The sequence below is a fragment of the Streptomyces sp. NPDC040622 genome (assembly GCF_055593965.1).
Genome location: NZ_JBVIXD010000001.1, coordinates 702,280 through 813,846, shown reverse-complemented (window position 1 = coordinate 813,846; position 111,567 = coordinate 702,280). Strand labels below are relative to the sequence as shown.

101 protein-coding genes, 1 pseudogene and 1 riboswitch are annotated in these 111,567 nt (G+C 72.1%); of the genes and pseudogenes, 53 read left to right on the top strand and 49 right to left on the bottom strand.

Annotated elements, in window-relative coordinates; translation table 11 throughout:
- Positions 1-366 precede the first annotated feature (366 nt).
- The 3 genes from ACZ592_RS03560 to ACZ592_RS03550 all read left to right on the top strand — a co-directional run bounded on the left by ACZ592_RS03560 (position 367) and on the right by ACZ592_RS03550 (position 2,361).
- Positions 367-1,002: an ATP-dependent Clp protease proteolytic subunit gene (locus tag ACZ592_RS03560; protein WP_471579827.1), complete on the top strand. Its 636-nt coding sequence runs from the start codon at positions 367-369 to the stop codon at positions 1,000-1,002.
- A 7-nt stretch (positions 1,003-1,009) separates the two neighbouring features.
- A complete protein-coding gene (locus ACZ592_RS03555) occupies positions 1,010-1,318 on the top strand; it encodes a hypothetical protein (RefSeq protein WP_471579826.1) in 309 nt (102 codons plus the stop codon).
- A gap of 389 nt (positions 1,319-1,707) precedes the next feature.
- Positions 1,708-1,884, top strand: a riboswitch (cyclic di-AMP (ydaO/yuaA leader).
- A gap of 3 nt (positions 1,885-1,887) precedes the next feature.
- Positions 1,888-2,361, top strand: a complete 474-nt coding sequence (locus ACZ592_RS03550; RefSeq protein WP_471579825.1) for a C40 family peptidase — start codon at positions 1,888-1,890, stop codon at positions 2,359-2,361.
- A gap of 84 nt (positions 2,362-2,445) precedes the next feature.
- Here ACZ592_RS03550 and ACZ592_RS03545 read toward each other — a convergent pair whose 3' ends face one another.
- Positions 2,446-3,063, bottom strand: a complete 618-nt coding sequence (locus ACZ592_RS03545) for a LysE family translocator (protein ID WP_471579824.1) — start codon at positions 3,061-3,063, stop codon at positions 2,446-2,448.
- 83 nt (positions 3,064-3,146) lie between these two features.
- Here ACZ592_RS03545 and ACZ592_RS03540 point away from each other — a divergent pair, with 83 nt between their 5' ends.
- Complete coding sequence (locus ACZ592_RS03540) at positions 3,147-4,064, top strand: LysR family transcriptional regulator (protein ID WP_471579823.1); 918 nt, start codon at positions 3,147-3,149, stop codon at positions 4,062-4,064.
- Between the two features lie 37 nt (positions 4,065-4,101).
- Here ACZ592_RS03540 and ACZ592_RS03535 read toward each other — a convergent pair whose 3' ends face one another.
- On the bottom strand, positions 4,102-4,554 hold the full coding sequence (locus ACZ592_RS03535) for an ATP-binding protein (RefSeq protein WP_471579822.1): 453 nt from the start codon (positions 4,552-4,554) through the stop codon (positions 4,102-4,104).
- A 273-nt stretch (positions 4,555-4,827) separates the two neighbouring features.
- Between ACZ592_RS03535 and ACZ592_RS03530 the strand changes: the two genes are divergently transcribed.
- Together ACZ592_RS03530 and ACZ592_RS03525 are read left to right on the top strand one after the other, a co-directional pair.
- Entirely contained in the window at positions 4,828-5,691 is an 864-nt protein-coding gene (locus ACZ592_RS03530) for a helix-turn-helix domain-containing protein (protein ID WP_471579821.1), read from the top strand.
- Between the two features lie 9 nt (positions 5,692-5,700).
- On the top strand, positions 5,701-5,925 hold the full coding sequence (locus tag ACZ592_RS03525; RefSeq protein WP_471579820.1) for a DUF397 domain-containing protein: 225 nt from the start codon (positions 5,701-5,703) through the stop codon (positions 5,923-5,925).
- Positions 5,926-5,955: 30 nt separating this feature from the next.
- Here the strand turns inward: ACZ592_RS03525 and ACZ592_RS03520 are convergent, their stop codons facing one another.
- The gene (locus ACZ592_RS03520; protein ID WP_471579819.1) at positions 5,956-7,128 is read right to left on the bottom strand and encodes an 8-amino-7-oxononanoate synthase; all 1,173 of its coding nucleotides are present in this window, start codon (positions 7,126-7,128) and stop codon (positions 5,956-5,958) included.
- Between the two features lie 120 nt (positions 7,129-7,248).
- Between ACZ592_RS03520 and bioB the strand changes: the two genes are divergently transcribed.
- The 4 genes from bioB (at position 7,249) to ACZ592_RS03500 (ending at position 11,318) form a co-directional block, all read left to right on the top strand.
- Positions 7,249-8,463, top strand: coding sequence for a biotin synthase BioB (gene bioB, locus ACZ592_RS03515; RefSeq protein ID WP_471579818.1), 1,215 nt, complete (start codon positions 7,249-7,251; stop codon positions 8,461-8,463).
- On the top strand, positions 8,456-9,736 hold the full coding sequence (locus ACZ592_RS03510; protein ID WP_471579817.1) for an adenosylmethionine--8-amino-7-oxononanoate transaminase: 1,281 nt from the start codon (positions 8,456-8,458) through the stop codon (positions 9,734-9,736). Before bioB ends, ACZ592_RS03510 begins: the two co-directional genes overlap by 8 nt.
- Before the next feature lies 1 nt (position 9,737).
- Positions 9,738-10,490, top strand: a complete 753-nt coding sequence (gene bioD / locus ACZ592_RS03505) for a dethiobiotin synthase (protein ID WP_471579816.1) — start codon at positions 9,738-9,740, stop codon at positions 10,488-10,490.
- A gap of 156 nt (positions 10,491-10,646) precedes the next feature.
- Complete coding sequence (locus ACZ592_RS03500; protein WP_471579815.1) at positions 10,647-11,318, top strand: class I SAM-dependent methyltransferase; 672 nt, start codon at positions 10,647-10,649, stop codon at positions 11,316-11,318.
- A gap of 52 nt (positions 11,319-11,370) precedes the next feature.
- On the opposite strand, the gene ACZ592_RS03495 is transcribed toward ACZ592_RS03500, so the two are convergent.
- Positions 11,371-11,742, bottom strand: a complete 372-nt coding sequence (locus ACZ592_RS03495; RefSeq protein ID WP_471579814.1) for a fic family toxin-antitoxin system, toxin component — start codon at positions 11,740-11,742, stop codon at positions 11,371-11,373.
- 4 nt (positions 11,743-11,746) lie between these two features.
- Positions 11,747-11,995 (bottom strand): antitoxin, encoded by a 249-nt coding sequence (locus ACZ592_RS03490; RefSeq protein ID WP_471579813.1) that lies wholly within the window; start codon positions 11,993-11,995, stop codon positions 11,747-11,749.
- Positions 11,996-12,159: 164 nt separating this feature from the next.
- Here ACZ592_RS03490 and ACZ592_RS03485 point away from each other — a divergent pair, with 164 nt between their 5' ends.
- The 6 genes from ACZ592_RS03485 to ACZ592_RS03460 all read left to right on the top strand — a co-directional run bounded on the left by ACZ592_RS03485 (position 12,160) and on the right by ACZ592_RS03460 (position 19,630).
- Entirely contained in the window at positions 12,160-12,987 is an 828-nt protein-coding gene (locus tag ACZ592_RS03485; RefSeq protein WP_471579812.1) for an ABC transporter ATP-binding protein, read from the top strand.
- A gap of 13 nt (positions 12,988-13,000) precedes the next feature.
- On the top strand, positions 13,001-15,565 hold the full coding sequence (locus ACZ592_RS03480) for an ABC transporter permease (RefSeq protein WP_471579811.1): 2,565 nt from the start codon (positions 13,001-13,003) through the stop codon (positions 15,563-15,565).
- A 49-nt stretch (positions 15,566-15,614) separates the two neighbouring features.
- Positions 15,615-16,505, top strand: a complete 891-nt coding sequence (locus ACZ592_RS03475; protein ID WP_471579810.1) for an LLM class F420-dependent oxidoreductase — start codon at positions 15,615-15,617, stop codon at positions 16,503-16,505.
- Positions 16,506-16,580: 75 nt separating this feature from the next.
- Entirely contained in the window at positions 16,581-17,024 is a 444-nt protein-coding gene (locus ACZ592_RS03470; RefSeq protein WP_471579809.1) for a GNAT family N-acetyltransferase, read from the top strand.
- A 243-nt stretch (positions 17,025-17,267) separates the two neighbouring features.
- Positions 17,268-18,620, top strand: coding sequence for a hemolysin family protein (locus tag ACZ592_RS03465; RefSeq protein WP_471579808.1), 1,353 nt, complete (start codon positions 17,268-17,270; stop codon positions 18,618-18,620).
- Positions 18,617-19,630 carry a hemolysin family protein gene (locus tag ACZ592_RS03460; RefSeq protein WP_471579807.1) on the top strand — a complete coding sequence of 338 codons (1,014 nt, stop codon included), beginning with the start codon at positions 18,617-18,619 and terminating at the stop codon, positions 19,628-19,630. Before ACZ592_RS03465 ends, ACZ592_RS03460 begins: the two co-directional genes overlap by 4 nt.
- Positions 19,631-19,707: 77 nt before the next feature.
- On the opposite strand, the gene ACZ592_RS03455 is transcribed toward ACZ592_RS03460, so the two are convergent.
- The 3 genes from ACZ592_RS03455 to yczE form a co-directional block, all read right to left on the bottom strand.
- Positions 19,708-19,962, bottom strand: a complete 255-nt coding sequence (locus ACZ592_RS03455) for a holin (RefSeq protein WP_471579806.1) — start codon at positions 19,960-19,962, stop codon at positions 19,708-19,710.
- A gap of 115 nt (positions 19,963-20,077) precedes the next feature.
- A complete protein-coding gene (locus ACZ592_RS03450; RefSeq protein WP_471579805.1) occupies positions 20,078-20,641 on the bottom strand; it encodes an NADPH-dependent FMN reductase in 564 nt (187 codons plus the stop codon).
- Positions 20,642-20,701: 60 nt separating this feature from the next.
- Positions 20,702-21,391, bottom strand: coding sequence for a membrane protein YczE (yczE, locus tag ACZ592_RS03445; RefSeq protein ID WP_471580003.1), 690 nt, complete (start codon positions 21,389-21,391; stop codon positions 20,702-20,704).
- 88 nt (positions 21,392-21,479) lie between these two features.
- Between yczE and ACZ592_RS03440 the strand changes: the two genes are divergently transcribed.
- The 3 genes from ACZ592_RS03440 (at position 21,480) to purB (ending at position 24,313) form a co-directional block, all read left to right on the top strand.
- Positions 21,480-21,950 (top strand): MarR family winged helix-turn-helix transcriptional regulator, encoded by a 471-nt coding sequence (locus ACZ592_RS03440; RefSeq protein ID WP_471579804.1) that lies wholly within the window; start codon positions 21,480-21,482, stop codon positions 21,948-21,950.
- Between the two features lie 54 nt (positions 21,951-22,004).
- Complete coding sequence (locus ACZ592_RS03435) at positions 22,005-22,784, top strand: SGNH/GDSL hydrolase family protein (protein ID WP_471579803.1); 780 nt, start codon at positions 22,005-22,007, stop codon at positions 22,782-22,784.
- An 86-nt stretch (positions 22,785-22,870) separates the two neighbouring features.
- A complete protein-coding gene (gene purB, locus ACZ592_RS03430) occupies positions 22,871-24,313 on the top strand; it encodes an adenylosuccinate lyase (protein WP_471579802.1) in 1,443 nt (480 codons plus the stop codon).
- 79 nt (positions 24,314-24,392) lie between these two features.
- Here purB and lysA read toward each other — a convergent pair whose 3' ends face one another.
- Positions 24,393-25,865 carry a diaminopimelate decarboxylase gene (lysA, locus tag ACZ592_RS03425; RefSeq protein ID WP_471579801.1) on the bottom strand — a complete coding sequence of 491 codons (1,473 nt, stop codon included), beginning with the start codon at positions 25,863-25,865 and terminating at the stop codon, positions 24,393-24,395.
- Between the two features lie 27 nt (positions 25,866-25,892).
- Complete coding sequence (locus ACZ592_RS03420) at positions 25,893-26,312, bottom strand: SAV_915 family protein (RefSeq protein WP_471579800.1); 420 nt, start codon at positions 26,310-26,312, stop codon at positions 25,893-25,895.
- 398 nt (positions 26,313-26,710) lie between these two features.
- On the opposite strand from ACZ592_RS03420, the gene ACZ592_RS03415 reads away from it, so the two are divergent.
- From ACZ592_RS03415 to ACZ592_RS03395, 5 genes are all read left to right on the top strand, one after another.
- On the top strand, positions 26,711-27,499 hold the full coding sequence (locus ACZ592_RS03415) for a GNAT family N-acetyltransferase (RefSeq protein ID WP_471579799.1): 789 nt from the start codon (positions 26,711-26,713) through the stop codon (positions 27,497-27,499).
- Between the two features lie 146 nt (positions 27,500-27,645).
- Entirely contained in the window at positions 27,646-29,493 is a 1,848-nt protein-coding gene (gene mutA, locus ACZ592_RS03410; RefSeq protein ID WP_471579798.1) for a methylmalonyl-CoA mutase small subunit, read from the top strand.
- Positions 29,493-31,694: a methylmalonyl-CoA mutase gene (scpA, locus tag ACZ592_RS03405; protein WP_471579797.1), complete on the top strand. Its 2,202-nt coding sequence runs from the start codon at positions 29,493-29,495 to the stop codon at positions 31,692-31,694. Before mutA ends, scpA begins: the two co-directional genes overlap by 1 nt.
- Before the next feature lie 19 nt (positions 31,695-31,713).
- On the top strand, positions 31,714-32,721 hold the full coding sequence (meaB, locus tag ACZ592_RS03400) for a methylmalonyl Co-A mutase-associated GTPase MeaB (RefSeq protein ID WP_471579796.1): 1,008 nt from the start codon (positions 31,714-31,716) through the stop codon (positions 32,719-32,721).
- Between the two features lie 19 nt (positions 32,722-32,740).
- The gene (locus ACZ592_RS03395) at positions 32,741-33,811 is read left to right on the top strand and encodes an enoyl-CoA hydratase/isomerase family protein (protein WP_471579795.1); all 1,071 of its coding nucleotides are present in this window, start codon (positions 32,741-32,743) and stop codon (positions 33,809-33,811) included.
- Positions 33,812-33,833: 22 nt separating this feature from the next.
- Here ACZ592_RS03395 and ACZ592_RS03390 read toward each other — a convergent pair whose 3' ends face one another.
- Genes ACZ592_RS03390 through ACZ592_RS03380 form a run of 3 tightly spaced genes read right to left on the bottom strand, consistent with a single transcriptional unit; the run spans position 33,834 to position 36,047 of the window.
- Complete coding sequence (locus ACZ592_RS03390) at positions 33,834-34,304, bottom strand: hypothetical protein (protein ID WP_471579794.1); 471 nt, start codon at positions 34,302-34,304, stop codon at positions 33,834-33,836.
- A gap of 34 nt (positions 34,305-34,338) precedes the next feature.
- A complete protein-coding gene (locus tag ACZ592_RS03385; RefSeq protein WP_471579793.1) occupies positions 34,339-35,085 on the bottom strand; it encodes an ABC transporter permease in 747 nt (248 codons plus the stop codon).
- 2 nt (positions 35,086-35,087) lie between these two features.
- Positions 35,088-36,047, bottom strand: coding sequence for an ATP-binding cassette domain-containing protein (locus ACZ592_RS03380; RefSeq protein ID WP_471579792.1), 960 nt, complete (start codon positions 36,045-36,047; stop codon positions 35,088-35,090).
- Between the two features lie 110 nt (positions 36,048-36,157).
- Between ACZ592_RS03380 and ACZ592_RS03375 the strand changes: the two genes are divergently transcribed.
- From ACZ592_RS03375 to ACZ592_RS03365, 3 genes are all read left to right on the top strand, one after another.
- Positions 36,158-37,375: a sensor histidine kinase gene (locus tag ACZ592_RS03375; RefSeq protein WP_471579791.1), complete on the top strand. Its 1,218-nt coding sequence runs from the start codon at positions 36,158-36,160 to the stop codon at positions 37,373-37,375.
- 14 nt (positions 37,376-37,389) lie between these two features.
- Complete coding sequence (locus ACZ592_RS03370) at positions 37,390-38,052, top strand: response regulator transcription factor (protein ID WP_471579790.1); 663 nt, start codon at positions 37,390-37,392, stop codon at positions 38,050-38,052.
- 97 nt (positions 38,053-38,149) lie between these two features.
- On the top strand, positions 38,150-39,307 hold the full coding sequence (locus tag ACZ592_RS03365; protein WP_471579789.1) for an ROK family transcriptional regulator: 1,158 nt from the start codon (positions 38,150-38,152) through the stop codon (positions 39,305-39,307).
- A 117-nt stretch (positions 39,308-39,424) separates the two neighbouring features.
- Here ACZ592_RS03365 and ACZ592_RS03360 read toward each other — a convergent pair whose 3' ends face one another.
- Both ACZ592_RS03360 and ACZ592_RS03355 read right to left on the bottom strand, forming a co-directional pair.
- Positions 39,425-40,189: a GntR family transcriptional regulator gene (locus ACZ592_RS03360; RefSeq protein WP_471579788.1), complete on the bottom strand. Its 765-nt coding sequence runs from the start codon at positions 40,187-40,189 to the stop codon at positions 39,425-39,427.
- Between the two features lie 307 nt (positions 40,190-40,496).
- Positions 40,497-41,387, bottom strand: a complete 891-nt coding sequence (locus ACZ592_RS03355) for an RNA polymerase sigma-70 factor (protein ID WP_471579787.1) — start codon at positions 41,385-41,387, stop codon at positions 40,497-40,499.
- A gap of 213 nt (positions 41,388-41,600) precedes the next feature.
- Here ACZ592_RS03355 and ACZ592_RS03350 point away from each other — a divergent pair, with 213 nt between their 5' ends.
- Positions 41,601-42,431 carry an alpha/beta fold hydrolase gene (locus ACZ592_RS03350; RefSeq protein WP_471579786.1) on the top strand — a complete coding sequence of 277 codons (831 nt, stop codon included), beginning with the start codon at positions 41,601-41,603 and terminating at the stop codon, positions 42,429-42,431.
- Between the two features lie 192 nt (positions 42,432-42,623).
- Here the strand turns inward: ACZ592_RS03350 and ACZ592_RS03345 are convergent, their stop codons facing one another.
- On the bottom strand, positions 42,624-43,034 hold the full coding sequence (locus tag ACZ592_RS03345; RefSeq protein ID WP_471579785.1) for a VOC family protein: 411 nt from the start codon (positions 43,032-43,034) through the stop codon (positions 42,624-42,626).
- A 279-nt stretch (positions 43,035-43,313) separates the two neighbouring features.
- Here ACZ592_RS03345 and ACZ592_RS03340 point away from each other — a divergent pair, with 279 nt between their 5' ends.
- Both ACZ592_RS03340 and ACZ592_RS03335 read left to right on the top strand, forming a co-directional pair.
- A complete protein-coding gene (locus tag ACZ592_RS03340) occupies positions 43,314-44,894 on the top strand; it encodes an alkaline phosphatase D family protein (protein ID WP_471579784.1) in 1,581 nt (526 codons plus the stop codon).
- Positions 44,895-45,002: 108 nt separating this feature from the next.
- Complete coding sequence (locus ACZ592_RS03335; protein ID WP_471579783.1) at positions 45,003-46,487, top strand: GNAT family N-acetyltransferase; 1,485 nt, start codon at positions 45,003-45,005, stop codon at positions 46,485-46,487.
- On the opposite strand, the gene ACZ592_RS03330 is transcribed toward ACZ592_RS03335, so the two are convergent.
- Positions 46,411-47,682 (bottom strand): trans-sulfuration enzyme family protein, encoded by a 1,272-nt coding sequence (locus ACZ592_RS03330; protein ID WP_471579782.1) that lies wholly within the window; start codon positions 47,680-47,682, stop codon positions 46,411-46,413. The two genes, ACZ592_RS03335 and ACZ592_RS03330, sit on opposite strands and share 77 nt — an antisense overlap.
- Before the next feature lie 60 nt (positions 47,683-47,742).
- Here ACZ592_RS03330 and ACZ592_RS03325 point away from each other — a divergent pair, with 60 nt between their 5' ends.
- The 3 genes from ACZ592_RS03325 to ACZ592_RS03315 are packed head-to-tail and all read left to right on the top strand — an operon-like array spanning position 47,743 to position 50,929.
- Positions 47,743-48,258, top strand: a complete 516-nt coding sequence (locus tag ACZ592_RS03325) for an Lrp/AsnC family transcriptional regulator (RefSeq protein ID WP_471579781.1) — start codon at positions 47,743-47,745, stop codon at positions 48,256-48,258.
- A 32-nt stretch (positions 48,259-48,290) separates the two neighbouring features.
- Positions 48,291-50,009: a DUF885 domain-containing protein gene (locus tag ACZ592_RS03320; RefSeq protein ID WP_471579780.1), complete on the top strand. Its 1,719-nt coding sequence runs from the start codon at positions 48,291-48,293 to the stop codon at positions 50,007-50,009.
- On the top strand, positions 50,006-50,929 hold the full coding sequence (locus ACZ592_RS03315) for an ATP-grasp domain-containing protein (RefSeq protein ID WP_471579779.1): 924 nt from the start codon (positions 50,006-50,008) through the stop codon (positions 50,927-50,929). Before ACZ592_RS03320 ends, ACZ592_RS03315 begins: the two co-directional genes overlap by 4 nt.
- 28 nt (positions 50,930-50,957) lie before the next feature.
- Here the strand turns inward: ACZ592_RS03315 and ACZ592_RS03310 are convergent, their stop codons facing one another.
- Positions 50,958-51,467, bottom strand: a complete 510-nt coding sequence (locus ACZ592_RS03310) for a rhodanese-like domain-containing protein (protein WP_471579778.1) — start codon at positions 51,465-51,467, stop codon at positions 50,958-50,960.
- Positions 51,468-52,125: 658 nt separating this feature from the next.
- Here ACZ592_RS03310 and ACZ592_RS03305 point away from each other — a divergent pair.
- Positions 52,126-52,860, top strand: coding sequence for a S1 family peptidase (locus tag ACZ592_RS03305; protein WP_471579777.1), 735 nt, complete (start codon positions 52,126-52,128; stop codon positions 52,858-52,860).
- A 171-nt stretch (positions 52,861-53,031) separates the two neighbouring features.
- Positions 53,032-53,478 carry an Lrp/AsnC family transcriptional regulator gene (locus ACZ592_RS03300; protein ID WP_471579776.1) on the top strand — a complete coding sequence of 149 codons (447 nt, stop codon included), beginning with the start codon at positions 53,032-53,034 and terminating at the stop codon, positions 53,476-53,478.
- A gap of 172 nt (positions 53,479-53,650) precedes the next feature.
- On the opposite strand, the pseudogene ACZ592_RS03295 reads toward ACZ592_RS03300, so the two are convergent.
- The 4 genes and pseudogenes from ACZ592_RS03295 to ACZ592_RS03280 form a co-directional block, all read right to left on the bottom strand.
- Positions 53,651-53,903: pseudogene (locus ACZ592_RS03295) on the bottom strand (SAM-dependent methyltransferase); the annotation flags it as partial.
- A 58-nt stretch (positions 53,904-53,961) separates the two neighbouring features.
- The gene (locus ACZ592_RS03290) at positions 53,962-57,114 is read right to left on the bottom strand and encodes an AAA family ATPase (protein ID WP_471579775.1); all 3,153 of its coding nucleotides are present in this window, start codon (positions 57,112-57,114) and stop codon (positions 53,962-53,964) included.
- Positions 57,111-58,274 (bottom strand): exonuclease SbcCD subunit D, encoded by a 1,164-nt coding sequence (locus tag ACZ592_RS03285; protein WP_471579774.1) that lies wholly within the window; start codon positions 58,272-58,274, stop codon positions 57,111-57,113. Before ACZ592_RS03285 ends, ACZ592_RS03290 begins: the two co-directional genes overlap by 4 nt.
- 98 nt (positions 58,275-58,372) lie before the next feature.
- Complete coding sequence (locus tag ACZ592_RS03280) at positions 58,373-58,999, bottom strand: YigZ family protein (protein ID WP_471579773.1); 627 nt, start codon at positions 58,997-58,999, stop codon at positions 58,373-58,375.
- 130 nt (positions 59,000-59,129) lie between these two features.
- Between ACZ592_RS03280 and ACZ592_RS03275 the strand changes: the two genes are divergently transcribed.
- Positions 59,130-59,813 carry a 4'-phosphopantetheinyl transferase family protein gene (locus tag ACZ592_RS03275; RefSeq protein ID WP_471579772.1) on the top strand — a complete coding sequence of 228 codons (684 nt, stop codon included), beginning with the start codon at positions 59,130-59,132 and terminating at the stop codon, positions 59,811-59,813.
- Between the two features lie 25 nt (positions 59,814-59,838).
- Here the strand turns inward: ACZ592_RS03275 and ACZ592_RS03270 are convergent, their stop codons facing one another.
- The 3 genes from ACZ592_RS03270 to ACZ592_RS03260 all read right to left on the bottom strand — a co-directional run bounded on the left by ACZ592_RS03270 (position 59,839) and on the right by ACZ592_RS03260 (position 64,225).
- A complete protein-coding gene (locus ACZ592_RS03270) occupies positions 59,839-61,485 on the bottom strand; it encodes an amidohydrolase (RefSeq protein WP_471579771.1) in 1,647 nt (548 codons plus the stop codon).
- A gap of 67 nt (positions 61,486-61,552) precedes the next feature.
- Positions 61,553-63,049 (bottom strand): APC family permease, encoded by a 1,497-nt coding sequence (locus ACZ592_RS03265; RefSeq protein WP_471579770.1) that lies wholly within the window; start codon positions 63,047-63,049, stop codon positions 61,553-61,555.
- Between the two features lie 483 nt (positions 63,050-63,532).
- Positions 63,533-64,225: a thiaminase II/PqqC family protein gene (locus tag ACZ592_RS03260; RefSeq protein ID WP_471579769.1), complete on the bottom strand. Its 693-nt coding sequence runs from the start codon at positions 64,223-64,225 to the stop codon at positions 63,533-63,535.
- 150 nt (positions 64,226-64,375) lie between these two features.
- On the opposite strand from ACZ592_RS03260, the gene ACZ592_RS03255 reads away from it, so the two are divergent.
- A complete protein-coding gene (locus tag ACZ592_RS03255) occupies positions 64,376-64,831 on the top strand; it encodes a tellurite resistance TerB family protein (RefSeq protein WP_471579768.1) in 456 nt (151 codons plus the stop codon).
- A gap of 103 nt (positions 64,832-64,934) precedes the next feature.
- On the opposite strand, the gene ACZ592_RS03250 is transcribed toward ACZ592_RS03255, so the two are convergent.
- A complete protein-coding gene (locus ACZ592_RS03250) occupies positions 64,935-65,867 on the bottom strand; it encodes a M56 family metallopeptidase (protein WP_471579767.1) in 933 nt (310 codons plus the stop codon).
- 23 nt (positions 65,868-65,890) lie between these two features.
- Positions 65,891-66,298 (bottom strand): BlaI/MecI/CopY family transcriptional regulator, encoded by a 408-nt coding sequence (locus tag ACZ592_RS03245; protein ID WP_471579766.1) that lies wholly within the window; start codon positions 66,296-66,298, stop codon positions 65,891-65,893.
- Between the two features lie 151 nt (positions 66,299-66,449).
- Between ACZ592_RS03245 and ACZ592_RS03240 the strand changes: the two genes are divergently transcribed.
- Together ACZ592_RS03240 and ACZ592_RS03235 are read left to right on the top strand one after the other, a co-directional pair.
- On the top strand, positions 66,450-67,025 hold the full coding sequence (locus tag ACZ592_RS03240; protein ID WP_471579765.1) for a TerD family protein: 576 nt from the start codon (positions 66,450-66,452) through the stop codon (positions 67,023-67,025).
- 48 nt (positions 67,026-67,073) lie between these two features.
- Positions 67,074-67,481 carry a CoA-binding protein gene (locus ACZ592_RS03235; protein ID WP_471579764.1) on the top strand — a complete coding sequence of 136 codons (408 nt, stop codon included), beginning with the start codon at positions 67,074-67,076 and terminating at the stop codon, positions 67,479-67,481.
- A gap of 24 nt (positions 67,482-67,505) precedes the next feature.
- Here ACZ592_RS03235 and ACZ592_RS03230 read toward each other — a convergent pair whose 3' ends face one another.
- The gene (locus ACZ592_RS03230) at positions 67,506-68,393 is read right to left on the bottom strand and encodes an alpha/beta fold hydrolase (RefSeq protein ID WP_471579763.1); all 888 of its coding nucleotides are present in this window, start codon (positions 68,391-68,393) and stop codon (positions 67,506-67,508) included.
- Positions 68,394-68,453: 60 nt separating this feature from the next.
- Entirely contained in the window at positions 68,454-69,515 is a 1,062-nt protein-coding gene (locus ACZ592_RS03225; RefSeq protein WP_471579762.1) for a PucR family transcriptional regulator, read from the bottom strand.
- A gap of 167 nt (positions 69,516-69,682) precedes the next feature.
- Between ACZ592_RS03225 and ACZ592_RS03220 the strand changes: the two genes are divergently transcribed.
- The gene (locus ACZ592_RS03220; RefSeq protein ID WP_471579761.1) at positions 69,683-70,123 is read left to right on the top strand and encodes a nitroreductase family deazaflavin-dependent oxidoreductase; all 441 of its coding nucleotides are present in this window, start codon (positions 69,683-69,685) and stop codon (positions 70,121-70,123) included.
- Between the two features lie 71 nt (positions 70,124-70,194).
- On the opposite strand, the gene ACZ592_RS03215 is transcribed toward ACZ592_RS03220, so the two are convergent.
- The 5 genes from ACZ592_RS03215 to ACZ592_RS03195 form a co-directional block, all read right to left on the bottom strand.
- Positions 70,195-70,785, bottom strand: a complete 591-nt coding sequence (locus tag ACZ592_RS03215; protein WP_471579760.1) for a CGNR zinc finger domain-containing protein — start codon at positions 70,783-70,785, stop codon at positions 70,195-70,197.
- 79 nt (positions 70,786-70,864) lie between these two features.
- Complete coding sequence (locus ACZ592_RS03210; protein ID WP_471579759.1) at positions 70,865-72,022, bottom strand: oxidoreductase; 1,158 nt, start codon at positions 72,020-72,022, stop codon at positions 70,865-70,867.
- 88 nt (positions 72,023-72,110) lie between these two features.
- A complete protein-coding gene (locus tag ACZ592_RS03205; protein ID WP_471579758.1) occupies positions 72,111-73,163 on the bottom strand; it encodes an LLM class flavin-dependent oxidoreductase in 1,053 nt (350 codons plus the stop codon).
- Positions 73,163-73,699, bottom strand: coding sequence for an SRPBCC family protein (locus tag ACZ592_RS03200; RefSeq protein ID WP_471579757.1), 537 nt, complete (start codon positions 73,697-73,699; stop codon positions 73,163-73,165). Before ACZ592_RS03200 ends, ACZ592_RS03205 begins: the two co-directional genes overlap by 1 nt.
- 115 nt (positions 73,700-73,814) lie before the next feature.
- Complete coding sequence (locus ACZ592_RS03195; RefSeq protein WP_471579756.1) at positions 73,815-74,312, bottom strand: winged helix-turn-helix transcriptional regulator; 498 nt, start codon at positions 74,310-74,312, stop codon at positions 73,815-73,817.
- Between the two features lie 189 nt (positions 74,313-74,501).
- On the opposite strand from ACZ592_RS03195, the gene ACZ592_RS03190 reads away from it, so the two are divergent.
- Both ACZ592_RS03190 and ACZ592_RS03185 read left to right on the top strand, forming a co-directional pair.
- Positions 74,502-75,371, top strand: coding sequence for an AAA family ATPase (locus ACZ592_RS03190; RefSeq protein WP_471579755.1), 870 nt, complete (start codon positions 74,502-74,504; stop codon positions 75,369-75,371).
- A complete protein-coding gene (locus ACZ592_RS03185; protein WP_471579754.1) occupies positions 75,368-76,795 on the top strand; it encodes a VWA domain-containing protein in 1,428 nt (475 codons plus the stop codon). Before ACZ592_RS03190 ends, ACZ592_RS03185 begins: the two co-directional genes overlap by 4 nt.
- Positions 76,796-76,816: 21 nt before the next feature.
- Here ACZ592_RS03185 and ACZ592_RS03180 read toward each other — a convergent pair whose 3' ends face one another.
- The 7 genes from ACZ592_RS03180 to ACZ592_RS03150 all read right to left on the bottom strand — a co-directional run bounded on the left by ACZ592_RS03180 (position 76,817) and on the right by ACZ592_RS03150 (position 85,063).
- Entirely contained in the window at positions 76,817-78,055 is a 1,239-nt protein-coding gene (locus ACZ592_RS03180) for a carboxylesterase family protein (protein WP_471579753.1), read from the bottom strand.
- Between the two features lie 151 nt (positions 78,056-78,206).
- Positions 78,207-79,175 carry an anti-sigma factor RsbA family regulatory protein gene (locus ACZ592_RS03175; RefSeq protein ID WP_471579752.1) on the bottom strand — a complete coding sequence of 323 codons (969 nt, stop codon included), beginning with the start codon at positions 79,173-79,175 and terminating at the stop codon, positions 78,207-78,209.
- Positions 79,172-80,062 carry an MEDS domain-containing protein gene (locus tag ACZ592_RS03170; protein ID WP_471579751.1) on the bottom strand — a complete coding sequence of 297 codons (891 nt, stop codon included), beginning with the start codon at positions 80,060-80,062 and terminating at the stop codon, positions 79,172-79,174. The genes ACZ592_RS03175 and ACZ592_RS03170 overlap by 4 nt, the downstream gene beginning before the upstream one ends.
- A 145-nt stretch (positions 80,063-80,207) precedes the next feature.
- Entirely contained in the window at positions 80,208-81,383 is a 1,176-nt protein-coding gene (locus ACZ592_RS03165; protein WP_471579750.1) for an XdhC family protein, read from the bottom strand.
- Positions 81,376-83,535, bottom strand: a complete 2,160-nt coding sequence (locus tag ACZ592_RS03160; RefSeq protein ID WP_471579749.1) for a xanthine dehydrogenase family protein molybdopterin-binding subunit — start codon at positions 83,533-83,535, stop codon at positions 81,376-81,378. Before ACZ592_RS03160 ends, ACZ592_RS03165 begins: the two co-directional genes overlap by 8 nt.
- Positions 83,532-84,524, bottom strand: coding sequence for an FAD binding domain-containing protein (locus ACZ592_RS03155; RefSeq protein ID WP_471579748.1), 993 nt, complete (start codon positions 84,522-84,524; stop codon positions 83,532-83,534). The genes ACZ592_RS03160 and ACZ592_RS03155 overlap by 4 nt, the downstream gene beginning before the upstream one ends.
- The gene (locus ACZ592_RS03150; protein WP_471579747.1) at positions 84,521-85,063 is read right to left on the bottom strand and encodes a 2Fe-2S iron-sulfur cluster-binding protein; all 543 of its coding nucleotides are present in this window, start codon (positions 85,061-85,063) and stop codon (positions 84,521-84,523) included. The genes ACZ592_RS03155 and ACZ592_RS03150 overlap by 4 nt, the downstream gene beginning before the upstream one ends.
- 246 nt (positions 85,064-85,309) lie before the next feature.
- Here ACZ592_RS03150 and ACZ592_RS03145 point away from each other — a divergent pair, with 246 nt between their 5' ends.
- Positions 85,310-85,888, top strand: a complete 579-nt coding sequence (locus ACZ592_RS03145) for a TetR/AcrR family transcriptional regulator (protein WP_471579746.1) — start codon at positions 85,310-85,312, stop codon at positions 85,886-85,888.
- Here the strand turns inward: ACZ592_RS03145 and ACZ592_RS03140 are convergent.
- Positions 85,851-86,798, bottom strand: a complete 948-nt coding sequence (locus tag ACZ592_RS03140; protein WP_471579745.1) for a DNA-binding protein — start codon at positions 86,796-86,798, stop codon at positions 85,851-85,853. The genes ACZ592_RS03145 and ACZ592_RS03140 overlap by 38 nt on opposite strands.
- A gap of 333 nt (positions 86,799-87,131) precedes the next feature.
- Between ACZ592_RS03140 and ACZ592_RS03135 the strand changes: the two genes are divergently transcribed.
- The 3 genes from ACZ592_RS03135 to ACZ592_RS03125 are packed head-to-tail and all read left to right on the top strand — an operon-like array spanning position 87,132 to position 89,808.
- Positions 87,132-87,827, top strand: coding sequence for a type 1 glutamine amidotransferase domain-containing protein (locus tag ACZ592_RS03135; RefSeq protein ID WP_471579744.1), 696 nt, complete (start codon positions 87,132-87,134; stop codon positions 87,825-87,827).
- 3 nt (positions 87,828-87,830) lie between these two features.
- Positions 87,831-88,442, top strand: coding sequence for a TetR/AcrR family transcriptional regulator (locus ACZ592_RS03130; RefSeq protein WP_471579743.1), 612 nt, complete (start codon positions 87,831-87,833; stop codon positions 88,440-88,442).
- 10 nt (positions 88,443-88,452) lie between these two features.
- Positions 88,453-89,808, top strand: coding sequence for an aldehyde dehydrogenase family protein (locus tag ACZ592_RS03125; protein ID WP_471579742.1), 1,356 nt, complete (start codon positions 88,453-88,455; stop codon positions 89,806-89,808).
- Here ACZ592_RS03125 and ACZ592_RS03120 read toward each other — a convergent pair.
- The 5 genes from ACZ592_RS03120 to katG form a co-directional block, all read right to left on the bottom strand.
- Positions 89,805-91,070 carry a serine hydrolase domain-containing protein gene (locus ACZ592_RS03120; protein ID WP_471579741.1) on the bottom strand — a complete coding sequence of 422 codons (1,266 nt, stop codon included), beginning with the start codon at positions 91,068-91,070 and terminating at the stop codon, positions 89,805-89,807. The two genes, ACZ592_RS03125 and ACZ592_RS03120, sit on opposite strands and share 4 nt — an antisense overlap.
- A gap of 59 nt (positions 91,071-91,129) precedes the next feature.
- Positions 91,130-91,807 (bottom strand): M15 family metallopeptidase, encoded by a 678-nt coding sequence (locus ACZ592_RS03115; protein ID WP_471579740.1) that lies wholly within the window; start codon positions 91,805-91,807, stop codon positions 91,130-91,132.
- A 299-nt stretch (positions 91,808-92,106) separates the two neighbouring features.
- Positions 92,107-95,235: an AfsR/SARP family transcriptional regulator gene (locus ACZ592_RS03110; RefSeq protein WP_471579739.1), complete on the bottom strand. Its 3,129-nt coding sequence runs from the start codon at positions 95,233-95,235 to the stop codon at positions 92,107-92,109.
- A 499-nt stretch (positions 95,236-95,734) separates the two neighbouring features.
- The gene (locus tag ACZ592_RS03105; RefSeq protein ID WP_471579738.1) at positions 95,735-97,099 is read right to left on the bottom strand and encodes an FAD-dependent oxidoreductase; all 1,365 of its coding nucleotides are present in this window, start codon (positions 97,097-97,099) and stop codon (positions 95,735-95,737) included.
- Between the two features lie 557 nt (positions 97,100-97,656).
- Positions 97,657-99,873, bottom strand: coding sequence for a catalase/peroxidase HPI (katG, locus tag ACZ592_RS03100; RefSeq protein WP_471579737.1), 2,217 nt, complete (start codon positions 99,871-99,873; stop codon positions 97,657-97,659).
- A gap of 285 nt (positions 99,874-100,158) precedes the next feature.
- Here katG and ACZ592_RS03095 point away from each other — a divergent pair, with 285 nt between their 5' ends.
- The 3 genes from ACZ592_RS03095 (at position 100,159) to ACZ592_RS03085 (ending at position 101,477) form a co-directional block, all read left to right on the top strand.
- The gene (locus ACZ592_RS03095) at positions 100,159-100,575 is read left to right on the top strand and encodes a Fur family transcriptional regulator (RefSeq protein ID WP_471579736.1); all 417 of its coding nucleotides are present in this window, start codon (positions 100,159-100,161) and stop codon (positions 100,573-100,575) included.
- A gap of 347 nt (positions 100,576-100,922) precedes the next feature.
- Positions 100,923-101,216, top strand: coding sequence for a hypothetical protein (locus ACZ592_RS03090; RefSeq protein WP_471579735.1), 294 nt, complete (start codon positions 100,923-100,925; stop codon positions 101,214-101,216).
- 21 nt (positions 101,217-101,237) lie between these two features.
- Positions 101,238-101,477, top strand: a complete 240-nt coding sequence (locus tag ACZ592_RS03085) for a cytochrome P450 (RefSeq protein ID WP_471580002.1) — start codon at positions 101,238-101,240, stop codon at positions 101,475-101,477.
- 312 nt (positions 101,478-101,789) lie between these two features.
- Here the strand turns inward: ACZ592_RS03085 and ACZ592_RS03080 are convergent, their stop codons facing one another.
- Positions 101,790-102,914: a hypothetical protein gene (locus tag ACZ592_RS03080; protein WP_471579734.1), complete on the bottom strand. Its 1,125-nt coding sequence runs from the start codon at positions 102,912-102,914 to the stop codon at positions 101,790-101,792.
- Between the two features lie 83 nt (positions 102,915-102,997).
- Positions 102,998-103,981, bottom strand: coding sequence for a UDP-N-acetylglucosamine 4,6-dehydratase (inverting) (pseB, locus tag ACZ592_RS03075; protein ID WP_471579733.1), 984 nt, complete (start codon positions 103,979-103,981; stop codon positions 102,998-103,000).
- Positions 103,982-104,615: 634 nt separating this feature from the next.
- On the opposite strand from pseB, the gene ACZ592_RS03070 reads away from it, so the two are divergent.
- The 4 genes from ACZ592_RS03070 (at position 104,616) to ACZ592_RS03055 (ending at position 111,453) form a co-directional block, all read left to right on the top strand.
- A complete protein-coding gene (locus tag ACZ592_RS03070; RefSeq protein WP_471579732.1) occupies positions 104,616-105,827 on the top strand; it encodes a glycosyltransferase family 2 protein in 1,212 nt (403 codons plus the stop codon).
- Positions 105,828-106,720: 893 nt separating this feature from the next.
- Entirely contained in the window at positions 106,721-107,323 is a 603-nt protein-coding gene (locus ACZ592_RS03065) for a sigma-70 family RNA polymerase sigma factor (RefSeq protein ID WP_471579731.1), read from the top strand.
- Positions 107,324-108,422: 1,099 nt separating this feature from the next.
- On the top strand, positions 108,423-109,238 hold the full coding sequence (locus ACZ592_RS03060) for a streptomycin biosynthesis protein (protein ID WP_471579730.1): 816 nt from the start codon (positions 108,423-108,425) through the stop codon (positions 109,236-109,238).
- A gap of 340 nt (positions 109,239-109,578) precedes the next feature.
- Positions 109,579-111,453: a carbamoyltransferase C-terminal domain-containing protein gene (locus ACZ592_RS03055; RefSeq protein WP_471579729.1), complete on the top strand. Its 1,875-nt coding sequence runs from the start codon at positions 109,579-109,581 to the stop codon at positions 111,451-111,453.
- Positions 111,454-111,567 lie beyond the last annotated feature (114 nt).

Sequence of the window (111,567 nt, the reverse complement as noted above, 5' to 3'; positions counted from 1 at the left end):
CCAGGTGCCCGGCAGTCCGGGCGGGCCCAAGTGCCCGACTCCGCCGCGCGGGCGTTCGCGGCCCTAGAACGGCAGATCGAGACCGGCGCGTGGTCGTGCACGGCCATCACCCGCTCCCCCGCCGCGCCGGAGATCAGCTCCACCCACTCGACGGGCCGCCAGGTGTCGGGGTGGACCAACGCCCGCGCCGCACAGCGCCCTTCCGCGTCCGAGAGGAGGAGGGCCGGCCTGCGGGAAGAGCGGCGGCACCCCGGCGAGTCACCTTCCCACTCTCCCCCACCCGCCCTTTCTCCGTACAGGACGTACGTACTGTACATTTTTTACAGAGCCCCGACCGCACCGCGACCGGGAGAAGAGAGGCGTGCCATGAACCGTCCGTCCGCCCGCTACGTCCTGCCCCAGTTCACCGAACGCACCAGTTCGGGGGCGCGGACGATGGATCCGTACTCCAAGCTCCTGGAAGAGCGGATCGTCTTCCTCGGCACCCCCGTCGACGACACCTCGGCGAACGACGTGATGGCGCAGTTCATGCACCTCGAGTACCAGGCGCCGGACCGCGACATCTCGCTGTACATCAACTCCCCCGGCGGCTCGTTCAGCGCGATGACCGCGATCTACGACACCATGCGGTTCGTCAGCTGCGACGTGGAGACGATCTGTCTCGGCCAGGCCGCGTCGGCCGCCGCCGTGCTGCTCGCCGCGGGCACCCCCGGCAAGCGGTTCGCGCTGCCCGGCGCGCGCGTGCTGATCCACCAGCCCGCGGTCGCCGAGCCGATCCAGGGCCAGGCCTCCGACCTGGCGATCCAGGCCGACGAGATCCTGCGCACCCGGCAGCTCCTGGAGGAACTGCTCGCACGGCACACCGGGCGGAGCACGGAGCGGATCACCGCGGACATCGAGCGGGACAAGATCCTCGACGCTCCCGCGGCGCTGGAGTACGGGCTCGTCGACCGGATCATCCCGAGCCGCAAGTCCTCGCTCGCCGCGCGCGATCCGAGGTGACCCGCCGATGCCGCCGCCCGAACTGCCGCCCCTGCCGGCCCTCACACGGGCCGAGGCCGAGCTGATCGACCGCTATCTCGACGTCGTCGACCTGCTCGGCCGCATCAATCCGGCCCGCGCGGAGCACACCTACGGCGGGCTCCGCGCCGCTCAGGCCCTGGTCGGCCGGGCGACCGCGCTGCGGGACGCCCTCGCCCTGATGCACCGGCGGGGCGAGAGCGAGGTGCACGCGCCCACGCTCGCCCGGGCGTTGCGTGTCCTCGACGGCGAACGCCGGACCGGGCGCGTCGCCGTGCCGCCCCCACCGGGCACCTGAATACTCCCGCGCCGCCCCTTCACCACTCTCCCCGCCCCCCCGGCCGCCCGGTTCCCGCCACCGAAACGTCCGGGCCCCCTTCGAAACGGACCAGTCGGGCTACCTCGGACGGCGTAGCCAGGAGTCCGTAACCGCACGGTCGCAACTTGCGCGGAGCGCGCACGACTCGGGCGGAATCAGGCATTCCGCTGCTGGTCGAGCCGTCGTCAGACCCGGGGGCCGCGACCCCAATTCGGCACTGTCCACCTGAACAGGTCAGTCGTGAGGAGCCTCACAAAACGCCGTTTCGGCTCGGTTTTCGAGCCCATCTCGGGTCAAGATCCCTTCCGACGACAAGCCCCCGCCACAGCGGCGGGGCGGTCCGGGCGGACGCCGAGTCCTGCCGCCACCCGGATGACCGGTCGACATCTGTGCAACGGCAGGAGTGGAGGACCCAGGTACGACGGGCCCGTCCGGACAGTCCGGGCGACGCCCTTGGGGTGAAGCCGCAGAGCACCACGCGGCCGGGCATCTTCGCCTGCCCGAACCCGACAGGTCATCTTTCACAGGCGGCTGACGAAGGGTTGCGCATGACCGCGCTGAATCACGTTCCGTCGCTGCTCACCAGGACCGGCGCCGCATCGGTCCTCACGCTCGCCGTCGTTGGCGGCACCGTCGTGGCCCCCGGGCTCACGTCACAGGCCGAGGCGGCCACCCACGGGACGAAGGCGCTGGGCGTCGCGGCGTCCAAGAAGGGCTCCGCGTACCGCTACGGCGCCGCGGGCCCCAACCGGTTCGACTGCTCGGGGCTGACGCTCTACTCGTTCAAGAAGACGGGCAAGAAGCTGCCCCGCACCGCCGGCGCCCAGTACAACAAGACCAAGCACATCTCCAGGTCCCAGCGGACCCGCGGCGACCTGGTGTTCTTCCACTCCGGCCGGAACGTGTACCACGTCGGGATCTACGCGGGTAACAACCGCATCTGGCACGCCCCCAAGACCGGGGCCGTGGTCCGCCTGGAGAAGATCTGGTCCAAGAGCGTCTGGTACGGCCGGGTCCGCTGACCCTGCCGCCGCCGGGCGGTCGGCGCGCGCCGGGCACCGACAAGGTGCCGGGGCCCGCGCGCGCCGACCGTGCGCACGGCGGACTCAGACCAGGAGCGGCTCGAGGAGGAGCACCAGGCCCAGCGCGGCGAGCGCGGTGCCGGTGACGGCCTCGACGGCGCGGGCGGTACGCGGCCTGCGCAGCCACGTGCCGAGCCGGTCCACCAGGAGCGCCACCACCGGGAACCACAGCAGGGCGAACGCCACCACGATCGCCGCGAGCAACAGCGTCCTGGGCATCGCGGGGCTCCCGTCGGGCACGAACTGCGGCAGCACGCTCAGGAACGTGATCGACGCCTTGGGGTTCAGGGCGTTGGTCAGGAAGCCCTCGCGCAGGCCGCCGCCGCGCACGGCCGGCCCTTCCCCCTCCGGGGCACGGGGCCGGGCCGCCGAACGCAGCGCGCGGAACGCGAGGTAGAGCACGTACCCGGCCCCGACGATCTGCAGCGCCCGGAAGAGCGCGGGCACGGCCGCGAGCACCGCGGCGACGCCCGCGACCGCCAGCGCGGTGTGCACCAGAAGCCCGCCCGCGACGCCGACGGCGCAGGCGATGCCGGCCCGCCGCGAGACCAGGGCGTTGCGTACGACGACGGTGAAGTCGGCGCCCGGCACGGCGACCATGCCCGCGGCGACACCGGTGAAGGCGACCAGTTGTGCGTCCATGCGCCAAGACTGCCCGCAGCGGGCCTTCAGCAGGTATGTGGAATATCCTGGGTCTGCCTTAAGCAGGCGTTTAGGGAGTGGCCATGTACGACCCCACGCGGCTCGCCGCACTCGTCGCGGTCTCCGAGGCGGGTTCGATCACCCGGGCAGCCGAACGGCTCGGCTACACCGTCCCCGCGCTCTCGCAGCAGCTGGCCAAGCTGGAGCGGGAGGCGGGCACCTCCCTGCTCGTCCGCCACCACCGCGGGGCCCGGCTGACCGGCGCGGGCGAACTCCTCCTGGGCCACGCCCGCCGGGTGCTCGACGAGATGGAACGGGCCCGGCACGAACTGGCCCGCCTCACCGGGCTCTCCGGCGGGCGGCTGCGCGTGAGCACCTTCCAGACGGCCGGCATCCATCTGCTGCCCCCTGTGCTGTCGTCGTTCCGCAGGACCCACCCCGACGTCGAGTTGACGGTGACGACGCACGAACCGCCGCTCGGCGTCGCGGCCGTGGCGGCCGGCGACGTCGACCTGGCCCTCACCCACACGTATGAGCCCGCCGACCCGGTGCCGCTGCCCGCCACCGTGTCGGCCGAGCCCGTCCTGGTCGAGGAACTGGTCCTGGTGACCCAGCCGGGGCACGCCCTCACCAGCGGCACGTCACGGCTGCCGCTCGCCTCTCTCGCCGGGCAGCCGCTGATCAGCATGGCCCCGGAACACCCGCCCCGGCACGCCGTGGAGCGAGCCCTCGCACGGGCCGGGGCGACACCCGCGGTGCTGGTCGAGACGCCGGGCTACGCCCTGGTCTGCGCGCTGGTCAGCGCGGGTCTCGGCGTCGCCGTCGTGCCGGAGATGGTGGCCCGTACCGCCGCGACGCCGGTCGGAATGCGTCTCCTGGAACCCGGCGACCTGCGGCGCACCATCTCCGTCGTGCACCGCACCGGAGAGTCGGGCGCCGCCGCGGACTCCTTCAGGGCGCTGCTGCGCGGGGCCTTCGGGCGCTCGGCGAACGCGGTCTGACCGGCGGCCGCCACGCCGTCGAGCGGCCGCGGGCCGGTCAGTGGGCGGCGTCGCGGTGCCTGCGCCGGACGGGCGCCTTCCACGGCAGCGCGATCCACACGGTCTTGCCGCCCTCGTCGGTGGGGCTGACCGAGAGCCGGCCGCCGCACTCCGCCGTCAGCCAGCGGATGATCACCATCCCTCGGCCGTTGTCCTGCTGGACGGCGGCGGGCAGCCGCTTGGGGTAGCGCGGATGGCTGTCGGTGACCCCGATCCGCAGCTGTTCGTCCCGGTCGAGCTCGACGTCCACGGTGAAGGTGGGCGACTGGCCCAGGGTGTGCTGCACGGCGTTGGTGGCGAGTTCGGAGACGATCAGCCTGATCGTGTCGGTCACCTCGGCGTCCCCGGGCAGGCCCCACTCCGAGAGCACGCGCAAGACGTATTTCCGGGCCGCGGGGACCGAGGCAGGATCGCTCGGCAGGGTGACGGAGGCTTCCTGAAGGTCTGCCATGGCGACGCTGTCCCTTTCCCACCGGGACCGGTCTCCGACTCTCGGCGGATGACTCGAGGACAGTCCCGGACTGGTGCTTCGCGCCAGCCTGCCACTCCTTGGCCGGTCACGCGTGGCGATCCACCGAGATGTGCATATATCTGTCGCTCGAAGCGGTGAACTCTGCTACGGCAGACCGTATTTGGGCGAGACACTGGTCCTTCCTCTACTGTCGCCTACTGCCCCCGCCCTGCCGCCGGGAAATCCGGCGGCTCCGTCCGGAAGGAGTCGGGCATGCAGTACGGCCCCGCGGTGCGCCGCCGCCAGCTCGGCGCCGAACTGCGCGCGCTGCGCGACCGGGCCGGGCTGACCAGCAGTGAGGCCGCGGCGAAGGTGGGCTGGCACCAGTCCAAGGTGAGCCGGATCGAGACGGGCCGCAGCGGCGTGAAGGCCACCGACGTGCGGCTGCTGCTCGCGGCGTACGAGGTGAAGGACCCCCAGCTCGGCGAGCTGCTGATCGCGTTCGCCGGCGCCGACGATCCCGGCACCGGGCGCCACCACTGGTGGAAGGCCTACAACGATCTGCTGCCGCCCGCCTACCGGGACTTCATCAGTCTGGAGTCGCAGGCGAGCTGGGTGCGCACGCTGGAGAGCTCCGTGGTCCCCGGGCTGCTGCAGACTCCCGATTACGCGCGTGCGGTGACCCGGGCCGCGCTCGGCGGGCTGCCCGAGAAGCAGGTCGACGCGCTGGTGGAGGTGCGCCTGGCCCGGCAGGACGTACTGCGCGCGGATCCGCCGCTGCGCCTCAGCGTGGTCATGGACGAGGCGGTGCTGCGGCGCCCGGTGGGCGGGGCGCGGGTCTTCGCGGGGCAGTTGGCCAGGTTGCGGGAGGTGTCCCAGTTGCCTCATGTCCGGCTTCAGGTGCTTCCCTTCGCCGCGGGTGAGCATGTGGGACTGATCGGTCCTTTCGTTATTTTTTCATTTCCGAACATTGCTGATCTGGATCTGGTTGTTCTCGACCATTTGACGAGTAGCCTCTACCTCGAACGGAAAGAAGACCTCCAGGCGTACACGGAGGCCTTCAACTCCCTTCAGGTACAGGCGCTTTCACCCGAGGATTCAACGAATTTCATCGCCGGGCCAAGCGACGGCGCGTAAGGAGGCACCATGACCGCAATGCCTCGGTACGTACCTTCCAGCACGACACTTCACGGTGCGCGGTGGCAGCGCAGCAACTACAGCAACGGAATGAACAACTGTGTCGAGACCGCCACACTCGACTCGGGTCCGCTGACCGGCCTGCGTGCCGTGCGTGACTCGAAGAACACCGCAGGGCCCGCCCTGCTGTTCTCCCCCGGCCCCTGGGAGTCGTTCGTCAACAGCATCCGGTGAGCGGCTGCCGGCCCCGCACGGGCCGGTCGTTCACCGAGGTGCACTGCGGCTGATCACCCGTACGGCACCGGCGATCTGTTCGTCGGTGAGATCCGCACGGGCGGTCAGCCGCAGCCGCGACACCCCGTCCGGCACCGAGGGCGGTCGGAAACAGCCCACGGCAAGACCCTCGGCCCGGCAGTCGGCTGCCCACCGCACGGCCCGCTCCGGCGACGGCGCGCGCACGGAGACGACGGCGGCGTCGGGCCGTACCGCCGCGAGGCCTTCGGCCGTGAGGCGTCGGTGCAGCTCGCCCGCGACCGCACGGGCCCGTGCGGCGCGTTCGGGTTCGCGGCGCAGCAGGCGCAGGGCCGCGAGGGCGGCACCGGCCGCGGCCGGTGCGAGCCCCGTGTCGAAGATGAAGGTGCGGGCCGCGTTCACCAGGTGCGCGATGACCTTGGCGGGGCCGAGTACGGCGCCGCCCTGGCTGCCGAGGGACTTGGAGAGGGTGAGGGTGACCACGGTGTCGTCCGCGCCCGCGAGCCCCGCGGCGTACGGGGCGCCCCGGCCACCGTCGCCGAGCACGCCGAGACCGTGGGCGTCGTCGACGATCAGCCCGGCGCCGGCCTCCCGGCAGACCGCGGCCAGGCCGGCCAGCGGCGCCATGTCGCCGTCCACCGAGAACACCGAGTCGGACACCACGACGGCAGGGCCGCCGTGGCCGTCCAGCGTCTTGCGCACCGCCTCCGGGTCGGCGTGCGGCACCACCTGCGTCGACCCGCGCGCCAGCCGGCAGCCGTCGATCAAGGACGCGTGGTTGCCCGCGTCGGAGACGATGAGCGAGCCGTGCGGGGCGAGCGCGGTGACGGCCGCGAGGTTCGCCGCGTAGCCGGAGGAGAAGACGAGCGCCGCCTCGAAGCCGCAGAACTCGGCGAGTTCGCGCTCCAGTTCGGCGTGCAGCTCGGTGGAGCCGGTGACCAGCCGCGATCCCGTGGCGCCACCGCCCCAGCGCCGGGCCGCGACGGCCGCGCCCTCGGTGACCTCGGGGTGCCGGGTCAGGCCCAGGTAGTCGTTGCCCGCCAGGTCGAGGAGGCCGTCCGCGTCGGCGGGGCGCGGGCGCAGGGTCCGGACGAGTCCGGCGTCGGCGCGCAGCCGCGCCTGCTCGTCGAGCCAGCCGAACGCCTCGGTGGGCGCGCCCGTGACGGGGTGCCTGTTTGTAGACATTGCACAGACCTTAGTCGCCGTGCCACCCGGCCAGGGTGTGGCAATACCCACACCTCAAAGCGTTTCTGTTGTGCGAAGTCTCCTTGGCCAGAAAGGCTGCGGTGCGTAAGGATCAGCGCCATGGACCTGCTGAACACGCTGGTGGACAAGGGGCTTCGGCGCGAACTGCCGACCCGTGAAGAGGCGCTGGCCGTACTGGCCACTTCCGACGACGATCTCCTGGACGTAGTGGCCGCCGCCGGGAAGGTGCGGCGGCAGTGGTTCGGGCGACGGGTGAAACTCAACTATCTGGTCAACCTGAAGTCGGGCCTGTGCCCCGAGGACTGCTCGTACTGTTCGCAGCGCCTCGGATCCAAGGCGGAGATCCTCAAGTACACCTGGCTGAAGCCCGACGAGGCCTCGCAGGCCGCCGCGGCCGGGGTCGCGGGCGGCGCCAAGCGGGTCTGCCTGGTGGCCAGCGGCCGCGGTCCGACGGACCGTGACGTCGACCGGGTGGCGCGGACCATCGCGGCGGTCAAGGAGGAGAACGAGGGCGTCGAGGTGTGCGCCTGCCTCGGACTGCTCTCGGACGGCCAGGCCGAACGGCTGCGGGGCGCGGGCGCGGACGCGTACAACCACAACCTCAACACGTCCGAGGCGACGTACGCCGACATCACGAAGACGCACACGTACGCGGACCGTGTCGACACCGTCCAGAAGGCGCACTCGGCGGGTCTTTCCGCCTGCTCGGGGCTGATCGCGGGCATGGGCGAGAGCGACGAGGACCTCGTCGACGTCGTGTACGCGCTGCGGGAACTCGACGCCGACTCGGTGCCGGTGAACTTCCTGATCCCCTTCGAGGGCACGCCGCTGGCCAAGGAGTGGAACCTCACGCCGCAGCGCTGTCTGCGCATCCTCGCGATGGTCCGCTTCGTCTGCCCGGACGTGGAGGTGCGTATCGCGGGCGGCCGCGAGGTCCACCTGCGCTCGATGCAGCCCCTCGCGCTGAACCTCGCCAACTCCATCTTCCTCGGCGACTACCTGACCAGCGAGGGCCAGGCGGGCAAGACCGACCTGGAGATGATCGCGGACGCCGGCTTCGAGGTCGAGGGCGCGGACCAGGTGACGCTGCCCGAGCACCGCGTGCGCGCGGCGGCCGCCGCGGGTGGCTGCGGCTCGCACGGAAGCACCGGCTGCGGCGGGCACGAGGGCGGTGCCTGCGGCTCGCACGAGGGCGGCCCCTGCGGCACGGCCGAGCCCGCCGCCGAGCCGGTGGCGGTTCCCGGCGAGGCGCGGCCGGACCTGGTGGCGGTACGTCGCCGGGGCACGGGAACGGACCTGGCGCCCAATGCCTGACCTGTCCACCTCCGATCTGCTCGCGCTCGACCGTCGGCACGTCTGGCACCCCTACGGACCCATGCCGGGTCGCCAGGAACCGCTGGTCGTGGAGTCCGCGAGCGGGGTCCGGATGCGTCTCGCGGACGGCGGCACCGAACTGGTCGACGGCATGTCGTCCTGGTGGTCGGCGATCCACGGCTACAACCACCCGGTGCTCAACGACGCGGTGCGGGGCCAGTTGGACCGCATGAGCCACGTCATGTTCGGCGGGCTCACGCACGAGCCCGCCGTCCGGCTCGCGAAGCGTCTTGTCGACATGTCGCCCGAGGGGCTGGAACACGTCTTCCTCTCCGACTCCGGGTCCGTCGCCGTCGAGGTCTCGCTCAAGATGTGCCTCCAGTACTGGCGCTCGCTTGGCCGGCCGGCGAAGCAGCGGGTGCTGACCTGGCGCGGCGGCTACCACGGGGACACCTGGCAGCCGATGGCCGTCTGCGACCCCGACGGCGGCATGCACGAGCTCTGGCAGGGCGTCCTGCCCCGCCAGGTGTTCGCGGACGCGCCGCCGACGGCGTACGAGGAGACGTACGCGACGCACCTGCACGACATGATCGGGCGCCACGCCCATGAGCTCGCGGCTGTGATCGTCGAGCCCGTGGTGCAGGGCGCGGGCGGCATGCGCTTCCACTCCCCCGCCTATCTGCGGGTCCTGCGCGAGGCGTGCGACGCGCACGACGTGCTGCTCGTGTTCGACGAGATCGCGACGGGCTTCGGCCGCACGGGTGCGCTGTTCGCGGCGGAGCACGCGGGTGTCACGCCCGATGTGATGTGCCTGGGCAAGGCGCTGACCGGCGGCTATCTGTCGCTGGCTGCGACGCTGTGCACGCCCCGGGTCGCCGAGGGCATCTCGCGGGGCGAGGTGCCCGTCCTCGCGCACGGGCCGACGTTCATGGGCAATCCGCTGGCCGCCGCGGTGGCCGGGGCCTCGATCGACCTGCTCCTCGGGCAGGACTGGCAGAGCGAGGTCAAGCGCATCGAGTCGGGTCTGCGGGAGGGCCTGGCCGAGGTGACCGATCACCCCTCGGTACGGGAGGTCCGCGTCCTCGGGGCGATCGGGGTGGTCCAGTTGGACCACCCCGTGGACATGGCGGCGGCGACCCGGGCCGCGGTGCGCGAGGGCGTGTGGGTCAGACCGTTCCGCGACCTGATCTACACGATGCCGCCGTTCATCACCGGCGACGACGACCTGGCACGGATCGGGCGCGCGGTGTGCGCCGCGGCGCGGGAGGGCTGACATGACAGTGATCGTGGTGTCCGGGACGGGCACGGAGATCGGCAAGACGGTGACGACGGCGGCCGTGGCCTCGGTCGCGCTCGCGGCGGGGCGCAGCGTCGCCGTGCTCAAGGCCACGCAGACCGGGGTAGCGCCCGGCGATCCCGGCGACGTGCAGGAGGTGGCCCGGCTCGCGGGTGACGGTGTCACGACACGGGAACTCGCGCGGTTCCCGGAGCCGTTGGCGCCCAACACCGCCGCGCGCCGGGCCGGCCTGGCGCCGGTGCGCCCCCGGGACGCGGCCGACGCGGCGGAGAAGCTGGCGGCGGAGCACGACCTCGTGCTCGTCGAGGGCGCGGGCGGCCTGCTCGTACGCCTCGACGACGACGGCGCCACGCTGGCGGACGTCGCGGGAATGCTCGACGCGCCGGTCCTCGTGGTCGCTCCGGCGGGCCTCGGCACCCTCAACACGACGGCGCTGACGGCGGAGGCGCTGCGGGCGCGCGGCGTGCGTCAGCTGGGCGTCGTCGTCGGCAGCTGGCCCACGGCTCCCGACCTGGCCTCGCGCTGCAACCTCGCGGACCTGCCGGACGCGGCGGGCGCGGACCTCCTCGGTGCGGTCCCGGCCGGCGCGGGATCGCTGGCGGAGTCCGAGTTCCGTGCGGCGGCCGGGAGTTGGCTGGGCCCGGAGCTCGGCGGCACGTGGGACGGAGCGGCGTTCGCGGCGCGTGAGGCGCCCGCGGCCTGGGGAGCGAGCGGTACGGCCGAGCGCTGATCGGCACCGCTTCCGTGCGCGGCCGGCCGGGGCGGCGACGCTCCGGCCGGCTGACCGGTGGAGCCCGCCCCCCGAAGTGAACCGCCCCGAGGGTGAGGGGAACGACGCCCCCCGGGGCACCATGGCGGTATCCACTCGCTCCGCCGAGGAGGGCCCATGTCGCCTCGCTCCGCCAAGCCCGTGCCCCGGGACGCCGTGCACCACCCCGTCTTCGCCCGTTTCTACGCCCGGCACAGCGTGGCCGCCGAGCCCGTGATCGGCGGCCGTCGCAGGGAGCTCCTCGCCGGTCTCTCCGGTCGGGTCATCGAGGTCGGCGCGGGCAACGGCCTCAACTTCGCGCACTATCCGGGCACGGTCTCCGAGGTCGTGGCGATCGAGCCGGAGCGCCTCCTGCGGCGCCTGGCGGTGGACGCCGCCCTGCGCGCGGACGTGCCGGTCGACGTGGTGCCGGGGGCCGCGGAGGCGCTGCCCGTCAAGAGCGAGGCGTTCGACGCGGCCGTCGTCTCACTCGTGCTGTGCAGCGTGCGCGACGTGCCGCGGGCCGTCGGTGAGCTGCGCAGGGTGCTGCGGCCCGGCGGTGAGCTGCGGTTCTTCGAACACGGGCGGGCGCCGGGGAGGCTGATGGCGATCACCCAGCGCGTCCTGGACCGCACGGTGTGGCCGCCGCTGTTCGGCGGTTGTCACGTCGCACGGGACCCGCTCCAGGCCCTGCGCGGGGCGGGCTTCGAGGTCGGCGCGCACCGGCGGTTCCTGGTGCCCGCGAAGGGGCCGCGCCTGCCGTCCTCGTACTGCGTGCTGGGCGCGGCACGCCGCCCCGTCACGTCCTGACCGACACCACGCGCCCGTCGCCGGCCCGCTCCGCCCCGGACCGGACGCGGACTCACAGGCTCCACTGGCGCAGCTGGTCCGCGATGGCCTGCACACTCACGCCGTCCTCCTTGACCAGGCGGGCGAGATCGCGCACCTGTTCGGGCGAGGTGACGACCTTCAGGCCGCTGGAGACGAGATAGGCGTACGCGACGGAGACGGCGAAGAGCGCGTTCGAGCGTTCGAGCGCGGGGATGTGGAGCAGGACCTGCAGGAGCGCGGCGGCGCGGTCGTGCGGGGTCTCGTAGACGGGCGTCCCGAATATCTCCGCCTCGTGTCTGCTCACGGCGGCGACGAGCGCGCCCCAGTCGGTGACCTGGGGGTCTCCGGGCGTCTTGTGTTCGGCGACCATCAGGAGCCAGGCAAGGTCGATTCTGAGGTTCAAGGGCTCAGCGACGACCTTCAGGCACCGGGCGGCGGCCCTCGTGCTCGGTGCCGAACTCCTCGGCGAAGACGGACTCGTACTGCTTCATGAAGTCCGCGGCGGCCTCGACGAAGGTGTGGCCCACTTCGCCCGCGTCCTGTTTCACCAGTTCCTCGATGTAGCGGTTCACGCTCATGCCTCGGGCCAGGGCTCGCTCCCGCGCGGCCCGGGCGGTGTCCTCGTCCACCCGTACGTTCAGCTGAGTCTTCGCCATACCGTCAAGCTAGCGCCCGGGTGCTAGCACGACAAGGGCGCCAGGACCTTGCCCCTTACATGTGTCTCGGGGCGCGACCTCGGAGGGATACCGGACACCCGGGGAGCCCCACTACTCTCGGCGGGGTTACGGGAGTTGGAACGGCCACAACCCAGGAGGCCGCGTTGTCCGCACCTGCTTCGGCACCGTTCTCGGGCCGCCCGGGGCCCGCCGGAATCGCCGCGCGCGCCCGCGGCCTCACCAAGGCGTACGGCACCGGCGAGACGACCGTGCTCGCCCTCGACTCGGTCGACGTGGACATCGCGCGCGAGCGCTTCACGGCCGTAATGGGCCCGTCCGGCTCGGGGAAGTCCACCCTGATGCACTGCCTGGCCGGGCTCGACAGCGTCTCGGCGGGACAGGTGTGGCTCGGCGACACGGAGATCACCGGGCTCAAGGAGCGCGAACTGACCCGGCTGCGGCGCGACCGGATCGGCTTCATGTTCCAGTCCTTCAACCTCATCCCGACGCTCAACGCCCTGGAGAACATGACCCTCCCGATGGACATCGCGGGGCAGCGGCCTGACCGCGCCTGGCTGGAGCACGTGATCGACACGCTGGGTCTGCGGGACCGTCTGGGGCACCGGCCCGCGCAGCTGTCCGGCGGGCAGCAGCAGCGGGTGGCCTGCGCGCGGGCGCTCGCCGCCAAGCCCGAGCTGATCTTCGCCGACGAGCCGACGGGCAACCTCGACTCGCGCGCCGGGCTCGAAGTCCTCGGATTCCTGCGCGAGGCGGTGGACCAGCTCGGCCAGACCGTGGTGATGGTGACCCACGACCCGAGCGCCGCCGCCCACTCCGACCTGGTGGTCTTCCTCGGCGACGGGCGGATCGTGGACGACATGGAACGGCCGACGGCCGACCTGGTCCTCGAACGCATGAAACGGTTCGACGCCCTGCACGCGATGGCGCCGGGCGCCGGCGCGCCCCTCGACGGTCCGGCCGAGCAGAGTTGAACCGGGGGCCGCGGTGCTGAAGGCGACACTCAGAAGCTTCCTCGCGCACAAGGGCCGCCTCGTGCTCTCCGCGCTTGCCGTCATCCTCTCGGTCGCGTTCGTCGCGGGCAGCCTGATCTTCTCGGACACGGTGACCCGCACCTTCGACCGCCTCTTCGCCTCCACCTCGGCCGACGTGTCGGTCGAGCCGAAGGAGGACCTCGACGAGGCCCTGCCATCCGGACAGACGCCGACGGTGCCCGCGGGCCTCGATGAGCGGGTCACCCGGGTCGCGGGGGTCAAGGACGCGCACGTCGACGTGCGCGTGGAGAACATCACCATCGTCGACCGCGACAACGAGTCCGTGGGGCCGACGACCGGCGCGCCCACCATCGCCATCAACTGGTACCCCACCGACCGCAGTCCCGTGGAGCTCACCTCCGGCCACGCCCCGCGCGGCGCCGGACAGGCGATGATCGACGCGGACACGGCCGACAAGAAGAACGTCGGGATCGGCGACACCCTCACCGTCCTCGCACGTCCCGGCTCGTTCAAGGTCGAGGTCGTCGGCATCGCGACGTTCACCACCACGAATCCCGGCGCGGCCCTCGTCTTCCTGGACACCCCGGCCGCCCAGCGCGAACTCCTGGGCGCGCAGGACGCGGCGACCAGCATCTCGGTGACCGCCGACGACGGCATCGGCGACACGACGCTCAAGCGCCGGATCGCCGCGGCACTGGGCTCCGGGTACGACCTGAAGACCGCCGACGAGCAGGCCGAGTCCGCCGCGTCGGAACTCGGCGGCTTCCTGGACGTCATCAAGTACGTGATGCTCGGCTTCGCCGGGGTCGCCGTGCTCGTCGGCGTCTTCCTGATCGTCAACACCTTCTCGATGCTCATCGCGCAGCGCACCCGCGAGCTGGGGCTGCTGCGCGCGCTCGGCGCCGACCGCAAACAGGTGCGCCGTTCGGTGCTCGTCGAGGCGCTGCTGCTCGGCCTGGTCGGCTCGACGCTCGGCCTCGCGGTCGGCATCGGCCTGGCGCTCGGCCTGATCCGGCTGATGGGTCTGCTCGGCATGAACCTGAAGTCCACGGAGATGGTCGTCGGGTGGGCGACGCCCGTCGCCTCGTACGTCGTCGGCGTCGGGGTCACGTTCGTCGCCGCGTACCTCCCGGCCCGGCGGGCCGCTCACGTCTCCCCGATGGCTGCGCTCGCCGACGCGGAGATCGCCGGTGTGGGGCGGCCGTTGAAGGTGCGGGCCGCGGCCGGGGCGGTCGTCGGGGCGGCCGGCGCCGCCGCGCTGGTGGGCTGCGCCGCCTCGGACAAGACCTCGTCCGCCGCGTCCCTGCTCGGGCTCGGCATCGTCCTGACCCTGATCGCCACGGTCATCGCGGGCCCCCTCCTGGTGCGCCCGGTCATCCGGGTCCTCGGCGGCGCGTTCCCCGCGGTCTTCGGCTCGGTCGGCCGGATGAGCCAGCGCAACGCGCTGCGCAACCCGCGCCGCACGGGTGCCACGGCCGCCGCGCTGATGGTCGGCCTCGCCCTGGTCGGCGGTCTCTCGGTGGCCAGCGCGTCGATGACGAAGTCGTTCGACCGGCAGATCGACCGGACGCTGGGTGCGGACTTCGTCGTGCAGAACAGCAACTTCATGCCCTTCTCCCCGGAGATCACCGGGAAGGTGAAGGACACCGAGGGCGCGGGCCTCGTCGTTCGCCAGCGCTTCACGCCCATCCGGCTGGCGCTGCCCGACGGCAAGAACGTCAAGACGACCGCCGCGGGCTACGATCCGCGCCTCGACGACGTCGCCAAGGTCGTGTACGCGCGGGGCAGTTCGCGTGCCGCGCTGGCGGCGGGCCGGATCGGCATGGACAAGACGTTCGCGGAGAAGCACGCGGTGCGCCTCGGCGACGCGGTGTCCGCGACCTTCCCCGGCGGGCGCGGGACGAGGCTGACGGTCGGCGCGCTCACCGACCAGGACTCCGCGGAGGGCTTCGGTGTCGAGGGCGGGCTCTTCATGGGCTTCGCCACGGTAGAGAAGTACGTGCCGGGCGGCCAGGACTCCGCGCTGTACGTCAACGCGGCCGCGGGCACGGACACCGGCACCCTGCGCGACAGCCTGGAGAAGACCCTGGACCCCTATCCGCAGGTCCAGGTGCGCGACCAGGCCGACTACAAGGAGCTGATCCGCCAGCAGATCGCCGTGATGCTCTACCTCGTCTACGCGCTCCTCGGCCTCGCGATCGTCATCGCGGTCCTCGGCGTGGTCAACACCCTCGCCCTCTCCGTCGTGGAGCGCACCCGGGAGATCGGGCTGTTGCGCGCCATCGGCCTCGGCCGGCGCCAGCTGCGCCGGATGATCCGCCTGGAGTCGGTGGTGATCGCGGTGTTCGGGGCGCTGCTCGGCCTCGCGCTCGGTCTCGTCTGGGGCGTCGCCGTGCAGCAGGTCCTGGCCCTGCAGGGCATGAAGGAGCTGGCGTTCCCCTGGACGACGATCGTGGCGGTGGTGATCGGTTCCGTGGTCGTCGGGCTCGCGGCGGCGCTGCTGCCCGCGCTCCGCGCCTCGCGCATGAACGTACTGGCGGCCATCGCGCACGAGTGAGGGACCGACCCTTTTGGCGAGCCACGTGACGCAGACGCAAGGAGAGCTCATGACACGGCCGTTCCGCTTCGGCGTCAGCATGATCACCCCGTCGGCGGGGGGCGAGTGGCGCGAGAAGTGCCGCAGGGCGGAGGCTCTCGGCTACGACGTGATCCTGGTCCCCGACCATCTCGGCGCGCCCGCGCCGTTCCCGGCGCTCGTCGCCGCCGCCGAGGCCACGCGGCGCCCGAAGGTCGGCACGTTCGTGCTGAACGCCGGATTCTGGAACCCGGCGCTGCTCGCCCGCGAGGTGGCCACGACGGACGCCCTCACCGACGGCCGCCTCGAACTGGGCCTCGGCACGGGCTATGTCAGGGCGGAGCACGAGGCGGCCGGCCTGCCCTGGGGGTCGCCCGGTGCGCGTGTGGAGCATCTGCGGCGCACCGTCACGGAGTTGGACCGGCTGTTCGACTCCGGCGAGCATCAGCCGCAGCCGCTGCGGCGCCCCCGCCCGCCGCTCCTGATCGGCGGCAACGGCGACCGGATGCTGGAACTGGCCGCCGAGCACGCGGACATCGCGGCGTTCACCGGCGCGCGGTTGGTACCGGGGGACGCGGACGGCAAGCTGTCCGTCCTGACGGCCGGACGTCTGGACGAGCGCGTCGCCGCGTACCGGCGGTTCGCCGCCCAGCGCACCGAACCGGCCGAGCTGAACCTGCTGATCCAGCTGGTCCAGGTGACCCGGGACCGGCGGGCCGCCGTCCGTCCGTCCCTCGGGCTCGTCCCGCACCTCACCGAGGACGAGGCGCTCGGCCTGCCCGTCCTCCTCATCGGCACGGTCCGCCAGATGGCCGAGCAGCTGCGCGCACAGCGGGAGCGGTACGGCTTCTCGTACCTCACCGTCCTGGAGCCCGCCATGGAGACGTTCGGCCCCGTGATCGAGGAGCTGGCCGGCAGCTGAGGGCCACCGCTCCCCCGCCGTCCGCATGCTGGAAATCGTGCGCGACCGGGTGCCAGCCGGTGATGGGATGCCCGCATGGACGATCTTCGTATACGGGCCGCGGCGCCCGGTGACCTCGGTGATCTCGGTGATCTCGACAAGGTACTGGCCTTCTGGAAGGAGGCCGCCGAGGGCACGAGCATCAGCGACGACCGCGCCGGGGTGGAGCGCCTCGTCACCCGCGACCCCGAGGCGCTGATCCTCGCCGAGCGTGCCGGGGAGCTCGTCGGCACGGTGATCGCGGGTTTCGACGGGTGGCGCTGCCACCTCTACCGTCTCGCCGTCCGTCCGGACCAGCGCCGTCGCGGTGTGGGCGCCGCGCTGCTCGCCGCCGCGGAGGAGCGGTTCGTGCGGCTCGGCGGGCGGCGGGGCGACGCGATGGTCCTCGACCGCAACGACCTCGCCCAGCACGCCTGGCGCTCGGCGGGCTACGCTCCCGAACCACAGTGGAGCCGCTGGGTGAAGCCCCTCGCGGATTGAAGCCCCGCACGGATTGAAACTCCACGAGCGGGCCACTCATGCGGTGGACCGCACGTCCGGGTGTCCGATCCGGCCGAGCCCCCGCCCCGACAGGGGTTCGAGGGGCTTTGCTGATCCTTTACCATGGACGTACCACTCGTACACAACTGAAAGGTGTGAGCGTCCGCCCATGGGCGAGCCTCCCAGTACCCGACATCGCGCATTCCTCCCGCCCCTGCCCGATCATGGGACGGAGGTGACCCGATGACCGAAGTGCTCCTGCTCCTCGTGGCGGTGCTGCTCTGCCTGGCGTGCGGCGTCTTCGTCGCCGCGGAGTTCTCCCTCACGACGGTCGAGCGCAGCGAGGTGGAACGCGCCGTCGAGCGCGGCGACCGCGGCGCCGCCGGTGCCCTCAAAGCCGTCAAGAACCTCACCTTCCAGCTCTCCGGGGCCCAGCTGGGCATCACCGTCACCAACCTGGTGGTGGGCATGCTCTCCGAGTCCTCCATCGCCAAGCTGATCGCGGGGCCGCTGCGCGACCTGGGCGTGCCCCGCTCCGCGGCCTCCTCCGTGGCCCTGGTGATCGGCACGGCCCTCTCCACGGTCTTCCTGATGGTCGTCGGCGAGCTGGTCCCCAAGAACTGGGCGATCTCCTCGCCGCTCGCCGTGGCCAAGCGGGTGGCGACGCCCCAGCGCCTGTTCAGTGCCGCGTTCCGGCCGTTCATCGCCCATCTGAACAACACCGCGAACCGTTCCGTACGCCGTTTCGGCATCGAGCCGGCCGAGGAGCTCGCCTCCGCGCGCGGCCCCAAGGAGCTGGTGGCCCTGGCCCGGCACTCCGCCAAGGAGGGCGCGCTGGAGGCGGACACCGCCGAACTGTTCGTACGCACCCTGAACCTCGCCGACCTGACCGCGGAGAACGTCATGACGCCGCGCGTCCAGGTGATGGCCCTGGAAACGCACGCCACCTGCGAGGACGTCGCGAACGCCACGCGCGCCACGGGTCTGTCCCGCTTCCCGGTGTACCGCGGGAATCTCGACACCGTCGTCGGTGTGGCCCACATCAAGGACGTGCTCGCCGTACCGGCCGAGCTCAGGCAGCGCGTGTCCGTCGCCGAGCTGATGCGGGAGCCGCTGCTCGTGCCCGAGACGCTCACCGTCGACCGGCTCATGGACCGGCTCTCCGGCAAGCGCACGATGGCCGTGGTCATCGACGAGTACGGGGGTACCGCGGGAGTCGCGACGCTCGAGGACATCGTCGAGGAGGTCGTCGGCGAGGTGCGGGACGAGCACGACCCGCACGAGACGCCCGACATCGCCGCCGCGGGCACCGACGACGACGGCAGGGTCCTGTACTCCGCCGACGGCTCGGCGCGCACCGACCAGCTCGCGCGGGTGGGCCTGCGGGCCCCCGACGGGCCCTACGAGACGCTCGCCGGCCTCGTCGCGACCGAGCTCGGCCGCATCCCCGCCGTCGGTGACGGCGTCGAGGTGGCCGGCTGGCGCCTGGACGTGGTGGACGCCGCGGGGCGGCGTGCCGCCCGCGTCATGCTGCACGCCCCGCTGCATGCCGAGGACGGCGACGACGCTGACGACCACAAGGAGGACGCCCGATGACCGCCGTCCAGCTGCTGATCGGCCTGGCGACGCTCGTCGTCAACGCCTTCTTCGTGGGCGCGGAGTTCGCGATCATCTCCGTGCGCCGCAGCCAGATCGAGCCGTACGCGGAAGAGGGCGACCGGCGCGCCAAGAGCGTGCTGTGGGGCCTGAAGCACGTGTCGGCGCTGCTCGCGGCGGCCCAACTGGGCATCACGCTGTGCACCCTCGTCCTCGGCATCGTCGCGGAGCCGGCCATCGCGCACCTCCTGGAACCGGTGTTCGACTCGGTGGGCGTGCCGCACGGCCTGGTCCACCCGATCTCGTTCGTCATCGCGCTGGTCGTGGCGACCTATCTGCACATGCTGCTCGGCGAGATGATCCCGAAGAACATCGCGCTGGCGGAGCCGGTGCGTTCGGCGCTGCTGCTCGGACCGCCGCTGGTGGCGCTCGCACGGGCGCTGCGCCCGGTGATCTTCGCGATCAACGCGTTCGCCAACGGCCTTCTGAAGCTGTTGCACGTCGAGGCGAAGGACGAGGTGTCGGCGAGCTTCTCGGACGACGAACTCGCCCGCATGGTCAAGGACTCCGGTGACGCGGGCCTGATCGACGACCGGGCGCAGGAGCGGCTGCACGACGCGCTCGAACTGGGCCGGCGTCCGGTCAGGGACGTCGTCCTGCCGTTGGAGGACGTGGTCTACGCGCGCGTGGGCGTCACCCCCGAACGCCTCGAGCAGCTCTCGGCCGAGTCCGGGTTCTCCCGCTTCCCCGTGGTCGACGACGGCCGCCGCATCGTCGGCTACCTGCACGTCAAGGACGCCCTGGACCGGACGCCGCGGGACCTGCCCTTCCGGGTGCCTGACATGCGCAAGATCGCCCAGGTGCGCGAGACGACGCCGCTGGACGACGTGCTGACCGCGATGCGCGGCAGCCGTACCCACGTGGCCGCGGTGCTCGGCTCGGACGGCCGGCTCGCCGGCATGGTCACGATGGAGGACGTGCTGCGGGAGCTGTTCGGCCAGCCGGTGTGACGGAAGCTGTTCCGCCGGCCGGTGCGACGGGCCGAGCGGGCCCGGCCGACCGCCTCTCGGCGGCGGGCCGGGCCCGCTCACAGCACCGGCTTGCCCGCGCCCGCCTTCGCGGTCGGCTGTTCGGTGATGCCCGGGCCCTTCGCCCCGGCCTCCGAGGCGCCGATCGCCGTCAGGACCGCGAGGACCGCGGCCAGCCCCGCCGTCGCGAAGGCCGCGCCCCACTCCACGTCCAGCAGGCTGGTCGCCCCGGCGACCAGGACGGCGGCCAGCGCCTGTGCGAACGTGCGGATCACGCGTTCCGCGGTGGCCTTCCAGAAAGCTGCGGTCCACATGGCGGGCTCGCTCTCTCGTGACGACGGCGTGCCTATGACATACCGCCGAGGCGACGCGCTGCACAGATCCGCCGCGCCCCGGGCGACGGGGCGCGGCGGACCGAGCGGTGACGGCTCAGACGGCGGCCGGTTCACCGGCGGTCAGCAGCGCGACGTCGTCGAGCACGTCACCGGCCTGCGCGGCCAGCTCGGCACTGGCCACGAAGCGGCCGTCCTGGCCGGTGCGGTCCTCGATGCCGGGGATCGACAGGCTCCGGCGCGCGGCGCGCAGGCCCACGCGCTGGAGGACCGGCTGGATCATCTCGACGGCCGGGGCACCGCCGGAGGTGCCCGCGCTGTAGCTGATCAGGCCCACCGGCTTGCCCTGCCACTCCTGGTGCAGGTAGTCGATCGCGTTCTTCAGGGGCGCGCTGAAGCCGCCGTTGTACATCGGCATCACGAAGACGAAGCAGTCGGCGGCCGCGACGGTCGCGCTCCAGTCCTTGGTGTGCTGGTGGACGTAGCGGCCCTCGGAGGGGTGCTCGGGCTCGTCGAAGAACGGCAGGCCGACCTCGCCGAGATCGATGAGCGTGGTGTCGAACTCGTCGCGCGCGGCGGCGAGCCCGGTGACCCAGGCGGCCAGCGGGCGGCCCGCGGAAGTGGGGCGGGTGCTGGCGGAGACGACGTACAGACGAGGCATCGTGCTGATCCTTTGCGGGTGGTGACGTCCACCGGACGGTGACGTCTGCGGAGCGGTGAACTATCGGGTGGTGGTCTCGCGTTCGGGCCCGGCGGGACTCTCGGCGGGCCCGGGGGACGAGAGGGTGAAGCGGCGGATCGCCGGCTGGGTGAGGGGGCCTATCGCCACGGCGAACAGCACCGTACCGATGCCGATCGTGCCGCCGAGCAGCCAGCCCACGGCCAGCACGCCCACCTCGATCGCGGTGCGCGCCAGACGGATGGAGATGCCCCGGCGGGCGAGGCCGGTCATCAGGCCGTCGCGCGGGCCCGGGCCGAGGCCCGCGCCGATGTAGAGCCCGGTGGCCAGGGCGTTGAGCCCGATGCCCGCGAGGAGCAGCGGTATGCGGACGGCGAGGGCGTCGGGCTCGGGCAGCAGGGCGAGGGCGGCGTCGGCGGTGAGGCCGACGACCACGATGTTGCAGAGGGTGCCGATGCCCGGGCGGACCCGCAGCGGGATCCAGGCGAGGAGCACCAGCGCGCCCACGATGTTCACCACCCAGCCGAAGGGCAGCCCGGTGGTGCGTGCCACGCCCTGGTGCAGGGCGTCCCACGAGGGCAGACCGAGGTCGGCGACGACCATGAGCGCGACGCTCACACCGAACAGGACGAGCCCGGACAGCAGACTCAGCGACCGTGCCAACACCGCGACTCCCGATGACGTGCCCGGGTGACGTGCTCCTTCGTGACGTGGTCCTCGAAGGAGCGCCATCCAGGTGATTGACGTGTCACTCATCTCACTCATCACGGTAAGAGCAAGGTGAGTGACATGTCAACCAAACCTTCGCTACGGTGGGCCCGTGCCCCAGGAACCCCGCTGGCTGACCGACCAGGAACAGCGCGCATGGCAGGCCTACCGCCGCATGTCGCTGCTGCTCACCGCCCAGCTGTCGCGCGACCTCAACCGGCAGAGCGGCCTGTCCGAGCCCGACTACGACGTGCTCTCCAACCTCGGCGCAAGCCCCGACCACCGCCGTCGCGTCAGCGAGCTCGCGCACCGCATGCTCTGGTCCCGCAGCCGCCTCTCCCACCATCTGGCCCGCATGCAGCAGCGCGGCCTCGTGGTGCGCGAGGAGTGCGCGACGGACGGCAGGGGTGCGGTGGTCGTCCTGACGGACAAAGGGCTGCGCACGATCGAGGCCGCGGCGCCGCTGCACGTGGACTCCGTACGCAGACACTTCATCGACCTGCTGACCCCGGCGCAGATCGAGGCGTTCGCGGGCGTCGGCGAGACGGTGGTGGATCACCTCACCGGCCCCGACGCCGGCTGACGGCGGCAGACCCCCACGCACCGTGCGCCCCGGCGGGTTACGATCACTTTCGCCATGCAGATAAATGCCAACTACACCAGTCTTGTCGCGGTGGGCGACTCTTTCACCGAGGGCATGTCGGACCTGCTCCCCGACGGAAGCTACCGCGGCTGGGCCGACCTCCTCGCCGGCCGGATGGCGGCGCAGAGCCCCGGCTTCCGCTACGCGAACCTCGCGGTCCGCGGGAAGCTCATCGGCCAGATCGTCGACGAGCAGGTGGACCTCGCGGCGGCGATGCGGGCCGACGTGGTCACCCTGGTGGGCGGCCTCAACGACACGCTGCGCCCCAAGTGCGACATGAGCCGCGTCCGCGACCTGCTCGAAGAGGCCGTCGAGCGCCTCGCCCCCTCCTGCAAGCAGCTCGTCCTCATGCGCAGCCCCGGCCGCAACGGTCCGGTGCTGCACCGGTTCCGGCCGCGCATGGAGGAGCTCTACGCACACGTCGAGGTGCTGGCGGCACGGCACGACGCCATCGTCGTGGACCTGTACGGCGCGGCCGTCCTCGGCGACCAGCGCATGTGGGACGTCGACCGCCTGCACCCCACGGCCGAGGGCCACCGCAGGATCGCCGAGGCCGTCTGGCAGGCCCTCGGACACGAGCCGCAGGACGACTGGCAGAGCCCGCTGCCCGCCGCCGTACCGCCGGGCTGGGCCGTGCGCCGCGTCGCCGACGCCCGGTTCGCCAAGCAGTACCTCGGCCCGTGGATCGGCCGCCGCCTCACCGGCCGCTCCTCCGGTGACGGCCGCGCCCCCAAGCGCCCCGACCTGCTGCCCTACGACGGCCCGCTCTCCTAGGGGGTCCCCGGCCGCCCGCTCTCGTACTTTCCGACGAACGGGGGCGTGGCGCTGGCCTGCAGGAACGCCCAGTAGAATCCGTACACGTGACTGCCGCGCCCGCAAAGCCCCGTATCCCGAACGTCCTCGCCGGACGTTATGCCTCCGCCGAGCTCGCCACCCTCTGGTCGCCCGAGCAGAAGGTGAAGCTGGAGCGTCAGCTCTGGCTCGCCGTGCTGCGCGCGCAGAAGGACCTCGGGATCGAGGTTCCCGACGCCGCCATCGCCGACTACGAGCGCGTTCTCGACCAGGTCGACCTGGCCTCGATCGCCGAGCGCGAGAAGGTCACGCGCCACGACGTGAAGGCCCGCATCGAAGAGTTCAACGCCCTCGCCGGCCACGAGCACGTCCACAAGGGCATGACCTCGCGCGACCTGACCGAGAACGTGGAGCAGCTGCAGATCCGGCTCTCCCTGGAGCTCGTCCGCAACCGCACGGTCGCGGTCCTGGCCCGGCTCGGCAAGCTCGCCGGCGAGTACGCGGAACTGGTCATGGCCGGCCGCTCGCACAACGTCGCCGCCCAGGCGACCACGCTGGGCAAGCGCTTCGCGACCGGCGCCGACGAGCTTCTCGTCGCCTTCCGCCGTCTGGACGAGCTCATCGCCCGTTACCCGCTGCGCGGCATCAAGGGCCCGGTCGGCACCGCCCAGGACATGCTCGACCTGCTCGGCGGCGACGCCGCGAAGCTGGCCGGCCTGGAGCAGCGCATCGCCTCGCACCTCGGCTTCGAGTCGGCCTTCACCTCGGTCGGTCAGGTCTACCCGCGCTCACTCGACTACGACGTCGTGACCGCCTTGGTGCAGGTCGCCGCGGCGCCCTCGTCGGTGGCCAAGACGGTCCGCCTGATGGCGGGCCACGAGCTGGTCACCGAGGGCTTCAAGCCGGGCCAGGTCGGCTCGTCCGCGATGCCGCACAAGATGAACACCCGCTCCTGCGAGCGCGTCAACGGCCTCACCGTCATCCTGCGCGGCTACGCCTCGATGACCGGCGAGCTGGCGGGCGACCAGTGGAACGAGGGCGACGTCTCCTGCTCCGTCGTACGCCGTGTCGCGCTGCCCGACGCGTTCTTCGCGCTCGACGGCCTGCTGGAGACGTTCCTGACCGTCCTCGACGAGTTCGGCGCCTTCCCCGCGGTCGTGGCGCGCGAGCTGGACCGCTACCTCCCCTTCCTCGCCACCACCAAGGTCCTGATGGCCTCGGTGCGCGCGGGCGTCGGCCGCGAGGAGGCCCACGAGGCCATCAAGGAGAACGCGGTCGCCTCCGCGCTCGCCATGCGGGAGCAGGGCGCCGAGCGCAACGAGCTGCTCGACAAGCTCGCCGCGGACTCCCGCATCCCGCTGGACCGCGCGCAGCTCGACGAGCTGATGGCCGACAAGCTCTCCTTCACCGGTGCCGCGAGCGACCAGGTCGCCGCGGTGCTCGCGCAGATCGAGGCGCTGCTCAAGGAGCACCCCGAGGCCGCCGCCTACACGCCGGGCGCCATCCTCTAGCAGTCGCGACACAGCCGGTCACCGCGCGGCGAACGGACGGCCCCGGGGCGCACTGCCCCGGGGCCGTCACGCGGGCCGGCTACAGCCCGACGTCCCGGCGCCGGACGTCGTCGAGGGATTCGCGGCGCACGAGCAGCCTCGCGTGGCCGTCGGCGACCGCGACGACGGGCGGGCGGCCCACGAGGTTGTAGCCGGAGGCCATCGACAGGTGGTAGGCGCCCGCGACCGGGACGGCGAGCAGATCACCCGGCCGTACGTCGCCGGGCAGCGGGACGTCCGGGGCGAGGACGTCACCCGCCTCGCAGTGCCGGCCCACGACCGTGACCGGCGCGGGTCCGGCCGCGGAGCGCCGCCCGACCAGGCGCGGCTCGTACCGCACGCCGTACAGGGCGGGCCGCGGGTTGTCGCTCATCCCGCCGTCCACGGCGACGAACGTCTTCCCGCCAGTGCGCTTGACCGCGAGGACCCGGTAGAGCGCCACGCCCGCGGGTCCCGCGACGGCGCGCCCCGGTTCGACGATCAGGCGTGGCACCCGCAGTCCCGCGGCCGCGCAGCTCTCGTCCAGTGCGGCGCGGACCTTGCGGGCGAGCGCGGGGATGTCGAGCTCCTCCTCACCGGGACGGTAGGCGATGCCGTGGCCGCCGCCGAGGTCCAGTTCGGGGAGCGTGACCCCGTGCTGGTCCTTGATCCGGGCCATCAGGCCGACCATGCGGCGCACCGCGGCGAGGAAGGGCTTCTCCGTGGTGATCTGGGAGCCCAGATGGCAGTGCAGGCCCGCCAGTTCGAGCGTCGGCTGCCCCAGGATGCGGGCGACCGCGTGCTGCGCGGAGCCGTCCGTGAGGGACAGGCCGAACTTCTGGTCGTCGGTGCCGGTCCGGATCTTGGCGTGCCCGCCTGCCGCGATGCCGGGCACCACGCGGACCAGGACCTTCTGCCGGCTGCCCGGTGGCACGGCCACGGCGAGGCGGGCGATCTCGGAGGCGCTGTCGATGACGATCCGGCCCACTCCGAGGCGCAGGGCGGTCGACAGGTCGTGCGGGCTCTTCGCGTTGCCGTGCAGCACGATGCGCTCCGCGGGGAAGCCGGTGGTGACGGCGAGCTCCAGCTCACCGGCCGAGCACACGTCCAGGCCCAGCCCCTCCTCCTGGACCCAGTGCGCCATGGCACGGCAGAGGAACGCCTTGGCCGCGTAGAGGACTTCGGCGTCGGGGAAGGCGTGCCGGTACGTGCGGCAGCGGGCGCGCACGTCACTCTCGTCGTAGAGATAGGCGGGCGTGCCGAAGCGCTCGGCGATCTCGGTGAGCGCCACACCGCCGACGGAGAGGTCGCCGTGGGCGAGCCGCGCGGTGGAGCTGGGCCAGACGGAGAGTTCCTCGTCGGGCGGCCGGAGTGCGGTGTCGGCGGGGGTGCGGGGTGCGGCGGGGGTGCGGGGTGCGGCGGGCGCCTCGGGGTTGGCTGGGTCGGCCGATGCGGTGAGGGCTGCCGGTGCGGAGGGGACTGCCGGTGCGGCGGGTGCCGGTGGCGGGAACGGGGGTACGTGCAGGGTGGTCATGATCGTCCTTCTCCCTTCGCCTCGGCCTCAGCCGATCCACGAGGTCAGGGCGCCCGCCAAGGCGCCCGTACCGGCCATCCGCGGCGCGCCCACCGTGCGCGGGTCCCACGCACGCAGACGTGCGGCCGTCCGTTCGGCGGGCCGGAGCGGCGGCGGGCCGACGGGGTGCGCGGCGAACCGCGGGTCGACGGTGACCGCGCGGACGCCGAGCGGCTCGGTGAGGGACCGCAGCGCCGGTTCGGCGAGCCTGATCCACGGCTGCCGGGAGCCGAGGGCGGCGCTCAGGCGCTGCGGGGTGGTGAAGGCAACGGCGGTGCGCCCGCCGACGGGTGTGCGGAACAGGCGGGCCACGCAGCCCGCGGGTCCCGGCCGGACGGGGACGAACAGCGGTCCGGCCGGGCCGGGTTCACAAGGCTCGGGGTCCTCGCCGTACGCGAGCTCTGCCATGGGGTTCCTCCGGGGAGAGAGCAGAAAAGCCGAAAAATGGGTGCCGCGGATCAGGAAGTACCGGTGAAGCCGAGGAAACGGGCGTCTCCGGCAGGATCGGGAACCTGCGGCATACGGTGACGTTATGCCCGGCACGCCGTGCCAACCGACCCTCCATGACGCGATGTTGACGTGAGTCCGCCGAGCCTTGACGCGATGCCGACGCGCGGCCCGTCCGTTCACCAGTGCCCATCAGCGCCGCGTCAATCCGGGCGAGGCGCTCTTGAGCAAGCGCGCTCGGCACAGTTGGATGTCCCGCGGAGCGGGAACCCGGCGCGGAAGCTGCCGGCCCCCGGGTCACGGCCCGGCCGACCGGCGCACCCGTTTCACTCGAAGGTCTCACTCCGCAGGAGCGCCCGATGATTCAGCTTCCCCCGCACCACCTGCCCACCGTGCCCCGCTGGTTCGGCCCCGAAGCGCCCGGGCCGGACTCCCTGCCCGCGCACGTCACCACCACCGGCGTCGGTCACTGGTGGGCCGACCGTGCCCTGGACCCGCGGGCCGTGGCGGTCTCCTGCGCGGGACACGTGCTGCTGCGCGGCGACCCGGGCAGTGTCGCGCCGGACCTGCTCGCCCCGTTCGCGCACAGCCACGTCGAGGCCCCGTCCCGCTTCCTGCCGGTGCTCGGCGCCGCCTTCGACCGGCTCGTACCGGCCGAACGCATGGTGTACGTCCACCGTGAGCCGGTGGACCCGCCCCGTCCGCCGCGGGGCGTGACCGTCCGCCCGCTGACGCCCGGTGACGCCCCCGCGCTCACCGAGCTCTCCCCCGACTCCTCCTGGATCCACGACAGCTGGGGCGGACCGGAAGGTCTCGCGGCCTCCGGGCACGGCTGGGCGGCGGTGGACCGCGACGGGCGGGTCGCCGCCGTGGCGTGCAGCTACTTCACCGGGCAGACGTACGAGGACGTGGCCGTGCTCACCGCGCCCGAGCGCCGCCGCGAGCGCCTCGCCCTCGCCTGCGTGACCCGCCTGTGCGCGGACATCGCCGCGCGCGGCCGCACCGCGAGCTGGTCCTGCGGACGCGACAACCGCCCCAGCCGCCTGCTGGCCTGGACGGCCGGTTTCCGGCTCCAGCGCGAGTACGTCCAGTACGTCACCGGGCAGCCCGTCGCCCGCCCCCGGACCACCGCGAGCGTCCCCGCCTGAGGGGGCGGCGGGAGGAGCGCGGCAGGCTCCAGGACCCTGGCCGTCCCTAGCCTTCCGCTCGTTCGAGATCAAGAGCGATCGGAAGAGGGCAAGGTCACAGCCCTTGATGGCACCGCGTGCCAGGGGTTGCGCCCTAGCATCAGGGCATGACGGTCCTGCCTGACGACGGGCTTCCGCTGGCCGCCGAGTTCCCTGATGCGACCCATGAGCAGTGGCAGCGCCTGGTGGAAGGCGTGTTGCGCAAATCGGGTAAGGACGTATCGGGCACGGCCGCAGAGGAAGCGCTGTCCACCGCTCTCGAGGACGGGCTCATCACCCGCCCGCTGTACACGTCCCGCGACTCCGGCCCCGATGTCGGACATCCCGGTTTCGCCCCGTTCGTACGGGGCGGCACGGCCGGGGGCACCGCGGCCACGGGCTGGGACGTGCGGCAGCGGCACGCGGGCACCGACCCCGCCCGGACGAATGAGGCCGTGCTCGGCGACCTGGAGAACGGCGTCACCTCGGTCTGGCTGGGCGTGGGTGCGAACGGCATCCCGGTCACCGGTCTGGCGGAGGCGCTCAAGGGCGTCTATCTCGACCTCGCGCCCGTCGCGCTCGACGCGGGCGCCCAATTCGCCCCCGCCGCCCGTGCCTTGTTCGCCCAGTACGAGGCGGCCGGCGTGGCCAAGGAGGCGGCGCGCGGCACGCTCGGCGCGGACGTGCTCGGCCACGAGGCCCGCACCGGCGAGGCGTTGGACCCGGCGGAGGCCGTGGAGCTCGCCCGGCTGTGCGCGGCCGAGTATCCGGGTCTGCGCGCCCTCTCCGTGGACGCGCTGCCCTACCACGAGGCAGGCGGCTCCGCGGCTCAGGAGCTCGGCGCCTCCCTCGCCACCGGCGTCGCCCACCTGCGGGACCTGACCGCGGCCGGACTCCCGGTCGAAGAGGCGTGCGCGCAGCTGGAGTTCCGCTACGCGGCGACCGCCGACCAGTTTCTGACCATCGCCAAGCTGCGTGCCGCACGCCGTCTTTGGGCGCGGGTCGCCGAGGCGTGCGGCGCTCCCGCCGCCGGCGCGCAGCGGCAGCACGCGGTCACGTCCGCGGTGATGATGACGCGCCGCGACCCGTGGGTGAACATGCTGCGCACGACGGTGGCCTGCATGGCCGCGGGGGTCGGCGGCGCCGATTCCGTCACCGTCCTGCCGTTCGACCACTCGCTGGGCCTGCCCGACGCGTTCGCACGCCGGATCGCCCGCAACACCTCGACGATCCTGATCGACGAGTCGCATCTGGCCCGGGTGATCGACCCGGCGGGCGGCTCCTGGTACGTGGAGCGGCTCACCGACGAACTCGCGCAGGCCGCCTGGGCGTTCTTCCAGGAGATCGAGCGGGCGGGCGGCCAGGCGGCGGCCCTGCGTTCCGGGCTGATCGACGAACGCCTCGCGGCCACCTGGGCCGAGCGGAGCAAGAAGCTCGCCAGGCGCCGCGAACCCATCACCGGTGTCAGCGAGTTCCCGCAGCTCGCCGAGCGCACGGTGGAGCGCGACGCCCACCCGGCAGCGCCGGGCGGCGGGCTGCCGCGGGTGCGGCGCGACGAGGCCTACGAGGAACTGCGCGCCCGCTCGGACGCGCACCTCGCCGCGACCGGGGAACGCCCGCGGGTGTTCCTCGCCGCGCTCGGCCCCGCCGCCGCGCACACCGCGCGGGCCACCTTCGCCTCCAACCTCTTCCAGGCGGGCGGCATCGAAGCGGTGCACGACCCGGCGACGGTGGACCCCGGAACGGCCGCCGAGGCGTTCCTGGCCAGCGGTGCGACGGTGGCGTGTCTGTGCTCCGGCGACGCGCTCTACGCCGAGCAGGCCGAAGCGGTCGCACAGGCCCTCAAGGCGGCGGGCGCCCGGCACGTGTTCCTCGCCGGGCGTGGGGAGTACGCCGGTGTCGACGCGTACGTCTTCGCGGGCTGCGACGCCGTCGACGTGCTCTCCTCCACCCTCGACCGCATGGGAGTGGCGTAATGCGCATCCCCGACTTCTCCTCGATCGACCTGGCCGCCGCCCGGGGCTCCGAAGGTTCGCACGAGCAGTGGCGGACCGCCGTGAAGGAGACCACCGGCCGGTCCGAGAGCGATCTGCTCTGGGAGACACCCGAGGGCATCGCGGTCAAGCCCCTGTACACCGGGGCCGACCTGGAGGGCCTCGACTTCCTCGGGACGTACCCGGGCGTCGCGCCGTACCTGCGCGGCCCCTACCCGACGATGTACGTGAACCAGCCGTGGACGATCCGGCAGTACGCGGGCTTCTCCACCGCCGAGGAGTCCAACGCCTTCTACCGGCGCAACCTCGCGGCCGGCCAGAAGGGCCTGTCGGTCGCCTTCGACCTGCCCACACACCGCGGGTACGACAGCGACCACCCGCGCGTGACCGGCGACGTCGGCATGGCGGGCGTCGCCATCGACTCCATCTACGACATGCGGCAGCTCTTCGACGGCATCCCGCTGGACAAGATGACGGTGTCGATGACGATGAACGGCGCCGTGCTGCCCGTCCTCGCGCTGTACATCGTGGCCGCCGAGGAACAGGGCGTACCGCCGGAGAAGTTGGCCGGGACCATTCAGAACGACATCCTCAAGGAGTTCATGGTCCGCAACACCTACATCTATCCGCCGAAGCCCTCGATGCGGATCATCTCCGACATCTTCGCGTACACCTCGCAGAAGATGCCGCGCTACAACTCGATCTCCATCTCGGGCTATCACATCCAGGAGGCGGGCGCGACGGCCGACCTGGAGCTGGCGTACACGCTGGCCGACGGCGTCGAGTATCTGCGGGCGGGCCAGGAGGCCGGACTGGACGTCGACGCGTTCGCTCCGCGGCTCTCCTTCTTCTGGGCGATCGGCATGAACTTCTTCATGGAGGTCGCCAAGCTCCGCGCGGCACGCCTGCTGTGGGCGAAGCTCGTCAAGCAGTTCGACCCGAAGAACGCCAAGTCCCTCTCGCTGCGCACCCATTCGCAGACGTCGGGCTGGTCGCTCACCGCGCAGGACGTGTTCAACAACGTCACGCGCACCTGTGTCGAGGCGATGGCGGCGACGCAGGGACACACCCAGTCCCTGCACACCAACGCCCTCGACGAGGCACTCGCCCTGCCGACCGACTTCTCCGCCCGCATCGCCCGCAACACCCAGCTCCTGATCCAGCAGGAGTCGGGCACGACCCGCACGATCGACCCGTGGGGCGGCAGTGCCTACGTCGAGAAGCTGACGTACGACCTGGCACGCCGTGCCTGGCAGCACATCGAGGAGGTCGAGGCGGCGGGCGGCATGGCCCAGGCCATCGACGCCGGCATCCCGAAGCTGCGCGTCGAGGAGGCCGCGGCACGCACGCAGGCCCGCATCGACTCGGGGCGCCAGCCGGTCATCGGGGTCAACAAGTACCGGGTGGACACCGACGAGCAGATCGAGGTCCTGAAGGTCGACAACTCCTCGGTGCGCGCCCAGCAGATCGCCAAGCTGAAGCGGCTGCGCGCGGAGCGCGACGAGACGGCCTGCCAGGACGCCCTGCGCGCCCTCACCTCGGCGGCCCAGCGCGGTCCCGGCCAGGGCCTGGAGGGCAACCTGCTGGCCCTCGCGGTGGACGCGGCCCGCGCGAAGGCCACGGTGGGTGAGATCTCCGACGCACTGGAGAGCGTGTACGGGCGGCACGCGGGCCAGATCCGTACGATCTCCGGTGTGTACCGCACCGAAGCAGGCCAGTCCCCGTCCGTCGAACGGACGCGCACTCTGGTGGACGCGTTCGACGAGGCCGAGGGGCGCAGGCCGCGCATCCTGGTCGCCAAGATGGGCCAGGACGGCCATGACCGCGGCCAGAAGGTGATCGCATCGGCCTTCGCCGACCTGGGCTTCGACGTGGACGTCGGCCCGCTGTTCCAGACCCCGGCCGAGGTGGCGCGGCAGGCCGTCGAGGCGGACGTGCACATCGTGGGCGTCTCGTCGCTGGCCGCGGGTCACCTCACCCTGGTGCCCGCGCTGCGCGAGGAGCTCGCCGCCGAGGGCCGCGACGACATCATGATCGTCGTGGGCGGGGTCATCCCGCCGCAGGACGTCGAGGCCCTGCACGAGGCGGGCGCCACGGCGGTGTTCCCGCCCGGCACGGTGATTCCCGACGCGGCGTACGACCTGGTACGGCGCCTTGCGGCCGATCTCGGCCACGAACTGTGAGCAGGTGAGCGCCCACCTCATGCCTGTGACGATCGACATCGATACGTATGTGAAGGGCGTACTCGACGGGAAGCGCGCGTACATCGCACGCGCCATCACCCTCGTCGAGTCGACCCGGCCGCAGCACCGCGCACTGGCGCAGCAGCTCCTCAACGAGCTGCTGCCGCACAGCGGGCGGGCCCGCCGGGTCGGCATCAGCGGCGTGCCGGGCGTGGGCAAGTCCACGTTCATCGACGCGCTCGGCACGATGCTGACCTCGCTGGGGCACCGGGTCGCGGTGCTCGCCGTCGACCCGTCGTCCACCCGCACCGGCGGCTCCATCCTGGGCGACAAGACGAGGATGGAGCGGCTCTCCCTGGATCCCGACGCCTTCGTCCGCCCCTCCCCCTCCGCCGGGACGCTCGGCGGTGTCGCCAAGGCGACCCGAGAGTCGATCGTGGTGATGGAGGCCGCGGGGTACGACGTGGTGCTCGTGGAGACCGTGGGCGTGGGCCAGTCGGAGACGGCGGTCGCGAACATGGTCGACACGTTCCTGCTGCTGACCCTCGCCCGCACGGGCGACCAGCTGCAGGGCATCAAGAAGGGCGTCCTCGAACTCGCGGACGTCATCACCGTGAACAAGGCGGACGGCCCGCACGAGAGGGACGCGCGCTCGGCCGCCCGCGAGCTCGCGGGCGCGCTGCGTCTGATGCACCCCGCGGACGCCGCGTGGACGCCGCCGGTGCTGACCTGCAGCGCCCGTGAGTCCAGCGGACTCGACACCCTCTGGGAGCGGATCGAGCAGCACAGGAAGCTGCTCGACTCGACCGGCCGCCTCGCCGACAAGCGCCGCGACCAGCAGGTCGACTGGACCTGGTCGATGGTCAGGGACGAGCTGCTCGGCCGACTGCGGGGGCACGCGGACGTACGCCGGGTCGCCCCGGAGCTGGAAGCGCGGGTCCGGGAAGGTACGTTGACGGCCACGTCGGCAGCCGAGCAGATCCTCGACGCGTTCCAGGGCGAGAGCCCCGCACCGCGTCCCACGTGAACGGAGCCACCCCCGCACCATGAACGCCACGCACGACGCCACCGCCACTCCCGGCCACGCTCCCGTCCTGCTCCGCCGTGAGGGCCGCGCCGGTCACCTCGTCCTGAACCGGCCCCGGGCCATCAACGCCCTGAACCACGCCATGGTCAAGATCCTGGCGGACGCCCTCGACGCCTGGGCGCCGGACGGGTCGGTGGCGACGGTGGTGCTCACCGGCGCCGGTGAGCGCGGATTGTGCGCGGGCGGCGACATCCGCTCCATCCACGACGACGTCCGGGCGGGCCGTCCGGAGGCGTCGGCCGCGTTCTGGCACGACGAGTACCTCCTCAACGCCCGGATCGCCCGGTACGAGAAGCCCTACGTCGCCGTCATGGACGGGATCGTGATGGGCGGCGGTGTCGGCGTCTCGGCGCACGGCGGCGTCCGGGTGGTGACCGAGCGGTCCAGGGTCGCGATGCCGGAGACCGGGATCGGCTTCGTGCCCGACGTGGGCGGCACGTACCTGCTCACCCGCACGCCCGGCGAGCTCGGCACGCATCTCGCGCTGACCGGCACGGCGGTGGGGGCGAGCGACGCGCTGCTGTGCGGCCTCGCCGACCACTTCGTACCGTCGGAGCGGCTCGCGGAGTTCACCGCGGCGCTCGCCGGCCGGGACGCGTCCGACGCCGTGCGGGAGTTCGCGGCCGCGGCACCCGCCGGTGACCTGGCGGCGCACCGCGCCTGGATCGACCACTGCTACGCCGCGGATTCCGTGGAGGAGATCGTCGAGCGTCTGCACTCCTCTGGAGACCGGCACGCGAAGGAGGCGGCGGAGACGATCCTGACGAAGTCCCCGACCTCCCTCAAGGTCACGCTCGCCGCGCTGCGCAGGGCGCGGGAACTGCCCTCGCTCGAGGCCATCCTGGAGCAGGAGTACCGCGTGTCCCGCGCCATGCTCGCCGCGCCCGATCTGGCCGAGGGCATCCGGGCCCAGGTCGTCGACAAGGACCGCAGTCCGCGCTGGTCGCCCGCGGAGCTGTCGGAGGTGAGCGGGGCGGACGTCGCCCAGTACTTCGGGCCGACGGGCTCGGACTCCCTCGGTCTCGCCTGACGCGCCCGGGGCACCCGTCCCCTCACGGCGGGTCCGTCTCCGTGACGACGGCGAGGAGTTGGAAGGGCTGTTCCTTGTCCCACTGCGCGACTCCCAGGGCTACCCAGCGGCGCTCCACCCGCCACAGGTGGAGGTCCGGTACACAGGAGCTCAACTGCGCCCACGGCTCCGGTATCTCCTCGTCGGCCGCCTCCCCGTCCGTGTCCCCGAAGTCCACGGCCACGACCCGCTCGAAGAGACTCGCCAGACTGAACCGCTGCGGCGGGCCCCAGCGGTCGGCGAGGAGCACGGACAGGGCGTCGCGCTCGGCCTCGAACTGCTCCTCGGCGGCCTCCCACCGTGTGCCGTCGTCCTCCCAGAAGGTGTCGCTCGTCAGTAACTCCGCGATGTGGTACCCGGGCCCCTGAGAGCCGCGCTCGGACCTGCCGTGCTCCGCGGGGAAGTCCCGGGAGCACAGCAGGTCGATGGCGGCGAGGTGCTGTGCGCTGCTCATGACGTCCAGTAAAGCGGCCGCCACTGACAACGTGTCATGCGTCCCTGCGCCGTACCGCCCACCAGCCGGCGAGCAGCGCCGCGGCCGCCCAGGCCGCCGTGACGGCGAGTCCGGTCCAGGGGCCGAGGGATCCGGCCGGGTTCTCGTGCAGCACCTGCCGGCCCGCCTTGTCCGGCAGGAAGCCCGCGGCGCCGCCCGCCACGTCACCGATCACGAAGGACACGATCAGGGTGAACGGAATGAGGATGCTGAGCACGGCGACTCCACTGCGCAGCACCGCCGTCAGGCCCGCCGCGAGGAGCGTCATCAGCGCCAGGTAGATGCCGCCGCCGACACAGGCCCGCGCGGCACCGGGATGGCCGAGCCCGATCGCGTACTCCCCCATGAAGGCCTGGCCGATCAGGAACGCGCCGAAACTCGTGGCGAGGCCCGCGGCCAGCGCCAGAGTGCCGACGACGGCCATCTTGGCGCCGTAGAAGAGCCCGCGGCGCGGCACCGCGGCGAGCGAGATGCGCAGGGCGCCGCTCGTGTACTCGCTGGAGACGGCGGTGGTGCCGAAGCTGATGGCGGCGATCTGACCGAAGTTGAGGGCGTAGAAGGCGTCGAACAGCGGCTCGGCGTCGGCGTTGTCGGCCTCGGCCTGGCCGACGGTCGCGAACGCCAGCACGGTGACGGCGACGGTGACCGCGAACACGGCGATCAGCGAACCCCAGCTGGACCGCAGGGTCTTCAGCTTGATCCACTCCGCGTGGGCGACGGGCAGTACGGCGGTCTTCGCCATGGTCAGGCCTCCTGGCGGGACGTGGATGGGGCGGTCAGGGCCGACGTGGTGGGCGTGCCGGCCGTGAAATCGGTCTCGTCGGCGGTGAGGGCGAGGTAGGCCTCCTCCAGGGAGGCCTGTTCCTCGGCGAGTTCGAGGACCGGGGCCCCGGCGTGCGCGGCGATGGCACCGATCTCCTCGGCCCGCGCGCCCTCCACGGTCCACCGCCCGCCCTCCGCGTCCCCCAGGACGTAGCCCTTCGCGGACAGGGCGGCGCGGAGGCGGCCGGGCTCCGTCGAGCGCACCCGCACCCTTCCCCGGCTGTGCGCGTCGATGAAGTCGCGCATGGCGGTGTCGGCGAGGAGCCTGCCTCGGCCCATCACCACGAGGTGATCGGCGAAGGTGGCGGTCTCGTTCATGAGGTGGCTGGAGACGAGCACCGTGCGGCCCTCCCGTGCCAGGCGCCGCATCAACTCGCGGATCCAGATGATGCCTTCGGGGTCGAGGCCGTTCGACGGCTCGTCCAGCATGACGACGCCTGGTTCGCCGAGGAGGGCCGCCGCGATGCCGAGGCGCTGTCGCATGCCCAGCGAGAAGGTCTTGATCCTGCGCCCGGCCACGGAGGCCAGGCCCGCCTCGTCGAGGGCCTCGTCCACGCGGCGCACGGGAAGCCGGTTGCTGACGGCGAGGGCGAGCAGGTGACTGTGGGCGGTGCGCGATCCGTGGGCCGCCTGGGCGTCCAGGAGCGCCCCGACGTGGCGCAGGGGGTGATCGAGGGTGGGGTACGAGCGGCCGCCCACCGTGGCCGTTCCCGAGGTGGGCCGGTCCAGGCCGAGCACGAGCCGCATGGTGGTGGACTTGCCCGCGCCGTTGGGTCCGAGGAATCCGGTGACCCGGCCGGGGCGCACGCTGAACGTGAGGGCGTCCACGGCCCGGGCCGTGCCGTACTTCTTGGTGAGGTCTTGGACGTCGATGCTGTTCATGGGCATCAGCCTCGCCGCCGACCCCATCTGCGGTCTTCCCCCGCCCGGGGAGGCTCTCTCCCCCTCATGGGGGAGCCGTACGGAGCGGGGTGCCTGGCACGATGAGCGGCATGCGTGGCCTTGTGAGACCTCTGACCCAAGCGGTCACCTATACGCGGTGTCTGCATGTCCTGTTGGGCTCGGTGATCGCCTGGATCTGCGCCTTCATCTTTCCGGGCCTCTCCAGCCCCTCGCTCACCGACTGGATACTCGTCCTGGTCGTCCCCGTTCCCCTGTTGGCTGCGGTCGCCGCGGTTCCCGTCATGCGACGCGCCGAGGGCCTGCAGGCCCGGATGATGCTGTTTCCCGGGGCGCACGCGCGCGTCGAGGGCAGCCCGGGAGACACGGGGATCTCGGTGTCCCCGTCATCCTCCCGGCGCGACCGGCTCAGGACGGCGATCTGGCTCGTGCTCCGGATGGAGACCGGCTGCGCGCTCGTACTGGTGACAGGACAGATCCTCGGCACCGCCCTGGCGTTGCTGGGGGCGAACGACCAGCCCGCCGACACGGACGGGCTCCTGCTGCCGGTCCCCTTCCGCGGCTGGGGCGCTCTTCCCCTCAGCCTCCTCCTCGTCCTGCTGGAGCTCGCTGTCGTCGTGGGCGCGGGCCACCTCATGGCCACGGCCGCCCGCCGTCTCCTCGGCCCCTCTCCCGCGGAGCGCCTCAGCGCCTTGGAGGAGCGCACCGAGCAGCTGCTCGAACGCAACCGCATCGCCCGCGAACTGCACGACTCCCTCGGTCACGCGCTGACCGTCGCCGTCGTCCAGGCCGGCGCCGCCCGGGCCGCCGCCGACCCGGAGTTCACCGACCGTGCCCTGGAGGCCGTCGAGGAGACGGGCCGTGCCGCGCTGGAGGATCTGGAGCGGGTCCTGCGCGTGTTGCGGGAGGACGGGCAGCCCGCGAGCGCCCGGCCCACGCTCGCCGACGCCGAGCGCCTCCTCGACTCCGCCCGCGCCTCGGGCGCGAAGGTCGACGTGGACGTGACGGGTCCAGTGGAGCGGGTGCCCGGGCCGGTCTCCCGCGAGGGCTACCGCATGCTCCAGGAAGCGCTGACGAACGTGCTGCGCCACTCGGGCCCGGTGCCGGTGCGGCTGCGCATAACCGTCGACGACGCCCGCCTCGTCATGCACGTACGCAATGACCTGCCGCTGTCGTCGACGGGCCCCACCGGCCGGGGCGGCAGCGGGCTGCGCGGCATCCGCGAGCGCGCCACCCTGCTCGGCGGGCGGGCCACCACGGGCCCGCACGACGGAGAATGGCAGGTGCACGTCGAGCTGCCCCTCAAATGATCTACGCTGGCCGGATGCCGGTCACAGTGCTCCTCGTCGACGACGAACCGCTCGTGCGCGCGGGGCTGCGCGCCGTCCTCGAGGCCCAGCCCGACATCACCGTCGTGGGCGAGGCGGCGGACGGCGCGGCGGTCATTCCCCTCGTCCGCGAGCTGCGGCCCGACGTGGTCGCCATGGACGTGCGCATGCCGCTCCTGGACGGCATCGAGGCCACGCGCACGCTGCTGCGCACGGTGCAGGATCCGCCGAAGATCCTCGTGGTGACGACCTTCGAGAACGACGAGTACGTGTACGAGGCGCTGCGCGCGGGCGCCGACGGATTCCTGCTGAAGCGGGCCAGGCCCACGGAGATCGTGAACGCCGTGCGGCTGGTCGCCGAGGGCGAGTCGCTGCTCTTCCCCGCGGCGGTCCGGCAGCTGGCCGGCGAGTACGGCAGGGAGCGGGGGAACCCGCAGGCCCGGGCCTCTCTCGAGAGAGCGGCGCTCACCGAGCGCGAGGCGGAAGTACTCCGCCTGATGGCGGGCGGCCTGTCGAACGCGGAGATGGCCGCCCGTCTCGTAGTCGGTACGGAAACGGTAAAGTCGCATGTCAGCGCCGTCCTCGCGAAGCTGGGGGCGCGGGACCGGACGCAGGCGGTCATCGCCGCGTACGAATCCGGTTTCGTCTCTCCCGGATGAGGGCCGCACGCGCGGTGCGGACGGGCCCGGCACTCGCCGCCGTCCCGCCCTGCGAGTACGATCCGGCCATCATGCGCACGAGCTGGAAGGACGGACGTTGGGGCGGCTGACCGGCGGGGACCCCTCTCTGTTGCGGCGTATCAACTCCGCGGTGGTGCTGCACGCGCTGCGCGCCGCGGACTTGGCGACGCTCACGGAGGTCACCCGCGTGACCGGGCTCTCCCGGCCCACCGTCGAGGGGGTCGTCGAGGGCCTCATCGAGGCCGGCCTCGTGGTGGAGTCCGCGGCGGAGGACAGTGGTGCCCGGCGCCAGGGGCGGCCCGCGCGGAAGTTCCGCTTCCGGGCCGAGGCGGGGCATCTGCTCGGGCTGGAGATCGGTCCGCACCGGGTGGCCTCGGTCCTCTCGGACCTGGACGGCACGGTGCTCGGCACGGCGTCGAAGGATGTCTCCGAGGAGGCTTCGGCGGACGACCGGCTGGAACGCCTGCGCACCGTGGTCGCCGATCTGCTGCGCCGCGCCGGGATCGCCCGCAGCTCGCTGCGGGCCGTCGGGGTCGGCAGCCCCGGCATCCTGGAGGCGGACGGCACGGTGCGGCTGAGCACGGCGCTGCCCGAGTGGACGGGGCTTCAGCTGGGCGAGCGGCTGCGCCGGTCCTTCAAGTGTCCCGTCCTGGTGGAGAACGACGCCAACACGGCGGCCGTGGCCGAGCACTGGAAGGGCGTGGCGGCCGACACCGACGACGTGGTGTTCGTCCTCGCGGGACTGAGCCCCGGGGCCGGTTCGCTCATCGGCGGACGGCTCCACCGCGGGTACGGCGGCGCGGCGGGCGAGATCGGCGCGCTGCACCTGCTGGGCCGGGAGGTCACTCCGGAGACGCTGCTCTCCACCACGGGCGAACCGTTGCACCCGCTGGACGAGCACGCCGTCGCCGAGGTCTTCGCCCACGCGCGCGAGGGCGACGAGCGGGCGAAGGCGGCCGTCGAGCGCTTCATCCAGCGGCTCGTGCACGACGTGGCCGCCCTGGTCCTCGCCCTGGACCCCGAGCTGGTCGTCGTGGGCGGCTGGGCCGCGGGCCTTGACGACGTGCTGGAGCCGCTGCGCCAGGAGCTGGCGCGCTACTGTCTGCGGCCGCCGCGCGTCGCCCTGTCGACACTCGGCGAGGCGGCGGTGCCGACGGGGGCGCTGCGTCTCGCGCTCGACCATGTCGAGGAGCAGTTGTTCGCCGTCGAGGGGACCGTCACCGCGCGGCGGTGACGTGCTGCCACAGCAGTACGCGCACACGGCGGGCGCGGGAACGCGTCGCGCCCGGCACGTGGTGTGCCGGGCGCGGTGGCGCGGGCCGGTACCGCACGCGGTGCCGGGGAGCGGAGGTCAGGAGGCGCGACGCTCCTCGGAGTCGTGGTGGATCTCCACACCGCCCGAGTCGCCGAAGGTGAGGCGGCAGGTGTCGGCGCGGTAGGTGGCGACGGACACCGCCGCCGTGCGCCCTTCGGCGAAGAAGCGGGTCGTCACGACGAGCACCGGCGCGCCCGGAAGGCGGTCGAGTGCCCTGGCGTCGTCGGCGCGGGCCGACCCGAGCTCCACGGCCCGGTCCTGCCCTTCGAGGCCGAGCCGGGACAGCTCGCGCAGGACCACACGCGCGCGTGCCGCACCGGACGGCGCGTCCATGCCGGTCAGTTCGGCGACCGACGACGTGGGGACGTACAGAAGCTCGGCGGCGACCGGCTGCCCGTGCGAGACACGGGTGCGGCGCACCACGTGCACCTGCTCCTCGGTGCGGGTCTCCAGCATGCGGGCGACCTCCGTCGGCGGAACCGCCGGAGCGCAGTCCGCGAGCTGCCAGGCGTCGCCGACCGCGCCCGGCCACGAGCCCTGCGCTGATCCGACGGCCACACCCATCCGCGGCGGAGCGACCGTGGTGCCCACTCCGCGGCGGCGCTGCAGCCTGCCTTCGAGTTCGAGTTGTTCCAGTGCCTGCCGGAGCGTGGCGCGGGCGACCCCGAATCGGGCGGCGAGATCGCGCTCGTTCGGCAGGATCTCCCCTACGGCGAATTCGGAGTCGAGCGCCTCACTGAGCACCGTCTTCAGGTGCCAGTACTTCGGCTCCGGCGCCGTTTCCAGCTGCGTGGTCCCCACCCTGTCCTCCGCAATCGCCGTTGACCGGCGGCGTTTTAGCGCCCTTGTTTATTAAAGGTTCCTGCACTATCTCTGCGACCTTAGGGCCGCACCCCACCTTGGTCAAGACCAATCATCGTTCCGTTACAGCGTGCACAGGGACGATGCCACAGAGCATTCATGCGGAGTTCGCGCGGGGCCAAGCAGGCGTAATCGGCCATGCCTGTGTGAACGGCCGACAAAGATCGCACGACAGGGCCCCCGCCCATGCGGACGGGGGCCGTGCGCTGCGCGAATGCCTTGTTGAGCGCTGTACGGGGCCCGTCCCCTACCGCGCGAGTGACACAAGCTTGTCCGGATTGCGGACGATGTAGACGTGCTGGATGCGTCCCTCGACGACGTCCAACTGGAAGACGCTGTCGGGCTTGCCGTCGATGAGGACGTAGAGGGACTCGACGCCGTTGAGTTCGACGAAGCGGACCTCCACCTCGCCGGCGGCCCCGAGCACCTTGCTCGCGGCGCCGTGCAGGAAGCGGCCCACCTTGTCGGCGCTCTCCAGGGCGCGCAGCGGCGCCCTGGCCTTGCCCCCGCTGTCGCCGACCAGCCGGACGTCCGGCGCGAGGAGCGACATCAGCCCGTCGAGGTCGCCCTCGGTGGCCGCCGCGAGGAATCGTTCCGTCAGGTCGCGGCGCTCGGCCGGGTCGACCTTGTAGCGGGGCCGGCCCGCGTCGACGTGCTTGCGGGCCCGCCCGGCGAGCTGACGCACGGCGGCCTCGCCCCGGTCGAGGGTCAGCGCGATCTCGGCGTAGGGGAAGCCGAAGGCCTCGCGGAGCACGAACACGGCGCGCTCCAGGGGTGAGAGGGACTCCAGGACCACGAGGACCGCCAGGGAGACGGACTCCGCGAGGACGGCCCGCTCCGCGGTGTCCGGGGCGGTGGGCCCGAACTCGGTGACACAGGGTTCGGGCAGCCACGGCCCCACGTACGCCTCGCGCCGGGACTGCACGTGGCGCAGGCGGTCGATGGCCAGTCGGGTGGTGACGCGCACCAAGAAGGCGCGCGGTTCGCGCACTTGGCCGCGATCGGTGGCCGACCAGCGCAGCCAGGCCTCCTGGACGACGTCCTCCGCGTCGACCACACGACCGAGCATGCGGTAGGCGACACCCATCAGAACGGATCGGTGCTCTTCGAAGAGGTCGGTCATGTTCTCGGTAGCCACCTCCCCATCCCAGCCCACGCGGCAGCGCCTGTCCAGGCAGGCCGGGTGCGGCGCTCGGCACAGTGGTGACGCCCGGCGGGCGCTCTTCGCGAAGACCGCGGGAAGGACCACGGGCCGCCCCCTTGAACTGGCGGCTACTGAGCGGTAATTGTTGCTGACAGCATGTCTAACGCATTGAACAGCCGTCGCCCCGCGGCGGGGACAGGAGCAGTGATGGCCGCAGAGGTGTCCTTCAGCGTCGCGTCGACCGGCGGCCCGCGCACCGTGACGATGTCCTACGAACGGGCGGGCGCCGGCGTGCCGTTGCTCCTCCTGCACGGCATCGGCCACCATCGGCAGGCCTGGGACCCGGTGTTCGACATCCTGGCCGCCGAGCACGACGTGATAGCCGTGGACCTGCCGGGGTTCGGGCGGTCGCCCGCGCTGCCGGACGGCCTTGCCTACGGCCTCGACACGGTCGTGCCCGCGCTCGGCGCGATGTGCGACGCCCTGGAGATCGAACGCCCGCACGTGGCGGGCAACTCCCTGGGCGGGCTGCTCGCCCTCGAACTGGGCCGCGAGAAGCTCGTGCGGTCCGTCACCGCGCTCTCCCCCGGCGGCTTCTGGTCGCCCGCGGAGCGCCGGTACGCGTTCGCCACGCTCCTCGCGATGCGGCAGGGCGCACGGCTGCTGCCACTCCCCGCGGTCGAACGGCTGTCCGGCAGCGCGGCCGGGCGGGCCGCGCTCACCGGCACCATCTACGCCCGCCCCTGGCGCCGTTCACCGCAGGCCGTCGTCGCCGAGACGCTCGCGCTGCGCGATGCCACCGGGTTCGACGCGACGCTGGCGGCCGGGCGTGACGTCCTCTTCCAGGACGATGTGACGGACCTGCCCGTCACCGTCGCCTGGGGCATGCGGGACCGGCTGCTCCTGCGCCGCCAGGGCATCCGCGCCAAGCACACCATCCCCGGCGCGCGCCTGGTCCGGCTCCCCGGCTGCGGCCACGTCCCGATGAACGACGACCCGGCCCTGGTCTCGCGCGTCATTCTCGACACCTGCCGCTGAGGGGCACCTGCCATAGCCTGTCCGCACACTCCTGCCGTCGCCCGGAGGGCGGCACCGCGGCGTCGGGTGCGTGCTCCCGGCGGGCCGGGTGGACGTCCTTGTGAGGACGGGTCCCAGGACGTGCGCCTGGGCCGGCTGCTGGTGCCGGACGGCCTCACCGGGGAGGTCGTCCAACGCAAGCGGGTTCCTCGGCTAGGAGTTGGACCACGCGCGCGTGGAGAGCACCAGGCGGTAGCCGTCCGGGTCCTCGACGGTGACGCCCCACTCGTTCCAGTACGGGTTGGGCGAGAGCACCCGCTTGCCGCCGTGCTCCTCAAGCCGCGTCACCAGTTCCTCGGGCACCTCTCCGTCCAGGTAGACGACGAGCAGGTCCTCCTCGGTGGGCGTCGGCCGGACCGGCGCGGACCTCTCGTGGACGAGTTCGAGGTGCCAGGACGCGTCGGGCCACCCCACCATCAGCAGGTCGTGCTCGCCGGGAACGCCCCCGCTCTGCGCCCGGTACACCACGCCCAGCCCCAGTCCGTCGACCCAGAACCGCTCGGCCGCCGTCAGATCGCGGGACGGGCGGGCGATCCGGATGTGGCTCCGACCGCCGACAGACATGAGGCTCCCCTTTCGACGCGGCACGCACGAGCACGTGCCTCGGAGTCGATCGTAGGCAGCAGTGGATCTTGTGACCATCGGTCCTTCGTCCCCATGGCGTCCCGCCCACGGACGTACGACCCCGGCCCTGGTCCCCGCGCGGCGGTTCCCCTCCACCCTCGGGGAGTTGTTCACTTCTGCCCGTAGGGAGTTGTTCACCTGTGCTTCGTGCGGACGCTGTGGCGCGGTACCGGCCGGGCGCCCCCACACTGGTCGCACCCGTCAACTGGAGGCGCATTCATGTCGCAACGTCAGCCGAGTCCGTCCCCCCGTCGCCGCAGCGTGCTGCGCGGATCGCTCGCCGTACCGGCCGCGCTCGCCGTGCCCGCACTGGCCGGGGCGGCTCCCTCGCTCGCGCTCTCGGGACGCCCGAAGGCCGGGTGGGGCGTGCAGGCCGGAGACGTGGGCGCGCACTCGGGGCTCGTGTGGGTCCGGTCCGACCGCCCCGCCCGGATGGTCGTGGAGACGTCCGCCACCGAGTCGTTCCGCAATCCCCGGCGGTGGCACGGGCCGCTGCTCGGCCCGGACACGGACTTCACGGGGACGACGCGGCTGCGCGGGCTGCCCGAGGGCGAACAGATCCACTACCGCGTGGTGCTCGCCGACCCCGATGACCCCCGTCGGACCGGGAAACCGGTCACCGGCACGTTCCGGACGACACCCAAGGGCCGCAAGGAGGACGTGCGCTTCCTGTGGTCGGGCGACATCGCGGGGCAGGGCTGGGGCATCAACCCCGACCGCGGCGGCTACCGCATCTTCGAGGAGATGCGCCGGCGGGACCCCGACTTCTTCCTGTGCAGCGGGGACAACATCTACGCCGACGGACCGATCCTGCCCAGCGTGACGCTGCCCGACGGCTCGGTGTGGCGCAACGTCACGACGGAGGAGAAGTCCAAGGTCGCCGAGTCCCTCGCGGAGTTCCGCGGCGCGTTCCGCTACAACCTGCTGGACGAGAACCTCAGACGGTTCAACGCCCAGGTGCCGTCCATCGTGCAGTGGGACGACCACGAGGTGCGCAACAACTGGTACCCGGGGCAGATCCTGACCGACCCGCGGTACACGGAGAAGAACGTGGACGTCCTCGCGGGCCGCTCGCTGCGCGCGTTCAGCGAGTACTTCCCGATCTCCACCCTGCCCCCGGGCGACGAGGACGGCCGGGTGTACCGGGTGCTGCGGCACGGTCCGCTGCTGGACGTGTTCGTGCTCGACATGCGTTCCTACCGCAACGCCAACTCGCCGGGCCGGCAGACCGACGACGCCACCGGCATCCTCGGCGCCCGCCAGCTGGCCTGGCTCAAGCGCGAGCTCTCTCGCTCCCGCGCCGTGTGGAAGGTCATCGCCTCCGACATGCCCCTGGGCATCGTCGTGCCCGACGGCAGCGCGAACTTCGAGGCCGTGGCGCAGGGCGACCCCGGTGCCCCCCTCGGCCGCGAGCTGCAGATCGCCGAGCTCCTGCGGCACGTCAAGCACAGCAAGATCACCGGGACACTGTGGCTGACCACCGACGTGCACTACACCTCGGCCCAGCACTACGACCCCTCGCGCGCCGCGTTCAAGGACTTCGCGCCGTTCTGGGAGTTCGTGTCCGGGCCGCTGGCCGCGGGCGGCTTTCCCGCCACCAAGCTCGACGGGACGTTCGGCCCCGACCAGAAGTTCATCAAGGCGCCCGGCCGGGCGAACACCTCGCCGGCCGAGACCCCGCAGTACTTCGGCGAGGTCGACATCGACGGCGGCAGCGGCGAGCTGACGGTGCGCCTGCGGCAGGAGGGCGGCGACGTCCTGTTCACCCAGGTCCTGCAGCCGGGCCGGGTCGGGCAGTAGCACCGGCAAAAAGCCGCCAAAGGGGCAGATGACCTCTTAACCGATCGGTCACAGAACGTTCGTGATCACGCAACACCGGTCCAGCACAGTGGCCGTATGCGAGCAGACATGTCTGATGTGACACGGACCAAGCACGGTCGCCCCGTGCACCACTGGCGGCGCGACGTGGTCGAGCTGGCCGCGCTGTTCACCGCCGTCGCGGTGGCCGACGCCGTGGCGAACATGGTGGGGCACGGGCCCGACGGACCCGCGCTCCTGGTGGTGTCGGCCGTGGTGCTCCTCGCCACGGTCGGCTTCCACACCTGGTGGGCACGGCGCCACAACCACGCCCCGCCGACGGCGCACGATACCGGCGCCCGGCCGCCCGCGGACGCGGAGCAGGCCGGGCACGCCCGCATGTCCGGAGCACCCGAGGCGCCCTCGGACCAGGCCCCGTCCGGTCAGGAGCGGGGCGCGACCGCGCTGTGGCGGATGCGCACCACGGTGCGGGACGAGCCGGGCTCGCTGGCCGCGCTGTGCGTGACGCTCGCCGAGCGCCACGTGGACATCCTCAGCCTGCAGGCGCACCCGCTGGCCGAGGGCACCGTCGACGAGTTCCTGCTGCGCGCTCCCGAGGCGCTGTCCGCGGCCGACATCACCCGGTCGATCGCCGGGGCGGGCGGCACCGGCACCTGGATCGAGCGCGCCGACGCCCACGACCTGGTGGACGCCCCGACCCGCATCCTGGGCCTCGCCACCCGCACCGCGCTGGACGCGGCCGAACTCCCGCTGGCGCTGCGGCACCTCCTGGGACGCTGCACCATCCGTTCGCTGCCCGCCGCGTCACGGCCGGGGGACCGCACGGAGCCGACCGCGGACAGCGCCCCGGTCGACGGCGTGCTCGAAGGGACCGTGCTGCGCCTGAGCGGGCCCGAGGGCGAGGTCATCACCGTGGAGCGGCCCTATCTGCCGTTCACGCCGACGGAGTTCGCCCGTGCGCGGGCCCTGGTGGAGCTCGACACGCGGCTCGGCCCGCGCATCCCGCGCAGTCAGGACGTCCTGACACTCCCCGAGGGGAACTCCATCACCGTGCGGCGGGCGGGCACCGCCGACGTCGAGGCCGCCAAGGCCATGCACGAGCGCTGCTCCGAGCGCACGTTGACCCTGCGCTACCACGGCCCGGTGCGCGACGCCGACCGCTACCTCAACCACCTGCTGAGCCCCCGGTTCGGCCGCACCTTGGCGGTGCGCACCGCCTCCGGGCGGATCGTCGGCATCGGCCATCTCCTCTGGGACGGCGACGAGACGGAGGTGGCACTGCTCGTCGAGGACGACTGGCAGCGTCGCGGCATCGGCGCTCTGCTGCTCGGCCGCCTGGTGACGATGGCGGTCGAGGCCGGCTGCGAGAGCGTGTACGCGGTGACGCAGGCCTCGAACACCGGCATGGTGGCCGCGATGCGCGGGCTCGGACTGCCCCTCGACTACCAGATCGAGGAGGGCACGCTGGTGATCACGGCCCGCCTGGACGCGACCCCGGTCAGTTCGCGGCTGCCGTACGACCAGGCGCCGGCGCACGACGTACGGCCCGCGCACCACCAGCAGGCCGAGCGCTGACCGGCACCGGTACTCCCACCGGCACCGCGCCCAGCGCCCGGTCCAGATCGGACCACAGGTCCTCGACGTCCTCCAGGCCGCACGACATGCGCAGCAGCCGGTCGCTGACCCCGGACGCACGCCGGTCCGTGGCGTCCACCACCCGGTGGCTGATGGACGCCGGGTGCTGGATGAGCGTGTCGACGCTGCCGAGGCTGACCGCCGGGGTGATCAGCCGTACCCCGGAGATCACCTCGTGAGGGTCGCCGTGCACCTCGAAGGCGACCATGGCACCGCCGAGCCGCGGATAGTGGACGCGGGCCACGCGCGGGTCGGCGGCAAGGCGGCTCGCGAGCTCGGCCGCGGTGGCCGAGGCCGCCCGCACGCGGACGGGAAGCGTGGACAGTCCGCGCAGCAGCAGATAGCCGGCGAGTGGATGCAGCACCCCGCCGGTGGCGAACCGCACCTGGCGCAGCCCCCGCGCGAACTCCTCGTCGCACGCGATCACGCCGCCGAGGACGTCGCCGTGGCCGCCCAGGTACTTCGTGGCGCTGTGCAGCACCAGACGGGCGCCGCTCTCGGCGGGCCGCTGCAGGACGGGCGTGGCGAAGGTGTTGTCGGCGAGCAGCGGCACCGTCCCGCACGTGCGGGCGATCCCGGCCAGGTCGAGCTCGGCGAGGGTCGGGTTGGCGGGCGACTCGACCATCACCAGGCCGGTGTCGGGGCGGATGGCGCCGGCGATGCCCTCCGGGTCCACCCAGGTCACCTCCGTACCGACGAGGCCCGCGGTGAGCAGGTGGTCGCTGCAGCCGTACAGCGGTCGGACGGCCACGACATGGCGCAGGCGCGCGGAGCCCCGTACGAGAAGGACAGCGGTCAGCGCCGCCATGCCGCTCGCGAACGCCACCGCGCTCTCGGTGCCCTCGAGCCGGGCGAGGGCGGTCTCGAAGCGGGCGACGGTGGGGTTGCCGAGGCGGGCGTAGACCGGCGGACCGTCATCGACGCTGCCGTCAGCGGCGAAGGCGTCGATGCGGGCGGCCTCGGCCCTGCTGTCGCGGGAGGGGTAGGTCGTGGAGAGGTCGATCGGGGGTGCGTGCAGGCCGAGTTCGGCCAGATCGTCCCGCCCCGCGTGCACGGCTTCGGTGGCCAGGGCACGCGGCGGCGACACGCTGCCGGTGGAGGGGGTGTGCGGTGCTGTCCCGGTGTTCGCTTCCATGCCCCACAGGCTGAACATCGGCCGGGGTCCGGCGGGCAAGTACCGTGCTACGTTCGGCCGATGGCCGAATCCGTCGCACTGGACCCGGTGGATCTCCACATATTGCGGCTGCTGCAGAACGACGCCCGGACCACCTACCGCGACCTCGCGGCGCAGGTCGGTGTGGCGCCGTCCACGTGTCTCGACCGGGTGACGCGGCTGCGGCGTTCGGGGGTGATTCTCGGACATCAGCTGCGGCTCGACCCGGCGAAGCTCGGGCGTGGGCTCGAGGCGCTGCTCTCGGTGCAGGTCCGCCCGCACCGCCGCGACCTCGTCGTGCCTTTCGTGGAGCGCGTCAGGGCCCTGCCCGAGGCCCTGTCCCTGTTCCACCTCACGGGCCCGGAGGACTTCCTCGTGCACGTGGCGGTGGCGGGTCCCGCGGATCTGCAGCGACTCGTCCTTGACGAGTTCACGGCGCGGCGCGAAGTGGCGCGCGTGGAGACCCGGTTGATCTTCCAGCAGTGGGCGTGCGGCCCGCTGCTGCCGCCCGACGCCACGACCGACGGCTTTCCGGACCCGCCCAGTGAATCATGGTGACGCACCCCCATCACTCGTACGAGGATGTCCGCATGTCAGCCACGAAGAACCCGCATCCGAACACCGGCCCGCTCCCCCGCGGCGTAGCCGACGCCTACGTCGACGAGCTCATCGCCCTCGACCCCCTCACGGGCACCTATCTCGGTGTCGCGGAGAGCAACAGCAAGCTCCCCGACACCTCGCCCGAGGGCCAGGAGGCTCTCGCGCGGCTGGCACGGACGACCCTGGCCCGGCTGGACGAGGCGGAGCTCAGGCCCGGCGCGGACAGTGAGATCGAGCGCCGCTGCGGGCGGCTGCTGCGGGAGCGCCTCACCGCGCAGCTGGCCGTGCACGACGCCGACGAGGGGCTCCGCGCCGTCGGCAACCTGCACACCATGCCGCACCAGGTGCGGGAGATCTTCACCGTGACGCCCATGGGGACGACGCAGGACTGGGCGGCGATCGCCGAGCGGCTGCGTGCCGTCCCTGCCGCGTTCGACGGCTACCGCGCGAGCCTCGAACTCGGCCTGGAGCGCAAGCTGTTCGGCGCGCCGCGCCCCACCGCGACCTTCATCGGACAGCTCGGCGAGTGGGCGGGCGAGGCGGGCGGCGCCGCGAGCGGGCCCGGCTGGTTCGAGGACTTCGCGTCCGCGGGCCCCGAGGAGCTCCGCGCCGACCTGGACACCGCGGCACGGGCGGCCACCGCGTCGGTCGTGGCGCTGCGCGACTGGATGCGGGACGTCTACGCCCCCGCGATCGAGGGCTCCTCCGACATCGTGGGCCGCGAGCGCTACGCCCGCCTCTCCCGCGAGTGCAACGGCACCGACCTGGACCTCGACGAGGCGTACGCGTACGGCTGGTCGGAGTTCCACCGGCTGCTCGCCGAGATGAGGGCCGAGGCCGAGAAGATCCTGCCCGGCGCGGCCACTCCCTGGGTGGCCCTCGCCCATCTGGACGAGCACGGGGCGCACATCGAGGGCGTGGACGAGGTCCGTGTCTGGCTGCAGGAGCTGATGGACGAGGCGATCGAGGCGCTGGACGGCACGCACTTCGAACTGGCCGAGCGGGTGCGCAAGGTGGAGTCCCACATCGCGCCGCCCGGCGGCGCCGCGGCTCCCTACTACACGGCTCCCTCCGAGGACTTCTCCCGCCCCGGGCGCACCTGGCTGCCGACGATGGGCGACACCCGTTTCCCGGTCTACGACCTCGTGTCCACCTGGTACCACGAGGGTGTGCCCGGCCATCACCTCCAACTGGCCCAGTGGGCGCACGTGGCGTCGGACCTCTCCCGCTACCAGGCCACCGTCGGCATCGTCAGCGCCAACGCCGAGGGCTGGGCGCTGTACGCGGAGCGGCTCATGGACGAGCTCGGGTTCCTCACGGACCCGGAGCGCAGGCTCGGCTATCTCGACGCCCAGATGATGCGGGCGCTGCGGGTCATCGTCGACATCGGCATGCACTTGGAGCTGGAGATCCCCGCGGACTCGCCGTTCCGCCCGGGCGAGCGCTGGACGCCGGATCTCGCCCAGGAGTTCTACGACGCGCACTGCAGCAGGCCCACCGAGTACGTGGCGAGCGAGATGACGCGCTACCTGACGATTCCCGGCCAGGCCATCGGTTACAAGCTGGGCGAGCGCGCCTGGCTGCTGGGCCGCGAGAACGCGCGGCGGCGGCACGGCGACGCCTTCGACGCCAAGGCCTGGCACATGGCCGCGCTGTCCCAGGGTTCGCTGGGTCTCGACGATCTGGTGGACGAGCTGTCGAAGCTGTGAGCAGCGCCTTCCTCTTCCCGTGCGATCCGTTGCGCGCGACGCGGCCCGACCCGGAGTTCGCTCCCGAGGTCGCGGCCGCCCGCGCGAGCGGCGCGGAGCTCTCCCTCGTCGACCATGACGCGCTCGTGGCCGGTGACTCGGCGCGCGCCGTCGGGCGGGTGCCGCGCGGGTCGGGGCCGTACTGGTACCGGGGCTGGATGGTGGGCGTCTCGCGCTACGCGGAACTGGAGCGGGCCCTCGCGGCGCGCGACTGCGTCCTGCTCACGGACGGCGCCGCGTACGGACGTGCGCATGAACTCCCGGGCTGGTACGACCTGTTGGCGGCGTCCGCGCTCACACCGCGCAGCGTCTGGTGTGCGGCGGCACCGAGTGAGCCGCCCTCGGCCGCACGGCTCGCGGAACTCGTCGCGCCGCTCGGTCCGGGGCCCGGGATCATCAAGGACTACGTCAAGTCCCGCAAGCACGAGTGGGACGAGGCGTGCTTCGTGCCCGACGTGGCGGACGGTGACCGGCTGACCGCCGTGGTCGGGCGCTTCTTCGCGCTGCAGGACGAGGCGCTCGCCGGTGGCCTGGTGGTCCGCGCGTACGAGCCGTTCGTCGCGGGCGGCGAGGCCCGCGTGTGGTGGCTGGACGGCACCGCGGTACTCGTGACCGCCCATCCGGACACCCCGGACAGTGCGCCCGCTCCCGAACTCGACGCCGTGCGGCGGGTGGTGGTTGAGCTCGGCTGCCGTTTCGTGACGACGGACCTCGCCCGGCACGAGGACGGACGGTGGCGGGTGGTGGAAGTCGGCGACGGACAGGTCAGCGGACTCCCCCGCGGCACGGCGGAGGCGACGGCCCTCTCCACCGCGCTGGCCGCCGCGTCCGCCATCCCGGGACACGACGTCAGCGACGGAAACCGCCTTCCGCGTCGATGACCTGCCCGGACGTCATCCCGCCACCCCCTCAGCAACCGCAGTCGTCCGCGTCGACAGGGGCCGTCAGCGCATCCGTGGCGCGCTGTTCGCCGCCCTCCCACGTCTCGAACGCGAAGCCCTCGCGCACCCAGTACTCGAAGCCGCCCAGCATCTCCTTGACCTGGAAGCCCAGTCGGGCGAGGGCGAGCGCCGCGCGGGTCGCACCGTTGCAGCCTGGGCCCCAGCAGTAGGTGACCACGGGGACCGACGTGTCGAGCAGCGCTTCGGCCTGCTCCGGGATGAGCGCGGTGGGCAGGTGGACCGCGCCGGGGACGTGACCCTGGTCCCACGAGGCGGTGGAACGGGTGTCGATGACGACGAAGCCCGGGTCGCCGTCGGCGGCGAGCGCGGACGCCACGTCCGACACATCGGAGTGGAAGGCGAGACTCGCGCCGAAGTACGCGGCGGCAGCGGCCGGGGACGCCGGCGGGACGCGCAGGACCGGATGGCCGGTCAGGGCGGGGACGGGGGCATCGAGCTGCGTGTTCGTGTTGTTCATGGCGAAAAATCTACGGGCGGCGACCGCAAGCCTGAAGAGATGATCCCCGGTTCCAGGACGGTGCGGCCGTCGAATCCCCGGCGATTCACGGGCAGGCCGTGCACCATCCACGGCTGATCACGGCGGGGGCACCTGCGCATCCCTGCGGCCGTCCCGCGTGGCGCGCGTCGGTGGTGAGCCGATTGGTCCAACAGGTTTGTCGTGAAAGAGAGTTGCCAGGCGGGCCTCCCCTGCGTCGAGAATGGTCCAGACCAGAATCTGTTTCATCATGCAGCGATTCGCAAGCCCACACGGATGGCTCCGCGCCGCACCGGCGTACCCCCGGATCAACCCGCCAATCCGGACGGGCGCCCCGGAGTCACCGGCTCCAGGCATGGAGCCCGCACGGCCCCGATCGCCGACGCGTCAGCCATTTGAAGGCCAACCTGCCCATCGCGGCTGCGAATAGAGCCGTTGGCCGCCCCCAGAGCCATGATGGCGACGGAATTCGGCGACCGACCTCTTGCGCCGCCGACACCTCCTCTGCCAGATTCGCCCCAGCCGAACATGGCATGCACTCGACAGGGGATACCCGCCTCCTGTCCGTGCGCTCGTTCTGCATATGTATGCAGCCTCGTCCTCATCCAGGACGTTTCATCCCCACACAATGGAGACGAACGTGCGAATATCCAGACTCGTCCCCGCGCTCGCGGCCACCGCTCTCGCCGTCCTGGGGCTTGCCCCCACGGCAGCGGCACAGAGCGCGGCGAGCCCCGCCCCCGCGGTGGCGTCGGTCAACTCCCCCCAGCCGATCATCGGTGGCGGCTACGCGAGCAACGCCCCCTGGGCGGCCAGGCTCTTCTCCAACGGCCAGCAGACCTGCAGCGCCACGATCATCGCCCCGACCTGGATCCTCACCGCCAAGCACTGCGTCAGCGGCGGCGGTCTCTCCTTCCGCATCGGCAGCCTCGACCAGACGTCCGGCGGCACCACGGCCAATGGCATCAGCGTCCAGAGCCACCCGAGCGCGGACCTCTCCCTGGTCCGGCTCGACCGCTCCGTGTCGGGCACGTACGCACGCCTCGGCAGCCCGGGCTCCGTGTCGGTGGGCCAGACGGTCCAGGTGTACGGCTGGGGCGCGACGTCCCAGTGCGGCTCGGAGATCAACTGTCAGTCCCGGCTCCTGAAGGTCGCCAACGTCGTGGTGACCGGCGGCTGCCGCGACGCCTACCAGGGCCAGGCCATCTGCGCCCGGCGCGGCGACGGCATCACCGCGGGCGGCGACTCGGGCGGCCCGATGATGGGCAACGGCGCGCAGGTCGGCGTCGCGTCCACCAGTGACCGCCAGACCACCACCGCGTACACGAACGTGACCGCGTACCGCTCCTGGATCCAGAGCATCGCGGGCGTCTGACGAAGCCGCCCGGCCGGGCGGATCGATCGGCTCGCGCGTGCTCGTCGGTGTCGGTCGCCGGCGAGCACGCGCGGGACCGCCCCGGCCGACCCCCGGGACGATACGGACGAGGCGGATCATTCCCCGGCCCACCTCTTGATCGCCCGGGGATTTCCCTGTTACCTCTCGGACATGACCGGTTATGCCACGGACGCCACCGACTGGCGCATCCTCGACGTCCTCCAGCGCGAGGGCCGCGCCAGCTACGCCGAACTGGCGCGCGCCGTCTCGATGTCCGCGAGCGCCGTCACCGAGCGCGTGCGGCGGCTGGAGGAGGCCGGTGTCATCCAGGGATACGCGGCCGTCGTCGACCCCGAGCGGCTGGGCCTGCCGATCCTGGCGTTCGTGCGCCTGCGCTATCCGAACGGCAACTACAAGCCGTTCCACGACCTGGTCGGAGCCACCCCGGAGATACTCGAGGCACACCACGTGACGGGCGACGACTGCTTCGTCATCAAGGTCGCCGCGCGCTCGATGCAGCACCTCGAAGAGGTCTCCGGCAGGATCGGCGCCCTCGGTTCGGTGACGACGAGCGTCGTCTACTCCTCTCCCCTGCCGCGCCGACCGCTGGGACGCTGACCGCCCGCGACGTCGACGACGCGGCGCACCTCGGGGTGGTCCACGGCGGCCCGCGGGTCACGGAGGTCACCGAGCGCGATGCCGGCCGTGCCGGAGGCGCTGAGCAGAGGGGGGCGTGCGTGGGCACGATCGGGTCGTCGTCGACGCGGGTGATGCGCACGTCCGGCGCGGCCTCCGCGGCGATCTCGTGGACGTTCGGCGAGGTGGGCAGGCCCGTGCCGATGTCGAGGATCTGCCGGCTCGCCGGCGCCCCGGTCCACCTCGTAGTGGTCCTTGCCGCCCAGCAGGTAGTCGTAGACCCGGGCAGGGTGCGGGCTGCTGGAGTCGATCTCCTCGGCACGGAAGCCGTACGGTCCCGCCTGCGCTCCTCGATGACCTCGCCGGCTCCCCGCGTGCGATCGGCGACGGCCGGCCTCCCCTGCCAACTGCCCGGAAGGTGACGGGAGTTCCCGGTCGGCCGCCCCGGTCTCGCCGGGTGCGGCCTCAGGCTTCGCCCCGCTGCCGCACCGTCGACCCGGCGCGGCCCTTCACCACCTCCAGCTGCGCGTGCACGCGCCGCCGCAGGTCCGCGACGTGGCTGACGATGCCGACGCTGCGGTCCCGCTCGCGCAGTGCGTCGAGGACGTCCAGGACCTCGTCGAGCGTCTGGTCGTCCAGGCTGCCGAACCCCTCGTCGATGAAGAGCGTGTCGAGCCGTACGCCCCCCGCCTCGTCGGTGACCACGTCGGCGAGGCCCAGCGCGAGGGCGAGCGAGGCGAAGAACGTCTCGCCGCCGGACAGGGTCGCCGTGTCGCGCTCGCGGCCCGTCCAGGCATCGACCACGTGGAGCCCGAGTCCCGAACGGCCGCGCCCCGTACGGTCGTCGGAGTGCACCAGCGTGTAGCGCCCCGACGACATGCGGCGCAGCCGGACGGTCGCCGCCGCCGCCACCTGTTCCAGACGGGCGGCGAGCACGTACGACTCCAGACGCATCCTGCGCTCGTTGTCCGCCGAGGTGCCCGCGGCCAGTCCGGCGAGCCGCGCCACCCGGTCGTGCGCGGCCCGCAGCGGAGCCAGTCTGCGCATCCCCGCGGACGCCTGCGCCGAGAGCCGGTCCAGCTCGGCGCAGCGCCGCGCCGCCGCGTCCCGCGCGGAGGCGGTGTCCCGCAGGCGCCGGCCCGCGTCCTCGGCGGCGGCGCGCGCGGCGCGGAGGTCGGCGGGCGGCTGCTGGGCGGCGGCAGCCGTGTCCGGTTCGGCGAGGACGGAGCGCACGGCCGCCTCGTCGTTCCGCCAGGCGTCGATGCGGTGCTGCACCTCGCGGTGGCGGGCGTCGTCCAGCAGGGCGGTGGCCGCGGCCACCGGCGTGTCGAACCCGGCACGGAAGGCCGCGTCGGCGAGTCGCGCGTCCGCGGCCTTGAGGCGCTCGGCGCTGCCGTCGGCGGCGCGGGCCGCCTCCGCGGCCTCGGTGAGCAGGGCGGCCTGCCGCTCCAGCTGGTCGGCGCGGGCCTCGACACTGCCCGTGGCACCCCGCGCACGGGTCAACTCCTCGTCGAGGGAGACCTGTTCACGCTCCAGAGCCTCGCGCAGAGCCGTCCGGGACGCGGTGCGCCGCGCGGCCTCCTGCTGCCCGGCGAGCCTGCGCTCATACTCGCGCTCGGCCCGCGCCAGCGCCTCGCGGGCGGCGTGCAGCCCGGAGGCACGGTCGCGCGCCTGCGCGTACGCGTGCCGCAACTCCTCGACGGCGTCGGAGAGTTCGTCGACGGTGGGATCGGCGTCGGGGCCGGTCGCGGCGGCAGACGTGGCCTCATCCGCAACCATGGCCCGCCCCGTGGACGTACCCGCCCCCGAAACGCTCGCCTCGCCCGGTTCCGCCGCCGAGGCACCTCGCGCGGCCGCTGTGGCAGCCGCCAGGGATTCCCGTACGTCCCCGAGAGCACGCTCGGCGGCCGTGCGGGCCTCGTCCGCGCGGCGGTGGGCTTCGAGTGCCGCCTCCTCCGCCTGCCGGTCCACGTGTCCGGCGACCTTCCGCGTGGGCGCGGGGTGCTCCGTCGCCCCGCACACCGCGCACGGTTCGCCGTCGGTCAGATGTGCTGCCAGCTCGGCGGCGATGCCCGTCAGGCGCTGCTCCTTGAGGTCGAGCCAGTGCTCGTGGGCGGTGGTGGCCGACTCGCGGGCGGCCAGGGCGCGTTCCTGTGCCGATGCGGCGTCCTGGGCGAGCCGGTCACGGCGGCGGGCCGCATCCAGCCGCGCCTGGGCCGGCTCGAGGCGGCCTGCCAGGCGCTCGGCGCGCGTTGCCGCCTCCTGGGCGGACTCGATGCGCTCCTGGAGCGTGGCCCGGTTCGTGTCCCAGCCCTCGAGCCAGCCCGCCGCGTCCTGCAGCAGCTCGTCGTCCGCGCGCTCCTGACGGTCCAGTTCGGTGCGCTCGGCGGTGATCTTCGCGACGCGCTCCTCGGCGCGCCGGGCCGACGCGAGGCCGCCCAGTTCCTCGGACGCGGTGCGCGCGGCCGCGGCCAGGCCCGCCGCTCCGGCGGAGGCGAAGGTCTCGGGCAGCCGGCCACGCGCGCGTGCCTCTGCCTCCGTGGCGCGACGGTGCTCCGCGTCGGCCGTGTCGCGCAGGCCGAGGGCGGGGGCGACCGACTCGGCCTTGCGGGCCCGTTCCAGCAGCTCCACCAGGTCGCGCTGTTCGCCCTCGCTCGCGCGGAGCCGCTCGGCACGCCCCTGCGCCTCCCTGTACCGCCCTTGCAGCCGGTCGAGTTCACGTACGTCGCCGTGTCGGCGCTCGGCGGCGGCCTGGGCGGACTCGGCGGCCGTGAGCGCACAGTCCGCGACGGTGAGGCGTTCCCTGGCGTTGGCGCGGGCGACGGCGGACCAGGTGAGGACGGCGTCCGCCAGACCCGGGTCGCCGGGGGCGATGTCGGGCAGCGGCAGCTCGGCGCCCAGGCCGCTGTCGCCCGCGGCCTGCTGCATGCGGTGCGCGTCGGCGAGCAGGGCCGCATCACCCTCCTTGACCTCGGCCTCGGTGCTGCGCCGCTGCTCGGCGAGCCGCTGTTCGACGGCGGCGAATCTGCGCGTGTCGAAGAGCCGCCCCAAAAGCTTGCCGCGCGCCTCCGCGTCCGCACGCAGGAAGCGGGCGAAGTCCCCTTGGGGCAACAGCACGACCTGACAGAACTGCTCCTTGCTCATCCCGAGCAGCTGAGTGATCTCCTCGCCGATCTCCTGGTGGGAACGGCTCAGGTCCTTCCAGGTGCCGGGTCCGCCCTGCTCGGAGGCGTCCGCCGCCCCGGCCTGGTACTCGCGCAGCCAGCTCTGCGCCTTCTCCGTGGTCGTGCCCGTGCCGCGCTTCTTGGGACGCTCCCACGGGGGCTGCCGGGTGACTTCGAGACGGCGCCCCGCGACGGTCAGTTCGAGGCGCACTTCCGTGCGCGTGCCCTGCTGCGCGTGGTCGCTGCGCAGCGACATGCCCTGTCCGCCGCCCTGCCGGGCGCCCGGCACCGAGCCGTAGAGCGCGAAGCACACCGCGTCCAGGACGGAGGTCTTGCCGGCCCCGGTCGGGCCGTGGAGCAGGAAGAGTCCGGCGGCGCTGAGGTCGTCGAAGTCGATGTCCTGGGTGGTGCCGAAGGGCCCGAAGGCGGTGATGCGGAGCCGGTGGAGCCTCATCGGGCGACCTCGCGCAGTGTGTCGTCGGTCCGGACGGCGTCGAACGCCGAGCGCAGCACGTCCCGTTCCTGTTCGTCGGGTCCCGCGCCGCGCACATGGGTCACGAAGTCCTCCGCGATCTCCTGGTCACCGCGCCCCCGCAGGCGCTGGGCGTAGGAGACGTCCGGGTCGTCGGGGGCCCGGTCCGGGTCGAAGACCAGACTGAGGGTGTGCGGGAAGCGCTCGCAGAGCCGCGCCATCGGGTCGTCGGGGCGCACCGCGTCGGTCAGGGTGGCCTCGACCCAGGCCTCTTCGTGGCACGCAAGGCCGGGGGCCTCGAGCAGGTCGTCGAGGGTGCCCCTGATGCGGGCGAGCGCGCGGGGCACCGGGCAGTCCACCCGCTCGGCCTCGATGTCCCCCTCGGGCCCCAGGTCGACGAGCCACATGCTCTTGCGGTGGTCGGTCTCGGAGAAGGAGTACGGCAGCGGAGAGCCGGAGTACCGCACGCGTGCGGCGAGGGTCTGGCTGCCGTGCAGGTGGCCGAGCGCCGCGTAGTCCACCCCGTCGAAGACGCCCGCGGGCACGGCCGCGACCCCGCCGACGGTGATGTCCCGCTCGCTGTCGCTGGCCTGGCCGCCGGTGACGAAGGCGTGGGCGAGGACGACGGAGCGGGTGCCGGGGGCGCGGGTGGCCAGGTCGGCCCGCACCCGGTCCATGGCGGCGCCGATGACCGCCTCGTGCCCTGCCTTGTCCACCCCGAACTCCTCCTTGACCAGAGCCGGTTCGAGGTAGGGCAGGCCGTAGAAGGCGACGTCGCCGTGGGCGTCGGCGAGGATCACGGGATCGGCGCAGGCCGCGGGGTCGGTGCGCAGGTGGATGCCGGCGCGGTCGATGAGGCCCGCTCCGACGCCGAGGCGGCGCGCCGAGTCGTGGTTGCCGGAAATCATGACGGTCGGCACGCCGAGGTCGGCGAGCCGGTGCAGGGCGTCGTCGTAGAGCTCGACGGCGGCGAGCGGCGGCACCGCCCTGTCGTACACGTCTCCGGCCACCACGACGGCGTCCACGTCGCGCTCGCGCACGGTCGCCACCAGGTGGCCGATGAACGCGGCCTGGGCGTCGAGCATGCTCACGCGGTGGAACGATCGCCCCAGATGCCAGTCGGACGTGTGCAGCAGCCTCATGATTCACGAGACTATCGGGCGGGTCGGACATCACGGGCGGGCACTCCCGTAACTCCGCCACGGCCGAGGTGCCGGGCGCCCCCGCCGAAGCCCTGGTCTCAGGCGTCCCCGTACGCCTCTCCGCCGAGCTCGAGGACGGCGCTGCCCGCGGTGGCGTCGGCCAGCCAGCCGCGGAAGGCGTCCACGTCGGCGTCGGGCAGAGCGATCTCGATCGTGACGACGTCTGCGTAACGGACGTCACGCACCTCGCGGCCGGCGGCGCGCAGGTCGTTCTGGACCTTGCCCGCGCGCTGGTGGTCGACGGTGACGGTGGCGAGGCGGAAGCGGCGCCGCGTGACGGTGCCGAGCGCGTCGAGGGCCTCGCCGACCGCTCCCCCGTAGGCGCGGATCAGTCCGCCCGCGCCGAGCTTGACGCCTCCGTAGTAGCGGGTCACGACGGCGGCGACGTAGCGCATGTCACGGCGCATGAGCATCTGCAGCATCGGGACGCCCGCGGTGCCGCCGGGTTCGCCGTCGTCGCTCGCCTTCTGTACGGAGGCGTCGGCCCCGATGACGTACGCGAAGCAGTTGTGGGAGGCGGTCGGGTGCTCCTTGCGGATGCGCGCGACGAAGTCCTGTGCCTCCCGCTCGGTGGCCGCGGGTGCCAGGGCGCACAGGAAGCGCGAGCGGTTGATCTCGGTCTCGTGCACGCCCTCGCGGGCCACTGTGCGGTACTCGTCCTGCATCACGCCAGCGTAGGCGCTTGTCGGTGGACTGCCGCACCCGGGCGGGCAGCAGGGTGGCGTGGGCCACACCCGGCACGTCTGTGGGGGCCGCCCGGTACCGTGATCCCTCGTGACGTCACCTTCGATACCCGTGCGCCAATCCCCGGACCCGACGGGCCCCTTGGCCTCCCTGCTCGCCGACGTGCCCGTCACCGTCGTCGAGACCCACCACGACCCGGCCGACGCCGTCCTCTTCCCCGAGGAGGAGGCGGTGGTCGCGAACGCGGTGGCCAAGCGGCGCGACGAGTTCACCACGGTGCGGCACTGTGCCCGTACGGCCCTGGCCCGGATCGGCGTGCCGCCCGCACCGATCCTGCCGGGGCTGCGGGGTGCACCGGGCTGGCCCGAGGGTGTCGTCGGGAGCATGACGCACTGCGCCGGGTACCGTGCGGCGGTCGTGGCGCGGGCGGGCGAGGTGACCTCGCTCGGCATCGACGCGGAGCCGGGCGAGCCCCTGCGCGACCCCGACGTCCTGAACCTCGTGGCCGACGAGACGGAACGTGCCGCCCTCGCCGCGCTCGGCACCCGGCACCGGAGCACGCCCTGGGACCGGCTGCTGTTCAGCGCCAAGGAGTCCGTCTACAAGACGTGGTTCCCGCTCACCGGGCGCTGGCTCGGCTTCGAGGACGCCCGGGTGAATCTCGAACCGGACGGCACGTTCACCGCACGGCTGCTCGTCGAGGGTCCCGTGGTCGAGGGCGTCGAGCTGAAGGTGTTCTCCGGTCAGTGGGTCGTGCGGAACGGGATCGCCGCCACGGCCATCGTCCTGCGCTGACACGACCGCACACCCGGCCCAGCGCTCACCCCTGCCCGGCCCGATGGGTGGGCCGGCCGGCCAGCCAGGTGCCCAGCACGCGCGCGTGGCGGATCTCCATCGGGTCGCCCGCGCGCGGGTCGGCCGAGAGCAGCACGAGGTCGGCGGAGGCGCCGGGCAGGAGCGCGAGACGGTCGTCGGCGCCCGCCTGGTGGGCGACGCCGGCCGTGGCGGCCGTGAGGGCCTGCTCGACGGTGAGCCGCTGGTGCGGGAGCCAGCCGTCGGCGGGCTCCCCCGTGAACGTGCGCCGGGTGACGGCGACTTGGACGCCCTCCAGCGGGACGTGGGAACTGACGGGCCAGTCGCTCCCGAAGGACAGCCGCACGCCGTCGCGCAGCAGCTCTCCCATGGGGTACTGGAGGGCGGCCCGCTCGGCGCCGATGCGGGGGATGGACAGCTCGGTCTGGAGGGGGTCCGGCTGCGCCCACAGGGGCTCGAAGTTGGCGATGACGCCGAGCGCGGCGAATCGCGGCAGATCGGCGGGGTCGACGACCTGGACGTGGGTGATGACCGGGCGCCGGTCCCGGGCCGGGTTGGTGGCGGCCGCGGACTCGACGGCGTCCAGGGCCGCGCGCACCCCCGCGTCGCCGATGGCGTGGATGTGGATCTGGAAGCCGTCGGCGTCGAAGGCCCGCACGGCTTCGGCGAGGGCGCTCGGCTCCCACACCGGCATGCCGCAGCTGTGCGGCGCGTCCAGATAGGGGGCGAGCATGGCGGCGGTGCCGCCCTCGATGACGCCGTCGCTGAAGAACTTCACCGTCCGCGCGGTGAGCAGGTCCGAGCCCTCGGCCGCCACGCGCGCGCGGGTCGCGGCGAACGGCCCGCGCTGGGCGCGCCACCGGTCGGGGTCGGCGCGCTGGGCCAGGTCGACGCGGACGGTGAGGGCCCCGCGCCGGGCGGCGGCCAGATAGGCGTCGGCCATCTCCGGTTCGACCCAGGCGTCCTGGACCCAGGTGATGCCCGCGCGCGCGTACGCGTGCCCGGCGCGGCGCACCGCTTCCACCAGCTCGTCCACCTCACGGGCGGGCACCTGGTCGAGCACGAGGTCGCAGGCGTGCCACTCGCGGAGGGTGCCCAGCGGTGTGCCGTCCGCGCGGCGCACGATCCAGCCGAGGCGCGGCTCCGGAGTCGTCTTCGTGACCCCCGCCCGGCGCAACGCCTCGGTGTTGCACCACACGGTGTGGTAATCGTGGGCCCGCAGCACGACGGGCCGGTCGGTCACCGCGGCGTCCAGCCAGCGCGCGTCGAACTCCCCGTCCGGCGCGAGCGCGGGGTCGTAGGAAGCGCCGACGATCCACTCCGCCCGCGGGTGTTCCTTCGCCCAGCGCCCGACTTCGGCGACGATCGCGTCGACGGAGTCCAGCTCCTTGATCTGCGGCCCGAAGGTCTCCAGGCCGCCGAAGAGAGGGTGGGCGTGGCCGTCCCCGAAGGCCGCCATCAGCACTCCCTCACCGATGTCGAGGACCTCGTCGGCGGTCGCGGCGAGGGCTCGTGCCTCATCGCCGAGGGCGACGACTCTGCCGTCGCGCACGGCAAGCGCCGTGGTGTCGCCGCCGGTGCCGGTGCGGGCGTCGCCGGTGCGGGCGTGGCCCGTGCGGACCGTGCCGAGGAAGACGAGGGTGGTCGCCGTCATGCTGTTGCTGCCTCCTTGCGCGTGTGCACTGGGTCGTCGTGCCGTCTCCCCTCCTGCTGCCCGCTCCTCACACGCGGTCGGAGTCCACCGTCGTCAGCCGTTCGTACGCGGCCGGGTCGCGCCGTCTGATCCGCAGCGCCAGCACCGCTCCGGCGAGGAAGAGCACCGGCAACGGCGCGATCAGCGCCGCGTTCACCCCTCCCGATGCCCCGGTGAGGAGGTCGAGGTTGGCGCAGACGAGGACGATCATGACGGCGAGCCCCGCGCAGGCGAGCAGCGGGGAGGCGATCACGCGCCAGGCCGGCACGCCGCGCCGGTCGCCGCGGAAGAAGCCGTACACGGCGAGCGCGGCGAGCGCCTGCAGGAGCATCACGCCGAGGATGCCGGACCCGCTGGTCCACAAGAAGGTGACGGTGTACGGGTCGGCGCCGCTCAGGAGCGTGGCGACGAGCACGGCGAGCGCGACGGCCGACTGCGTGACGACCGCGGCGGCCGGGGCCCGCGTCCGCGCGGAGACCGTGCCGAGGCGGGCCGGCAGCAGCCCTTCCCTGCCGAGCGCGTAGAAGTAGCGGGCCGCGCCGTTGTGGAAGGCGAGCGTGGCGGCGAAGGCGCTGGTGATGATCAGGACGTGCATGGAGTCCGCGGCCCAGGCCCCGGCGAACCGTTCGGTGGCGGAGAACACCATGTCGGCGCCGCCCTCCCCGTTCGCGACCTCCTGGGCCCGGTCGGCCCCGTACGCGTTGATGATCATCCAGACGGTGAAGGTGTAGAAGAGCGCGAGGAACGCCACCGCGATGTAGGTGGCGCGGGGCACGGACCGCTCGGGTCGCCGCGCTTCCTCGGCGTAGATCGCGGTCGCCTCGAAGCCGACGAAGGCTCCAATGGCCAGGACGAACATGCCGCCCACGCCCGACTCGCCGAGCCCTGCGGGCGAGAGCGTGCCGAGGTCGAGCCCCTGCGGGCCGCCCCCGTCCGCGAGAAGGCCCGCCTCCAGGACGAGCAGCACCAGGACTTCGAGGACGAGCGCCACCCCGAGGACCTTGGCGCTCAGCGTCACCTTGAGGTAGCCCAGCACGCCGATGGCGACGAGTCCGGTCAACGCCCAGGCCCACCAGGGCACATGGACCCCGGTGAGGTCGTCGACGCCGGATTCCGCGAACCAGCCGAAGGCGGCGAGGAGGCCGGCCTCGATCACGTTGTACGAGAAGAGTGCGACGTACGCCGATCCCGCTCCGGCCGGACGTCCCAGGCCGCGCCCGATGTACGCGTAGAAGGCTCCGGCGTTGCGCACGAACCGGCTCATCGCGGTGAACCCGGCGGCGAAGACGATGAGCAGCAGCCCGGAGAGCAGGTAGCCGAGCGGTGCCGTGCTGCCCGCCATGCCGATGGCGATCGGGGCGACGCCGGCCATGACGGTCAGCGGCGCGGCCGCGGCCACCACGAAGAAGACCAGGTCACCGGTCCCGATGGCGCCGTCGCTGAGGCCGCGGGGGGCTGCTTGCGTGGAGGAGGGTGAGGAGGGTGAGCGGGGAGAGGGGGGTGCGGAGGAGGTGGGTGCGGTCACGCGCGTACTCCCGAGGTCACGGCCGACACGGACGAGGCCGCACGGCAGACGGGATCGAACGGTGGCGGGAGCGGTGGACGGAGGCGGCGACGGTGACGACAACGGCCGTAAAACTCAACCCTTTGGTTCGAGCTGCCAGGACCGTACTCCGCGGGGGAAGCGCCTGGGAAGAGGCCTTTGAGTGACGAACAGGGGACGACCACGGAGACCGGCGCCGAGCGCGGATCCGATGGCGTGTGAGGCGCCGGCGCTGATCGACTCCGACACCGACACCGACGGCGCCGACGCGCTCGCCCCGCCGCGGCCGGCCGGCCGGCTCGACGCGCGGGCCGCGCCTTCGGCACGGGGCTCGACGCCCACTCGCGGCCCGGTGGTGCGGCCGGCCGGACTCCGGTACAGCCGAAGGGAGTCAGCCGCCGGCTGACGGCAGTGGGCCGTACGCCGGACTCGGCGAGACGGCCGCGGCCTCCTGCCGGTGATCGGTCACTGCTTGCGCTCTTCCCCGCCGGCCCCGTCGCCACGTGCGAGCGTCTCCCAGAACATCTCCTCGTAGTGCCGCACCAGTCGGCCGAACCGCAGGTGCGCCGCCGTGACACGGCCCCGGTCGAGTCCCGCCTGCACCGCGGCGAGCGCCTGCCGGTCGAGGTCGGGCGCGGGCTCGGCGAAGAGGTCGAAGAAGCCGCAGGCCTCGTCGTCGAAGCCGTAGTGCTCGCGCAGCGCGCGGGCCACGGTCGCGCAACAGCGTCCCCAGGCGGCGAAGTTGGCGTTGAGGGCGAGGACCACGTCCGCCGGTTCGCCGTTCAGGGCGAGCCAGGCCACGTACGCCGGGTAGGCCTGACAGCCCGGCTGCGGTTCGTACGTCGCCGCCTCGTCCCTGCTGACCGCGCAGGCGTCGAGCAGCGGGGTCAGCCGTTCTCTGGCGAGGCTCTCGCCGTCCGCGAGGGCGTCGAAGAAGGCGGCGGACTCCAGGTCCTTGGACTCGGCGGCCCGCCGCGCCAGGTGCTGGAAGGAGCGGCGGTCGGCGGGGATGACGTGCCGCTGTTCGAGGCCGAGGACGGCGATCGTCCGTACCTGCGCCCGCCCTTCGGCGATGCGCGGGACGAGCGGGTTCGCGGCCGGGTCGGGGGCGAGGCGGGTCGCCGTGGTCCGCAGGAGTTCTTGTGCCGTCGGCGTCATCGCGCGCACCTTCCGCTGGGCGGGAACTTCTCGGCCCGACTGCTAGTTTCTACTCTGCTGTAGAAATTGGCGGGGGGCCGTGCCTGCGCGCAGCGTACCGGGCTCCTCGTCCAACACCCCTGATACATCGACACGTTTATGGAGTACCCCATGGCCCTGTGGGACCGCGTCAAGGAATCCGCATCGACGATGCAGACCCAGCTGATGGCGAAGAAGAACGACCTGAAGAGCGGCGCCTTCCGCGACGCCAGCATGGCGATGTGCGCCCTGGTCGCCGCCGCGGACGGCTCCGTCGACGCCTCCGAGCGGCAGCGCGTGGCCCAGCTCATCGGCACGAACGAAGTGCTGCAGAACTTCGCCGCGGACGATCTGCAGCGCCGCTTCAACGAGTACGTGGACAAGCTGACCGCCGACTTCGCGTTCGGCAAGGTCAGCGTCCTCCAGGAGGTCGCCAAGGCGAAGAAGAAGCCGGCGGAGGCCCGCGCGGTCATCCAGATCGGCATCGTCATCGGCGGCGCCGACGGCGACTTCGACAAGGACGAGCAGGGCGTGGTGCGCGAGGCGTGCTTCGCGCTCGACCTGCCGCCGCACGAGTTCGACCTCTAAGGGCCGTCAAGGGCCTCCCAGGACGCCCGACGGACCGGTCCCCCTCGGGCGGGCCGGTCCGTGCACGGCGCCCCGGGCACCGGGAGTGCCTGACGGGACGCGCCTACAGGGGCGTGGCCGCACGCAGGATGAGGACCATCGTGACGGCGGAGTTCGCCGAGGACATCGCGGACACGGCGGTGCCGAACGCGGCGGACCACAGAGCAAGCCCCACGCCCGTGAACACGGAGGGGCTGGTGCGGACGGCCGGTTCCGGCGCGAGCAGTGCGGCGACACGGCGCGGCACCGGCCCCGGCGCGGCGAGCCCCGCGAAGGTCGGCGTGGGCACGCCCCGGGAGACCAGGGCGGCTTTGCCGATCGCGCGGGCGACCACACGTCGGTCGCGCACCGCGCGGGCCGCCGCCTCGTCGGCCCACCGCTCGGCGGCATAGGCGACGGAGGTGCGCAGCGGCCGCAGGAACGGATTGGCGCGGGCCGCGAGCTGCGTGACGATGAGATGCCGGTGGTGGCGTGCGGAGAGATGGGCCCGTTCGTGGGCGAACAGCGCACGGCGCTCCGGGGCGGCGAGCCGGGACAGCATGCCGGTGGTGACGACGACGCGCCCGCCGGCCCGTGACGGCAGGGCATAGGCGTACGACGCCTCGTCGTCGAGGACGGCGACGGAGTTGCCGGGCAGCCCTTCCAGGGCGCGGCGCCCCCGGTGCCGTACGCGCGCGTGCCGCCACAGCGTGCGGGCGCAGGCCACGCACACGGCGAGCAGAGCGGGGATCGCGGCCTTCCCCGCGACCTCGTCGTAGGGGACGGCCGCGCGGACCTCGGGGTCGGACCAGCCGTCCGGCAGGGGGTTGCCCGGCAGCTGGGCGGTGCCGACCACCATCAGGAGGGCCAGGCACAGCGTGCTGCACAGGGCCATCACCCCGGCGACGGCGGTGACCAGGCGGGTCGCGGTGCGCGGGTGGAGGTGCTGCTCGGCGAGGCGCGCGATCGGCCACGCGGTCAGCGGCAGTACGAGGGGCAGGAAGACAAAGACGCCCATCAGCGAAGAACCCCCATCGGGCGTCAGTCGTCGGCCTCTGCGCCCGCCTGTCCGAGCAGCCCTCTCAGGAGCTGCTCGTCGTCGGGCGTGAGGGTCGTGACGAAGCTGGCGAGCACGGCCTCGCGATCGCTCTCGCCGTCGAGCACCTTGCGCATGCGGAAAGCGGCGAGCCCGGCCTCGTCCGAGGCGGGCAGCCACGCGAACGACCGGCCCGCGCGCTCGCGTGTGACCGCGTCCTTGGCGAGGAGGCGGGTCAGGATCGTCATCACGGTCGTGTACGCGAGATCGCCGCCGATCCGCTCCTGCACCCACGCCGCGCTGACAGGTCCGCGCGCGGCGTGCAGCGCGGCGAGCACCTGCGACTCCAGCTCGCCCTGTGCGCGGCGGCGCAGCCTCGGCTGCCGCTCGTCGCGCCCGTCGTCCTGCGTCATGCCCGCAAACCCTCCAGCCTCTGTGTGCCCCACGGCGGACGGGGAGCGCCCTATCGTAACGGGACACCACCGCACGACCGACTTCTACAGTCCTGTAGATTTCGGGGAGCCAGAATCCACCAACCAGAACTCTGAACCTCAGGAGGACATCGTGGGAGTTTCCCTGGCCAAGGGCGGCAACGTCTCGCTCAGCAAGGAGGCCCCGGGTCTCACCGCCGTGCTGGTCGGCCTCGGCTGGGATGTGCGCACCACGACCGGCACGGACTACGACCTGGACGCCAGCGCGCTGCTCTGCGACGACTCGGGCAAGGTCGTCTCCGACCAGCACTTCGTCTTCTACAACAACCTCACGAGCCCCGACGGCTCCGTCGAGCACACCGGTGACAACCTCACCGGTGAGGGCGAGGGCGACGACGAGGCCGTGAAGGTGAACCTCGCGCAGGTGCCCGCCGAGATCTCGAAGATCGTCTTCCCGGTGTCGATCCACGACGCCGAGAACCGCGGCCAGAGCTTCGGCCAGGTCCGCAACGCGTTCATCCGCGTGGTCAACCAGGCGGACAACGCGGAGATCGCCCGCTACGACCTCTCCGAGGACGCCTCGACGGAGACCGCCATGGTCTTCGGCGAGCTCTACCGCCACGGCGCGGAGTGGAAATTCCGCGCGGTGGGCCAGGGTTATGCCAGTGGGCTGCGCGGCATCGCGTCGGACTTCGGCGTGAACGTCTGAGCGCACGGCCCTGACGGCATCCGGCCGCGACCCTCGAGGAGGCAGGTCATGTACGGCGACCAGGAAACGGTGCGCAAGATCCTGACGGAGCTCGGCGACACCTGGGCCGTCGTGGGCCTGTCCAACAATCGCGACCGGGCGGCCTACAACGTCGCGGCCGTGCTGCAGCGCTTCGGCAAGCGCGTGGTGCCGGTCCACCCCAAGGCGGAGACGGTCCACGGCGAACAGGGATATCCGTCCCTGTCCGCCGTGCCGTTCCAGATCGACGTGGTGGACGTGTTCGTCAACAGCGCGCTGGCGGGTCAGGTCGCCGACGAAGCGGTCGCGGCGGGGGCGCAGGCCGTGTGGTTCCAGCTCGGTGTGCTCGACGAGCAGGCGTACGACAGGACCCGCGCGGCGGGCCTCGAGATGGTCATGGACCGCTGCCCCGCCATCGAGATCCCGAAGCTCGGCTGACCGGGCCGGGCCGGCCGACCGGCCTCAGCCTCCCGTGACGTGCGCCCGCACGGCATCGATGATGTCGGGCCAGAGTGCGCGGGGCCGGTCGTGCCCCATGTCGGGGACCAGGAGGAGCTTCGCGCCGGGCACGAGCTCCGCGGTGCGCTCCCCGCCGCTCGGGGTGATCAGCGTGTCGTCCAGACCGTGGATCACCAGGGTCGGCACCTGGAGCGTGCGGAGCCCGTCGGCGCGCGAGCCGTCGAGGATCATCGCACCGAGCTGCCGTCCGACCCCGGCCGGGCAGTACGCGCGGTCGTAGCTGTCGGCGGCCAGCTCACGAAGGAGCGCGGCATCGCCGTGGCGCCGGGAGGCCCACACCAGTTCACGGTCCGCCGCCGCGACGTATCCCGCGCGGTCCGCCGGCCTCGCGGCGAGCAGCACGGCCTGAGCCTCGGGCCGGGCCTGCCCGTACTCGGGTTCGCCGGTCGAGGACATCATCGAGGTCAGGGTCAGTACCCGGTCCGGCCGGGCGAGGGCCATCCTCTGAGCGATCATTCCGCCCATCGAGGACCCGACCACGTGAGCCCGTTCGATGCCCAGCGCGGTGAGCAGGTCAAGGCCGTCACCCGCCATGTCCTTCAAGGTGTACGGCACCATCGCCAGGGCGGATTCGATGTCCCCTGCACTCACGGCCGCGACGAACCGCCCCATGTCGACGGGGTCCTCGTCGAACTTCGTGGACAGCCCGCAGTCGCGGTTGTCGTAGCGGATGACGTAGTGGCCTCGGTCGGCCAGCGCGCGGCAGAAGTCCTCGTGCCAGGCGATCAGCTGGGAGCCGAATCCCATCACCAGCAGCACGGGCGGGTCACCGGGATCGCCGAACGTCTCGTACGTGAGGGAGATTCCGGGCGAGACTTCGACGAGCGGCATGCGTGGATCTTCGCAGCAACCGCCGTCGGAGCGCATCCGCGATATTGGCCGCCGGAGGCCTCAGAAGGGCTGGTCGGGCCAGTCGAGGAGCCGCGCCCCGATGACCGCGGTCTGCAGGGTGTAGCGGTGCACGGGGTCGGCCGGGTTGGCGCCGGTCAGCTGGTGGATGCGGTCCAGGCGGTACGTCAGGGCCCGCACGCTCAGCGACAGCCGGCGGGCCGCCTCCGCCGCGACGCAGCCCGCGTCGAAGAAGGCGGTGAGCGTGTCGATCAAGGGCTGCGCACCGCCGCGGGCCTGCCGCAACGGGCCGAGCGTGTGGACGACCAGGTCGGCCATGGCCTGCCGGTCACGGGTGAGCACGGGGTAGACGAGCAGATCGGCGGCGCGCAGCACCGGCCCCTCCAGCTCCAGGCGCGCGGCCAGGTCGAGCGCGTCGAGTGCTTCCTCGTACGACTGGACGACACCGCCGGGGCCGGGCTGCGGGCGGCCGATGACGACGCGGCCGCCGTCGGTGGCGGCGTACGCGTGCTTGGCGAAGAACGCGAGCACCTCACCCTGGTCGCCGGGTGCCACGCACACCAGCCGGCCGTCCTTCGTGGTGAGCAGGATGTTGCGGTCGCCGAACCGGGCGACCAGGGCGCGTTCGACGTCCCGGGGCACCGCGTCCCCGTCCTCGTAACCGCTGGGGCCCTGGGCGACGGCGACCGCGTGTTCGTAGGAGAGGCGCAGTCCGAAGCGGGCCGCGCGTTCGGCGAGCAGCCCGAGGTCGCTGCGCCCGTGGAGCAGGTCGTCGATGAACTCCCGCCGCGCGGTCTCCTCCCGGCGGACCGCGAGGCGCTGGGCGCGTTCGTACCCCTCGGCGAGAGCGTCGACGGCCTGCTCCGCGACGGCCAGCACGCTGTCCGCGGCGGCCGTCCGCGCGTCGGGCCAGTGCGCACGGGTCGCCGCCAGGTGGGCGCCCACCAGGGCCCGCAGCCCGAACCCCGCTTCGGCCGCCCGCTCCCCCAGCGCGCGCCGCGAGTCCAGCTCGTCGCGGGTCAGGCGGCGGCCGGTCGCCGCCGCGGCGGACAGGATGCGGGCATAGCCCTCGAGATACTCCTCGGGTATGCCGTGCCCCGTCATGTCCGCCCCCCGTACTGGTGATCCGCTGTCACCTGCGCCCATTGAATTGAGGCCTTTCTAACGCATAAGGGGTTCACACGTACCGACCGGGTCGCACCTCTGGACACATCCGGAACAATCCGTCACCGGACGGGAACAATCCGCGATCGCGCGGCGTTGGACAGGGCATGCCTCTGACTGGTGAATACAAGCCCGGTACGTGGGACTGGGCAAGCAAGCAGACCGAGCTGTACGAGAGCTCCGGCGGACAGGAGGGGACGACCCTCCAGGGCAAGCCGGTGATCGTGCTGACATCGGTCGGCGCCAAGAGCGGAAACCTCCGCAAGAACCCCTTGATGCGCGTCGAGCACGCCGGGGAGTACGCCGTGGTCGCGTCGAAGGGCGGCGACCCGGCGAACCCGTCCTGGTACCACAACCTGATCACGAACCCTCATGTGGAACTGCAGGACGGCCCGGTGAAGAAGGACTACCGCGCGCGGGTCGCCTCGGGCGAGGAGCGGGCGCTCTGGTGGGAGCGTGCGGTCGCGGTCTGGCCGGACTACGCCGAGTACCAGAAGAAGACGACCAGGGAGATCCCCCTCTTCGTCCTCACCCCGTTCGAGGCCTGACTCCGTTCGGGCGTGACTCCGTTCGGGGCGTGACCTCGTTCAGGGCGTGACCTCGTTCCGCCGCCCAGGGCCTACCGCTCCCGCTGCCGGGCGCGGTAGGCCCGCAGGTTCGCCGCGTTGCCACAGGTCTTGACGTCGTGCCAGACGCCGCTGTTGTTGCGGGAGCGGTCGTAGAAGGCGACACGGCAGAGCGGGTTGCGGCAGCACTTCAGACGGCGCCCGGTGTCGGCCCACTGTCCTTCGTACAGCTCCGCGAGGACCAACGCGACAAGCTGACGTCCGCCGGCCGCCGCGGGTTCAAGGCGTACGACACCGTCCTCGCCGAGTCGCAGCGCGACGGCGGCCGTGCGCTGCGGGACCGGCGAGGAATCACCGGCGCCGTCCCGCGTCGCCCGCGCGAAGGCTTCCAACAGGCCTTCGCGGAGGGCCCGGAGCTCGCGCGGCCCGTCGGCGTCCAGCGGCACGGGCGGCGCGGTGCGTCCGGTGACGGCCGCCCACTCGGTCGCGGCCCGGTCCGCCCAGCTCTGCGCGTCCGCCGGACCGGCGAGCAGGTCGGGGTGCGGGGGCGTGCCCGCGGGGACGGTGTTGAGCAGGTCCTGGACGAGCCCGAGGCCGCCGGGCGCGGGCTCCAGGCGGTACCGCTCGGTCGCCGACCAGCTCATGGTGGATCACTCTCCGGGGGTTCTCGCGGGGCGCCCCACTCTTTCACGCCGGTCGGCGCCCCTCCCCCGCCGGCCAGGGTCACACCAGGTCGCTCAGGAGCGCGGCGTCGTAGGGCACCGCCTCGTCGAGGCGGCCGGTGAGGGCCTTCCTCGGCCACTCGGGGTCGGCGACGACGGCGCGGGCGACGGCGACGAGGTCGAACTCGTCGCGCTCGAGGCGGTCGAGGAGCGGGGCGATGCCGGTGACGCCGGACCGCTGTGTACGTCCCGGCGCGCCCGCGAACTGCTGGGACAGGCCGACCGAGCCGACGGTGACCGAGGGCTTGCCGGTGAGCTTCTTCGCCCAGCCCGCGAGGTTGAGGTCGCTGCCATCGAACTCCGGGAGCCAGTAGCGCCGCGTCGAGGCGTGGAAGGCGTCCGCTCCCGCCTCGGCCAGCGGGCCGAGCAGCGCCTCCAGTTCCCGCGGCCCGTGCGCGATCCGCGCGTCGTAGTGGTCGGTCTTCCACTGCGAGAGGCGGAACAGAACCGGGAATCCGGGCGAGACCGCGGCCCGTACGGCGGCGACGATCTCGGCGGCGAACCGGGCGCGCGATGCGGGGTCGCCGCCGTAGACGTCGGTGCGGGTGTTCGTGCCGTGCCACAGGAAGCTGTCGATCAAGTAGCCGTGGGCACCGTGCAGTTCGACGCCGTCGAAGCCGATGCGCTCGGCGGCGGCCGCGGCCTCTGCGAAGGCGTGGACGACCGCGTCGATGTCGTCCAAGGTCATGGCCCTGCCGTGCGAACGCCCGTCGAGGTCGATGCCGGACGGGCCTTCCGCGGGGACGCCGGGCGGGCCGCCGGCGCCGGTCCGCAGCACGCCCGTGTGCCACAGCTGCGGCATGATCCTGCCGCCCGCCGCGTGGACCCGCTCGACCACGGCCGCCCAGCCCGCCAGGGCCCGCTCGCCATGGAAGTGCGGCACGCCGTCGTAGGCGGCGGCCGCGTCGCGCCGCACGTAGGTGCCCTCCGTGACGATCAGGCCCGCACCGCCCGCCGCCCGCCGTGCGTAGTACGCCGCGACGTCCTCGCCGGGCACGCCGTCCGGCGAGAAGCGGCGGGTCACCGCGGCCATCGCGATGCGGTTGCGCAGCGTCAGGCCGCCGAGGGTCAGGGGCCTGCCCAACAGGCGTGCCGCACGCGCCGCGCCCTCGTCGCCCGCCACAGCCTCCGCGGCCTTCGCCGCCTCCGTGGTCTCCATGCCAGGTCCCTCCGCCTTCGCCGGTCCCGAGTACGGGAATACGAAAGAAGCGTAACCCTTTTACCTCTGTCGCCTCAGGTGGCCTGCCTCACACCGTCGATGTCTCGTGCACCAGCTCGACGGCCCGCCCCAGCGTGGTCAGCCGCGCGTCGAGCGTGTCGCCCGCCGGATAGAGGCGGACCGTGTCGACTCCCGCGGCACGCCAGACACGCAGCCGCTCGCGCACCATCTCCTCCGTGCCGATCAGCGTGGTCGCGAGCACCATCTCGTCGCTCACGAGAGCCGCCGCGCCGTCCCGGTCCCCGCCCTGCCACCGCTCGCGGACCGCGGCGGCGACCTCGGCCCAGCCCTGCCTGCTGTAGGCGCCGTTGTAGAAGTTGGTCGTGGCGGAGCCCATCCCGCCGAGGCTGAAGGCGAGTTCCTTCTTGCGTCCGGCGACCATGGCACTCAGGGCGTCCTCGTCGTCGGCGAACGCCACTTCGGCGCCCTGGCAGATGTCGAGGTCGGCGCGGGTGCGGCCGGCCGCGGAGAGCCCCGCGTCCAAATGGTCGAAGTACGCCTCCTTGGCACCTTCCGGCACGAAGCTGGTGCCGAGCCAGCCGTCCGCGACCTCGCCCGTCAGGTGGAGCATCTTCGGTGAGAGGGTGGCGAGGTAGATCGGCAGGTCGTGCTCGGGGCGCAGGGACAGGCGCATGGGCCTGCCCTCGCCCCCGGGCAGCGGAATGGTGAACTCCCGCCCCTCGTGGACGATCTTCTCGCCCGCCGCCGCCCGCCGGACGATCTCCACGGTCTCCCGCATCCGGGCGAGCGGACGCGCGAACGGCACGCCGTGCAGCCCCTCGATGACCTGCGGCCCCGACGGGCCGAGCCCCAGCAGGAAGCGCCCCTCGGAGATCTGCGCGAGGGTGAGTGCCGCCCGGGCGATGGCGACGGGCGAGCGGGTGGCGAGCTGGATGATCCCGGAGCCGAGCAGCATGCGTTCGGTGCGGGCCGCCAAGTAGCCGAGCGGGGACGGCGCTTCGGACCCCCAGGCCTCCGCGACCCAGCAGATGTCCATGCCCAGCTTCTCGGCCTCGGTGACGAAGTCGACCGTCTCCCGCCAGTTCGCGCCGGACGCCTCGATCGTGGTCGACGTACGCATCACACACGCACCCCTTCCACGGTCGACGTGCCCTCGGCCAGTGTCTTGATCGCCTCGACCGTGGCCGTCATGCTCCGCTCGAACTCCCGCAGCCGCACGAACACGATCTTCTGCTCCTTGTCCGGCATCCGCTCGATCGCGAGGGAGAGGCCCGAACGGCCGGGCCCCATCCGCATCCACTGCGTCAGGAGCGTCCCGCCGTCGTCCCGCGCCGCGAGCGCGAACCGCCACAGCGCACTGGGCTCCTCCGGGTCGCTCACCGCCCAGGAGAACTCCCGCGGGGCCTCGCAGGCGACGACGTACGAGGTGGTCTCCCACTCCCCCAGCGAGTCGTGCCGGCTGCGCCCGGTGAAGCGCGCGCCGGGCTCGGGCCCGGTCGCCCCGTCCAGCCACGCGACCGACTGCAGTTCCCCGCTCAGCGCGGGCATCAGTCCGATGTCGGAGACCAGCTCCCACACCCGCCGCGGTGGCGCGGCGATCCGCCCGCACACCTCGACCGTCGGCCCGTCTGCATAGCGCGCACCCGTCCACTCCATCGAAGACTGCCCTCCATGTCGTCTGTGAGCTTGAGAGTTGCGTAGATAGACTCACTCGTCAAGGGTCAGGAACCGTCGGTCGGGAAGAGCCGCGGGCGCCCGGGGCCGGGCGCCTTCAGCGGCTGAAGCGCGCCTTCACGTCCGCGCGTTCGGCGAGGCGGGGCGGGTAGCCGGGGCCGAGGCGCGGGGTCGTGTTCGCGGCCGTCATCGGCTCCTTGCAGTCGGCGCAGACGACTTCGGCCCGGCTCTCGTGACCGCAGCGGTCGTGGTGGAAGACGACCGGGGCGCCCTCCTCCCCGCTCAGCCAGCGGTCGCCCCAGCTGTTCATGGCGGCGAGGACGCCGAAGAAGTCGCGGCCCTTCTCCGTGAGGACGTAGTCGTGGCGCACCGGGTCGCGCTGGTAGGCCTGCTTCTCCAGGAGGCCTTCGTCGACGAGACGGCGCAGCCGGTCGGTGAGGGTGTTGCGGGCGATGCCGAGCTCCCGCTGGAAGGCGTCGAAGCGCTTGATGCCGTAGAACGCCTCGCGCAGGACGAGCGGTGTCCACCAGTCGCCGAGCAGATCCATCGTGCGGGCGATGGAACACGGCCAGTTCGCAAAGGAAGTCCGCCTCATGGCGCCAGCATACGAAGGTCTCACGATGAAACCCACTCGCCGTGGCGCCCGCAGCGCGCGGCCCGCTCGGCGTGATGTTCGACGCAAACGGCCCGCGTCCGTTGTGGGCGGCGGCCTGCGGCTGATCGGGTACGGGTGCCGGGCACGAAGCGAGGCGGCGTGCGCACCAGGAGAGCAGGAGAGACACCCATGACGACCGGGTACTTCACGTCCGTCGACGACGTCGCGGCCCGGCTGGCCACGACCGGCTATCTGGCCTCGCCCTCCGTCGCCACCACCGTCTTCCTCGCGGACCGGCTCGGCAAGCCCCTGCTGGTGGAGGGCCCGGCCGGGGTGGGCAAGACGGAGCTGGCCAAGGCCGTCGCCGAGGTCGCGGGCGCACGGCTCGTACGGCTGCAGTGCTACGAGGGCGTCGACGAGTCGCGCGCGCTGTACGAGTGGAACCACGCCAAGCAGTTGCTGCGCATCACCGCGGGCCGCGACGAGTCGTGGGACGAGACGCGCACCGACATCTTCGGCGAGGAGTTCCTGCTCTCCCGGCCGCTGCTCACCGCGATCCGCGGCGGCGAGCCGAAGGTCCTGCTGATCGACGAGACGGACAAGGCCGACGTCGAGGTCGAGGGCCTGCTCCTGGAGGTCCTCAGCGACTTCCAGGTCACGGTGCCCGAGCTCGGCACGATCAGCGCGGAGCGCCGCCCGTTCGTCGTGCTCACCTCCAACGCGAGCCGTGAGCTGTCCGAAGCCCTGCGCCGTCGCTGTCTCTTCCTCCACATCGGCTACCCCGAGGAGGAGTTGGAGCGGCGCATCGTCCGCATGAAGGTGCCCGGTCTCGACGAGGCGCTCGCCACGTCGGTGGTGCGGGTGATCGGCGCGCTGCGCGCCATGGACCTGCGCAAGGCCCCTTCGGTCGCGGAGACCGTCGACTGGGCGCGTACGCTCCTCGCGCTCGGCGCGGACACGCTGGACGAGAGCGTCGTGCGCGACAGTCTCGGCGTCGTCCTCAAGCACCAGGACGACGTCCTGAAGGCCGCCGCCAAGCTTGATGTGGACGCCGTGTGACGGCGCCGCCTCAGCGCCCCTCCGGGGTCCCCGCCGACGGACTGACCGGGCGTCTGACCGGTCTGGTGCACGCCCTGCGTTCGCACGGACTGCGCATCGGCCCGGGCGAGAGCGCCGACGCCGCGGCCGCCCTGACGGTGCTCGGCCTCGCCGACCGGGAGCGGGTCAGGGAGGGACTGGCCGCCGCGCTCCTCCACGCGCAGAGCCAGCGCGCGGTCTTCGACCCGGTCTTCGAGCTGTACTTTCCGCTGGGCGTCGGCGCGCCGGACGGCAGCGACCGCGCCCACCAGGACGGGAGCGACGCCGACCGGGACGCGCTGCGCGAACGGCTCGTCGCCGCCCTCGCCGCGGGCGACCAGGCGCTCCTCGGCCGACTGGCGGGCGAGGCGGTGGACGGCTTCGGCGGGTACGGCTCGTCCTCGGCGGGCTCCGACGGCTGGTCGTCGCTCCAGACGCTGAGCCGGCTGCGGCCCGAAACCCTGCTCACCCGCGTCCTGGCGGCCCTCCGCGCCGGGTCCACCGGACAGCGGACCGGTGCGGCCGCGTTCACGGACCGCCTGGAAGCCGACGAGATGCGGCGCAGGATCGAAGGGTTCCGCGAACTCGTCCGCACCGAGGCGCGCCGCCGGGTCGCCGAGCGGCGCGGCACGCGGGAGATCGCCGAGCGCGCCGTGGCGACCACCGCGGACCGCGTCGACTTCCTCGTCGCCGGCCGCGCCCACTTGGACGAACTCCGCAGGGCCGTCCACCCGTTGGCCCGCAAGCTCGCGACCCGCCTCGCCGCCCGGCGCCGACGGAACGCGCGCGGCACCATCGACCTGCGCCGCACCCTGCGCGGCTCACTGTCGACCGGCGGCGTGCCGATGCGCCCGGTGCTGCGGCGCCGCAGACCCGCGCGCCCCGAACTGGTGCTGCTGTGCGACGTGTCCGGCTCGGTGGCGGGATTCGCCAACTTCACGATGCTGCTCGTGCAGGCCCTGCACGACCAGTTCAGCAAGGTCCGCGTGTTCGCCTTCGTCAACCGTGTCGACGAGGTGACGGGCCTGCTCACCCACGGCGCCGCCGACCCGGCGGGCCTCGTCGGCAAGATCCTCGGGCAGGCCACGGTCACGGGCCGGCACGGCAGCAGCGACTACGGCATCTCGCTCGGCGAGTTCGCCGAGCGGTACCTCGACGCGGTCGGACCGCGCGCCACGGTCTTCGTCCTCGGCGACGCCCGGACGAACATGAGCGATCCGAACCTCCCCGCGCTGCGGCACATCGCCGAGCGGGCCCGGCGGGTCTACTGGCTCAACCCGGAGCAGCGCGCACAGTGGTCGACCGGCGACTCGGCTGCGCACGCGTACGCCGAAATCGTGGAGATGCACGAGTGCCGCGACGCGCGCCGGCTGAGCGGACTGATCGCGCGGCTGCTGCCGGTCTGACGCCTCCCTTCCGTGCCGCCGCTACGCCGCCGGCCCCGGCACCGGTCCCGGCCCGCAGACCAGCGGGGCCGGAGTGGGGCCGGGGGTCCCGGTGCGGGCGAACGCGGTCCAGGACGCGCGCAAGGCCCTGCCGAGACGGTCGACGTCCTGCCACGGGGTGTCCCCCAGCATCGGGGAGTCGCGCCAGGCGTCGCGGGTGCCGAAGAGCAGGGGCAGCTCCAGGCAGTGGGTGGCACCGAACGGGGATCCCCCCGGACGCCAGTCGAGGCGGTACGCGTGCACCTGGGCGCCCGCGCGGGCCAGCCGCTCCCCCAGCCGGACGAGCGGCACCTCGTACACCTCACGGGTGCGTTCCACCGGGTCCTCGCCCGGTCCGGTCAGGGCGGTCATGTCGTCGGCGTTCCAGCCGTACAGGACGTCGAGGCCGCGAACGTTCTCCTCGAAGGCGGTGTCCGTCGCGGGAAAGGGCGCGATCTCCTCCACCGGGATGAACGCGGGCTCCATCGGCCGGCCCGCCTCGCGCAGGTGGGCCTGGGCCGTCCCGCCCTGGGCCGCGAGGATCGCGGGGACGCCTGCCGTGCGCGGGTCCGTGCCGAGCAGGTCGGCGAAGAGCCGGCCGAGGGCGAGGGACTCCTTGTGCGGACGGGCGGTGATCTCCAGGGGAGCGCTCTGCAGGACCGCCCGGCGAAAGAGGCCGCGCGCCTCGGGCAACTCCAGCAGGAGCCGGATGGAGATGGCCCCTGCCGACTGCCCCACCACCGTGACGTTCGCGGGGTCGCCGCCGTACCCGGCGATGTGTTCCCGCACCCACCGCAACGCCTCCACCTGGTCGTACAGGCCGAGGTTCCCTTCGCTCACCCCGTCGAGGCAGAGGTAACCGAGCGCCCCCACACGGTAGTTGACACTGACGACCACCACATCGCCCTCGTCCGCGAGGACCCCGCCGTCGTACCAGCCCATGAGCCCGGCGCCGCTGCTGAACGCGCCGCCGTGCAGCCAGACGAGCACCGGCCTCGCGCCCGCGTCCCGGGCCGGCGTGGCGATCGACAGGTTGAGGCAGTCCTCGCCCTGGGGGTGGGTGTCCCGGGGGCGGCCCATCACCGCGTCGAGCCTGGACGGCGGCTGCGGACATATCTCACCGCTGGACGGGCGCGGGTCGCCCGCCGGTACCGGCCGGGGCCGGGCGAAGCGCTCCGCGGTGGCGTAGCGGATCGGTCCGGTGCGGATCACTTGTGTACGGGACGGGGTCGTGTCGGTCATGGCGGTGCACCTTCCGTGGCGAGTGCGGCTCAGCGGCTCGATCTGGCGAAGTCTCCGTCACCAGGCAGAACGACGCCACCGGTTCGCCACCGGTGATCCTCCCGGGCCCCCTCGCCGGCTCACCGGCTCGCCGACTCGCCGACTCGCCGCCTCACCGTCGGAAGTGGATCCGCACCTCCGCCCCGTCGTCGCCGAGCCGCTCGGTGACCAGATCGCTCAACTGCCGTACGACCCACAGGCCGTGGCCCGTGGTCGCCTGCGGGTCGGGCGGCACGTGCCCCAGGTAGCCCGTCTCCCGCAGCGAGGCCGCGGGACGGCCGCCGCCCACGTCGACGACCTCGCACACCACCCAGTCGGAGTCGCTCCACAGCCTCAGCACGCCGCGGCCGCCGCCGAAGCGCACGGCGTTCAGCACCGCCTCGTGGACGGCGGCCGCCATGTCGCGTGCGCGGTCGTCGGCGATTCGGCAGCGCCGCGCGTACTCGGCGACCGCCAGCCGCGCCGCCACCGACTCGCCCCGGACGAAGGACACTTCGCGGGGCCGCACGGCGGGCCGGGGATCTTCCGGAGAGGTACGGGCGAGTTCGTCGCACTCGGCGTAGAAGTCGGCCGGGTCGGCGTAGTGCCCCTGTGCCGTCCGCCCGGCGGAGGAGGTCACTTCCGGGTGGGTCCGCCGGGCACTGGCGATCACTCCGTCGGGCAGCAGCCGGGCGTCGTAGGGGCACACGATCCAGTGACCCGAGTCGGCGAACGCCACGTTGATCAGCGATTCGTAGCGCATCCACTCCCGGGTCTCGACGGGCGTGCGGCCGCTCCACACCGGTTCGCCGATGACGCGGACGCGTCGGGTACCGCCCTCGTCGTGCTCGGCGCAGTAGGCGTTGTAGCGGCCCAGCGTGCGGGACGGGAAGTGGTACCAGTCCAGGGCGTCGACGAAGTCGACCTCCCGGGCGGCGCCGCCGAGGGCGTCCCGCAGCAGTGCGATGTTGTCCCCTCGCACGACGACGAGCACCGCCTCCCCGGCGGCGAGTCCGTCCCTGACGAAGCCGGCCGTGCCGGACAGGAACTCCGCGTCCGAGGCGTAGCACAGCGCCTGATGGTCGAAGCCGGTGCGCTTCATGACTGCTCGTGGCCCTTTCCCATGTCCAGGCCGGGGATACGGTCCCAGCCGGTCACCTGCATGACCCTCCGCACGTGCGGCGCGACCCCGTCCAGGATCAGTCCGCCGCCCAGCGCGTAGAGGCCGAGGCCCGTGAAGACGAGCAGCCGCAGCGCGCAGACGTCGATGAAGGTGAGTTCGCGCAGGTCGAGCCGCGTGCGGTGCGGATCGTCCGCCCGACCGGTGGCCCGCTCGACCTCGGCGCGCAGGGCGCGGGCCATCGCGGTGACGTTGCTGTCGTCCACCTCCCCGCACAGGGCGAGGCCGGGCGGCGTGAACGTCCGGGTGATGCGCAGCAGTTCGTCCTGCCACACGTCGTCGGCGACCACCCTGCCGTGGTGCAGGGCGTCGAGCGCGGCCAGCTCGCTCGGGGCGAAGCGGCGGCGGTCGTACTGGCAGAGGCCAAGGACGGGAAGCGTCGCGAAGAGGGGGGCGAGGAGACGCTCGGCGTCGCAGAGCCCCTGGGGCGGTTCGACGCCCGGTCGGGGAGCCACTTCCAGGGCGACCCGCAGGCCGATGAAGCCGTCGGCCGCCGCGGCATCGGCCTCGCGGCGCACCAGGCCGTCGAGGTCACGCAGACCCGCAGCCGTCAGCCCGGAGTTGGTGCGCAGTCTGCCTGCGGCCAGCGCCCCCGCCACATCGCAGCCCTCGCGCCGAAGGAAGCCGAGCAGGGTGGCGGGCTGCTCGTCGACCGAGGTCAGGAGCAGCCCGCGCTGGCCGCTGGCCAGGGCGTCCAGGAGGAACGCGGCGAGTACCGCCTCGCGTTCCTCCTCCGCGTGGTAGCCGAGGAACAGATGATCCCCAGGCCGCATCTGCCCCACTGCTCGCAGGGCAGGAGCGGTGTCCATCCTCACGCACCCCCTCCGCACAGCGCCCGCCGCACCGCTACCCGATGTGGCTGAACGATTACACGGTACGCATCCGCGGTGCCCGCCGGAACGGACTACGGCGATCCGGTGATCTGCCCGCAGCGGAGCGGGAGTTCACCACCGGTCAGGTCAGCACGCCGGCCCGCGACGGCGCCCCGCCCGGGACGTCGTGGTGGATCGGCGTCCGTGCGCCGGTCAGCGGCCGGCCCGTGCCGCCCTGCCGCACCGCGACGATCTCCGCCGCGATGGACAGGGCGGTCTCCTCGGGCGTACGGGCCCCGAGGTCGAGGCCGATCGGCGAGCGGAGGAGGGCCAGTTCGTCCTCGGTGACGCCCACCTCGCGCAGCCTGCGGTTGCGGTCCTCGTGCGTGCGGCGCGAACCCATCGCGCCGACGAACGCGACGGGCAGCCGCAGCGCCGCCGCGAGGAGCGGCACGTCGAACTTCGCGTCGTGGGTGAGCACACACAGGACGGTACGGCTGTCCGTGCCGGTGCGGCGGAGGTAGCGGTGCGGCCATTCGACGACGATGTCGTCGGCCTCCGGGAAGCGCGCCGGGGTGGCGAACACCGGGCGGGCGTCGCACACCGTGACGTGGTAGCCGAGGAACTTGCCCGTGCGGACCAGGGCCGCCGCGAAGTCGACGGCCCCGAACACGATCATGCGGGGTGGCGGCACGCTCGACTCGACGAGGACCGTCACCTCGCTGCCGCAGTGCGCGCCGCTCTCGGAGACGACGAACTCCCCGGTGCGGCCCGCCGCCAGCAGGGCGCGGCTCTCCCCCACCGCGGTGCGGTCGAGGTCCGGATGCCCGCCCAGTGTCCCGTCCGACGACCCGCCGGACCGCTCTTCGCCCGCTCCCGCCGGAAGCACCAGGAGCGGCCTGCCGAGCAGTGCGGCCGGGCCGCGGAACACCCGGGCCAGGGCCGCCGTGCCGCCGCCCGCGGCGGCCGAGAGCGCGGCGGCGTACACCGCCCGGTCCGGCGCGTCCGCGGCCACCGGGGTGACCAGGACCTCGATGACACCGCCGCAGGTCAGACCGACCGCGAAGGCGTCCTCGTCGCTGTAGCCGAACCGCTCGACGGTGGCCTCGCCGTCCTGGAGGGCCTGGACGCACAGGTCGTAGACCGCCCCCTCCACACAGCCGCCGGAGACCGAGCCGATGACCGCTCCCTCGCCGTCGACGGCGAGGGCTGCGCCGGGACCGCGCGGCGCGCTGCCGCCGGTGGTGACGACGGTGGCGACGGCGAAGTCCCGGCCCTCCTGGACCCAGCGGTTCAGGTCCTCGGCGATGTCAAGCACGGGCGCCTTCCCCGAGTCCCGCCTCCGTGGTGCCGGGCGTGGTCCCCGCGAGCAGGACGCGGTCGGGGCGGATCGGCAGGGACCGGTGGCGGACGCCCGTCGCGTGCCAGACCGCGTTGGCGACCGCCGCCGCCGCGCCCACGATGCCGATCTCACCGATGCCCTTGATGCCGACCGGGTCGTCCGCGTCGAGGTCGGGCACCCAGTCCGCCTCGATGCGCGGCACGTCGGCATTGGCCGCGATGTGGTAGCCGGCGAGGTCGGGGCCGACGAGACCGCCGGACACCCGGTCCCGGACCGCCTCCTCGTGGAGGGCCATGGACAGGCCCCAGGTCATGCCGCCGATGAACTGGCTGCGGGCGGTCAGCGGGTTGACGATCCGGCCCGCGGCGAAGATGCCGAGCATCCGGCGCACGCGTACCTCGCCGCTGGTGACATCGACCGCGACCTCGGCGAACTGGGCGCCGAAGGAGTGACGTTCCTTCTCCCCGAGCGTGCCGATGACGTCGCTGGTGTCCGACCGTGCCGTGATGCCCTCGGGCGGAATCTCCCCGCCGGGCACCAGCTTCTCGCGCAGCTCGCGCGCAGCGATCGTGACCGCCCAGCCCCAGGAGCGGGTGCCCATGGAGCCGCCCGCGATCATCGCGGGCCCGAAGTCGCTGTCGGCGATGCGGACATGGACCCGGTCCGGTGCCACCTCCAGCGCGTCGGCGGCGATCAGCGTGAGCGCGGTCCGCGCGCCGGTGCCGACGTCCGCGGCGGTGATCCGCACGGTGAAGGTGTCGTCGGCCTCCGCCGTCACGGCCGCCGTGCTCGGGGCGACGAGCACGGGGAAGGTCGCCGCGGCCGTGCCGGTGCCGAGCAGCCAGCGCCCTTCGCGGCGCACCGCGGGGCGCGGGTCGCGGTCCGCCCAGCCGAACCTGCGGGCGCCCTCGTCGAAGCACGCGAGGAGGTTGCGGCTGCTGAAGGGCAGGCCGGAGACCGGGCCCACGTCCGGTTCGTTGCGGACCCGCAGCGCGATGGGGTCGATGCCGCACTTCTCGGCGAGCTCGTCCATCGCGGACTCCACCGCGAACGACCCCGGTGCCTCGCCGGGCGCACGCACGTAGGTCGGCGTCGGCACGTCGAGCCGTACGACACGGTTGACGGTGTGGTGCGCGTCGGCCGCGTACATGGGACGTGCGAACCCGGCACTCGTCTCGACGAACTCGTGGACGGTCGAGGACAGGCTCTGCCCCTGGTGGTCGAAGGCGAGCAGCCTTCCGTCCGGCTCGGCGCCGAGCCGGACGCGCTGGGTGGTGGGGCTGCGGTAGCCGACCAGCGAGAACATCTGGCGGCGCGTCATCACGACGCGCACGGGCCGGTCCAGGGTGGTCGCCGCCATCACGGCGAGGACCTGGTGGATCCGCAGGCCCTTGGACCCGAAGGCGCCGCCGACGTGCTCGGACAGCACGCGCACCGAGGCCGGGTCGAGGGAGAACAGCTTCGCCAGTTCGTCGGCCACCCAGGTACTGCCCTGGTTGGAGTCGACGACTTCGAGGCGGCCGTCGTCCCAGCGCGCCGTCGCGGCGTGCGGCTCCATCGAGGTGTGGTGCTCCTCAGGGGTGGTGTACTGCGCGTCCACGACGTGGGTGGCCGCGGCGAGCCGGGATTCCAGATCGCCCTTCTCCTTCCGCATCCCGTCGGCGTCCGGTGTGTACGTCCCGGGGCGTCCGGCGGAGAACGCGACGTCGTGCGGCTCCTGGTCGTAGTGGACGACCAGCGCCTCGGCGGCCTCCCTGGCCTGTTCGGACGTCTCGGCGACGACGAGCGCCACCGGCCAGCCCACGAAGGGCACCCGGTCGTTCTGGAAGGCCTCGACGATCGGGTCGGGGCGCCCGAGCATGCCCACGTAGTCCGCGTCGACCCGCGGCGCGTTCCCGTGGTGCAGCACGGCCAGGACGCCCGGCATCTCCAGGACGGGGGCCGCGTCGACCTCGCGGACGCGGCCGCGGGCGATCGTGGACAGCGCGAGCCAGCCGTGGGCGAGGTCGGCGAAGGGGATCTCGCCGGCGTAGCGGGCCGCGCCTGTGACCTTCTCGACGCCCTCGATGCGGGTGTGCGCGGTGCCGACGGCGCCGGTCACCGCGGTGGTCACGGTGGTCGTGGTCATCGGGCGGCCTCCTCGGTGAGTTCGGTCAGCAGGGCCACGACGAGGTTGCGCGTGAGCGTCACCTTGTAGCCGTTGTCGGGCAGCGCGCGGGCGGCGGCCAGTTCGGCGTCGGCCGCGGCGGCGAAGGCGGTGGCGGTCGCCGGGCCGCCGATCAGCGCGCGCTCCGCCGCGCGGGCCCGCCACGGCCGGGACGCGACCGCGCCGAGGCCGATGCGTACGTCCCGGACGATCCCGTCCCGTACGTCCAGGGCGGCGGCGATCGAGCCGATGGCGAACGCGTAGGACGCGCGCTCGCGCACCTTGCGGTAGCGGGATACGGCGGCGACCGGGGCGGGCGGCAGGGTGACGCCGGTGATGAGCGCGCCGGGGGGCAGCGCGGTCTCCAGGTGCGGGGTGTCGCCGACCGGCAGGTAGAAGTCGGCGATCGGCAGCGCGCCGGGGCCGTCCGCCGTCTCGTAGTGGACGATCGCGTCGAAGGCGGTCAGGGCCACGCCCATGTCGGAGGGGTGCACGGCCACGCAGTGCTCGGTGGCGCCGAGGATCGCGTGGTTGTGGTGCTCGCCCTCGACGGCGGAGCAGCCGGTGCCAGGGGCGCGCTTGTTGCAGGGCTTGCTCAGGTCGGTGAAGTAGCCGCAGCGGGTGCGCTGGAGGAGGTTCCCGCCGACCGTCGCCATGTTGCGCAGCTGGCCCGAGGCTCCCGCGAGGACGGCCTGTGTCAGTGCCGGGTAGCGGCCGCGCACGTCGTGGTGGGCCGCGAGGTCGCTGTTGGTGACGGTCGCGCCGATGCGCAGCCCGCCGTCGTCAGTGGTCTCGATCTGGTCCAGGGGCAGTTCGCGTACGTCGACGAGGAGCGTGGGCCGCTCGACGCCGGTCTTCATCAGGTCGACGAGGTTGGTGCCCCCGCCGAGGTAACGGGCGTCGGGGTCGGCGCCGAGCACGGCGACCGCGCCGGGCACGTCGTGGACCCGCCGGTAGTCGAAGTCCCTCATACCGCTTCCTCCTCGGCGCGCGCCGCCTTGGCGACGGCCTCCACGATCGACACGTACGCGCCGCAGCGGCACAGGTTGCCGCTCATCCGCTCGCGGATCTCCTCGGCGGTGAGCTCGGGCACCCCCGCCTCGGGCCGCACGTCGCTGGTGGCAGCGCTCGGCCAGCCGGCGGCGTGCTCCTCGATGGCACCGAGGGCGGAACAGATCTGGCCGGGTGTGCAGTAGCCGCACTGGAACCCGTCGAACTCGAGGAAGGCCTGCTGGACCGGGTGCAGCCGGTCGCCGTCCGCGACCCCCTCGATGGTGGTTATCACTCTGTCTTCCGCGGCGACCGCGAGCTGCAGGCAGGAGACGGCTCGACGGCCGTCGATCAGTACCGTGCAGGCCCCGCACTGTCCCTGGTCGCAGCCCTTCTTGGTGCCGGTCAGGTCGAGCCGCTCGCGCAGCGCGTCGAGCAGGGTGGTGCGGTGGTCGACGGACAGTGTGTGCTTCTCGCCGTTGATGTTCAGGGTGACGGCACTGGACGTCGATGGAGCCATGAGCGGCCTTCTTTCGCGAATCGCGTCGAACGAGGCGGTCCCGAGGTGAGGTTCGGGACGAAAATGGCGCTGTACAGGAGAAGGGGGGGGCCGTCGTCCGGGAAGCAGGGGTCCCCAGTGGGCGCGGCGGCAGGTATAGTGACCCTAAGTGGACAGGTGTCCACTAACGGATGAAGTTACCGGACAGCTGTCCGGTAATCAAGGCACAACCAGGCCGTAATGCGTACCGCGCGGAATGGAGAGCGAATGGGCAGGCACCAGAACCCGCCCCTGCGCTCGGACGCCCAGCGCAACCGCGAGCGGATCCTCGAGGTGGCCCTGGCGGAGCTGACCCGTGCGAGCGACGCGCCGCTCAGCGTGATCGCGAAGAAGGCGGGCGTCGGGCAGGGCACCTTCTACCGCAACTTCCCCAACCGCGAGTCGCTCGTCCTCGAGGTGTACCGCTACGAGGTCCAGCAAGTCTCCGACGCGGCCTGCCAGTTGCTGGAGACCCGCCCGCCCGACCGGGCCCTGCGGGAGTGGATGGACCGCCTCGTCCGGTACGCGATGGCCAAGGCGGGGCTCGCCGACGCCATACGCAAGGCCACGAGCACGCTCGGCAGCCTCGCCGGGGTGGGGCCGGGACCGTTGACCGAGGCCATCGCGCACCTGCTGCGGGCGAACGAGGAGGCGGGCACCATCCGGCCCGGCGTCAGCCCCGACGACTTCCTCCTCGCCATCGCCGGCCTCTGGCACATCGACCCGCACGGCGACTGGGAGGCACGGGCCGGCCGCCTGATGGACCTGGTCATGGACGGACTGCGGGCGGGCGCACCCGGACGCTGAGCAGTTCCAGGAGGTGGACCGCCGCGTCGCGCGCCGCGGGCGGGGCGTCCGTGCGGTGGCGCAGCCGAATCGCCGTGCCCCCCAGTGACTCCCTCGTACGGGCCGATCCGATGCGCTCCACGCCGGGCGCGAGTTCCCCGACGAGATCCCCGACGTCCCGCCAGGCTCCGGCCCCCACGAGCGCGGACAGCAACTCCGCGGCGAACAGGCCGCGGTAGGAGGGCCCGCCGGGGGCGGTGGCGGCGCGGTGCAGGAGGGGGACGGCGCGTTCCCAGTGGCGCAGTCTGGCCAGAACCCATCCCTGGTGACCGAGGAGTTCCGTCTCGTCGATCCACCACGCCCAGCCGGGATCGCTGGCGGACACGCCGTCCAGGAAGCGGCCGTGAGCCCGGCGGATCAGGTCGACAGGGGTGCGGTCCTCGCCCAGCAGGGCGATCGCGTGGGCCTGCCGGATCAGGACGAGCGCGGCGACCCGGGCCGGGAGCGGGCGCGGCCCCGGTACGCGCGACACGGTCTCCAGGGCGGCTCTCGGGCACCCCGCGTGGGTCTGGAGCATGCCGTGGTTCAACAGGACGAGTCGGGCCGTCCAGCGGTCGCCGCAGAGGTCCGCCAGGGCCAGCGCCCGCACGTTCGCCCGGTGGGCCCGGCGGTGGAACCCCGCGTCGAACAGGATCCACCCCATGACCTCGCACAACTCGGCGACGGCGGAGAGCAGTTCACTGCCCGCCGCGTACAGGCGCGCGGGCCCGGCGGTCAGCTCGGGGACCTGGCGCAGGGCCGCGTCGATCGCGGGCACGGCGGCACTCGCCCCGCGCTCGGCGTCCAGGGCCAGCAGCCGCCGCGTGGCGCGTACGACATCGGGGACCGAGGAGGTGCGCGCGGCGCTCGGACCGCCCACCCGGCGCCTCACGGCCGGCCCCGCACCGCTCCGGCTCGCCGGACGCCCCCTCCGCGCATGGTCCCCGCTCCCCCGTTCGGCCCGTCACGTCGGCCCCGGCCGAGTCGCTTCAGTCTGCCCCAGCGGCCCGCCGACTGTGCCACCAGCCCCCCGGACCACCAGGGGTATCGGATTTCCGATACCTCCTATTACTTTCATCATTGGATCCCTATGCCTGAGCGGTTTACCGTCGAGGACATCGCCGTACTGACGATCTGGCTGCAGAACGTCAGAGTGCCCGGAACGTCAGTGCGCGCCCGACCGTCCACCGGCCCCGCACCGGGCCCGCCCCTCGGAGAGCACCGCATGTCGAAGATCCTGTTCGTAGTCACCGGCGTCGACCACTGGACGCTGGCCGACGGCACCCGGCACCCGACCGGTTTCTGGGCCGAGGAGGCCGTCGCCCCGTACGAGGCGTTCAAGGCCGCGGGACACGAGGTCGTCGTCGCCACCCCGGGCGGCGTCGTGCCGACCGTCGACGGCGGCTCCCTGACCCCGGAGGTCAACGGCGGCCAGGAAGGGGCCCAGCAGGTCGCCGCCTCGCTCGCCGCGTTCACGGAGCTCCAGCAGCCGATCGCGCTGGCGGACGTGGACTTCGACGACTACGCCGCCGTTTTCTACCCCGGCGGTCACGGCCCCATGGAGGACCTGGCCGTCGACGCCCTCTCCGGCAGCCTGCTCACGCTCGCGCTGGAGACCGGCAAGCCGCTCGGCATCGTCTGCCACGCGCCCGCCGCACTCCTGGCGGCCGTCTCCCCCGACGGCTCCCCGTCCTTCGCGGGCTACCGCCTGACCGGGTTCACGAACGCCGAGGAGACCCAGGCGGGCCTCGCCGACCGGGCCAAGTGGCTGCTCCAGGACCGTCTGGTGCAGGGCGGCGCCGACTTCCGGGAGGGCGAGCCCTGGGCCCCGCACGTGGTCGTCGACCGCAACCTGGTGACCGGCCAGAACCCGGCGTCCTCCGCCCCGCTCGCGGCCGCCCTCCTCGAACAGCTGGCCTGAGCCATGGCCACCGACCGGCTCGACGAGGTCCTCGACGCCGCCTACGACTGCCTGACGCGGTACGGCGTGCGACGCACCACGATGGACGACATCGCCTCCACGATGGGCGTGTCCCGGTCCGCGGTCTACCAGTACGTACGCGGCAAGGACGACGCCTTCCGCAGGCTCGCCGGACGCCTCCACGAGCAGGCGCTCGGACGGGCCCGCGCGGCGGCCGCCACCGACACTCCGTACGAGGAGCGGCTGCACGGCGTCCTGGCCGCCAAGCTCGACCTGGTGCTCCAGCTGGCCGGCGACTCCCCGCACGCCGCCGAGCTGCTCGACGCGAAGACCCGTGTCTTCCGCGACATCTGCGCGTCGTTCACCTCGGATCTGCGCGGGCTGCTCGTCGGCCTGTTCACCGAGGCGGGTACGGCCCCGGGCGTCACCCCCGCACAGGCCGCCGACATCTGCGTCGCGCAGGTCGTGGGCCTGGAGACGGCGCCCGCCCCCCGCGACCTGCTGCCCACGGCGACCCGCGCGCTCGCGTCCGGACTGCTCCGCGCCGACGCCCCTTCCCACCTCCCCACCACCCCGCACCCCCAGAGCCACGGCTCTGCGCACAGCACCCCCTGAGGAACCCCCCATGACCGACGTCATCTCCACCGAAGAAACCGCCGCGGCCGCAACACCCGCGGCCGTGGTCGCACGCCTGCGCGCCGCCTACGCCACCGGCCGCACCCGGCCCCTCGCCTGGCGCCAGGAGCAGCTGACCCGGCTGCGCGCGCTGCTCACCGAGAACCGCGACGCCATCGCCGACGCGCTCCACAGCGATCTGCGCAAACCGCGCCCCGAGGCGAACGCCGCCGAGATCGACCTGCCCGTGCTCGAGATCGACCACACGCTGGAGCATCTGGCCCAGTGGCTGGAGCCGCAGCGGCTCGACCCCGCCGCACTCGCCGGTCTGCCGGAGGGCTCCACGGCCGGTACGCAGTACGAGCCGCTGGGCACCGTGCTGGTCATCGCGCCCTGGAACTATCCGGTGCAGCTCTCCCTCGTACCGGTGGCGGGCGCGCTCGCCGCGGGCAACACCGTGCTCCTCAAGCCGAGCGAACTCGCCCCGGCCACCTCCGAGCTGCTGGCCCGCCTCGTCCCGCGCCACCTGGACCCGGAGGCGGTCGCCGTCGTCGAGGGCGGTGTGCCGGAGACCACCGCGCTCCTCGCCGAGCGATTCGACCACATCTTCTACACGGGCAACGGCACGGTCGGCCGCATCGTGATGCGCGCCGCCGCCGAGCACCTCACTCCCGTCACCCTCGAACTGGGCGGCAAGTCCCCGGCGTTCGTGGACCGTGACACGGACGTCGCGGCGGTGGCGGCGCGCCTGGCCGACGCCAAGTTCCGCAACGCCGGGCAGACCTGCGTGGCCCCCGACTACGTCCTGACCGACCCGGCCACCGCCCGCGCCCTCGAAGTCGCCCTCGCCGAGGCCGTGGAGCGCCTCTTCGGCGACGATCCGCAGTCCTCCCCCGCGTACGGCCGCATGGTGAACCAGCGGCACTTCGACCGGGTCAGCGGCCTTCTCGGTTCCGGTACGACGGCGTTCGGCGGGCGCACCGACCGGGACGACGTCTACATCGCGCCGACCGTCCTGACCGGTGTGACGGGCGACGACCCCGTCATGCGTGAGGAGATCTTCGGCCCGGTGCTGCCCATCGTCGAGGTGGCGGACCTGGACGAGGCCATCGCCTTCATCAACGACCGGGACAAGCCGCTCGCCCTGTACGGCTTCACGGAGAACGAGACGACCCGGCGCCGCCTCGCCGCCGAGACCTCGTCCGGCGGGCTCGGCTTCGGGCTGCCGATGGCTCATCTGCGCGTCCCCGACCTGCCGTTCGGCGGTGTCGGCGAGAGCGGCCTCGGCAACTACCACGGCCCGCACTCCATCGCCACGTTCAGCCACCGCCGCGCCCGCCTGGACGTGCCGCTCGGCCGGTCCTAGGTCCTCTGCGGAGGGCAGAGCGCGGCGGTGACGACCGCGCGGAAGTCCCGCTCGCCCTCGGCGGTGCCCGGCACCTGGTTGAGGGCGAGCGAGACGCCCCGGCCGCCGGGGCCGACCGCGCCCAGCGCCCGGTGGCCGCCGGGCACCGTCCCGCTGTGACCCCACCACACCCCGCCGCACTCCAGCGGGGTGGAGATCAGGCCGAGGCCGTAGCGGGCGCCGGGCCAGAGCCGGTCCGGGTCGGCGGGCACGGTCCGCTGCATCTCGGCGAGCCACCGCGCGGGCAGCAGCCTGCCGCCGAACAGCGCGCGGAAGAAGCGGTCGACGTCGGCGGGGCTGGAGACCAGGGCGCCGCCCGCGCCACCGAAGGTCTCGTTCCACTCGGTGCCGTCGAAGAGCTCCTGCGGCGCACCGGGCGTGGCGGAATCCAGGTAGTAACTGCGGGAGTGCGGGCCCCGGATGCGCGTCTCGTCACCCGGCCAGTAGGTGTCGCGCAGTCCGAGCGGCGCGATGATCCGCCGCCTCACTTCGTCCTCGACGCCGTGTCCGGTGACCTTCTCGACGATGAGTCCCGCCACGACGTAGTTGGTCGTCGAGTAGGTCCACTTCTTCTCCGGGTGGGGCATCCGCAGCGCCTTGGCGACGAGCTCGCGCGGCTCGAAGTGGCGGTAGCGCCACTCGTCCACGGGCTCGGCGGCGACCGACTGGACATGGTCGGGCAGCCCGCTGGTGTGCTGGAGAAGCTGCCGCACGGTGATCGTGCGGCCGTCGTAGCCGTGCCCCCGGATCAGTCCCGGCAGATAGCGCTCGACGGGTGCGTCGAGCCCGATCCTGCCCTCGGCGGCGAGCCGCAGGACGACCGTGGCGGTGAAGGTCTTGCTGACGCTGCCGATCCGCAGCCGGTCCCGGGCGTTCATCGGGCGGCCGGTGTCCAGGTCGGCCACGCCCCGGGCGGAACGCCACGTACCGCACCGGCCGTCGGTGACGGCGGCGGCCGCGCCCGGCACACCGTGGCGGCGGGTCAGTGTGGCGAGCGCGTCGCCGACCGCACCGCGCGCCGCGTCGCATCCGGACGACGCGACGGAGTGGTCCGCGCGGACGGCCGCGGGCGCCGCGCCGGCCGCGGGGACGGTGAGCGCGAGGGTGGCCGCGGCGACGGCGAGCACGGCGAAGGAGCGGCCAAGTCGACGTGTTTCCGGGCGTGTTGATAGCTTGCTCCCGCTCTGGCGGCGGGATGTCATGCGGTGCCGTCGGTGAGTCATGCGGCTAGACGCTAGCGCCAAATCCGTCCATGATCACCGCTGTTGCACCGCCGCACATTTCACGATTGAGGGCCCCTCTCCTGGGCAGGGAAGGTCACCGCTCCGTAGTGGGCCGTCGTGGCGCCGGCCGTGAGGGCCCAGTAGCGGTCGCCGTAGGACCAGTGCCACCACTCGGTCGGACAGTTCACGAGTCCGGCCGTGGCCAGGGCCGCGGCGAGCGTACGACGGTTGCGCCGGGCCTCTGCGGAGATCTCGCCGGAGTCCGTGCAGCAGGCTCCGTCGCACTCCTCGGGGCCCGCGTTGACCGGTGTGCCCAGGTCGAGTTCGGTGCCGGTCGTGGTGCACAGGGTGATGTCGACGGCGGCGCCCGCCACGTGCGGGGCCACCTCGGGCGGCGCCGGGGAGCGGCTCGTCCGGCGGCGCGGGTGGTCGCCCGGCCGCCCCGGGTTGGCCCGTCCGGGTCCGGCGGCGCAGGCCTCGAAGTACTCGGTCCGCGGGCCGGCAGGGCGGTAGCCCTCGGTGACCAGCAGGCGGAGCCCGTCGGGGAGCAGCCTGGCGGCGCGGGCGAGCCGCCAGGCCACGCCCTCGCGCAACTGGGCGTAGGCGCCGTCCGGGTCGGCGAGGCGGTCGTCGACGTCGACGAAGGGCAGGTGGCGCAGGTCGACGAGGGCTTCGCCGCAGTCGCGGACGGGGATCGCGGCGACTCGGGGATCGTTCATGAGAATGATCGGCGGCATCCGCGGCCCCTCCGTGACGGACGTCTGCACGGCACACGCAGCTCCGGGGGCGGGCTCTGCCGCCCGCCCCCGGAGTCCCCCGGTCTCACAGTGTCTCCACGCGGCGTACGGCCCATACGGCCGACTGTCCCGGTCGTATGGGCCATAGGCGCAACAGTGGATTCTCCCCCGTCCGATCCCCCGTCGCCGTCGGCCTCACTGCGCTGCCGACACGTAGAGCGTGCCGGACGGCGCTGCAATTTCTCTGCAAAACCGCGCCAAACGGTCCCGCGGCCGAGTACGCCCCCGAACGGACCTGTTCAGCTGCCCGGCTCGTGCCGCTCGCGCGCCTCGTACGCGGTGAAGACGCGCCGCGCCTCGGTGCGCAGGGCGAGCGCCTGGTCCGGATCGCCCGCGGCATCCCGCGCCGTCGCGAGGTCGCGCAGGGTGCGCGCGCGGGCCAGCGGCAGGTCCAGGGCCTGCCAGAGGTCGGCCGCCGCCGTGAGCCGGCGCTCGGCGGCGTCGACGCGGCCCTCGGCGAGCTCGCATTCGCCCAGGGTGCGCAGGGCGAGCGCCTCCCCGAAGCGGTCGCGATGCGCGCGGCAGGTGTCGAGTACGCCCCGCAGCTCGGCGGCGGCCTCCCGCGAGCGCCCCATCCGCATGCGGCACTTGGCCCGGGCCTGCACGGCGTACGCCGTCATGAGCCGGTCACCGAGGGCGGCGAGTTGGGTGACCGCCAGGTCGGCGAGCCGCTCGGCCTCTGCGTAGGCGCCGAGCGCGCGGTGCACGAGGCTCAGCGAGCGCAGCGTGAGCGCTTCGCCGCGGCGGCCGCCGAGTCTGCGGTAGGCCTGCAGCGACTCGTCCAGAAGGGTGAACGCCGCTTCGTGCGCGCCCAGTTCGAGATGCACGGTGCCCGCGAAGCGGCAGGAGAGGCCGAGTCCCGGGTCGTCGCGGAGCGCGCGGAAACCGTCGACGGCCCTGCCGAGGACGTCCAGCGCGGCCCGCAGCCTCCCGGCCTCGCGCAGGGCGCTGCCAAGACCGGCGAGGGCGGCGGCCCGGCCTCGCTCGTCACCGAGATCCGCGCAGAGTCCCGCCGCCTGCCGGAAGTAGAGCTGGGAATCGGCGAACCGGTCCTGTTCATAGCGGAGTTGCCCGAGCCCGATGAGCAGCAGGGCCTCGCCGGAGCGGTCCTCGGCGCGCCGGGCGGCGGCCAGGGCGGCGTCGTGGCTGCGCCACCAGGCCTCGAAGCGGTTGCCGACGGCGTACGCGGACGAGCACAGGGCGGCCGCGGCCTCACAGGCCAGGGTGTGCAGGTCATAGGCGGCGGCGCGCTCCACCGCGGCGGCGAACGCGTCGGCCTCGGCCTCGAACCAGGCTGCTGGGTCGGCCAGCGCCCGGCGCGTCGCGGCGGGTCCGACGGGCCGCACCAGGTGATGCCGGGCGCGCGGCGCCGCGTCGACGGGGCCGGCCGAGTCCAGGAAACCGCGGTGCAGTTCGACCGCGCCGGACGGCGTGGCGGACGCGACGCGGCCGGTGAGCCAGAGACCGGCGCCGAGCGCCCGGCCGACGGCGGCGGAGCGTTCGGCGGGACCGTCCTCGGCGTCGGCGCGCTCGGCCGCGTAGACCCGGACGAGGTCGTGCGGCCGGTAGCGGGGCTGTCCGGCGCGGTCCACGAAGGTGCAGTGCAGCAGTTGGGCGTCGATGAGCTGTTCCACGACGCGTTCCGCCGCGGCCTCGGGCACGTCGAGCAGTGCGGCGACCACCCAGGACGCGACGTCGGGCGCGGCCAGCAGTCCGAGGCGGCGCAGGGCGGTGCGGGCGGGGGCGTCCAGGGCGCGGTAGCTCAGGCCGAGGCCCGCCCGGACCTCCAGGTCGCCGACGGAGAGCTCGTCGAGCCGGTGGCGCTCGTCGGCGAGCCGGTCGGCGAGGGTGCGCGCCGACCAGTGGCTGCGGGTGGCGAGCCGGGCGCCGGCGATGCGCAGGGCCAGCGGGAGGCCCCCGCAGAGCTCCACGATGCGGCGGGCGGCCTCGGGGTCCTCGCGCACCCGCCGCTCCCCGGCGACCCGGGCGAGCAGGTCGGTGCCCGGCTCCGCGTCGAACACGTCGAGGTCGGTGCGGTGCGTGCAGGGCAGCGCGCCGAGGCGGGCACGGGCGGTGATCAGCACCCCGCAGGTGGCGCTGCCCGGCAGGAGCGGACGTACCTGGGCCTCGCTGCCCGCGTCGTCGAGGACGAGCAGGACGCGGCGCCCCGCGACGAGGCTGCGGAAGAGGTCCCTGCGCTCGGCGTCCCCCTCCGGCGGGTCGGCGCCCAGCGCGCGCAGCAGGCGGCCGAGCACCTCACAGGGCGCCACGGGGTCGGTGGCGCCCCGCAGTTCGGCGTAGAGCTGGCCGTCGGGGTAGGCCTCGGCGACCCGGTGCGCGGCGGTGACGCCGAGGACGGACTTGCCGATGCCGCCGGGTCCCGAGATGACGACGACGGGCACGGCCTGGCGCGGCCCCGGCCCCGTGAGCGCGGCTCGCACGTCGTCCAGCTGCGCCGCGCGCCCGGTGAAGTCACCGATGGCGGGCGGCAGGAGGGCGGGCGGGGGCCGGGGCGCCGACGGTGCCATGTCGTGGTCCCGGGCGGCCGGGTCCTCGAAGGCGCCACCGCCGACGCCGCCGCTCCCGACGTCCGTGCCGGCCGGGCCCTCCTCCGGCGCGGGCAGCAGCGCCGGGTCCGCCCGCAGGATCGCCTCCTGCATCGACCGGAGCCAGGGGCCCGGATCGAGCCCGAGCTCCTCCGCGAGGACGTCGCGCCCCTCCGCGTAGAGGGCGAGCGCGTCCGCCTGACGGCCCAACCGGTAGAGCGCGAGCATCAGTTGGCCGCGCAGGCGCTCACGCGTGGGGTGCGTGGCGACCAGCGCGGTGAGTTCGCCGACCAGTTCCCTCTCGTGGCCCGACCGTGCGAGGTCGGCGGCGATCCGCTCCTCCAGGGCCGCCTGCCGGGCCTCCTCCAGCTGATCGGCCACGGCCCGCAGCGTCTCGCCGATCCCGCCGAGAGCGGGCCCCCGCCACAGCGAGAGGGCCTCGCCGAGCAGCCTGGCCGCCGAGGCGTGGTCTCCATCGGCCGCCGCCCGCCGCGCCTGTGCCGTGAGCCGGTCGAACGCGGCGCGGTCGACGAGGTCGGCGTCCGCGTGGATCAGATAGCCGGGCGGCTGTGTCTCGATGACGTCGGCGGACAGCGCGCGGCGGAGCGCGGAGACGTACGACTGGATCAGGGATCTCGCCGTGTCGGGCGGACTCTCGCCCCAGATCACGTCGATCAACGCCTCGGCGGAGACCACCCGGCCCGGCTCCAGGAGAAGCGCCGCGAGCAGGGCCCGGGGCTTGGGACCGCCCAGGGTGAGGCGACGACCCGCGCGCCACGCCTCGACCGGGCCGAGTAAGCGGTAGTGCATGTCCCTGTTCACGCCCAGCTCCATGGGTCCTTGCCCCGCACCGCCCCCGTTCTCCGACCCCGGCCGCGGCCCGACCCCCCGAACCGCATGTCCCGAGCGACTCGTCATGTTACGTCGGAGCGCCCCCAACTCGCCTTCGTACACAAGGAATCAGGCCAGTTGTACTCTGTGAATCCGAGGCCACGGGCGGGGCCGACGGAGCGTTCCCCGGGCGGCTCGGACAGGGTGAACGCGTACCGGAGTCGCACCTCACGCTCTTCGGCAGGAGGCAGGAGGCAGGAGGCAGGAGGCAGGCGGCAGCCGGGCGCGGGCCGCTGAGGTGTCTCCTCCTGGATCAGGATGCCGTACGAGGCGCTGGGGCTCGGTGAGCTCGCGGGCGCCCTCCGGCAGCATCACGCTGCCGCGCGATCACGTTGCCGCGCGTGGACGACTTCTTCCACACTGGCCAGGTCGTCGGCCTCGGCGCCATCCGGCACCTCGGCTGACGACCTGACACGGTGGCACGGGGGTCTTACGCGCCGCTGGCCTTGAGCATGTCCTCACGCTCGACGATCTTCACGCGCTCGCGGCCGTGCGGCTCGCCGAGCGCCTTCTCCGCGGTGTCGAGCCGGTACCAGCCGTCCCACGTGGTGAAACGGACGTTGCGCTCGCCGAGGAAGGCGTCCACGGCGTCGGGCTCGGGCGAGGCGGGCGTGTGAAGACGGCCGTTCTCGCGGTCGTCGAGGAGGCTGGCGACGGTCTCGTTCGCGTCGCCCTTGGTGTGGCCGATGAGGCCGACCGGGCCGCGCCGGATCCACCCGGTGACGTACGTCGACCGGAGGTGCTCGCCGCTCTCCTCGATGACCCGGCCCGCCTGGTCGGGCACCGTGCCGGAGGCGACGTCCCAGGGCAGCTTGGGCAGCTCGTCGGAGAGATAGCCGACGGCGCGGTAGACGGCGCCGAGGTCCCAGTCCTTGAACTCTCCGGTGCCCTTGACGTTGCCGGTGCCGTCGAGGGCGGTGCGCTCGGTGCGCAGGCCGACGACCTTGCCGTCCTCGCCGAGGATCTCGACGGGCGACTCGAAGAAGTGCAGGAAGAGCTTGTGCGGGCGGTCGCCGACGTCACGGATCGCCCAGTTCTCCAGGGTCTTGGCGACCATGTCGGCCTGCTTGTTGCCGCGCCGCGTCGCGATCGACCCGTCGTCGTAGTCGATGTCCTCGGGGTCGACGATGACCTCGATGTTCGGGGAGTGGTCCAGCTCCCGCAGCTCCATCGGGCTGAACTTGGCCTGCGCGGGGCCGCGACGCCCGAAGACGTGGACCTCCAGCGCCTTGTTGGCCTTCAGTCCCTCGTGCACGTTCGCCGGGATCTCGGTGGGCAGCAGCTCCTCGGCGGTCTTGGCGAGGATGCGGGCCACGTCGAGCGCGACGTTGCCGACACCGAGGACCGCGACCTTCTCGGCCTCCAGCGGCCAGGTCCGCGGCACGTCGGGGTGCCCGTCGTACCAGGAGACGAAGTCGGCGGCGCCGTACGAGCCGTCGAGGTCGATGCCCGGTATGCCGAGCGCGCGGTCGGCCGTGGCGCCCGTGGAGAAGATCACCCCGTCGTAGAACGTGCGCAGGTCGTCCAGGCTGATGTCGCGCGGGTAGTCGACGTTGCCGAAGAGGCGGATCTGGGGCTTGTCGAGCACCTGGTGCAGGGCCGTGATGATGCCCTTGATGCGCGGGTGGTCGGGGGCGACGCCGTAGCGGATCAGACCGAAGGGCGCCGGCATCCGCTCGAAGAGGTCGATCGACACACCCGGCTCGACCGCCACTGCGGATTTGAGCAGCGCGTCGGCGGCGTAGATCCCGGCGGGGCCGGCTCCGACAATGGCTACCCGCAGAGGGCGAGGCATGTTCAGGTTCCCTTCGAGCGGTGAATGGAGTGACTCGAGGGAAAGCCTAAACTAAGGCAAGCCTAAGTAAGTAGGCGGGTCGGCTTTATGACCCCATAAGGCTGCCTTATGAGTTTAGCCGCCCGCCCGACGGCGCGATCACGCGCCCTTGGCGGCACCCGGCGGCACCTGGCGACACCCGGCGGCACCTGGCCAAGGTGACCGCACGAGGACTGGTGCACGAGGACGCCCGCCCCGCGAGCGCACCCGACAGATCGGGGCGCAGCCGCTGCGGTCGGCGCGATGAGGACTCATTCTGCAGGCAGACCGGGGGTTCCGTCCGCGCAAGGTGAGTGCTGAAGCTCACTGCAAGCTGAATGGCGACCGGGCGGGTGCGTGCGCCGCCGCACACCTCGACGACCGGCTCGGGCCGTGGCCGCAGGGCATGGTCTGGCCGGACGATCGACATCGGCCGAAAGACGCCTCCTCCCCACCGGGGACACCCGGGCGGGGAGAAGTGAGGGGGCTGTGCCGGCCACGGCCGGCACAGCCCCCTCACCTTCGAACCTTCAGATCCCTCAGACCAGGTCGAACCGGTCCAGGTCCATGACCTTGGACCACGCCGCGACGAAGTCCTTCACGAACTTCTCCTTCGCGTCGTCGCTCGCGTACACCTCGGCGACAGCACGCAGCTCGGAGTTCGAGCCGAAGACCAGGTCCGCGCGCGTACCGGTCCACTTGACCGCGCCGGACGCGTCACGGCCCTCGAACTCGTCCTGGGCCTCGGACGTCGACTTCCACGTCGTGTCCAGGTCCAACAGGTTGACGAAGAAGTCGTTCGTCAGCGTGCCGGGCCGGTCGGTGAGGACGCCGTGCTTCGACTGTGCGTGGTTGGCGCCGAGCACGCGCAGACCGCCGACGAGGACCGTCAGCTCGGGCGCGCTCAGGGTCAGCAGGTTGGCCTTGTCGAGCAGCAGGTACTCGGCCGGCAGGCGGTTGCTCTTGCCGACGTAGTTGCGGAAGCCGTCGGCGGTCGGCTCGAGCGCGGCGAACGACTCGACGTCCGTCTGGTCCTGCGCGGCGTCGACGCGGCCCGGCGAGAAGGCCACCTCGACCTGGACACCGCCGTCCTTGGCTGCCTGCTCGACGGCCGCCGTGCCCGCGAGCACGATCAGGTCGGCGAGGGAGACCTGCTTGCCGCCCCGGGAGTTGAACGACTCCTGGATGCCCTCGAGGGTGCGCAGCACCGCCGCGAGGTCGTCCGGGTTGTTGACCTCCCAGCCGCGCTGCGGCTCGAGGCGGATGCGCGCGCCGTTGGCGCCGCCGCGCTTGTCACTGCCGCGGAAGGACGAGGCCGCCGCCCACGCGACCGAGACGAGCTGCGCGACCGTGAGGTCCGAGCCGAGGACCTGCTCCTTGAGCGCGGCGATGTCGGCGGCGCCGATCAGCTCGCCCGCACGCGCCGGCAGCGGGTCCTGCCACAGCAGCTCCTCGGAGGGAACCTCCGGGCCGAGGTAGCGGACGACGGGACCCATGTCACGGTGCGTCAGCTTGTACCAGGCGCGGGCGAAGGCGTCCGCGAACTCCTCGGGGTTCTCGTAGAAGCGGCGCGAGATCGGCTCGTAGATCGGGTCGAAGCGCAGCGACAGGTCGGTGGTGAGCATCGTCGGGAGGTGCTTCTTCGACGAGTCGAACGCGTCCGGGATGGTCGCCTCGGCGTTCTTGGCCACCCACTGGTGGGCGCCCGCCGGGCTCTTGGAGAGCTCGTAGTCGTACTCGAAGAGGTTCTTGAAGAACAGGTTGCTCCACCGCGTCGGCGTCTCGGTCCAGGTGACCTCGAGGCCGGACGTGATGGCGTCCTTGCCGACTCCCGTGTTGTACGTGCTGTGCCAGCCGAGGCCGAGCTGCTCCATGGGGGCGGCCTCGGGGTCGTCGCCGACGTGGTCCGCGGGGCCTGCGCCGTGGGTCTTGCCGAAGGTGTGGCCACCGGCGATCAGCGCGACGGTCTCCTCGTCGTTCATCGCCATGCGGAGGAACGTCTCACGGATGTCGCGGGCGGCGGCGATCGGGTCCGGGTTGCCGTTGGGGCCCTCCGGGTTGACGTAGATGAGGCCCATCTGGACGGCGCCGAGGGGGTTCTCCAGCTCGCGGTCGCCCGTGTAGCGCTCGTCGCCGAGCCACTGGGTCTCGGGACCCCAGTAGACGTCCTCCTCGGGCTCCCACACGTCCTCGCGGCCGCCGGCGAAGCCGAAGGTCTCGAAGCCCATCGTCTCCAGGGCGACGTTGCCGGTGAGGACCATGAGGTCGGCCCACGAGATGTTCTTGCCGTACTTCTTCTTGACCGGCCACAGCAGTCGGCGGGCCTTGTCCAGGCTCGCGTTGTCCGGCCAGCTGTTGAGCGGGGCGAAGCGCTGCTGGCCGGCACCGGCGCCGCCTCGGCCGTCGCTGATGCGGTACGTGCCCGCGCTGTGCCAGGCCATGCGGATCATCAGCGGGCCGTAGTTGCCGAAGTCGGCGGGCCACCAGTCCTGCGAGGTGGTGAGGACCTCGGCGATGTCGCGCTTGACGGCCGGGAGGTCGAGGGAGTTGAACGCCTCGGCGTAGTCGAACTCCTCGCCGAACGGGTTGGCCACGGCGGGGTTCTTCGCCAGGATCTTCAGGTTCAGCCGTTCCGGCCACCACTGGCGGTTGCCGCCGCCCTGCGTCGGGTGCGGCGCGCGCCCGTGCGCGACCGGGCAGCCTTCTGCCTCCGCCGGCTCGGGGTCGGTGACGATCGCGTCGTGGTTCTCAGTCATGGGAATCCTTCCGGAGGGGGCGGATCACGGTGCTCAAGAGCTGAGGGTGGTGGAACAGTCGAGGTTCGGGCCCTCGTGCGGCGGAACCGGGATGCGGGGTCGGCCGGACCCCCCTCCAGACGTCACGTGGTGTTCGCTCCATGTCACGCGTCGTTTCCTGCTGTTGCCCTGACCCTTGGCTGTCAGCCGGAACCGATCCTACGATGGACCTAGTCCAAGTCAATACGACAGACAGGCGCGCAGGGAATCAATCGTCGCAACGACGCACAGTGAGGGCTGGTGGTCATGAGTGACCTGCTGCAACGACTTCGCGTACGCGGCTGGCGGTTGACCGCCCAGCGTCGCGTGGTGGCCGAGGTGCTCGACGGCGAACACGTCCACCTCACCGCCGACGAGGTGCTCGCGCAGGCCACCGTCCGGCTGCCGGAGATCTCCCGCGCCACCGTCTACAACACCCTCGGCGAACTCGTCTCGCTCGGCGAGGTGAGCGAGGTGACCACCGACGGCCGCGCCATGCGCTACGACCCCAACGGGCACCGCCCCCACCAGCACTTGGTGTGCTCGGGGTGCGGCACCATCCGTGACGTGCGCCCCGACGGCGACCCGCTGGCCGACCTGCCGCCCGGCGAGCGGTACGGCTTCTCCGTCTCGGCCGCCGTCATGACGTACCGCGGCCTGTGCCCCGACTGCGCGGACGTCTGAGACCCGGTACGCCCGGGCCTCACGACACCTCCTCCCGACACCTGAGGCCCACGGTCGGCCTCCCGCGCCCGACGCCTTCCGGCGTCGGGCGCGCTTCTCTTTGGCACGCGCGCTCTTCGCGGCGACCGGCGCCCACAGGTACGTCGAGCGCATGATCGACGACCGCCACCGGCAGGCTCTGCGGGCTCTGGACGCCCTGCCCTTGACCACCGCCGACGCCACCACCGCCCTGCGCCACCGCGCCCACACGACCCCCAGGAGGAACTCATGACCGCCGGCCTCACCACCCACGAGTCCCTCGACCGGCGTCGGTCGCCGGGGCCCGCGCGTTCATCACCAGCGACCACATGTCCCGCGATTCGCCGATCCAGCACGTGCTCTGCACCACCTCGCCCGAGCAGTACTTCCGTTTCCGGGTCACCGACGTCGGCGTAAACTTCTGGATGAAGATGTCCTACCCGATCTACCGGAAACCGGAGTTCACCGAACACGCCAAGACGGGCCTCGCCGCCCGGATGACCACGCGAGGTCTGGCCATCGTCAACGACTTCTACTCCTACGACCGTGGCAACTTCGTCTGCGTGACCGGTGATCGCCGCGGCCAGGCCGCAGTGAACGACGTCAACGTACCCCTCCAGTGAGGAGGCGGTCATGGCCTCCGCATCGCCCCCGGCGGGCTCCCCCCTGCTCGGGCACGCCCTGCCCTGTGGGCGCCGTCCGCTGGGCACCGGCTGCCGACCGGGACGGATGGATTGATCAGCCCCCACGTCATCCACCGGATCCCCGGTCTCTTCGCGGAGCCGGAGGCGTTCGAGCCGAACCAGTGGCTGCCTGAGCATGAGCAGGACGTGGCCTGCGGTGCGTACCTGCCGTTCGGCGGTGGCAGCCGCAAGTGCATCTGAGACGTCTCGGGGATGACGAAGGCCACCCTGGCGCTGGCAGCCCTGGCCTCCCGCTGGGCGCTGCGCCGGTCCCCGGGAGCGAGGTGTGCGCAGGTCAGCATGAGCCTGGCGAGAGCGCCGCTGCGCATGATTCCCGAACCGGCCGGATTCCGGCCGCCGGCCCGCCGACGAACCGCTGTTGCCCGCCAGCCGCTCGCGAGTGGTGCGCCGCAAACCCCGGGTCGCCCGGGTCGCTCCACCCCTGCCCCATACAGAGGACTGCCCCCTCGCCCCGGGATCCGCATGATCCCGGTGCTCGCCCCGTTGCGCCGACTACCGTACGGGCCTGTCCGCGGACAGGCCAGATCTTTCGATCCGCTCCGCCTCGCCTGCGTCCAGCAGATCGAGCAGGCGGCGCGCGATCGTCTCACCTGTGCTCCACCCGAAGGCGTCCAAAGCCCTGTTGTCCGACGTCACCGAGCAATTCCTTGCTCGCTCGATGGCCTGCCAGACTGCGAGGGGTCCCTCGTGTACCCGTGCCGTCTCGATCAGGCCGGCCGCTGTCAGGTGCCGAATCCTGCCGGGGAAGGTCTTCGGGAAACCGCTCGCCGATGCCTCGTCCAGCAGCGCGACTGTGGCCACCTGGTTCCAGGCCAGATCACAGACAGTCGAGCCCATTGCGTCGTTAAGCACCACGTCGGCCGCCCGGTAGTACGTCTCGGGCTCCGAGGTGACCCCGGCCCAGATGACTGTCCCGCCGCGGCTGTCCGCGCCGTCGAAGGCCGGGACCGGCTCAGAAGGCCGGTCAGCCAACACCAGGAGTCGGGCGCCGCGCTCTCCGTACTCGCGCCAGGCTCCGATGGCAGCTGCCGCCATGCGTCTGCTCTCCGGCCGGGTGTTCATCCCGCCCAGGTTCAGAACCGCCACCTGGTCCCCCTCGTCGAGACCCAATCTGGCGCGGGCGACGCTGCGTTCAGCGGTGAAGGACTGCACGATCGGACCGGGGAAGCTGAGCGGCGCGGTAGTGCTGTACTCCTGCCGCCGACTCTGCGGAAAGTCGAGCACCATGACCTCGTCGGCCGTGTCGAAGAACCCGTCCGCATCCGGCATCCCATATTCCGTCCAGAGCGCGCAGAGCAGCATCACACAGGGCCGCTTCCAAATCGTGCGGGCGTACGGCAGAGCCCACATGATTTCGTCCGAGACCACCAGATCGGGGCGGGGCACCCTGGCCAGCGCCTTCCAGACGGCTTTCGCCGCGGCCTCACCGAAGCCCTCGTCGGGCAGCGTGAAGGGGGTGCACGACACTCCATGCATCTCGTAGTAGTCCAGGGCGCTGCCGTTGGCCATGACGCGAATCGAGATGCCTGGCCGCCGACGCAATTCCTCAATCACCCTCAAATCGCGGGCGGCGTGGCCGAATCCGTGGCCCCGCGTCAGGAAAAGGATCTCTGGCATGCTTCTCCTTTATCAGCCGCTCCGTGACGGTCGGGGGGGCGAGTACCGGCACGACAGGGTTGCCAGATGCCTGTCCGGTTCACTCAGTGTTCAGTGTGATGCAGCATGGCCTTGAGTTGCTCGACCGACAGCCAGCTGTCGTTGGAGTCCGAGCGGTAGGCGAACTCCTGCGGAACCGGCCGCCACTCGGGCATCGGTTCCTGATCTGCGGCTCGGATGACGGGCATGACCACGTAGCGGTCGCCGGACTCGAAGGTCCGATGGCTGTCCTCGCCGACGATCATCTCCTCATGCAGCTTCTCGCCCGGTCGAGCGCCGATCTCATAGGTAGTCGCCCCCGGCGCGATCGCCTCGGCCAAATCCATGATTCGCAGACTTGGTATGCGCGGCACGAAGAGCTCGCCACCGGACATGAGTTCGAACGAGTCCACCAGGAAGGTGACGGCGTGCTCGATAGTCATCCAGAACCGGGTCATTCGCTTGTCGGTGATCGGCAAGCTCTCGCCGGCGGCGGCCAGCTGCCGGAAGAAGGGCACCACCGAGCCCCTGCTGCCCATGAAGTTCCCGAAGCGCACCACGGAGAACTTGGTCTCCCCGGCAAGCGTCGCGCCAGCCGAGGTGAAGAGTCTGTCGGCCACCATCTTGGTGGCGCCGTAGACGTTGATCGGGCTGTTGGCCTTGTCGGTGGAGAGGGCAACAACACTCTTTACCCGATTCCCCAGAGCGGCATCGATGACATTGCGCGAACCGTCGATATTGGTCTTCACATACTCGGTCGGAAAACGTTCCGCGGTGTCCACGTGCTTGAGGGCCGCCGCATGCACAACGTAGTCCATGCCGCCCATCGCCTGGGATAGCCGCTGCTGGTCACGAATGTCACCGAGCACAAAACGTACCCGCCCATCGCAGGCCAGCGCGTTGCGCATTTCGTACTGCTTGAGCTCGTCCCGCGAGTAAATGACGATACAGCCCGGGTCTTTGGTCGCCAGCACATGATGGACGAATGCCTTACCGAAAGACCCGGAACCACCGGTCACCAGGATAGAAGCGCCCTGAAGCGCACTCATCTCAGCACCTTTCTATCTCAGAGCAACGACAGACCGCATCCATGTCTACTTTCGTCGCACCGTAGCAGACCGGATATACAGGATGGCTAGCCCAACAGGTCGCTGGAGAACGCCTGTACAAGTGCGGACTTGCACAGTTGTACACCCGTATTCGCAGCTCAGGATGAGCCTCCCTGAGGCGCCGGGCGGCCGACGGTTGACAGATCCTCGGACGCCCCTTTATCTGAGCGCTACGTTCAGCCACGGACTTGCCCGTTGCATCCGCACGCTATTGACAAACAGAGAGCATTCGGGTCTCCGGATGGTTCGCTTCTTTCTGCGTGCCGAAACACCGGAAATGGAATGTCGGTGCCCATGGTGGAAGATGACCGTCCGGACAGGGCGCCGACCGAGGCGCGGTCCGGGGTGGACGCCGACTCGGCTGCGGCCGCTCGCGGTCGGCTCCCGGCGACTACCCGATGCGGTCCCGCACCGTGCGAGGTGCTGAAGCTGAGGACGGACGCCGAACCCGACGGCGTCTTCCAAGCGCTGTGACCGGACGAATACTCCCCGCTCACCGAACTACGTCTGTCCCGGTTCTCTGGCGCGACAGCTCGTCTGTGACTACCACCGCCCGTCCGGGCCTCCCAAGGAGTTGATCGTCCTGCGCAGCGCCTCACGCACAGCCCGTCTCCTCGCCGACTGCACCGCCATGGCCTTCGATCCACAGGCGCAGAGCACCTGCTGGCCTTGGTGGAATTGGACCCGGCCCGACCACGAACGGGTGGTGGGGCTGCTGCGCGGTGAGTCGCGACTCGCCGACCCGCTGGCGGAGGTGGCACGTGCGCCACAAGACACGGCTGCACACCGGCGGTTGAACCTGGCGCTGGCCGAGGTGCTGGCAGAGCAGTCCTGGCTGGCCAGGGAGCTGACGGCCGCACTGGACGTGATCGAGCGGTCCACCCGGCTCGGCCTGCACCTGGGCGAGGAGCTGGCTTCCCAACCGGCCGTGGACGCCATGACAGTGGGGCAGATTCTGAGCGGGGTGGACGGATCCAGGACCGGGCCGGGAACCGCGCCCACCCGGATCACCGTGGTCATCCCGTTCCGCGCCGACGACCCGCGGGACGGCCGGGCCCGGAATTTGGCTGCCTGCCTGGCTGGTCTCGCCGACCAGGAGCTGCCGCGCGACCGGTACCGGATCGTGGTGGTGGAGAGCGCCGCCGCGCCGCGCTGGAAGACCGTCCTCGAGCCGCACGCGGACCGCTACCTCTTCGCCTTCAATCCCGGCCCGTTCAACAAATCTTGGGCTGTGAACTGTGGGGTGGTGCACGGCGGCGGTCCGGACGAGTTGGTGTGCATCCTGGACGGCGATGTCCTGCCGGACACGAACTTCCTCTCTCGGGGCGAGGGCCGGTTCACGCAGGACCTCACTCTGCAAGTGCACTGGCCCTACCGGGACATCATCTTCGCCGACCCGGAAAGCAGTGACCGCGCGGTCGCCCTCAGATGCGCCATGGGGCGCCCCGCGGTCGACCACGCGACGCTCCGCGGGGTCTTCATGCGTCGACCGCCCGGCGGATGCATTTGGGTGCGACGCAGGCTCTTCGACCAGCTCTCCGGTCTGGACGAGCGATTCGAAGGCTGGGGCGGCGAGGACAACGACTTCGCCTGGCGAGCCGACTTCCTCGGCGGTGTCGAGCGCTTCGGCGACACTCTGCTCCACCTTCACCATGCTCGTGCTCACGCCGATCCGAGCACCTCGCCCCCCGCTCGCGATCCCGGCCACCACTGGTGCACTTGGCGGCCCGTCAAACCGATCGGGAACCTCGCGAAGTACCGGGCTGACGTGCGGAATCAGCAGTAGCCCGTCACCAGCGAAGCGGCACCAAGGCGGTCGTCGCGAAGACCACCCGTGCCCCGGGCGGACTGCCGGCGGCCATGGGTTCCGCCGCGGAAGACCGGTCCAGCCAGCGCGCCGCGAACCTATCGACTCGATCTTCTCCAGCGTGAAACTGCGGACTAGGCCCACCTACTTGAGCAGACGGCCCCGCCTGCGCACCAGCCGTGCGTTTGAAGCGGGTGGAATCCGCCCAAGCCCGCCGGCTGGCCGGCACCGCTCCCCATCGTGTCGCCCTCGGCCTCCACGGTCCCCGCCTCAAGAGCTGCCATCTCGTCGAGGTCCGAAGGGGCTGGCCCTTCCACTCTCCGAAAATGTCTTGACTACTACTCCTCGCACAATTCAGAGTCGGTTAGAGGCGGATGAGGTCCGAGTGGGGGGAGTGGCCGCTGCGATGCGCGATGCTTCTGAGCACTTCAACCTGACCGGCATCGTGACCACCACCGCCGTGACCGCGGTCGACGCACACGGCTTTGACCCGCCGCCACGTCGTCCCCTCACTCCCCGACCGAGCCCCGGCAGGCGGAGTGTCGAGCGTTCGCTGCCCAGTGCTGGCCGACGGGCCGGCCGTGCCACTCGCGCCCAGGAACGTGGGCCAAGTCGACACCGCAATGTTCGGAAGGCGGCCCGAGCCGGCCAAACGCGTGGCGGCCGACGTATCCGAACGCGCCCACCAGTTGGAGTTCGCACACTGTCGCAGGGCTCGACAAGTGCTCGTGAAGGCGAGGACCGCAGACTTCCGTTTGCCGTTTCACCATTGTGCCCCTCGACCACATCGGAGCACCCCGCGGCGCCGATGGCAGGTCGTTGTCGCAACGCTTGACCGTCAGCTGGATTTTCGAGAGAGGACCCGGACGCCGATGCAGCAGTCACGCGAGGATCTGCTCCCGCCGCAGATCACTTCCCTCCCTGACTGTAGGAGGGCCCTGGAGCGCACAACGGGAAGCGACGCTCCCGGGATAGATGCCAGGGCCCACGCCGAACGCGAGGTGAGCCTTCGGAAGCTGTTCGATCGACACTACGTGTCCATGCTGCGTCTCGCATCACTGCTCGGCGCCGATGACCCCGAGAACATCGTGGCCGAGGCATACTTTCAACTGTTTCGCAAATGGCGTGGACTACGGGACACGCATTCCGCTGAGTCCTACCTTCGATCCGTTGTCTGCAATCTCACCAGAATGCGCATACGGCACTTGCAAGTCGTTCGGAAGCATGTGGAGTCACCAGTGAGTCCGGTGGCATCCGCCGAGTACAACGCCATGCTCAACGAGGATCGGCGATCTGTCATATCTGCACTGAAGAGGCTTCCCCCCAGGCAACGTGAGGCGCTCGTCCTGCGCCATTGGTTGGGACAGAAGGAAGCAGAAATTGCCGCAGCGATGGGAATATCATGTGGGTCGGTGAAAACTCACACATCCCGTGGAATGACCGCACTGACCCAGGCCATGAAGGGGCGAAGATGAACGGCGCCCCCAAGGCTGGTTGAGAACAGGACGCGTTGACCGCAGGCCGGTGACTGGGCCCAACTCCTTTGCCGAGGTCCGAAGGCGGCTGTTTCGCCGTCCGCGCCCACCCGCCCTGGGGCCGCCGGTATCCAGTCCGTTCATGCCCGCCATTCACCGCCGCCGAGCCCCGGTCAACCGCGCCCCATCCTGCTGCCGGTCCCAGCGTTTCGCCCCGCTGGGGCCCTGCGCACACTCCTCCTGCTCGACCGGTCTCCGCCCACGCCTCCTGCGCAAACCCCTTGTCGACCTGCCACCGCAAGGATCACGACCCGTCACCCCCGCCCGGACGCCAGGTGTTCAACCTGAGGGCAGCGGGATGGAAGGTACAGACCATGTCAACCACATCGGAGGGCAGGGCAACTCTCTTGCATGGTGGGAGTTACTTCTTCGCGGGGACGGGGTGACGGAGTGGTTTTGTCCGGTCAAGCATCATCAGAGAGGGCCGATAAGCGGAGGTCATCCGTAGGCCATAAAAACTCCTTCTTCTTGACGATCGAGCACTCTTTACGTGATTTTCACCCTGCTTCCGATCGCGATTCCCGACGTCGCACAGGACGCGTAAATTCCAGACGCTCCAGGCCCGGTGGTCGACAAGCAAGCGCCGCCCGTGGAATCAAAGCGCGTCGCCGCATCCGCTTCTTCTCCCGCCAAATCGGCGAGAGCGCGACTGGCGTTGCCAGCAGCGGGGAGGGGCGGATTCTCAGTGGTCTGTAACAACAGTCAACAGCGGTACAGCGGGAGGGGATGCAGCGTGGAAGAGGGCACGACATCGGCAGGCGCGTTGGCTCAGGTAGCAGGTGCCCGCGAGCGCAATTCCTGGACTGTCGAGGAAAGGTTTGGTGCTGAGTTCCCGTTGAGCCAGGGGTCGGGGTTTGGACCGGAGCTTCCCAAAGAGCGGCCCGATCTGGATGCGTTGCCCATCCACAGCCTCAGACTCACCTACGTGACCGTGGGACATTCCGCGTCACCGCGCTCACAAGGCGTGGACCTGGAGCATGTCCGAGGACTTGCGGAGTCTGGGACACAGACGCCGCCGATTCTTGTGCACCGGCCGACCATGCAGGTGATTGACGGCAGGCACCGGCTGCGCGCAGCGGAACTGCGCGGTGACGAGTACATCCAGGCGCGCTTCTTTGAGGGCAGTGAAGCCGATGCCTTCGTGCTGGCCGTGCGGCTCAACGTGGAGCACGGCCTGCCACTGAAGCACGGCGACCGGATGACCGCGGCCCGGCGCATCGTGCGCAGCCATCCGCAATGGTCCGATCGGCGTATCGCACAGGCCAGCGGGCTGGCCGCGCGGACCATCGCGGCGCTCCGACGCTCCACGGACAATGTCCCCGCGCTGCCCACCCGGGTGGGCAGCGACGGCCGGGTCCGACCGATGAGCGCTGCGGAAGGGCGCTCAAAGGCAGCCGAGTTGATACGGAGTGGTCGGCAGCTCTCCTTGCGGGAGATAGCCAGGGAGGTGGGAATCTCTCTTGGAACGGCCCGGGACGTCAGGCAGCGGGTCCTGTCCGGCCGGGACGTGATCCCCCAGGGGCGGCGCGGGGTGTCCGTCCCCGTCGAGCCGGTCCAGGCCGGGACTCGCAAAGTCGTGCCCGCGCAACGCAAGCAGATGCTTGCCCGGCTGACCCGCGACCCGTCACTGCGACTCACGGAGAAGGGACGGACGCTGTTGCGGATGCTCGCCGTGCACCCTTCTGGGTCGGAGGAATGGCAGCAGATCGTCGACAGCATCCCCCAACACAGCGTTGACGCACTGCTCAGCCTGGCGCAGGGCTACGCAGAGGACTGGCAGATCTTCGCCCGGCAGATCGAGGAGCGCGGCCGGCAGTCGGCGGACACGCAACGCGCGCCGACCGACGAGAGCTGAGAGGCGCGTCCGGCTGGAGCGGAACCAGCCCAGTCGGCTTGGGGCCGGGGCAGCAGGCCTGGCTCCATGCTGCGCCGGCCCGTCGGCAGTCACGTCACCGGGATGGCCGGGGCCCGCTGCCAACCCTGGAAGCGCGGCGTGCGACGCACAACCGTGATCATGTGCAGCCTATTTCTACTTGCCGCTGGTACCGGTCCGCTGCCGGAAGTGGATGAGCAAATACGACAGCCCGACCAGGCTTCCCGAGGAGACAGATCCCATGACCCACTCCTATGCCCTGAGCGCGTATCTCAGCCCGCCTGGGCCCAGAGCCTTTACTTGCCTTCGCCACGATCAGAGCGTGGCCCTGTGGAAGCAGGCAGGGGAGGAGATCACACTCGTCCGGTACTGGGAACTCGAGCGGCTCTCCGGCCACAAGCATCACGGAACGCCGCTTTGGGGCACCACTTCTCAAGATGACGTGATCGACTACCTGTTGGGGCTGGAAGGCCTCAAACGGGACGACCTGTCCACGGTGTGGGGTACCCCGGAGCTCACGGGCGCACAGCAGCTTCCCGAAATCGACCGACGAGGATTGCCCTGGCACAGCCTGGCGCACCTTTTTTCCGGATTCAGTGTTGCAGCGAATGAATTCCAAAAAGAGACCATCCTTGCTCTCGCCATTGACGGAGGGCCTGACTTCACTCTCGAAGATGACGTAACCAGTGATCACTGGTACGCAGGAGCGGTAGTCAAGGACGGGCAGATCGACTTGCAGCCCGTAGAGTCTCCGGGCCCCTTGTGGCATGCCGCTGAAGCACACTTCGCGATGGAACCCGGCACGCTGATGGCGCTCGCCGAGGCCACCCCCGCAGAGCTGCAAGTTGACCTCGACACACTGCTCGAGCACGAGTACTTGGGCGGGTTCTCACTGTTCGCCAGATGTCGGAAGATCGTCGGAGAACTGACGGCGCAGGCCGAGCGAGAACTCGACATCACATCGGCGGATTTCAGTGGCTTCGATCACCGTGAAGTGGTGGCGAGCGCCGTCATGAAGGTGCTCCAGAAAGCCTCGCTGGAAATCGTGCATCGCAACATCGAAGGACTGTTGCGATGCACTGACACCGCCGCGGAGGATATCCGCCTCTCCATAACAGGAGGATACGCTCTAAACTGTCCCACAAATTCGGCAATGATGGACAGGTTTGGCTTCCACTCGCTGCTGATTCCGCCTTGTGCCAACGATTCCGGGCAGGCGCTCGGCATCGGATTTCTCGGATTCTTTGCGAACGGGCAGCTTGGAGATCGTCGGGTCGTGACGGGGCTTCCCTACGCAGGGGATTCAAATCTCCGGATGCCGGCCGCGAAATCACGCTGGCAGCACAGAATAATCGAAGAGACCGAGTTTGACGAGGAGGTATTTGTCGCAGACCTTCGGGCGCATCCCGTGGCATGGGTCGACGGCAGGGCAGAGGTGGGGCCGCGCGCTTTGGGACACCGCAGTCTTCTGGGCGACCCGACACAACTGCGCACCAAGAAGGTACTCAACGAGATCAAACAGCGACAATGGTGGCGGCCGGTAGCCCCCATTGTGCTGGAGGAACACGCAGTTGACTGGTTCGAGCGGGCTCGCCGTTCACCCTTCATGCTGGAGACGTTCCAACTCACTGCCGGCTCCCGGGAACGCGTACCGGCCATCGCGCACCTGGATGGCAGCGCACGGATTCAGACACTGACCAGTCAGGACGACGCCTTCCTGTACGAGGCTATATCTGCTTTTCACAGGTCAACCGGCGTGCCGATTGTCTGCAACACTTCGCTGAACGATCGCGGTGAGCCGATTGTCAACTACGCCGCCGAGGCCATCAACTTCTGTGTCCGCAAGGGCGTGTCAGTGGCCTACATCGGTAGACGCCGGTTCGTACTGAATGTTGCGCCACTTCTGCCGGACGAGTTTGAAGGGCCCGAACCCAGACCACTGCAGGAAACGTACTCGGCTCAACCCTCGCGTCCCGAAATGCTCTACGGCCCGCGTGCCGACAGGGAGCTTCTCTACCTTCTCTACCTGCGTCCGGATCTCCATCGCCATCACAGGGCAACAGGTGGTGAGGAGCGGCTCCGCCGCGAGCTGGAGTTTGCCCGCCACAATGATGCCCACTTCGCCCAGAAAGCAGAACATTTCATGGCGATCTGGAAACGCACGCTGGGCCACGCAGCCGTCCTGAAGGCCATATGAACGGTTGCGGGGGAAGGGAGGGGGGGGGAGAAGGGACACCCAGCTCGTCGAGGGAGGAAAGAGAAATAGCTGATTGTGTGAGGTTTCCCCCAACCCTGCCTTCGGAGACACCGG

Bases quoted from the DNA above. Each gene is read 5' to 3' on its own strand.
- ACZ592_RS03135 (WP_471579744.1), top strand. From the start codon at position 87,132: ATGTCGAAGATCCTGTTCGTAGTCACCGGCGTCGACCACTGGACGCTG.
- ACZ592_RS03375 (WP_471579791.1), top strand. From the start codon at position 36,158: ATGCGTGGCCTTGTGAGACCTCTGACCCAAGCGGTCACCTATACGCGG.
- ACZ592_RS03475 (WP_471579810.1), top strand. From the start codon at position 15,615: ATGACACGGCCGTTCCGCTTCGGCGTCAGCATGATCACCCCGTCGGCG.
- ACZ592_RS03325 (WP_471579781.1), top strand. From the start codon at position 47,743: ATGGCCGAATCCGTCGCACTGGACCCGGTGGATCTCCACATATTGCGG.
- ACZ592_RS03230 (WP_471579763.1), bottom strand. From the start codon at position 68,393: ATGCCGCTCGTCGAAGTCTCGCCCGGAATCTCCCTCACGTACGAGACG.
- ACZ592_RS03510 (WP_471579817.1), top strand. From the start codon at position 8,456: ATGCCTGACCTGTCCACCTCCGATCTGCTCGCGCTCGACCGTCGGCAC.
- ACZ592_RS03330 (WP_471579782.1), bottom strand. From the start codon at position 47,682: ATGGAAGCGAACACCGGGACAGCACCGCACACCCCCTCCACCGGCAGC.
- ACZ592_RS03560 (WP_471579827.1), top strand. From the start codon at position 367: ATGAACCGTCCGTCCGCCCGCTACGTCCTGCCCCAGTTCACCGAACGC.
- ACZ592_RS03280 (WP_471579773.1), bottom strand. From the start codon at position 58,999: ATGCAGGACGAGTACCGCACAGTGGCCCGCGAGGGCGTGCACGAGACC.
- meaB (WP_471579796.1), top strand. From the start codon at position 31,714: ATGCCTGTGACGATCGACATCGATACGTATGTGAAGGGCGTACTCGAC.
- ACZ592_RS03420 (WP_471579800.1), bottom strand. From the start codon at position 26,312: ATGGCAGAGCTCGCGTACGGCGAGGACCCCGAGCCTTGTGAACCCGGC.
- lysA (WP_471579801.1), bottom strand. From the start codon at position 25,865: ATGACCACCCTGCACGTACCCCCGTTCCCGCCACCGGCACCCGCCGCA.
- ACZ592_RS03380 (WP_471579792.1), bottom strand. From the start codon at position 36,047: ATGAACAGCATCGACGTCCAAGACCTCACCAAGAAGTACGGCACGGCC.
- ACZ592_RS03270 (WP_471579771.1), bottom strand. From the start codon at position 61,485: ATGACGGCGACCACCCTCGTCTTCCTCGGCACGGTCCGCACGGGCCAC.
- ACZ592_RS03200 (WP_471579757.1), bottom strand. From the start codon at position 73,699: ATGGAGTGGACGGGTGCGCGCTATGCAGACGGGCCGACGGTCGAGGTG.
- ACZ592_RS03455 (WP_471579806.1), bottom strand. From the start codon at position 19,962: ATGTGGACCGCAGCTTTCTGGAAGGCCACCGCGGAACGCGTGATCCGC.
- ACZ592_RS03390 (WP_471579794.1), bottom strand. From the start codon at position 34,304: ATGAGCAGCGCACAGCACCTCGCCGCCATCGACCTGCTGTGCTCCCGG.
- ACZ592_RS03260 (WP_471579769.1), bottom strand. From the start codon at position 64,225: ATGACGCCGACGGCACAAGAACTCCTGCGGACCACGGCGACCCGCCTC.
- ACZ592_RS03115 (WP_471579740.1), bottom strand. From the start codon at position 91,807: ATGCCGCCGATCATTCTCATGAACGATCCCCGAGTCGCCGCGATCCCC.
- scpA (WP_471579797.1), top strand. From the start codon at position 29,493: ATGCGCATCCCCGACTTCTCCTCGATCGACCTGGCCGCCGCCCGGGGC.
- ACZ592_RS03345 (WP_471579785.1), bottom strand. From the start codon at position 43,034: ATGTCTGTCGGCGGTCGGAGCCACATCCGGATCGCCCGCCCGTCCCGC.
- ACZ592_RS03435 (WP_471579803.1), top strand. From the start codon at position 22,005: ATGCAGATAAATGCCAACTACACCAGTCTTGTCGCGGTGGGCGACTCT.
- bioB (WP_471579818.1), top strand. From the start codon at position 7,249: ATGGACCTGCTGAACACGCTGGTGGACAAGGGGCTTCGGCGCGAACTG.
- ACZ592_RS03460 (WP_471579807.1), top strand. From the start codon at position 18,617: ATGACCGCCGTCCAGCTGCTGATCGGCCTGGCGACGCTCGTCGTCAAC.
- ACZ592_RS03520 (WP_471579819.1), bottom strand. From the start codon at position 7,128: ATGTCTACAAACAGGCACCCCGTCACGGGCGCGCCCACCGAGGCGTTC.
- ACZ592_RS03150 (WP_471579747.1), bottom strand. From the start codon at position 85,063: ATGGCTCCATCGACGTCCAGTGCCGTCACCCTGAACATCAACGGCGAG.
- ACZ592_RS03080 (WP_471579734.1), bottom strand. From the start codon at position 102,914: ATGCCAGAGATCCTTTTCCTGACGCGGGGCCACGGATTCGGCCACGCC.
- ACZ592_RS03060 (WP_471579730.1), top strand. From the start codon at position 108,423: ATGCAGGTGATTGACGGCAGGCACCGGCTGCGCGCAGCGGAACTGCGC.
- ACZ592_RS03220 (WP_471579761.1), top strand. From the start codon at position 69,683: ATGCCTCTGACTGGTGAATACAAGCCCGGTACGTGGGACTGGGCAAGC.
- ACZ592_RS03335 (WP_471579783.1), top strand. From the start codon at position 45,003: ATGTCTGATGTGACACGGACCAAGCACGGTCGCCCCGTGCACCACTGG.
- ACZ592_RS03225 (WP_471579762.1), bottom strand. From the start codon at position 69,515: ATGACGGGGCACGGCATACCCGAGGAGTATCTCGAGGGCTATGCCCGC.
- ACZ592_RS03535 (WP_471579822.1), bottom strand. From the start codon at position 4,554: ATGGCAGACCTTCAGGAAGCCTCCGTCACCCTGCCGAGCGATCCTGCC.
- ACZ592_RS03175 (WP_471579752.1), bottom strand. From the start codon at position 79,175: ATGAAGCGCACCGGCTTCGACCATCAGGCGCTGTGCTACGCCTCGGAC.
- ACZ592_RS03105 (WP_471579738.1), bottom strand. From the start codon at position 97,099: ATGCCTCGCCCTCTGCGGGTAGCCATTGTCGGAGCCGGCCCCGCCGGG.
- ACZ592_RS03205 (WP_471579758.1), bottom strand. From the start codon at position 73,163: ATGCGTACGTCGACCACGATCGAGGCGTCCGGCGCGAACTGGCGGGAG.
- ACZ592_RS03320 (WP_471579780.1), top strand. From the start codon at position 48,291: ATGTCAGCCACGAAGAACCCGCATCCGAACACCGGCCCGCTCCCCCGC.
- ACZ592_RS03550 (WP_471579825.1), top strand. From the start codon at position 1,888: ATGACCGCGCTGAATCACGTTCCGTCGCTGCTCACCAGGACCGGCGCC.
- ACZ592_RS03290 (WP_471579775.1), bottom strand. From the start codon at position 57,114: ATGAGGCTCCACCGGCTCCGCATCACCGCCTTCGGGCCCTTCGGCACC.
- ACZ592_RS03065 (WP_471579731.1), top strand. From the start codon at position 106,721: ATGCAGCAGTCACGCGAGGATCTGCTCCCGCCGCAGATCACTTCCCTC.
- ACZ592_RS03215 (WP_471579760.1), bottom strand. From the start codon at position 70,785: ATGAGCTGGTCGGCGACCGAGCGGTACCGCCTGGAGCCCGCGCCCGGC.
- ACZ592_RS03255 (WP_471579768.1), top strand. From the start codon at position 64,376: ATGGCCCTGTGGGACCGCGTCAAGGAATCCGCATCGACGATGCAGACC.
- ACZ592_RS03125 (WP_471579742.1), top strand. From the start codon at position 88,453: ATGACCGACGTCATCTCCACCGAAGAAACCGCCGCGGCCGCAACACCC.
- ACZ592_RS03545 (WP_471579824.1), bottom strand. From the start codon at position 3,063: ATGGACGCACAACTGGTCGCCTTCACCGGTGTCGCCGCGGGCATGGTC.
- ACZ592_RS03285 (WP_471579774.1), bottom strand. From the start codon at position 58,274: ATGAGGCTGCTGCACACGTCCGACTGGCATCTGGGGCGATCGTTCCAC.
- ACZ592_RS03350 (WP_471579786.1), top strand. From the start codon at position 41,601: ATGGCCGCAGAGGTGTCCTTCAGCGTCGCGTCGACCGGCGGCCCGCGC.
- ACZ592_RS03395 (WP_471579795.1), top strand. From the start codon at position 32,741: ATGAACGCCACGCACGACGCCACCGCCACTCCCGGCCACGCTCCCGTC.
- ACZ592_RS03130 (WP_471579743.1), top strand. From the start codon at position 87,831: ATGGCCACCGACCGGCTCGACGAGGTCCTCGACGCCGCCTACGACTGC.
- ACZ592_RS03465 (WP_471579808.1), top strand. From the start codon at position 17,268: ATGACCGAAGTGCTCCTGCTCCTCGTGGCGGTGCTGCTCTGCCTGGCG.
- ACZ592_RS03385 (WP_471579793.1), bottom strand. From the start codon at position 35,085: ATGGCGAAGACCGCCGTACTGCCCGTCGCCCACGCGGAGTGGATCAAG.
- ACZ592_RS03370 (WP_471579790.1), top strand. From the start codon at position 37,390: ATGCCGGTCACAGTGCTCCTCGTCGACGACGAACCGCTCGTGCGCGCG.
- ACZ592_RS03530 (WP_471579821.1), top strand. From the start codon at position 4,828: ATGCAGTACGGCCCCGCGGTGCGCCGCCGCCAGCTCGGCGCCGAACTG.
- ACZ592_RS03245 (WP_471579766.1), bottom strand. From the start codon at position 66,298: ATGACGCAGGACGACGGGCGCGACGAGCGGCAGCCGAGGCTGCGCCGC.
- ACZ592_RS03300 (WP_471579776.1), top strand. From the start codon at position 53,032: ATGACCGGTTATGCCACGGACGCCACCGACTGGCGCATCCTCGACGTC.
- ACZ592_RS03250 (WP_471579767.1), bottom strand. From the start codon at position 65,867: ATGGGCGTCTTTGTCTTCCTGCCCCTCGTACTGCCGCTGACCGCGTGG.
- ACZ592_RS03170 (WP_471579751.1), bottom strand. From the start codon at position 80,062: ATGGACACCGCTCCTGCCCTGCGAGCAGTGGGGCAGATGCGGCCTGGG.
- ACZ592_RS03145 (WP_471579746.1), top strand. From the start codon at position 85,310: ATGGGCAGGCACCAGAACCCGCCCCTGCGCTCGGACGCCCAGCGCAAC.
- ACZ592_RS03310 (WP_471579778.1), bottom strand. From the start codon at position 51,467: ATGAACAACACGAACACGCAGCTCGATGCCCCCGTCCCCGCCCTGACC.
- ACZ592_RS03090 (WP_471579735.1), top strand. From the start codon at position 100,923: ATGTCCCGCGATTCGCCGATCCAGCACGTGCTCTGCACCACCTCGCCC.
- ACZ592_RS03540 (WP_471579823.1), top strand. From the start codon at position 3,147: ATGTACGACCCCACGCGGCTCGCCGCACTCGTCGCGGTCTCCGAGGCG.
- mutA (WP_471579798.1), top strand. From the start codon at position 27,646: ATGACGGTCCTGCCTGACGACGGGCTTCCGCTGGCCGCCGAGTTCCCT.
- ACZ592_RS03490 (WP_471579813.1), bottom strand. From the start codon at position 11,995: ATGGCGAAGACTCAGCTGAACGTACGGGTGGACGAGGACACCGCCCGG.
- pseB (WP_471579733.1), bottom strand. From the start codon at position 103,981: ATGAGTGCGCTTCAGGGCGCTTCTATCCTGGTGACCGGTGGTTCCGGG.
- ACZ592_RS03095 (WP_471579736.1), top strand. From the start codon at position 100,159: ATGAGTGACCTGCTGCAACGACTTCGCGTACGCGGCTGGCGGTTGACC.
- ACZ592_RS03555 (WP_471579826.1), top strand. From the start codon at position 1,010: ATGCCGCCGCCCGAACTGCCGCCCCTGCCGGCCCTCACACGGGCCGAG.
- ACZ592_RS03415 (WP_471579799.1), top strand. From the start codon at position 26,711: ATGATTCAGCTTCCCCCGCACCACCTGCCCACCGTGCCCCGCTGGTTC.
- ACZ592_RS03340 (WP_471579784.1), top strand. From the start codon at position 43,314: ATGTCGCAACGTCAGCCGAGTCCGTCCCCCCGTCGCCGCAGCGTGCTG.
- ACZ592_RS03450 (WP_471579805.1), bottom strand. From the start codon at position 20,641: ATGCCTCGTCTGTACGTCGTCTCCGCCAGCACCCGCCCCACTTCCGCG.
- ACZ592_RS03525 (WP_471579820.1), top strand. From the start codon at position 5,701: ATGACCGCAATGCCTCGGTACGTACCTTCCAGCACGACACTTCACGGT.
- ACZ592_RS03160 (WP_471579749.1), bottom strand. From the start codon at position 83,535: ATGACCACGACCACCGTGACCACCGCGGTGACCGGCGCCGTCGGCACC.
- ACZ592_RS03210 (WP_471579759.1), bottom strand. From the start codon at position 72,022: ATGGAGACCACGGAGGCGGCGAAGGCCGCGGAGGCTGTGGCGGGCGAC.
- ACZ592_RS03120 (WP_471579741.1), bottom strand. From the start codon at position 91,070: ATGACTCACCGACGGCACCGCATGACATCCCGCCGCCAGAGCGGGAGC.
- ACZ592_RS03190 (WP_471579755.1), top strand. From the start codon at position 74,502: ATGACGACCGGGTACTTCACGTCCGTCGACGACGTCGCGGCCCGGCTG.
- ACZ592_RS03500 (WP_471579815.1), top strand. From the start codon at position 10,647: ATGTCGCCTCGCTCCGCCAAGCCCGTGCCCCGGGACGCCGTGCACCAC.
- ACZ592_RS03195 (WP_471579756.1), bottom strand. From the start codon at position 74,312: ATGAGGCGGACTTCCTTTGCGAACTGGCCGTGTTCCATCGCCCGCACG.
- bioD (WP_471579816.1), top strand. From the start codon at position 9,738: ATGACAGTGATCGTGGTGTCCGGGACGGGCACGGAGATCGGCAAGACG.
- ACZ592_RS03470 (WP_471579809.1), top strand. From the start codon at position 16,581: ATGGACGATCTTCGTATACGGGCCGCGGCGCCCGGTGACCTCGGTGAT.
- yczE (WP_471580003.1), bottom strand. From the start codon at position 21,391: ATGGCGCTCCTTCGAGGACCACGTCACGAAGGAGCACGTCACCCGGGC.
- ACZ592_RS03180 (WP_471579753.1), bottom strand. From the start codon at position 78,055: ATGACCGACACGACCCCGTCCCGTACACAAGTGATCCGCACCGGACCG.
- katG (WP_471579737.1), bottom strand. From the start codon at position 99,873: ATGACTGAGAACCACGACGCGATCGTCACCGACCCCGAGCCGGCGGAG.
- ACZ592_RS03155 (WP_471579748.1), bottom strand. From the start codon at position 84,524: ATGAGGGACTTCGACTACCGGCGGGTCCACGACGTGCCCGGCGCGGTC.
- ACZ592_RS03235 (WP_471579764.1), top strand. From the start codon at position 67,074: ATGTACGGCGACCAGGAAACGGTGCGCAAGATCCTGACGGAGCTCGGC.